This is a genomic window from Alteribacillus sp. YIM 98480 (assembly GCF_009765375.1).
Classification (GTDB): Bacteria; Bacillota; Bacilli; order Bacillales; family Marinococcaceae; genus Alteribacillus.
In genome coordinates this window covers 1-115,343 of sequence record NZ_VTOK01000007.1, presented here as the reverse complement: position 1 = coordinate 115,343, position 115,343 = coordinate 1, and the positions used below count along the sequence as shown (strand labels likewise).

Genomic DNA, 115,343 nt, shown 5'->3' with positions numbered 1-115,343 from the left:
AACGGATGTGGAATAAGTGCCTATTTTTTCGGCAATTTCCACTACTTCTTGTTTGTCCATTGTTATTAAAGGTCTTAAAATAGGCATGTTAGTTACTTCATTAATCGTGTGCATGCTCTCTAGGGTTTGCGAAGCAACTTGTCCGAGACTTTCACCATTTACAATCGCTTTAGCATTTTGTTTATCTGCTATTTTTTCTGTGATACGAAGCATCATACGCCGCATAATCGTCATGGCATAATTCGATGGAATGTTGGCATGAATGGCTTTTTGAAGTTCTGTGAATGGAACAACGTGCAGCCTGATCCGCCCGCCAAAGCTTGTTAATATTTTTGTTAAATCTTCTACTTTTTTTCTTGCTCGTTCATTTGTATAAGGAGGGCTGTGAAAATGTACTGCTTCTAATTCAGCTCCTCTTTTCATTGCTAAATATCCAGCGACCGGACTGTCAATTCCTCCGGAAAGCATAAGTGCTACTTTCCCGGCTGTACCAACTGGCAGCCCGCCTGAGCCTGCCATTCTGCCGCAAGTGATATACGTGCCTTGCTCCCTCACTTCTACCACTACTTCTACATCAGGATGATGCACATCCACGGTTACTTCGTCTGTGTTGCGAAGAATGTGACCGCCAATATACTGGTTTAAATCTTGAGATCGAACCGGAAACGGTTTATAGGAACGGCGGGCACTAACTTTAAATGTTCCTTTTCTTCCTTCGTGCTGTAAAAAAGCTTGCAGTGCTGCTTCTTTAATTGCTTCTATTTCGTTGTTCGCTTTCATCGCTAAACTAAAGGAAGAGATACCAAAAATGTGCCTTAGCTTTTCCATTACCGGACCTGGTTTTTCTTCATTCAATTCAATCATCATCCGGCCATATGTCCGCCGCACTTTACAGCTGGGATGTTCACGTATAGCAAACTGTATATTTTCTTTCAATTTTTTTTCGAAATCGCTGCGGTTTCTCCCTTTCAAGGCAAGCTCGCCGTAACGAATTAAAATGTGATCATATTTCATTAGCGTTTCGCTCCCATTACCTTTTTCATTTCTGGTATGATTTCATGAAAAATTTCTAAAAGCTCAGTTATTTCTTGTTCGGTAGTATCAAAAGAAAAACTAGCTCTAATAGCACTTTCAGCTCGTGCTAGACCTAAACCGGCAGCTTCAACAACGGCACTTGGCTCTTGCAGCTTTGATGAACAGGCCGATTTAGTGGACAAGTGAAAATCTCGTTTCGTTAGTTCTTGAATAATAACTTCAGGTTTTAATCCTGGAAACGACACATTTACGATGTGAGGTGCTGCACCTTCATTAGGTGTATTTACCTCTGCTTCTTCCATCTCCTGTAAACGATGAATCAAATAATCTTTCAATTGACAAAGGCGTTGTTCTTCTGTAGCTAAACGCTGCCTGGATATACGAAGAGCTTTTGCCATAGCTGTAATACCGGGTACGTTTTCCGTACCAGCCCGATATGTTTGTTCTTGCGTTCCTCCATGGAACAACGGGGAAAGAACAGTGCCCTCTTTCATAAATAATACGCCTGTTCCTTTTACACCGTGGAATTTATGTCCGGAAATGGTGCATAAATCCACTTTTGCTGCATAGAGATCCAAAGGCACATGGGCTGCACCTTGGACGTGGTCGGTATGAAAATACAGCTTCGGAAACTTTTCTAAGCGTTCTCCTATTTCTTGAATGGGTTGAATCGTTCCAATCTCATTATTCACATGAATAACCGAAACGAGCGTCGTATCATCTCGAACTTCTTTCTCTATGTCTTCTGGACGAACTCTTCCTTCTCGGTCGACTGAAACATAAGTTACTTCGAATCCAAATGCCTCTAATTGCCAAAACGCTTCTTTTACAGATGGATGCTCGACCGTTGTCGTAATTAAGTGTCTGCCCCTATTTCTATGCTCTAAAGCTGTTCCTTTAATGGCAAGATTATTCCCCTCTGTTCCACCGGAAGTAAACACAATCTCTTCTGTTTTTGTTTTTAATAAGCCGGCCACAGACTCTCTTGCTTTATTTAATAACGTTTCCGCTTCTACACCTGGTTTATGAAGCGAAGACGGATTGCCAAAGTATGAGGAAGCTGCTTCTTGATAAGCTTGCAGTACTTCCTGCCATGGTTTAGTTGTGGCACTATTGTCTAAGTACACCATTTTTCCTGCCCCTTTTCCTCACAGGTTCTTCTATTTTAGGAAAATAATAACGCATGGTGATGCTCAAAACGGCATCCCTAACCAAATCGTTTTGGCTAAACAAACCGTTCATATCATTTTCCATTTTTTATCCTTCCTTAACTGTTCCTGATTTTAGGATGCGACACTATATAGTAACACATAATCATACCTTTAGAAAAATCCTATTTGCCGTGAAATTCCTTATGAAACATGGTATCTTTCGCTTCGCTAAAATTTTATACTTTCCTATCAGTGTAAGAAAAAATGTAATTGTCCCGGTTTTTTATTCGTTAAGGCTATTGAAAAATTTTTGATGTATATATTATATTTTACAGTGAAAAAAGCTGGCCTTTATAAAAGGTTCAGCTTTTCATTGTTCGGTTATTCATTTATTATTTCAAGCAGCTCGTCCACGGAAATCGTCCCTTCTTCTGAGGCAATGTGTATCGCCTGGGAGCTATAATCGTTTCCATTTTGTAAAGCTAGCGAGTTAGAACGAGAAGCATTGCTTTTCTCATCCGAAGGGCTGTTTTCATTAACCGCACCTTCGTCCTCCTTATTGTCCTCATTGTCATTTTCTTCGCGCCTGGATTCATCACTTGAAGAAGAATTTTGTTCGGACGGAGTAATACCCAATTCCTGATCAAGTTCTGCCGCAAGCTCTTCGGTTGATTTTTGTTCAACTGCTGTGTCTTCTTTCTCCACATAAAACATAACCCCTGCTGCTCCTAAAACGGTAAAACAAAGAACGATCACAACAGCTGCCTTATAAATATGCTGCATCCATCCTTCCTCCTTCCTACTGTGACTATTATATCATTTGATGTAGAAAAAGCGAAGGAAATATCGAACTTTCGTATGTGAACAAGGGTTATATTTAGACAAAAAGACCTAAAAAATGATAATACGGTCAGTACCTCCCGCTTATATTCTCTAATGCATTGGGATCTTTTTGTTCAACAGCTCCAATGGCCGTATGAACAGCTTCATCATAATATCCTTTTCGAAAATGATCTTCTGCTTGTAAAAGCTTCTCATCGATTGAAAGGGATTGGCTTCGATATTTATTGCCATATTGAATGGCCCGTTCAGCAAGACGAGCTTGTTCTAAAGTTGTTCTTAATTCTTGATGAACTTTATTGACAAGATGTTCTGCATCTTCAGCAGCTGCATTAACTCTGCCCATTTCTACCGGCACTTCTTCAAGAGCCGATACGGCAGCTTCTAATCTCTCCTCTGCGGCGTCTACTTCATTTAAAAGAATGGATGGAATTTTAGGAAGCAGCGAACGTTCTAATTTCATTCTGTCCTGCAGCAATTGACGACGCAATGTTTTCAAAGTTTCTAGAGCTTTAAGTTCATCTTTTCGCAGCGTATACAGCTGCTCTTTGGAATTTCGAATATTCTTATCTAATGTATTTATCTCTTGTTTTAACGATTCCAAATTCTCTTTTAATCCGGTAAATGATTGCTTGCGATACTCATACATGTCTCGGAAAACCCGCCAATTTTTCAGGGTTCCTTCCATACCGTTTTCTGCTTTCTTTTGCCGTTTATCTTCTTCATCAGGAATACGGTAACTCATTTTCACTTTTTCTCGTTCTTGCTGGAGTTCATTTAACTGGATTTCAAGACGGTCTATTTCCTCCCGTGCTTCCATTGTTTGAACCTCTACAAAACGGCGTGCTTCTACTTCTTTCTCCAATGTTTGATAAATATGATCAAAGTAATTGCGAATCTCCTGAACCCGGTCTTGAACTCTTTCTAGTTCTAAATCAGCCACAGCTTTACTCAAGACTGGAAATTCGTTTCGAAACTCCTCTAATTTGCTGTGGAAATCAAAATGGTCAAGTTGATAGCCTTTGCTTTCCATTTCTTCCATGCCGTATTGTACGTCCTTACATTCCTCAGGCAGTTCCGCTTCCACTTCCACTAACAGAGCCGGGACCTCATTTACTTGTTGTTCCGTTTTACGAAGTTTTTCATTTAGTTCGTTTAAAATATGATTGGCTTTCATGTAGTTTCCTGCTTCTGTTTCTTGATCAAACACAGCCATCATATCTTTTAATTCATTCATGTGGTTTTCAAATATACGTGCTGTCCTTCCCAAAGATAGCCAGTTTTGCGTAATATATTGTCGTATGGAAGAAAATTTTTCTTTTGTTTCCGTAATCCCAGTCCTATTTTCTTCTTCACTATGTATTAAATGTTCAACTTCATTAAAAATATTAAGAATATGAGAATCAATATCCTTCAACTGAACTCCAACTGCTTCTAAAAGCTCTTTTGATTTTCGGAAACGATATTTATTTGCCCATTCTTCAATATCAAACAGGGCTTCTTCAATATCAGGAAGATGAGATCCGACAATGTCATCCCACTCCTTACGCCATTCTTCAAACTTTTCCTCGGTTTCCCCTGACATAGTAAGTCCTTTAACTTTAGCTATCTCATCAGCTACGGGCTGGTTGGCGATTTTTGTCTTCCATTGTTCAAGACGATCAACTTCTTTATATATCTTTTTTCTTGAAACAGCTCCATAAATAATTATTACAGCAATTATTAAAGCTGCCGTTAATATCACATATACCATCATGAGCCTTCACTCCAGTTTTACCGCCGCTATGTCGCATAATTTATTAGTAATGATTTTTTTCGTCACACACATCTAAATTCCTGCTTTTTCTGATATACTTTTTTTAAAACTTTAGTTTGCAGATAAAGAAATTCAATTATATGATAACATGGAATGTTTTTTTCATGTGAAAATTACAGGATAATTTTTCTTTCATCTTTTAAAGAAATAAAACATGAATTACTACATGAGAGGGGGATTTTACATTGAAAATTACGAGAGACGGACATATTCATACTCCTTTCTGTCCGCATGGGTCTAAAGATTCTTTTAAACAATATATCGAACACTGTATCTCAGAAGGTCTTCAAACGATTACGTTTGCAGAGCATGCTCCGCTCCCTCCTGGATTTGTTGACCCAGTTCCTGAAAAAGACAGTGCTATGCCATATGTAAAACTATCCTCATACATAGAAAACATTGAGAAATTGAAGAAGGAATACCACCATGAAATTGAAATATTCACCGGGCTCGAAGTAGATTTTATTGAAGGATTTGAGCATGAAACGAAGGCATTTCTCGAAGAAACAGGCCCGCTGCTTGACGATAGTATATTATCTGTTCACTTTCTCTTATACGAGGGAGACTATACATGTTTAGATTACAGCCCGGAAAGTTTTGAACAATTAGTGCGAAAAACAGGTTCTATTGAAAATACCGTCGATCTTTATTTTCAAACGCTGCATCAATCTATTAGAAGTGATTTAGGCAGACATAAACCTAAAAGACTTGGTCATATCACTCTTATTAAAAAATTTCAGCAGCGCTATATAGGAATGGAAATTGAGAAAAACGCACTCTCTCTTTTGGATGAAGTTCAAAAAAACGGGATGGAACTTGATTATAACGGAGCAGGCACAGCTAAGCCGCTGTGCAGAGAACCTTATCCTCCACCTGCTATTGCTTTAGAAGCAAAAAAAAGAGGCATCCCCTTAATATATGGATCGGATGCACACCAGGAAAAAGAATTAATGCAAGGAATAGAAGCGCTTGCTGCTTTTGAAGATTAAATTATGGATGAACATAATCGGCCTGCTGCTCATTTGCATTTGCCGCAAAAGCTGCCGGTTCCTGTTTTTTCTTCTGTTCTCTTAACAATACTTTGCAGGCCCATTCTCTTAATTCTTTTCGATATACCGTAATAAAATGAGGCTGCTGGGGCTGAAGGTGAAACACTTCTCTAACATACTGGTGATGTAAATAAGGCATGATCACCATTCCTCTAAATTGCATAATGGTCCAGCTGACAGGTATGGGGGCAAACGTCCCTTCCTGTATTCCTTTTTTCAAAACAATAGAATATAAATGCTTTTCTTTCATGAGGTACGTACTCGTTATCTCCCGGATCAGAGTGGAATCTAATGTCATTTCACGTAATACAAATCGTGCACGCAAATGTCGCTGCTGCATGTAAGTTAAGCTTCTCTCTGCCATGTACAGCATTTTTTCATAAGCATCTGTATGGGTGACTTTTACGGCCTGTTCCAATTCACTCATATACCCTTCAAGAAAATCGGTCATTAATGCCTCAAGCAAGCCTTGTTTTCCTCCAAAGTAATAGGAAACAAGCGAAATGTTCACTCCTGTTTTTGCGGCTATTTCTCTAATCGATGTACCATGAAATCCTTTACTCGTAAAAAGAATCGTCGCAGCTTCTAACATTTTTTCCTTGGTGCTTTCGGTGGCGGACAATGCCATCGCCTCCTTTGTATACAATGTAGAAACTCTCAAATCACAAAATTTAACTTTCTAATGAATAATTCCTTCTTTCTTCCCAATAACCCTTCAAAAAAATCTCGACACTTTCAATGCTTATTCGGCAAAATCGCATAGCAGACGAAGCTAATTCTATGTGATAAACTTGTATTATTCAGATTTATTGTCAAAAAGGAGAGAAATCAATTGTTTCAACAGATTGAATATAAAGGCACGTTGCAAGAAGGATATGCTTTATTGCTTAAGCAGCTTGAAGCGTTACTTGAAGGAGAAACCGATCAAACAGCTAATTTATCAAACGCTGCAGCTTTATTAAATCAATTTCTCAGTGAGGTTAACTGGGTAGGTTTTTATTTATATCATTCCGAAGAAGAAGAGCTTGTGCTCGGTCCTTTTCAAGGCCTTCCTGCATGTGTGAGAATTCCTATGAATAAGGGAGTATGCGGTACAGCAGCATTTGAGCGCAATACAGTCAGGGTAGCTGATGTGACTGCCTTTCCTGGACATATTGCATGTGATGGAGCGACTCGTTCTGAAATCGTTGTTCCCCTTATAAAAGAAGATCAATTGATTGGCGTATTGGATATTGACAGCCCTGTTCACAATAGATTTTTGGAAGAAGAACAACAGCACCTTGAACAATTTGCAGCGGTTTTAACAAATCATTTATAAGAGATTATTAACGGAGCAGCATCCCCTGAAGGTTGTAAGGAACGTTTTTCAATATTTGGTTCCAACTTTCCATATTTAGATAGATAAGATAAAAAGCAGTTAGCACATAAGTGAATGGTATTGACAGAGCACCAAGTGATTCAATGATTGATTTTTCCCTCCCACTGGAATCGATATAATACTTTAGAGGCTCGTTTTTTGTATTGCAATATAAGCATTTTTTATGTTTGACTTTGAACGATTAAAGTTATATAATGGCCTTTGTGTAAAAGACAGCCAGGACAAACTTGATATGTGCACCCTTTTCATTTTGTTCCTTAAATCTGCGGCTGAGTGATTGGTTTAAGGGGCATTGTGTAACCTCTAGCTGTCGAGGCGAAGATGCATAAAAACAAAATGAGCATGTCAGGGGATTGTCGATGTTGTTCTTTTTCCAATACTTTTAAATATAGAGGAGGCTTCTTGTATGGCACGTTATACAGGACCAACTTGGAAAAAATCACGCCGTTTTGGCATTTCTCTTAGCGGTACAGGAAAAGAATTAGAAAAACGCCCTTATGCACCGGGTGAACATGGCCCTACTCAACGGAAAAAGCTTTCCGAGTACGGCTTGCAACTTCAAGAAAAGCAAAAGCTTCGTTTTATGTACGGTTTGAACGAACGCCAATTCCGCAAATTGTTCGAGCAAGCAGGTAAAATGTCTGGGGTACACGGCGAAAACTTCATGATTTTGCTTGAATCCCGTCTTGACAACCTCGTTTACCGTCTCGGTCTTGCACGCACACGCCGTGCTGCACGCCAGCTTGTAACACATGGTCACGTAACTGTAGATGGAGGTCGTGTTGATATTCCATCTTACCGCGTGAAACCAAACCAAACAATTGGACTTCGTGAAAAATCCCGCAACCTTTCTGCGGTAAAAGAAGCAGTCGAAGTAAACAACTTCGTGCCTGAGTATTTGACATTCGACGAAGAGAAGCTCGAAGGAACATATAACCGTTTCCCTGAGCGCTCTGAGCTGCCTTCTGAAATTACAGAAGCGCTTATCGTTGAGTACTACTCTCGTTAATCTATATAGTTTGCAGGTTAACACACAAAACCCCTTCAAATGTTGTTATATCAACGTTTTAGGGGTTTTTTTATTTTTATCTAGTTTGCACAAAAATGCAAGATAATGCACTAATTTGGGGCCAAATTAGGACCAAAAATTTACTCGCATAAGGCCAAAACCCTTGATATGAAAGGTTCTTTTTTAGAGATTGTTTCAACTAAGAAAAGCACAAGCGCCTTGCTCACGAGCGACAAGTCCTGGAGGGGCGGCATATGGAAAGCTGATCTTTGCTTTCCATTAACAAACCCCAATCGAGCAATATCCGTCCAGCCCTCCAAAACCACTTATTAAGAGGTTCAGCGGAGGAAATCAACTTTACGACCCACCCTGCAAAAGCAATGACTGATCAAACTTTTCGAAGGTAATTTTTTTCATATGGGACAAAGAGCCAAAAAACAACCTGGAACCAAATGAAACGGTCCCAGGCTGTTTTTTTACTTGTATTGAATTAAGAAGTATTTCTTTTTCCCGCGGCGAATGATAGTAAAGGCATCGTCAATTTTGTCTTCTTTACTTATTACTTTGTCTAATTCTTGGCAGCGATCCCCATTAATGTAAACCGCACCGTTTTTTATATCTTCTCTTGCCTGCCGTTTGGAGGAAGATATTTTCGCTTCCACTAATAAATCGATAAGACCTTTCTCCTCTTCTTCTACGACATGATGAGGCACATCTTTAAATCCCTGTTTTACTTCTTCAGCTGATAACTCTTTTAAGTCTCCTCCGCCAAATAATGCTTGTGAAATGTGCTGGGCCTGCCGGAGTGCGTTTTCTCCATGCACAAAGCGAGTGACCTCTTCAGCAAGTCTACGGTGAGCTTTGCGTTCTTCTGGACGTGTCTTTAGCTCTTCCTCTAACTCCTCTATTTCTGTTTCCTCTAGAAATGTAAAGTATTTAATAAATTTCATCACGTCGCGGTCATCGGTGTTTATAAGGAATTGATAAAACTCGTACGGAGATGTTTTATCAGGATCAAGCCAAACTGCCCCGCCTTCTGTCTTTCCAAATTTCGTTCCATCTGCTTTTGTTACGAGTGGAATCGTAAATCCGTATGCATCAGGCTGTTCTCCTTCTTCTCCGCCTTTTATCCGGCGAATCAGCTCAAGTCCTGCGGTAATGTTTCCCCATTGGTCACTGCCGCCTATTTGAAGCTGACATCCTTTTTCTTTGTTTAAATGATAAAAATCCAAAGACTGCAAAATTTGATAGCTGAACTCTGTAAATGAAATACCGGACTGTATCCGTGATTCCACTGATTCTTTGGCAAGCATATAATTTAAACCAAAGTGTTTCCCTACATCTCTTAAAAAGGAAACGACACTCATGTTCCCAATCCAGTCATAGTTGTTTACTACCTCGGCTTTGTCCCCGCCTTCAAAATCAAGGTACTTTTGGAGCTGTCCTTTGATCCGGTCACTATACATCCGTACGACGTCTTCCTCATTTAAGGTTCGTTCTGCTTTTTTTCCGCTTGGATCACCAATTAATCCAGTAGCTCCTCCAACTAGGGCGAGCGGCTTATGCCCAGCTAACTGAAACCGGCGCAGCGTTATGATTGTAAGCAGATGTCCGATGTGAAGACTGTCCCCAGTCGGATCGAAACCACAATACATCGTTATCTGTTTATCATTCAACAAATTGTTCAGCCCATCTCTATCCGTTACTTGATTAATTAAGCCTCTTAATTCTAAGTCTTTTAAAATATCCACCATTTTTTCTCTCCTTTTTTAGAAATGAATCAAGATTATCAAAAACGAACAATGTATCGTTTGCACCGGAAAGCGCCTGACTAAAGTGGAAATCAAACGATAACCAGGAAGTTTTATGTAATGTTCGTTTATAATGATTTAGAAATGAATGAGGACATTCATTCAAATAACAAATGAAAATAAAAAACGCCCCTCCATCTTAAGAAGGGACGATTATATCGCGGTACCACCCTTGTTGAAAGCAAAAATACTTTCCACTTGGTTAAAATAACGGAAGTATCCGTCTTTCTTATCATAAAACTTGCATTTATAATAAGAAAGAAGCTCGAGAACGTAATTCGCATTTTTCCTATGTACCGGCTTCCAGCAGCCGCCGGCTCTCTGTATACAGGGAGGAATAACGCTACTTCAATCCTTCAACACTCTTGTTTATTTAATTCTAGACTATATATCTTTTATCATATTTCTATTGTTGATGTCAACGACTAGGTAGAAAATAAGGAAAACGCATAGGAAGCTCGTTTCGCTTATGCTATAATATCGGTGAAGTTTAGGGGGAATTATACATGCGTAATTTTTTTGAAAAACTAAATATTAAGCTCGATAATGTGAAAAATCATTCCTTTGTAAAAGGAATTAACATCACATCCCAGGTTTTTTGGAATCTTTTATTAATAGTGGCTGTATTGATGGTAATGCTTGCTCTTTTCCTTGGAGGAGCTGGTGCAGGTTATTTTGTATCATTAGTGGAAGATCAAGAAGCATACAGCAAGGAAGAGTTTGAACAACAAGTTTATAATTACGAAGAGGTCAGTGATATATATTTTGATGATGATCAATATCTTGGAAAAATACCATCTGACCTTGAACGAAAAGAACGATCGCTTGATGAAATGTCAGAGCACCTTATTCACGCAGTGATATCAACCGAAGACGAATATTTCTTCGAGCACCAAGGGGTCGTTCCAAAAGCATTGTTGCGTGCTACTTATCAAGAGGTTTCTGGAGCCAGCACACAAAGCGGCGGAAGTACACTCACACAACAAATTATTAAAAATCAGTTATTAACCAATGAAGTTTCATTTGACCGGAAAGCGAAAGAAATTGCACTGGCTCTGCGAGTGGAAAATTACTTTGAAAAAGAAGAAATTCTAGAGGCCTACCTTAATATTGTCCCATTTGGACGTAATGCGGATGGCAGAAATATAGCAGGAGCACAGTCAGCAGCAGAAGGCATATTTGGTGTCGAGGCCTCAGAATTAAATGTTGCTCAATCTGCATTTATCGCAGGACTCCCTAAAAATCCTTTTGTCTACACACCTTTTGAAAATGGCGGAGTGGTGAAAGAGAATTTTGAAGCTGGTATGAACCGTATGCACTTAGTGTTAGACAATATGCTTGAAAACGGCTTTATTTCAGAAGATGAATACGAAGAAGCACTCGAATATGATATTGAAGAAAATTTAACAGACCCTTCTGGAAGTCTTATTGAAGATTATCCATACCTTACGTATGAGGCACAAGACCGCGCTGCTCGCATTATTCGAGAAGATCTGCTTGAAAAAGATGGCATAGAGGTTGACGAATTAGATGATGATGAACGGCAGGAAACCCTTACTCAATATCTCACTCAGGCCAAAGCAGAATTAGCGCATGGCGGTTACAATGTTCATCTTACTATTAAGAAAGACATATATGATGCCATGCAAAGGTCCATTGCTGATTCACAATGGTTTGGACCGGACAGGCAAGGAGAAGACGGCGTAGAGCCTGAAGAAGTAGGAGCTATTTTGATCGATAATCAAACCGGTGCGATTTTAAGTTTTGTCGGCGGACGTGATTTTGAAAGAGAAAACTTGAACCATGCCACACAAGCTTACCGGCAAAATGGTTCAACGATGAAGCCGTTATTAGCTTATGGACCTGCTATTGACCAAGGGGTGGTACAGCCTGGCACCGTACTTCCTGATGTTCCTAGTACGTATAGCAACGGCAGGGAATACACCAACTATGGAGATAGTTATCAAGGTTTTGTGAGTGTTAGAGAAGCATTAAAGGAATCTAGAAATGTTCCAGCAGTTAAGACTTTTCAACGGGTAGACCATGAAGCATCTAGACAAGCACTCATAGACATGGGCTTTCAACGGCTTGAACCGGATGAGCCTTATGAATCTGGATCGATAGGCGGTTTAACTTACGGTGCTACAGTTGAACAAAATACAAACGCTTTTACCACTTTTGGAAACGAAGGGAAATACCATGATTCATATTTAATTGAAAAGATTGAAACAAAAAATGGAGAAACCGTCTACCAGCATGAGCCTGATAATAATAAAGTCTTTTCTCCACAGACTGCTTTTCTAACCATAGATATGCTGCGGGATGTGTTAAAACCAGGTGGAACAGCACGTGCTCTTCCCGGCATGATGAACTTTGGCGGAGATTGGGCTGGAAAAACTGGTACTTCTAACGAGACGAAAGATTCGTGGTTTGTCGGTTTAAATCCTAATGTAACATTTGGCACCTGGATTGGTTATGACAATCCACAGACGATTTCATCACCATATAAAGGCTTGAGTTACGGAGCAAGGACCCAGCGGATTTGGGCCGATATGATGAATGCTGCTTTTGATGCAAATCCAGAGACGTTTGGAATTGATGATAATTTTGAACAGCCTGAAGGGATTGTGCGACAGACCATATGCGGTATATCTGGCAAACTTCCTAGCTCTCTTTGTTCAGAAGCAGGACTGACAACGACAGATTACTTTAATGAAAAATTTGTACCAACTGAAAGAGACAACAGCTTGAATAGAACACGCTATGTCACAATTAACGGCAAACGGTATAAAGCTTATGACTCTACTCCATCAGAATTTACACAAACTGGCGTTTCTATTAATGAAGATTACTTTGATGCAGACAACATGAGCGAATATCTGCCTGACGACTGGGACAATATTGTCGCAGATCAAGATGCTCCGAGTAACGGACGCAATCCTTCTCAAGTTACCGGGATTTCTTTCAGTAATGGCCAACTCAGTTGGAACCAGCACCCTGATAATGATATTGTAGGGTACCGAATTTACTCAAGTGGCGGGTCAAAAATTAAGTCAGTGGAAGATAACACCTCTACGTCTACAAGTGTAAACGGCAGCGGCTCGTTTTTCGTTACAGCAGTTGACTCTATGGGAAGGGAATCAACTGAATCTGCTTCAGCTTCTGGCGGTGGAGAAGCTGATGATGATTCGAATGAGGATGAAAATGAAAACGAGGGAAACGAGAACAATCAACGTGAAGACAATGAAGATACTTCTGACAATGAGAATGATGAAAATAGCGAAAGTGAAAATGAGAATAACGAAGACGAAAATAACGGTACGGAAAATGAGAATGGAAACAATGGCGACGAAATTGAAAACAATAATGATAATGATGAAAGCAACGGGAATGAAGAATCAGAAGAAGACTCCGAAGATAACAATAATAACGATGATGAGGCCGAAGACGATGATTAAAAACCCGGTTTTCTGTCCTCTTCAATAAAAAATGGGCTTGCTGCAACTTCTAATTGCGGCAAGCTTATTTTAGCATTAAAGGTACACTTTAATAAATAAATATCCCTGCTGATTAGATTCAGCAGGGGTATTATTAGATATTAATCTTCCATCGTGGAAAGGTCTCCTGTCGGTAAGTCAAGTTCCCAGGCTTTAAGCACACGGCGCATAATCTTACCGCTTCGTGTCTTCGGCAGCTTATCACGGAATTCAATTTCCCGCGGCGCAGCATGAGCGGCCAAACCTTTCTTAACAAAGGTACGAATATCCTCTTTTAACTCATCCGTAACGTCATAGCCATCGCGTACAGCTACAAATGCCTTAATAATTTCGCCTCGAACGGGATCTGGCTTTCCAATAACACCAGCTTCCGCTACAGCGGGATGCTCGATAATTTTACTTTCAACTTCAAATGGACCAACACGCTCACCCGCTGTCATAATTACGTCATCAATACGACCTTGGAACCAAAAATACCCGTCTTCATCCATATAAGCTGAGTCTCCTGACACATACCAGCCATCTAATTCAAAATAACTATTATATTTCTCTTCGTTATTCCAGATCGTTCTCATCATGGATGGCCAGCCTTTACCAATCGCAAGGTTGCCCATTCGGTTTGGAGGAAGTTCCTTCCCTTGGTCATCGATAATAGCTGCTTTTACGCCAGGTATTGGTTTACCCATAGATCCAGCTTTAATCGCCATAGAAGGATAGTTACAGATCATCATTGCTCCAGTCTCTGTCATCCACCATGTGTCATGAATGCGTAAATTAAATACTTTTTCACCCCAGCGTACGACTTCCGGGTTAAGCGGCTCCCCTACACTTAAGATGTGACGCAAGCTTGACAAGTCATAGTTTTTCACTACCTCGTCTCCTGCGCTCATTAACATACGAAAAGCAGTAGGGGCACTGTACCAAACAGAAACGTTATAGTTTTGCAGTGTTTCATACCAATCTTGCGGGCTGAAACGTCCGCCTCGTACAACATTTGTGGCACCTGCAAGCCATGGTCCGAAAATACCATAGGAAGTACCGGTTACCCAGCCTGGGTCAGCTGTGCACCAATATACATCGTCCTCATTAAGATCAAGTACCCACTTCGCTGTTTGATAATGTTGAAGCATTGCATTATGAACATGCAGAACACCTTTAGGTTTCCCTGTAGACCCAGAAGTATAATGAAGAATAAGCCCATCTTCACGGTCTACCCACTCTGGTTCAAATTCATCACTTGCCTGATCCAAGCGAGAATTAAAGTCTAAATACGGACCTTCTTCTTTTACATTATCTCCTCTAATGAAAACAGTATCTAAATTAGGAAGATCATCTACGGGAACGCGCTCCAATAAATCAGGTGTTGTGACAAGCGCTTTAGCATCACTATCTTCAAGCCGGTCCCTGACTGCTCCTTCCATAAACGCTTCAAAGAGCGGACCAACGATCGCTCCAACTTTGATCGCTCCAAGCACGGCAAAATATAACTCAGGAGAACGCGGCATAAATATAAACACGCGGTCGCCTTTTTGTATGCCGGATTCTTTCATAATATTGGCAGCTTTATTAGTATACTTTTTCATTTCAGCAAATGTATATTTTTCATCTCTGTTTGCGTCTCTGTAATATAACGCAATTTTATCCTTTTTATCAGGAGAGTCCGCATGGCGGTCTATTGCTTCGTGAGCCATGTTCACTTTTCCGGTCTCATACCAGCTGAATACCTTCTCTGTTTCAGACCAGTCAAAGCTTTTGGCTGCTTCTTCATAATTTTTTAGATTATAATCTCCATTTTTAGCTGGAAGCGTTTCCACTTTCATATACCATCTTCCTCTCTGCTATGTATTTTGTGTTCTAATACACATTATAATATATTATGAATTTTTCTTCAATTTTTAATTGAGAGATAGTACTTTTCTTCTTTTACGCAGCCTATTTATTTTACCTTTGCAATATCGATTCAAACCTCAACTCAAAAATTTATTGGTTGTCCCCAACGATTCCGTTCAATACTGTATAATAGATATTGATTTCTTTTAAGTAATAATCAACATAAAAGGTGGTACATGGATGATCCATAAGAAGACGTATTATTCTAGGGAACTAAACTTCGAAGGGCGTACGCTCCTTATGGAAGGCCCTATTTCAGGAAGAAAAATTCATGAATATGACTTTCATGAAGGGCTTGTCGCCTTCCGTCCCCCAGAAGAACAGAAAAAAGCGTTAATTGGTATTGCAGACCTCCCTGAAGGGCGCATAAATGCTGTTATTGATGAAAATACCATTGTCGGCTATGTTACGTTTGTCCATCCAGATCCTTTAGAACGGTGGTCCGAAGCAAACATGGAAAATTTGCTGGAACTTGGTGCCATTGAAATTGCAGATGAATACCGCGGAGCAAAACTAGGTACAAATTTGCTCAAATTTTCCATGCTTGACAATGCTATGGAAGACTACCTCATTATTACAACCGAATACTATTGGCATTGGGATTTAAAGGGGAGCGGCTTGTCTGTCTGGGAGTATCGAAAAGTAATGGAAAAAATGATGAATGCCGGCGGACTTGAATGGATGGCTACTGATGACCCTGAAATTAGTTCTCATCCTGCCAATTGTTTAATGGTTCGGATCGGAGAACGCGTGGATAATGAGTCTATCCAGCAATTTGATACCGTCCGTTTTTCAAATCGATTTATGTATTAACAACTTCCACTTTGTTCCCTTATGTAAATGTAGGTTTGAAAACGCTTAAAGGGGTGAAACACACAATATGCTCGTAGAAGAAATTATGAAACCAGATATTGTAACGATAACAAAACATACAACCATCAAAGAAGCGATGCAGCTGCTTCATAAAAACAAGATCCGCCACATTCCTGTGGTAGAAGAGGACCGTACAATCGCTGGTATCGTTTCAGATCGGGATATTAGAGATGCCAGTCCTTCCATCTTTCACTTGAAAGAACACGAAGAAGATTTACAGCTTCCTGCTGCCAAAATTATGAAGTATCCGGTCATTACGGTACAGCGATTGGATTTTGTAGAAGAGGCTGCCGTTGTTTTATACGAAAATGATATTAGTGCTCTTCCGGTCGTTACCGAAGATGAAAAAGTAATAGGAATCTTAACTGAAACAGACGTATTACATACACTTGTGAAACTAACAGGTGCCCACCAGCCTTCGTCCCGTATTGAGGTACAAGTACCCAACGTATCCGGACAATTAGCCGATATATCTGCTATCTTTAAAGAAAACAAAGTGAATGTGATAAGCGTACTTGTTTATCCTGACCAAGACCCTGAAACGAAAATTTTAACCTTCCGAGTGCAAACAATGGATCCTAGATATATCATTCAAAAAATCGAAGCAAAAGGCTATGAAATAATGTGGCCTCGTGTACCGGGGATAAATCAATGAAACAGGAAGCCGTTTTTATTTACTCGGAAGAACAATTAACTTATAAATTCAGTGAAGATCATCCATTTAATCATTTGCGTCTTAACTTAACGCACGATCTGCTGCAATCGGCTGGAGCTCTTCCGCAAGATGTCATCATTCCGCCGAGAATAGCAGCTGATGAGGAAATTGAACTCATTCATGATACAGCTTACGTTAACGCCATTAAATCTGCCGGGGAAGGTAAGCTGAGCCGTGGAATTGCCAACAATTACGGCATCGGAACAGAAGACACACCCATTTTTCCAAACATGCACGAAGCAGCAGCGTTACTGGTAGGAGGAACGCTTACTGCCGTGGATATGGTAATGGAAGGCAAAAGTAAACATGCTCTCAATCTGGGCGGAGGGCTGCATCATGGCTTTAGAGGAAAAGCATCGGGATTTTGTATTTATAATGACAGCTCGATTGCCATTGAATATATGCGCCGTAAATACGGGGCTCGCGTATTATATATTGATACGGATGCCCATCACGGCGACGGGGTGCAATGGGCTTTTTATGATGACCGGGATGTATGTACACTATCCATTCATGAAACAGGCAGATATCTGTTTCCTGGTACGGGCAACGTGAATGAAAAAGGACACGGCCAAGGGTTCGGCTTCTCTATTAATATTCCTATCGACGCATTTACCGAAGATGAATCCTTCCTCGAATGTTATGAAACTGCTTTTCGAGAAGTGATTGAATTTTTTAAGCCTGATGTCATTTTAACTCAAAATGGAGCTGATGCTCATTACTATGACCCTTTGACCCATTTATCTTCCTCTATCAAAACCTATCGGCACATTCCGAAATTAGCGCACAAATTAGCTCATGAATATTGCGATGGAAATTGGATTGCTGTTGGCGGCGGCGGTTATGATATGTGGAGAGTCGTTCCCAGAGCCTGGTCTATGATTTGGCTTGAAATGACAAACCAAACTCACCTTCTTGAAAACGAAATTCCAAAAGACTGGCGTGATAAATGGCAGGCGAAGGCTCCTGTTGCATTGCCTGCGTCGTGGACTGATCCAATAGATATGTATCCATCTATTCCAAGACGTTCAGAAATTATGGAAAAGAATCGCAAAACACTGGATAAGGCTTTATTCCATATCCGCAATGAAAAAAATTAGAAAAACTCAGCTAGCCGCCTATTCCTTATGGCAAGGGTCCTTTAACAAAGTTAAACTATTCTAAAGTATAAATAAAACTCGCCTTTTTTGGCGAGTTTTATTTGTTGAGCTGATATAAAATTTTTCTTATAAATCTCCAGCTGATTCTCTTAAATTCTGTTCAAAATCAGGATCTGAAATGACAATAACAACACGTCTGTTTTCTCGTAAATTTTCTTTTGAATTGTTTGGGGCAATAGGCCGTGTTTCTCCATATCCAGTAGCTATAAAGCGGTTCTGCTTGAGCGAATGATTGTTTACTAAGTATCGAATGACACTGCTTGCTCTAGCACCAGACAGCTCCCAGTTAGAAGGGTAGCGGTAGGTAGAAATTGGACGGTCATCTGTGTGCCCTTCCACCTTTACCAGGTTAGGTAGAGATTGCAGCAAAGTTCCTACTTTATTTAAGAAAGGCTCCGCTTCACTTAAAATCTGCGCTTCCCCAGATTCAAATAACAGCTGCTCCTGCAGGACTAAAACCACACCCCTGTCATCTCTTGTTGCTGAAATATGTTCGCTTAAATTATTATTTTCCAGGTAGGATTCTACTTCATGTAAGAGCTGATCGAGGTCCATCTCTTCTTCTGATTGATCACTGTTCAACCCATTGAAAGAATCTGCATCATCCTGAGCTGGATTTTGGTCCGGATTTTCAAATTCTACCATAGAGGGAAGAGCATCAAGTAATTCTCTGTTTTGAAAGGATTCTGCAATAGCTTCAAACTTTTTTGCATCAATCACCGACATAGAAAACAACATTACAAAGAAAACAAGAACAAGTAAAATCATATCAGAAAATGTAACCATCCATTTCGGTGATCCTTTTTGAGGCTTTTTTTCTTTACGCCTCATTAGCCAGCTCCTCCGTTTCTTCCAATTCTTCTTCTCTTCCGCTTTCCCGTACAAATGCACTTAACTTTTCTTCAAGAATTTTAGGGTTTTGACCTGATTGAACACCAATTACTCCCTCAATAACTATTTGTTTGACAAAAACTTCATCGTCGGTTTTTTGTTCTAATTTACTAGAAATAGGGAGAAAAATAAGATTGGCTAATATCGTCCCATACAAGGTTGTAATAAGAGCTAAAGCCATATTAGGGCCCAGGGTGGCTGGGTCTTCTAGTTCTTGCAGCATTAGAACAAGCCCTATCAGAGTCCCTACCATCCCCCAGGCTGGCGCATATTCTCCTGCCTTTTCAAATATAAGGCGGCCCTTTTTATGGCGTTCTTCCATGGCAACTACTTCTGCCATCATAATATCTTTAATAATATCCGGCTCTATGCCATCAACCGCCAGTAAAACACCTTTTCTAATAAACGGGTCTTCCACATCATCAAGACTTGCTTCAAGTGCAAGCAATCCTTCCCGGCGGGCTTTAGTGGAAAGATTTACAAAGGTTTCGATTAATTGATTCAGATCGTGGTTTTCATAACGAAAAACCTCACGCGTCACCTTTGGCAGAGCCTTCATTTCCTGTGAAGAAAAATTAATTAATAAAGCAGCTGCAATCCCTCCAAAGACAATTAGAAAAGATGCAAGCTGGATAAAAAAGACAACCGATCCCATGCCCGCGTTGGTAAATACCGCAAACAGCAAAGTAGATATTCCTACTAGTATTCCTATGGGCGTCAATATATCAAATTTTTTCATACGCAAATCCCTGACTCCCTATATTCAAGATTTTCACATACCAAGCATGCAGGCACGAGCAGGCAAAATTCACAGCCTCGGTTTCCATCAAACTAGAGAAAATCGTTTAAAATGAAGTGGAGTCTCTGTACTCCAAGCGATGCGGAAGTTCAACCACTTCATCTTGTACGTCCTCTTTATTCATATATTTTGTTAACAGGCGCATAGAGACAGCACCGATATCATACATAGGCTGAACCACAGTGGTCAGAGTCGGACGTACCATGGTTGCAAGACGTGTATTGTCAAAACCAATGACTTCTACTTCTTCTGGCACCTTAATGCCATCATCTTGCAATCCATGAATAACACCTAGTGCCATCTCATCTGTTCCCGCAAAAATGGCAGTAGGCGGGGTGTCCAGCTTTCTAAGCTCCTGTACAGCTTCAATGCCAGAATCATAAGTATAGTCCCCTACAGCAACCAGCTTTTCATCAAAGCCTTGTCCGTGTTCTTCACAAGCTCTTTTATATCCGCTGAATTTCTGATAGCCATTTACTGGGTCTTCCAATGAGCCAGATACCATCCCTACTCTCTTATGACCAGCTTCAAATAATTCTGTTACAGCATCAAAAGCTGCTTGGTGGTAATCAATGTTTACAGAAGGTATTTCTTTATTTTCATCTAAAGTGGCGGCTAATACAACAGGAACAGGTGAGCGTTTAAATTCTTCTACATGCTCAGAAGTGATCTCGCCTCCCATGAATAAAATGCCGTCCACTTGTTTTTCAAGCAGAGTGTTAATAAGATGAATTTCTTTTTCTTTATTCTGGTCAGAGTTACTAAGGATAATATTGTACTTGTACATCGTCGCAATATCCTCAATTCCTCGTGCTAATTCTGCAAAAAAGATGCTTGAAATATCCGGGATTATTACTCCGACTGTGGTAGTCTTTTTGCTGGCAAGACCACGAGCCACTGCGTTAGGACGATAACCCAGCCTTTCAATTGCGTCTAGCACCTTTTTTCTAGTTGCTGGCTTAACATTAGGATTTCCGTTTACTACTCTAGAAACCGTAGCCATAGAAACGCCTGCTTCTCGTGCTACATCGTAAATGGTTGTATTCACTCCGAAAGCCTCCTCTTTCTTCCTTTCATTAATTTTCATAATGTAGTGTTATCATATTATAACTATAGGAGGTTCCGCAATTCCTTTCCCTAGTTATATCGGTATGTTCACCAAATTTTACACTATTTTATACTAAATACGGTAATTTTTATAACTTATTCTTACGGAAAAAACGCCTTCCTTGTTTCAGGAAGACGTCATTTCTTATTATAATTTGTATAAACCGGATTCGCGCAATGACTGCATGAACTCACGGAATTGCGGGATATCCATTTGCTGAGCAGAGTCAGACAATGCTACGGCCGGGTCTGGGTGAACTTCTGTCATCACTGCATCTGCTCCAATGGCAAGCGCTGCTTTCGCTGCCGGAAGCAGCAAGTCACGTCTGCCGGTAGAATGCGTGACATCGGCCATTACTGGAAGATGTGTTTCTTTTTTCAATACTGGAACAGCGGAGATATCCAATGTGTTTCTGGTTGCTTTCTCAAATGTTCTAATACCGCGTTCGCATAACATTACATTTTCGTTACCTTTTGCAAGAATATATTCAGCAGCTTTAATAAATTCATCAATGGTTGCAGATAGACCTCGTTTCAAGAGAACTGGTTTCTTTGCACCACCTGCTTCTCTTAGCAAATCAAAGTTTTGCATATTACGTGCACCGATTTGAATAACATCGAGATATTCAGACGCTTCTTCTATATCTGCTGGTGTCATTACTTCACTAATCACTACCATATCCAATTCGTCTGCTACACGTTTCAAGATTTCTAGTCCTTCAATTCCAAGACCTTGGAAATCGTATGGAGAAGTACGAGGCTTAAATGCGCCGCCGCGAAGAAGTTTTAAACCTTGTTCTTTCATAGCTGAAGCTACTTCATACACTTGTTCGTAGCTTTCTACAGAACATGGTCCGGCAACTAATCTTTGGGTTCCATCGCCAATTTTTTCTCCTTTAAGGTCAACAATGGTATCCTCTGCTTTTTTCTTTCTAGATACAAGCAGTGCTTTTCGATTATCGTCTTCTTGAAGCTCTAAGCTTGCTTGAAAGATTTGTTTAAATAAATGCTGCAGCGTAGATGTTTCAAACGGCCCTTCGTTATTTTCGGCGATCATATCAAGCATGTTTCTTTCTCTTACCGGGTCAAAGCGTTTTTGGCCGCTTTTACTTTTCACCTGACCTATATCCTGAACAAGACGAGCGCGCTCATTTATTAAATCTAATAGTTTCATATTTACATCGTCTAGCTGTTCTCTTAATGCATCCAATTGTTCGTTACTCATTTTCTCCACTCCTTAAGCGTAGTTTCCATTTTTTCTGTTATGTGTTACATTTCTTAGTGATTAGGGACTATTATATACGAAGAATCACTGGATGTCATCCCTTTTCACTTTATTAATTAAACGCTTTTAAGTGTTAAAGTGAAAATGGTTATTATATCAATGGTTTTGCTGTTTTGTAAATTTTATTTTTTTTTGGAGGGTGGTCCATTTATGAAGACTGGCGGTGAAAAATTATTCGCGTTGGATATCGGCACCCGTTCGATAACTGGTTTGATTTTAAAGCAGACAGATGAAGGCTATGAATTACTTGACATCGAAACGCGAGAACATAGAGAACGTTCTATGATGGATGGACAAATACATAATATCGTTGCTGTTGCCAGTGTTATACAAGAAGTAAAAGAAAACCTCGAAGAAAGACATGGAAAGCTGCAAAAAGTATGTGCCGCTGCAGCAGGCCGGTCATTAAAAACACAGCGAGCAAAAATGGAGATAGATATTGCTTTACAAGCATCAATGGCAGAAAAAGAAATTGTTCCGCTTGAGCTCGGTGCAGTCCAAAAAGCTCAACATATTCTAGCTTCTGAAACCCCAGAAGGGCAAAGCTTTCATTATCATTGTGTTGGTTATTCAGTCGTCGCTTACTATCTAGATGACGAGGAAATCGGAAGCTTAGTTGATCAGTCAGGAGAGACCGCTTCTGTCGATGTTATTGCAACGTTTCTGCCTAAAGTAGTAGTTGAATCCTTATTAAATGCGCTGCAAAGAGCCGACCTTGTACTAGAAGCTTTAACGCTTGAGCCGATAGCTGCGATTAATGTATTGATTCCTCCTTCCGTGAGAAGGCTTAATGTCGCTTTAGTCGACATAGGTGCAGGCACTTCTGACATTGCCATTACCGATGTAGGTACCGTTACTGCTTATGGGATGGTTCCCGTTGCAGGAGATGAAGTTACTGAGTCACTAAGTGATCATTTCCTGCTTGACTTTCCTGATGCAGAAAAAGTAAAAAAAGAATTAACCACGAAAAAAGAAATTAACATTATCGATATTTTAGGGATGGAAACAACGCATTCTTATGAAGAAGTTTTGCAGCCTATCCGCTCGGTTATTCAACAACTTGCTTCTGAAATAAGTTCCGAGATCATAACGCTAAATGGAAAGCCTCCTAAGGCAGTTATGCTTGTTGGAGGCGGCAGCATGACACCAGAAATTGTTAAACATCTCAGTGAGGCTCTAGACCTTCCTGAAAACCGTGTCGCTGTTAGAGGAATTGATGCTATTAAAAACCTTATCTACCATCAAACGGAGCCTGGCCCAGAGCTTGTTACACCTGTAGGAATAGCAATAGCAGCCAAAGAACATCCAGTAGAATACATCCCTGTTAAAGTAAATGAAAAATCTTTACGTTTATTTGACGTTAAAACCTTATCCGTTGGCGATGCCATATTAGCATCTGGCCTTTCGATTCCAAAATTGCACGGTAAACCCGGGCCTGCCACTGTCGTTACATTAAACAAACAACTAGTTACAGTGCCTGGAACACGCGGAGAACCACCGGTTTTATTAAAAAATAAAAAAGCAGCTGATTTTAAAGACAGTATTTCTTCTAATGATGAAATCAGGGCAGAAAAAGGAACAGACGGATCACCAGTAAACGCAACATTTAAAGATTTAATAGATGAATTTCCTTGTTTACAAGTTACCATTAATCAAAAGAATTATTCGATTCCACCCTTATTAAGAAAAAATGGCAGCATAACAAATAGCAATACAAAAATAAAAGATAGAGACGTGCTTGAGTGTCAGGTACCGGCATCCATTATAGAAATATGGGAGATCATGGGGTGGACCGTTCCTTCATGTAAAGAGCGGACTTTGTATTTAAATAACAAAACTGTTTCCTCTATGACCTCTCAACAAATGTTAACCATCAATGGAGAGCCTGCCAACATGAATCACCCTGTATATTCAGGAGATGATATTCGTTTGCATACGGGGAAAGAAGATATTACTGTAAAAGACATTTTGCAGCAAGAAAACATTCAGACTTCTTCTTTTGTACATGTAACTTTTAATGATAAACCTGTATTAATGGAAAAACAGAACGTACGGGTAACAATAAATGAAGAAAACGCAGATATACATGATGTAATACATGATTTAGATGAAGTAAAAATAATTCCTTTATCTGCTTCCTTTATTGTGCAGGATGTATTTAACTACGCAGACGTGGATATAAGCAAGACGACGTTTCAGAAATGGACATTATTAAAAGATGGAGAACCTGCTGCTTTTTCCGACGAACTTGCAGGCGGAGAGCATATTGAACTTAAATTTGTTCATGCATAATTGAATACTGTGAAAAAGAAAGTGCAGCTATATCCTAGAGGACACGCGGTTTAGCAGAAAGTATGGAATGAGGATCAGCGAATGACTGGGTAACAAAATATTCCGCAGACGTGGAAATCTGCGGAATGTTTACTATTTCTTATCGGTTGGCTTGCTGTTCTACGGACGTTTGCAACTCTGTTACGTCCTCTTTCACACTTTCAGACATTTCTTTTTCTGCTTCATCTAAATTATTTGAAAGCTCATCGGCTAACTCATCAGCCGTTTTTTCCTCGTTTCCATTTGAGGATTTTACATTAGAGGTTGCTTCTTTTACACGGTCATAGAGCTGAGTAGATTGATCCGAGACATTTCTTGCAAAATCTGAAGATTTTTCTCTCGCCATTGTAGCCCATTCTGACCCTTTTTCATATGCATTTGTAGTAAATTCACTCGTTTTTTCACGGGCTGATTGAGCTCCTTCTGTTAAATCGCCCCGTAACTCTTTTCCTGATTTAGGAGCCAGCATTAATGCAGAACATGCTCCAATTATTCCGCCAATAAGAGTTCCTATTACAAAATCCTTCGTATTCATATCTGACATGAAACATCACCCTCCTGTAAAATAAGAATTTTCTTTTCGTTTTTCCTCTTTTTCCTGCTTTTTCGTTTGCCATTTTGCATAAAGGTCAATTGCTGCATTACCCCACTGCATGGCTTGAGCTACTTGTTCAGACTGCTGTTTAGATTGGCGGGATACTGTCTCAGACATATCACGAAAAGAGTGGTTAATAGAATCAAGCGAGTCTCCAACATTTTTAAGAGATGCAAACAAACCGTTCAATGATTCGGTTTTATGCTGTACATCTTCTGCAATCATATTGGTTTTTTGAACTAATTGTTCAGATTCTTTTGTAATTCCTTGCATTTGATTTTCAAAGCGTTCTAGGGTTAATGATACTCTTTCCATAGTACCCGTTGCTGCTTTTAAGGTTTTAATTACATAAACGGCAAGCGCTGCTATGGATAGTGCTACAATCAATACACTTATGTAGATGATTTCCATTGAACGATTACACCTCCCTATTTGAGTTTACCACTTTTTCTTGATTCTGAAACGTCGATTATTCCCCCAAGCCATAGCGGATCTAATTTCATATAGTTAGTTTTCGATAGGGGACTTCTTAAATCCTTCTTATGCGTTTAGAAAACTTGGTTGATGCAGTTCGCAGCACTGAAAAACCAGCTTTCCATCTATTATTTTCCTGGACAGTTAGAATAACTGGCTTTCCGCCGAGTCCTATGGGCGGAGACGTAGTTTTATTTATACTTTGATCTTTTAACAAAGTTAAACATTTCTAAAGGGTAAAGAAAATCCGTTTCCTGCTTTTCGTGTGACAGCAGAAACGGATTAATCACTGTTTTATTCGGTTTTACTTTTTTCGTATGCATCCTGAAACTTTTGTATGTCACCTGCACCCATAAATAAAAGAACTCCGCTTTCATGGGAAGTGAGCTGATGAATATCTTCTTCTGAAATAATTGTTGACCCTGGAATCTTATCTTGTAAGTCTTCAATAGTAAGAGACCCCTTTTGTTCTCGGGCAGAACCAAAAATATCACACAAATATACGTAATCAGCAGCTTTTAAACTTTCTGCAAACTCATCTAAAAATGTTTGCGTTCTTGAGAAAGTGTGCGGTTGAAACACAGCTACAATTTCCCGCCCAGGGTACTTTTGCTGAGCTGATTCCAACGTGGCTTTTATTTCGGTAGGATGATGAGCATAATCATCTACAAGTATCTGCTGACCAAATCTTTTCTCCGTAAATCTCCGTTTCACGCCTGGAAACGAAGCAAGCTGTTCTTTCATTACGGAAGCTGGAACCTCTTCATAATGACAGAGAGCAATAACTCCTAAAGCATTTAGCACATTATGTCTTCCATATCCCGGAATAGTAAACGTTCCAAAACGATCTCCACGGATCTGTAAATCAAATGTTGTGCCGTTTTCATCGTATTGGATATTGTCTGCATTAAAATCATATTTCCCATCAATGCCATAATACATAATCGGAACGGGAGCATTCAACGTTTGCAAATGTTCATCGTCTCCACAAGCCACAATTCCTTTTTTAACCTTTGTTGCCATTTTTTCAAATGCAGATACAACATCATCGATATCTTTAAAGTAATCGGGATGGTCGAAATCTATATTTGTCATGATAGCGTAGTCAGGCTCATATTGAAGAAAGTGGCGTCTGTACTCACAAGCTTCAAACACAAAAAAACTGCTGTTTTCTTCCCCTTTTCCCGTTCCATCTCCTATTAAGTAGGAGGTCGGTTTGTATGCACCCAAAACATGAGCAAGCAGTCCGGTGGTAGAAGTTTTTCCATGAGAACCTGCAACAGCTATGGATGTAAATTGTTCAAGAAACTGCCCTAGAAAATAAGGATAGCGCTGTACTGGAATTCCAAGTTCTTGCGCCTCTTTAACTTCTACATTATCTTCTCCATAGGCAGCTGAAGCAATTAATGTTTGATCTTTTTTTATGTTGTTTTTTTGAAAAGGATAAATAGGTATTCCCTTATTTTCTAAAGGGACCTGCGTAAAAAAACGCTTTTCCACATCGGACCCCTGTACGGTCAAATTCATATCGTGAAGGATTTGAGCAAGCGCACTCATTCCTGATCCTTTTATGCCTATAAAATGATAGGTTGTCATAATTATGGCCCTCCATCTCATCCTACTGCCCGTTATTTAAACAGGCTCCAAACACATCGAAGTTTCCTTCTAGGTTTGTTATGTAACGGTGTTTTTTGCGCTTTTCCTATTATATCAGAAACATTCACCCGCTCCAATAAACGAAATACAACAGCAAACAGTTTGTCATTCTTTTAATATTTCTCGTAATCAGCATATGTCATAAGAGAAACACCATTTTCTTTCATAAACCGTAAGCGCTGGTGTTCTTCTTCTTTTGCTTGAATGGTATCCCGCCAATGCATGATTACGCTGTTATCCCGAGGCACTCGCAATGGAATGACCGGGCTTATTAAGCGATTTTCAAATCCGCAGCGTATCGATCGTGTTAGAAAATAAGGTGCAGATATATCAAGTGATATACTTGAATCCTGTAAAATAGTCAGCTTTTTCTTCTCATCTTTTAACCATGATTTTGCTGTCAGCTCAGATTGTTCTTTCTTCACTAGGTGATAGGGCTCAAGGGAAGCGGTAAGCATGAGTCCGCTTAATTGGACTTTAGCGGATGACAATTGGTCTGCTCTTTCCTTGATATACATATCGAACAGCCTTGTACCTATAACCGTGATATAATCAAAGACAAACCAATCTTCAAAATATTTCTTCCACGGCCGACTTTCTATTTGCTCTAACGGACATCCTGTCTTTTTTGAAAAAAGATGTTTGGCCCTGACTTTTTCCCGTAAATTTGTGTGATAAGCAAGCCATTCATCATAAGAGTGGAGTAAATCTTTTAAATCCCTATCCGCTCGCTGTTGTTTACTTTTACGATATTCTTTAAAATCAGGCAGTTCCGGAGCCATATTCAAGACCCCTTTCCGTGCTTTCTATCATGGTGATTATCAAGCTTTTTCCAAGCGGGGATTTGCCCGGTATTCTCGTCCTGCTTTTGCTTCATGACGACCGTTTAATTTTACATTGTCACCAGTAAAACCAATATTTATTTTCAACAAGCTGCTTCCTACTCCATACATATCAACAGGTACATTCTGCTCTTCATATTCTTTTATTCTATCCACTGTGAAGCCTCCGCTTGCCATAATCTTCACATGGCCGAATCCTTCCTCATCAAGAGAACGCCTTAAAGCAAAAATTAATTCTGGGTTAACGCCGCGAGGATCAAATGCTCCCATTACTTCTGGATGACGGCAGAAATAATGGTCGACAATGTTATTAGAAGTATCGAGCCGAACACCCTTTAAATGTTCTCCAAATTCACGGGCTACTTTTAAAGAATCATTAATCACATCATTATTATAATCCACCAAAGCAATGAGATCATCTTCAGGGTATGTTTCGGTGTACGCTCTTGAGGCAGCGACAATATCACCTTCAAACAATTGGATTAAAGCATGAGGCATCGTGCCCATACCTCTTTTTCCCCACCATTCACTCATAGCATGGGTTGCCTGGGCTTTGGACCCTCCTATATAAGCAGCATATCCATCTCCTGCCTGCTGCGTGAAATGGTCATCTCTGTCTCCCATGAAAATCACAGGCTTTTGCTTTCCTGATTGCCTTGCTGCTTTCACCACATTATATACATTTGTAGCGACAGATGTGCGGCGTGCAAAAATGCCATCTATAATCCCTTCTAAAAACCCAAAATCCTGATAAGGCCCTGTAATAGTCAGTACTGTTTCAAATGGCTTTATTTTATCTCCATCTTCAAGCGAGTAAATTTCTAACTCATCTGGATTTTTTGAAAAAGTTTTAATCAGCGCGATCACTTCATCCGTTCCACAAAGAACAGCTTGCGATTTTTGAAAAAACTGCATCGTAACAACATCGTCTGATTTATACTTCTCAGCAATTTCTCTCGTTTTCAAAAAATAAACAGCAGAAAACCAGCCTTCCCTTACCCGTTCATCAAATTTAAATGTTTTATTTGTTAGTCTTTTTATTTTCCCTTGCATTTTTAATTCGATTTCTTTCATGTCCCTACTCCTTGTTCTTCCTGTTATGTTTATATATGACTTGGCTGCATATCAGAAAAAGCTGCCTCAAAAGAAGGCATGCTTCAAAAAAGGATGGGCCCTCTTTTCCACACGCACTCTATACTTTTGAGACAGCCCCGGTGTTTTGCTGCTTTTGTTTCTGTGCGAAGACACACTTCCTAATTAATGGGGCACAGAACTCTTGCCGCGTTCCATAATAACAGCCTCTACGATTTCTTGTACATCTGTTTCACTAACATCACGCAAACCATCCTGAAGAACAATTGGTACGTTTCGTTCTTCTTTCTTCAACAATGCTAAACCTTGCGGGTACATAAATTCCAATAATACTTCAAGCTGAATCTGTTCCATAAGAGCTCCTCCTTTATTTAAGAAGTCGACTTACGTAAAAATTCAGCCTTTACTGCATATCTTGCTGCATCGGAAGATATATCTATTAGATTGTCAAAAGGCTGGCTTGATGCAATAGATCTGTGTCACTTCCTATCATATAGAACCTTGAAACGAATGACAAGAAAAAAAGGCTTAAAACTTTAGTCACTATGTTAGTATATTTTCTTCTATTTCGTTATATGACATGAGAACTCGGCGTGGTTTACTTCCCATTGATTCTGAAATAATCCCTCTGTTTTCCATCATATCGATCAGTTTGGCCGCACGATTATACCCAATAGAAAATCTCCGCTGCAAAGACGAAGAAGAAGCACTTCCCTGTTCTGCAATAAATTTACAAGCCTCTGGAAATAATTCATCTCCGCTTTCTTCCTGATCAACTTTTTTTATTAAGTCATTTCGATTAAACATGTAAGAAGGTTTGCGCTGTTTTTTTATAAAATCAGTGACAGCATCTATTTCTTCATCCGTCACAAACGTTCCTTGAACTCTGATCGGCTTTGGCGTTCCATTTTCATGGAAAAGCATATCCCCTTTTCCAATCAGTCTTTCCGCTCCTCCCATATCCAAAATAGTGCGAGAATCTGCCTGAGAAGATACAGCAAACGCTGTCCGGCTCGGGATATTGGCTTTAATTAACCCGGTAATAACATCTACGGAAGGACGCTGTGTTGCCAGGAGCAAGTGAATTCCGCAAGCTCTTGCTTTTTGGGCAATGCGGCAGACAGCATCCTCCACGTCCTGTGGGGAAACCATCATTAAATCAGCCAATTCATCAATAATAATAACAATGTAAGGCATCTTTTTTTCTGGGCAGCCATGCTGAACCATACGTTCATTGTATTTTTTTATATCTCTTACACCTTCATGAGCAAGTTTTTCGTACCTGCCTTCCATTTCTGCCACTGCCCATTTTAAACCAGCCGTTGCTTCTTTCGCATCGTTAATAACAGGCGTAACAAGATGAGGAACTTCTTTAAAGGAAGCAAGCTCTACCATTTTAGGGTCTATCAGCATGAGCTTTAACTCCTCTGGAGAAGCCTTGTAAAGCAAGCTGAGCAGAATCGAGTTAATACATACACTTTTTCCTGAACCGGTGGCACCAGCAATTAATCCATGAGGCATTTTTTGCAGGTCAGCTACAATCGGATTTCCTGAAATATCAAGACCCATCGCTACCGTTAAAGGCGATTCGCTTCGGGTGAAAACGTCTCTTCGTAAAATTTCTCTTAAAAATACAGGTGTGCTTTCCGGGTTTGGAACTTCAATGCCAATTGCATTCTTTCCAGGAATAGGAGCTTCCATTCTCAAGTCCTTAGCCGCTAAAGCAAGTTTGATGTCATCTGTTAGATTGGTAATTTTATTAACCTTCACTCCAGGTGCAGGCTGTACTTCAAATCTTGTTACGGAAGGTCCTTTTGTTACATCAACTACTTTTGCATTTACATTAAAGTTATGAAGAGTCGCTTCTAATTGATCTTTTTGTGCCTGCAAAGCTTCCCCGCCGTTATCTTCCTTTCTCGGAGGAACATTTAATAAGTGCAGTCCGGGAAATTGGTATGAACCGTTATCGTTATTCGTTTTTGCTTCTTTTTTATGTTTTTTATATTTATCACTAGGATACATCAAAACATTAAAAGGAATGCTTGGTTTTTGCTTTTTATTCATTTTTTTCCGATTTTCATCTTTTTTATCTGCCTTATCATTCACGGAATGATTTTCAACACTAGTTTGTTTTGCCGTTTCAGGCCTGCTCTCTTCTTCTTGGACCGGTACAGCCTTTTCATTCTCTTTTGAATGGTTGCCATCAGAGGATTTTTCATCTTCAAATGCTTCACGCCCGCCTTTGATAGAAGACATTTCCTCCCTCACTAAAACTGGTTCACTGCTGGTTTTTTCTTCCGTTTCCTCTTCTATTCTTTTGTTCTCTATGTCGTCAAAAACCTCTTGGTCTTTCTCTTTTGAATCATAGTTAACGTCAGAAGATAATTCATCCTCAAATGCTTCACCGCCGCCTTTGATAGAAGGCGTTTCCTCCCTTACTGGAACTGGTTCACTGCTGATTTTTTCTTCCGCTTTCTGTTCTTCTATTCTTTTGTTCTTTATGTCTTCAAAAACCTCTTGGTCTTTCTCTTTTGAATCATAGTTAACGTCAGAGGATAATTCATCCTCAAATGCTTCACGGCCGTCTTTGATAGAAGGCGTTTCCTCCCTTACTGGAACTGGTTCACTACTGATTTTTTCTTCCGCTTCCTCTTCTATTCTTTTTTTCTCTGTGTCTTCAAAAACCTCTTGTTTATTCTTATAAAAAGTCCAAAAGGCCTCTTCAGAAACAATGGCAGCATCGCCTTTATCTTCATTTGGTTTAGGTTCTGGCTTTTGTCTAAGTTGTTCAGTTAAAGGCTCAATCGATTCATTTTTCTTTTTCAAATTTTCAGGATGAAGCGGGACTTTTTCAAACCCAAAAACGGGGGAGGGAATATCCTCTGGCGCAAAATCATTTCCTTGGAAATACGTCCGTTCTGTCTGTTGTTTTGTGAATGCTTCATTAGAAGACACTTCCTGTTCTTTTTCCATGTCGTTGCTTTTTTCCAAGGGTTCCGTTTCATTATTTGTTTTTTCTGCATGCCGGCTGAATGGCCTGCTCTGATAAGAATGTTTCGTATCCGTTGTTGTGGCAGACACTTCCGGCCTGGAAGTGGTGGTTCTTGCTGGTCTTTTTTGCTCCCGGTAGTTCGTCAACTGCGTTTTTTTATCGTCCACATCCATTGGAAAACGAAACTTACCTTGTTTAGGGTATTGGTGAAATATTTTTGCCCCTGATTGTCGGTCATGTAAAACGCGCGGTTTGGATTCTAGTTTTTTAGAAGAACTAGAAGCGGTCGTTTGCTGAGAATAGTGTGCTTCTTTTTCCTCGCCGAACATAAAATCTTGTAATCTTTTTATCATTCGTTGAAAGGAACCGGCCATTTTACCATCTCCTTTTTCTATAATTAACCAATATGTAGTTATATCTGTTAGCTGATCCTTATTTTAATTGTAAAGGAGCAAGAAAAAAACCACTAGCCCCTGCCAGTGGTTTTTGTAATATCCTACCTTTGCATCAGCCGGTTCAACGGTGATATTGAAGCAAAAAATCGCTTCCCGTCTCATAATGATCGTCTAATACGAGAATGCCCTTTTCTTTTGGTGCATCCTGCAGTACAAGTTCTTTAGCTGAACAAATCATTCCATTAGAAGCAACACCGCGCAGTTTGGATTTCTTTATTTTCATCCCTGTAGGCATTACTGCTCCTGGAAGTGCTACAACTACTTTTTGTCCTTTATCAACATTCGGAGCTCCGCAAACAATTTGATGTGTTTCCTGTCCAGTTTCCACTTGACATACACTTAATTTATCCGCATCAGGATGTTTTTTCTTGTCTTTTACCATCCCTACTACAAAAGAAGGATTTTCCGGAAGCTCTAATGTTTCTTCAAATCCGTTCACTTTTAATGCCGTTTGTATTGTATCGATCAGTTCTCCAGTAATAGGCAGCATTCCGGATTCTTTGATGTTTCCGTACTCCGATACGTTGAAAATATGATAGCCTGCAGTATCCCCGCTATCTTTATGGTAAAGTCTTGCTGCATCACCTTTTCGTTCCACCGCTCGTCTATCTTTATCAATTTCTTTAAGTGAAACGAGGAGCGTATCTCCTATTCCCTGCTTGTTATAAAATACATTCATCGTAGCTCTTATCTCCTTCATCTCATCATTTCCGTTTCATATTCTACCATAACCTCATACGTGCCGCGAATGTCTTTTTTATTTCTGAGGTTTTTTGCGGGCGAGGATGAAAATAGGCTCTAATTTTTTATTTTCATACAAAAATGGGAGAGCTGTAATAGGAACCCGACCGTTGGAAAAAAAGCGAAAAGCGAGCTGTCCTAGAATATCATACCCTTGTTTGTTGCGAATATCTGCAAAAATCAGTACGTCCTGATGCGGCACAGCAACCGCCGTGTCCCCTTCCATTTTTTTATTCATTTCTTCTACGAAATTTTCATTTAAAAGACGGCTCGCATCGTAACCATCATTTGTGTTTACAAAGTAAAAGATATTGCCAGCAACTTCATCGGTCTTATAGGAAATTTCTACTGCACGAATGTTAAAGAGTGCTGTTTCTTTTATCTGATCTATTGTGTATCCTTCTTGCTCGATTGTTTCCTTTTCAAGCATGGTGTAGGCTTCGCCCATATCAAGAGCATAATAAATTCGTGTTTCCGCAGTATGTTCCGTGTATAAAAGCTCCTTGCCATCCTTTGTTTCTGTTGGAAAGGAGGTGGAACGAATAACGGGAAATATATTTTTTTCTTTTCCTTTAAGAACCACTGCTCTTTCCATCGCTTCAAACGATCCATTAATATAATGGACAGCATCCTCTAATGCCTGTTCTTTGTTTTTTTCATGCTTTGCGAGCAGCTTATTTAAATCTAATTCCACCCCTTTTTTTAAGGCAGTATGATCTACACGTAACATACTTTTTTCTTTATCAAAAGCAAAAGAACGATTTTTACCGGCCAATCGTTTTTCTAATTTATTTCGAAATTCAGTTATATCCACTGAGCATCCTCCTTCATTTCTTCCTAAAAACGGCCATTTTAAACTTGTTATAGTTTAACATGCCTCGAATGTTCATAAAAATGTTCCGCCCAGATTCGTCCATGCCCAAAAATAATTCATAAGTTTTGATTTTTTAGGTTTGAAAAAGTACTATCAAGGAAATATAACTTTGTGCCCAAGTCTTTCGTCGGTACAACACTAATAAAGGAGGAGATTATATATGTCATTTTATAAGCGATTAACCTTTCGTTTCATTTTAGCTATTGTGCTCGTCTTATTGTTTAACAGCACCATTTCTAATATTATTCTATCAGCCATAGAATCAGCCCCTGTAAACTTGGGAGTATTAGGTGTCTTGCTGAATAACTTTATGAACATCATCATATCTACTATTATTTTAGCTTTGCTGTTGCATTTTCTCATATTGAGTCCTATCCGCTCTATGATTAAAAAAATGGAAAGATTTGAAAATGGAGATATCGACGCAGAGGTCAATGTAAAACGAGACGACGAAATTTCCCAGCTTGGCAGCCGTCTTAACTCATTATTTGAAAGCATAAGAAATCACCATAGGAAGCAAGAATACCAGCTAAAAAAAGTCGAATCACAGAGTCAGCAAATCTTTGAACAAGTCGATAACCTTACTGAGAAAATAAGCAGTGTAAATAACACGTCAGAACACATCACAACTCAAAATTCAGATCAGCTTGCCACGTACGAAGAGACATCAAGTGTAACAGAAACGATGAGTGAAAAGCTCGACCATATTTCTACAAAGTTAAACGAGGTTTCATATTCTTTTCAGACAGCAGAAAAAGAATCAGTTAAAGGAAAAGAAGATGTGGAAAAAATCGGGACAATGATAAGAACGCTGACCAATCGATCAGAAGAAACAAAAGAAATGATGCAAGGTCTGACGACAGAAGCACTGAAAATTCGTGAGGTCATCTCTATTATTAACGATATTTCAGAACAAACGAATCTATTAGCTTTAAATGCTTCCATAGAAGCAGCAAGAGCTGGTGAACATGGAAAAGGGTTTGCGGTTGTAGCCGAAGAAGTTCGTAAACTTGCTGAGCGATCCGGTGATGCAACCAACCGTGTTACCGAAACAATTGAAGGAATTATCACTAACGTGAATACTTCTGTTGAGAAAACCGAAGAACATTCCAATCATATTCAGAAAAGCGCCGATCAAATCGAAACAATGAACGAACGGTTTGAGAGTATCATGTCTATATTACTGTCAAATACTTCTATTTTGAGAGAAGTGAATGAAGACACAAGTTCTGTTAATGAATCAGGCAGTGAAATTGCGAAAGCATTAGAAAATGAAACGAATAATGTAGAAAAGACGAATGAACGGCTGTTGACATTAAATGACTTTATTGAACAACAGTTATTAAGTGCAGAAAATATTCGCACTGCCCTTGAGCAGCTTAAAAATGATTTCTCAGAAAATGAAACGTCTCCTGCTTCTTCATCAGAAGAACCGTCTTTCGTGCCTGTTTCAAAAACAGCTTAAAAAACTCGCCGTCTGGCGAGTTTTTTGTATTTATTGATCTAAATGGATTTTCGTTTCATTTAAAAATTGCTGCACCTCATCGGGAGTTTTTTTCGTTTTACTTACAAATCGATGGATTTCTTTTCCTCGATGAAAAGCAATAAAACTTGGGATTCCAAATACATCATATTCTTGGCAGACATCGATGAGACGGTCTCTATCAACATGGTAGAATGCAAAATCATTATTTTCTTTTTCAATTTCCGGTAATGCCGGCTCTACCGCGCGACAGTCAGGACACCAGTCAGCAGAAAACATTACAACAGCCCTATCCTGGTTTATAACATCCTCAAACTCTGTCCGTTCCTCAATATTGACCACAAGAGAACCTCCTAACCTTGCTCTAACTTCATATCTCCTAGTGTAATCCAATTTCGTTTCCTCATCCACTCAGACAAAATAAGACTTACTATGGCAGGTCCGATAATATGTAAGAGAATAATTCCCCATAAAACGTGAGAAGTAAAACCCATTACTGAAAACGTCATGATTTGTCCAACTAACCCGCTCGTTCCCATTCCTGCTCCTGCTGCATTATTTTCTAATAAAAATACCATCGTGGAAAGCGGTGCGAATACAGCCCCAGCTGCTGTAGGCGGGATTAAAATAAGCGGATTTTTAATAATATTAGGAACTTGCAGCATAGATGTACCAATCCCAAGAGCAGCAAGACCTGCTATACCATTTTCTCTATAGCTGCTCACAGCAAAACCAACCATTTGTGCAGAACAGCCGACTGCTGCTGCCCCGGCTGCAATACCTTCAAGCCCTATCATAATAGCAATGGCGGCACTTGAAATAGGAGCTGTTAATGCAAGACCCATTAATACAGCTACTAAAATGCCCATAATAAAAGGCTGTTGGTCTGTCGCCCACATAATAAGCTCCCCAAACCCAATTAATCCTGTATTAATAACCGGTCCTAGAAAATAAGCAATAGAAAAACCTGATCCGATGGTGACAAAGGGAGTAACAATAATATCAAGCTTTGTTTCTTTAGAAACGAGTTTTCCAATCTCTACAGATAATAAAGCTGCAATAAATGCTCCTGCTGGTCCTCCAAGCTCAGCTCCCGCTGCGCCGCTTACGATTGCCGAGAAAAGTATAAGCGGAGGTGCTTGCAAACCATAGGCAACCGCTGCTCCAATAGCAGGGCCCATTAAATCCATCGCTAATGTTCCCATCTCCATAAAAAAAGACCATTGCAGCTGCTCTCCTATCGTATTAATAATTAATCCAATAATGAGCGATGAAAACAATCCAAGTGCCATATAGCTTAAGGCTGTAACCGTATATGTCTTTACAGATAACTTTACACCTTTGCGTAAAAAAAAGGACTTCATCGTTTCCCCCCTAAGTAATCGCATGTGATGATTTTCACTTTCTTTCATCATACCTCGTTTGCATTTTCATAAGCAAGAATATTATGATTTAATTATTAGATTTTTCACATAGCAATGTAGAGGAGGAACTAAAAATGGAATTAAATGTTTACTTAGCAGGACAAATTCATGATGATTGGCGTGAGGAAATTCGTCAAAAAGCAGAAGAAATGGAGCTGCCTCTTCATTTTACCGCTCCAATGGAAAACCATGATCGTTCCGATAACATCGGAGAAGAAGTTATCGGTCAGCAGCCAGACAAGATATTAAAAGATGAAGCGGCTTCTAGTTTAAACAATCTTCGTACACAAATATTAATGCAAAAAGCCGATGTTGTGATCGCTTTATTCGGAGAAAAATACAAACAATGGAATACAGCTATGGATGCAGGTACAGCTATCGCTTTGGGAAAACCGCTCATTTTGATTCGTCCGCAGGAACTTCATCATCCCGTAAAAGAAATTGCTAATAAAGCTCAAGTTGTCGTAGAAACAAAAGAACAAGCATTGCAGGCATTATCCTACGTATTTGAAACAAAATGATTAAGAAAAGCGCAAGCGCCTTGCTCACGAGCGACAAGTCCTGGAGGGTCGGCATATGGAAAGCTGATCTTTGCTTTCCATTGACGAACCGAAGGAATCTCGAGCGAGTAGGCGCTGAAGCTAGACATCAAAAACGCCTAAATGCTTTCTTACCCAATTAAAAAAACTACGGTTTCCGCCAAGTCCAAATGGCGAAACCGTAGTTTTTCTTAGATTGCCAGTACCAGCATCCGATCACTTGACAAATAGGTAGTTTATCGACTTTTAACTAAGAGACAGACTGCTTTTAAAAAGAGCTATTTCATAAGTCAGTTCTCGGCAAGCGCTGCTGAAATATAGTCGCTTTCACCCTCAGATCAAAAGTGGAACATCTCTCCAGCTCAGTTTGCTCGTTCTCATAGTGTCTTCTTTGCCGCGGACGGCGGTTCAGCCACCTTGTGAGCAAAACCTTTACTGCGGGGTCTTCACACTGTCGGTTTCTCCGCGCAGGAGTCTCGCATATATTCCAGTTAGATAACCACCATATCCTAACTAACCTTTTGAGAAGCTCCCTTTTGTTAGGACTCATTTAGTATTTGAGAAAATTTCCATTGTCCGTACAATAACCATACAATGTGAGCAAACATATCCGCGCGCGATATGAAACCGTTAGAAAAAATGCCAACCGCACCTTCATTGTGGCTGACTCCTTTCTTGTTTGTGTACGCCTCCATCATTGTTTTTAATTCTTCTCCCTTATAAAGACCTTCGGCAACTTCTTCCGGCAAGAGAATCTTAGCACCGGCGGCAGTGAATAGTCCGCCCTTTTCATCAGCAAGCGCTCCCCAGTTGCACAGATATAAACCATCTTCCATTGGCTCGACACCGCCTTCAAGCCCAATTCCGATGACTGCATCCATGCTAAGGGCTGATTTTGCTCTGTGGACTGCTCCTTTTTTTGTTTCTTCCTCAGAAAATGGCTGATCAGACACAGCAGTCTCCACGCTGTACCCTTTCACAATATACTCTTCCCTTGGGAAAACATTTGCGGCAGCTTGTATTTTGGCGTTGTTTTTAGAGCCTATTGCTATTACTTTTTCCATATTTCTCGCCACTTCTTTCCTTAAACACCTTTTCTAATTTGCTCGACCGTACTCGTGTCAGTCGTCTCTACCAGTTTCACGATTAACTCTTTGGCAGCTGCATAGTCATCAATGTGAAGAATGGACGCCGACGTGTGAATATACCTCGAACAAACTCCTATCACAGCAGAGGGAACACCTTCATTTGCCATGTGAACACGCCCGGCATCGGTACCGCCTTTTGAAACGAAAAACTGATAAGGTATATCATTTGTTTCTGCTGTATCAAGTACAAATTCACGCATTCCATGATGGGTCACCATCGTTCTGTCAAAAATACGAAGCAATGCTCCTTTGCCAAGATGACCAAATGCATCTTTTCCTCCGGTGGCATCGTTTGCCGGACTGGCGTCTAATGCATAAAAAATATCTGGATCAATCATATGAGAAGACGTTGCTGCTCCTCTTAACCCGACTTCTTCTTGAACAGTAGCGCCAGAATATAAAATATTCGGGTGGTCTTTTTCTTGCAGTTCTTTTAGAAGTTCAATGGAAAGACCGACCCCATACCGGTTATCCCATGATTTAGCTAGAATTTTTTTCTTATTTGCCATCGGTGTAAACGGACAAATAGGAACAATTTGCTGACCTGGCTTTATTCCGATATTTTCCGCGTCATTTTTATCATCCGCTCCAATATCTATGTACATTTTTTTTAACGGCATAGGTTTTTTCCGCTGCGCTTCATCAAGCAAATGCGGGGGTGTGGAACCAATGACACCTATTACAGGTCCATTATCAGTCATAATCTGCACTCGCTGAGCAAGCAGCACCTGGCTCCACCAGCCGCCAAGTGTTTCAAAACGAATAAGTCCTTTTTTATTTATTGACTTCACCATGAAGCCAACTTCATCCATATGTCCGGCTACCATTACCTTTGGACCGCGTGAAGTTCCCCTCTTGACGCCAAAAATGCTGCCTAATTTGTCTTGAACAATGTCGTCACTGTATTTTTCCAACTCACCTTTTAAATAGTTTCTGACGTCATGTTCAAATCCAGGGGCTCCCGGAAGCTCTGTTAACGTTTTAAACATTTCCTGAGTTTCTTGATTCATAACAGTCTCCTTTCTCACTTTATTACATATATTTTACCGAACCCCCTTGTTTTTTTCTACCGCATCCAGATTAGCGTTTGGAAATTTGCTCCGTTTAGGCTATACTTGAGAGAAAGCAAATAGGAAAGGCAGGTATATGTATGAAGGTAAGAGATATCCTTATTGGAGCAGGTATTGGCTTTTTAGCAGGTTATGCACTTAAGGAATATGCTGGCGGAGAACAAATTTCTCCTGAGAAAGCACTAAAAACAGTTAAAGAAAATATTCAGGATCATATTCCTGTCAACGGTTCCTGGATTCATATGACAGCAGAAAATTATAAAAAAGACGACCTGGAATACAAAGTTTACCGGGGTGGTATTTCAAGTACTAAAGAAGGCGAAACCAAACAAATGGATTTTATTGTAGATGCGAAAACTGGTACGATCTTAGAACTTTCTTCCTAATGTACAAAAGAGAAAATGGGCGCGGTTTATTTAAACCGCTGCCTTTGTTACATTTTAAGGATGTTAAGCAATTTAGAAAAACTTCGCTTACTGCCATATAAAAAACAAGGCTCTCACCATTGGTGAAAACCTTGTTTTTTTCATTTATGGACGTAGCGGCCTTTTTAAAAATCCTACTAATAATGCTGTTACCACTGTACCAATCAAAATGGCGAGCACATACAACCAAGGACTTCCACCTTGTATAGCAGGAATAACAAACACCCCTCCGTGAGGTGCTGGCAGACCATTTCCAAATAACATCGCAAATGCTCCAGCAGTAGCAGAACCAGCTATGATCGACGGAATTACTCGTCCTGGATCTGCAGCTGCAAATGGAATAGCACCTTCTGTAATGAAGAAAGCCCCAAGAAAATAGCTTGAAAAACCCGCATCTCTTTCTTCTTTTGTAAACTTCTTTCTAAATAGAGTGGTAGCAAGGGCAATCCCAAGAGGAGGCACCATCCCGCCTGCCATAATAGCTGCGTGCGGAGCGTAGTTTCCAGCATCAATCATAGCAATTCCAAATGTAAAGGCTGCTTTGTTGATAGGACCTCCCATATCAACTGCCATCATACCGCCTAGAATGAGGCCTAAAATAACAATGTTTCCAGTTCCCATGCCATCAAGCCAGTTTTCTAAAAATGTATTAAAAACACTGATTGGCTCGATAATGACAAAATGCATGAGCATGCCGACGATAAATATGCTTAGTACGGGATAAAATAAAATCGTTTTAATGCCGTCTAATACTTTTGGCAGCCCTGCTAATGCTTTTTTAAGCAAGATCACTACATAACCAGCAAGAAAACCGGCAATCAAACCACCTAAGAATCCTGCTCCTCCTGTCGTAGCCATTAGACCACCTATCATACCAGGAGCAAAGCCTGGACGATCTGCTATACTCATAGCGATAAAACCAGCAAGTACAGCCACCATTAAACCAAACGCATGGTCTCCACCAATAACACTTAACGCTTCTGCAAACGGATGATAGCTTGGATCCTCTGGATCGGCCGCATTAATTCCAAAAAAGAAGGAGATAGCAATTAATACACCGCCGCCGACAACGAATGGCAGCATGTTAGAAACACCATTCATTAAATGTTTATAAAAGCCTTTTCTGCCGCTGCTATCGCCAGAGCTTTCCTCCTGGCCTCCGCCAGAAGCTCTGTAAATAGGAGCTTCACCATTTTTAGCCTGTGTTAACAATTCTTCCGGGCGGCGAATCCCGTCAGTCACACCTTTTACTAACACTGGTCTTCCATCAAAGCGGTCCATTTCTACTTTTGTGTCAGACGCAACAATAATAGCGTCTGCTTTTTCTATCTCTTCGGCGGAAAGACGGTTTTTTACTCCGTCTGACCCATTGGTTTCGACTTTAATGGATAAGCCCAGTTCTTTTGCTTTGTCTTTTAAAGAATCTGCTGCCATGTACGTATGAGCGATACCTGTTGGACAACCAGTCACAGCAAGAATGCTTGGAGTATCTGCACCTTTTTCTTCCGCTGTGCTTTCTTCTGTTTCTTCTTCTCCTAATTTCTCTTTTTCTTTTTTGTCAATCAATGTAATAATTTCATCTTCTGATTCGGCATGAATCAGGTCACTGCGAAAAGACTCATCCATTAAAAGAGTAGACAATCTTGACAGCGTCTGCAAATGATCTTCATTTGCACCTTCACTTGCAGCAATCATAAATACAAGATGTGCAGGCTGTCCGTCAAGCGATTCATATTCTGCTCCATTTTTTGAACGCCCAAACGCAATCGCTGGCGTTTTCACAGCAGCTGTTTTTGCGTGCGGAATGGCAACCCCTTCTCCAATCCCAGTGGAACTCTGAGCTTCGCGGGCAAGAATAGCTTCTTTAAAATCATTCTTGTCGTTTAGTCTGCCTGCTGAATCCAATTTTTGAACAAGTTCATCAATGACCCCGTCTTTTGTAGTAGATTCAAGATTTAATACCATCGTATCTGTTTTTAACAGCTCGGTAATCTTCATCGATTTCACCTCTTAAAAAAATACTGAAAAACACTTATTACTCATACAAAACTGCTGTTTTAATTTCTTTATTCATTTGTTCAACTTCTTCTTTTGTACAAAATGTTTCTGAAAAAGCAGTGGCACTGCCGGCCGATACAGCAAATGCTAAAACTTCGTCTGGATGATTAGACAATAGATGTTTAGCGATAAAACCTGCTACTAAGGAATCTCCCGCGCCAACGGAATTTACAGCTGGACGTTCAGGAGGTTTTGCTTGGTATGCTTCATCGCCATGTAAGTAAACAGCACCTTCGCCCGCCATTGAAATAACGGCATGAGAAATGTCAAAGTCATCAAGCAGCTTCTTCCCATATTGAACTGCTTCTTCTACGCTTGAAATAGAAACGCCATACAGTTCTGCCAGTTCTAAATGATTCGGCTTAACAAAATATGGGCTTGCTTCTAATGCTTTTGTTAAAGCTTCGCCACTTGTATCCAGGTAAACCCGAATGCCCTTCTCATTCAATCTGATCATAAGCCTCTTGTACGTATCAGTTGGAAGCATGGAAGGAAGACTTCCTGCCACTACAAGCTGATCTTCATTATCAAGCAGTGCTAATCTGCTTTCTAAAGAGCGTATATCATCTTCATATATAGAGGGGGAAGCACCGTTTACTTCAGTCTCTTTTCCGCCTCTAATTTTTACGTTAATACGGGTATCTCCATTAACCTTTACAAAATCTGTTTCAATGTTTTCTTGCTCGAGCACATTTTCAATGTAGTCACCGGTAAATCCCCCTGTAAATCCTAACGCAGTACTTGAAACCCCTAATCTTTTCAAAACGCGTGACACGTTAATCCCTTTTCCACCCGGATATTTCAACTCATTTTTGGTGCGATTGATGCTGCCTTCTGTAAAATCAGCAACCTCCACTACGTAATCAAGAGCTGGATTCAATGTCAGTGTATAAATCATAAATTCACAACCTTTACTACTGTTTCTTGTTGTAATGTTCGCAGCTGCTCAGCTTCTGCCTTACTTGATGTAATAATATAAGCGTTCTCAATAGGAGCGACGCTGGAAAAAGAAACTTCCCCTATTTTAGAATGATCTGCAAGAACATAAGATCTAGACGCTAATGTAATAGCTGTTTTCTTTACTCCCGCTTCATCCGGGTCGGGTGTCGTAAAACCCTGTTTGGCGTCAATCCCGTTCATCCCAAGAAAACAGGCATCAAAACGAAACTCTTTCATCGATTCTACTGCTTTGCCGCCAGCTAAAGCAGCTGTATTAGGTTTTGCTTTTCCGCCTGTCACATACGTCTCAATTCCTTGCTCTAATAGCAGAGGGACATGTTGAATCCCATTCGTCACAACTACTACGTCTTTGCCGGCTAAAAAAGATATCATTTCAATTGTTGTCGTTCCTGCATCTATGAATAAACAATCTTTATGTTCAACAAGAGCACTGGCAGCAGCTGCCATCGATTTTTTCTCCGCTTGGTTTACACTCTTTTTTTCAGACATACTTGGTTCTTCAGTTTTACGTTTAGAAAGGGAGGCCCCGCCGTGCAATCGTTTAATATAATTTTGTGATTCTAAATCAGTGAGGTCTCTTCTTATGGTAGATTCAGAAGCTCCCGTTGCATTTACTAATTCCTGCACCGTAGCTACTTCCTGCTTTTCGAGGACAGATAGTATAGCATCTTTTCTTTCTATATTGAGCAAGGATTATGATGCCTCCTTCCTTCTTATGGAAAACGCTTACTCGATTTTATCTCTTTCTAGTATATAATCGCTTCCTTTCAAAATCAATCAAAAATAATCATTTAATCTTTTTCATTTGATTGAAATCGATCAATTAAATCCCGATAAAGCTTGTGTTCCATACATTACTATGAATATAACTGGCTTTTCTATAAAGTATTAAAAAAACTCGGATTGTCGTCAAATTTAGGGTACCTAAAGAAAACTCACAGAGATGTGGCGAGGGTAAGACCGAATTTCATTCACAAACAACTTAAAATAACAGTCTATCCTGATAAAATCACTAACTTTAGATTTATTCCTGTATCTTGAATTGCAAGTAGGCAATATTCCTAGCTTGGGTGTGAATGATGAAGAGAAAAGCTGGTATTTGTAAAATAACCTTATATATTAAGACACAAAAATCTTAATGGAGTTAATTTAGTAACTAATAATAGACAGAGTTTTATGGAGATTAATAATTGATATATTTGGCGGGCTTTTGTTTTGATTACATCATCTCCAAATATGGCGTTCGTTACCTCTGCTCCAGTTCGAGAGGTAGCAGGAAACAACATACAATACTAAAACGAGGGAATTGTTTGTTTACCGGAATAATAGACATCTATGTTGCTTTATCTAACTTTGTTGCAATTTTCCTCTGCTTTCTGTTGTTTGATCATTTCCTGTTTCCATGGGGGAGCGATCCATTCTGTTAAACGCTTATGAATAAAATAAAAGCCAAAGCAGATGCCCCATAAGCTTAATGCGATCCAGATGTTCTGACCATCCACAAATTCCGAAACGAGAGCCCAGTTCATGAGTTATCCCTCTTTCTGTTCTGGTTTTCCGCTAATTCCAATTCGTTCTATTTTGGTATCGATATGAAAGCGAATCGGTACATCGGAAAAAATTTTTTCTCCTTGATCCCAGTTGCGTCTTACTTTTTCGTACATTTTATAATTCTTCACCCGTATTTCATCTAATAAATTAAAAGGGTCTAACTTAAATTCTTTTTGTAATTTCTCTGTTACCTTGTTTACTTCAGTTTCTATTTCTTTTTTCATGACTTCTTCGACTTCTTTAATATACTTCGATGTTAATGGGTTCCCCCCAGGATATTGCGTTTCTCCTAAATGGCCTGTAGCCGAAATATGAATATCAAAGGATATATTGTCTCTTTTTATAGTTGGTTTAATTTTGGAATCAGCGCTGAATATTTCAAAGGCAGCAATATGCCCTTGCTTATCTGGGGCTGTAATAATACCGTTTTGGTGTTCTCCAACAATTAAATTATAGGCAATCGTCTCCTGCTCTCCTAATTCTCCTGCTAATTTGCTGAATTTCCCATCAAATAACAACGCTCCAGCCACTTTTATATCTTTATCCTTTGTTACTTTTATTTTTCGTATTATAAAGCTCGTTTCTTTTGCTATTTCATCACTTAACGTCCCAATTGCAAATGGATGGGGGATACGATTGGATCTGCTATAGTTTTCACTCACAGCTTCTATTTTCATAGCAGGAATTTCATTAAATTGGCCTTCCAGCTCAAGAAGTTGACTAGCCTCTCCTTCTGTTACAAAAAACAGCATTCTACGCCTCATTTGATGATCCCTAAGGAAAAAATCCAAAAGCCCTTCATTAAAATGATCGCTTGCTGCAATATTGTCACTAACAGCAACTAATTTTATATGATCTAAAGTGAAAGTACGCGAACTTCTAGTGGAAAAGAGTCTCAGCGCATCGAACACAGAGTGAGACACCGTTGACATGTTAAAATAAGGCTGGGATTCCGTTTCAGATTGTCCGTTTCCTCCTTGTTGTGTCGGAACTGCTACTTGTCCAGTTAAACGCACCCTGTCCGGCTCACCTTTTTTCTTCCATTCCTCATAGGTCTCCATATTTTCCGGATCCACCTCTTCGTCTGTTAAATCTAGTGCTAACCCAATTACCAGGCCTCTTTCTTCAATTTCTTGCAAATCCCAGCAACCGCTAAGGAGTAAGACGGCAATTAAACAAGGAATACCTGTTTTATAAAGGCAAGCCCTCATCATTCAAGCCACCTTTCGTATTTTAGCGATCAAGATATACACTAAAGGAATAGCAAGGAGAAAACTAAATCCGACGTACGATAAAATGCTGCGCCAGTAAAAAAACTCATCAATATTTCTAGGAGCTAAAGCAATCAAAAAATATATTGGAAGCGGCCATACCACCCAAAGCTTTCGCTTCCTATTGAACAGTTGGCTTATGCCCAAAGATACAGTGTATTGGGTTACGCTCACCACATTAAAAATCGCTAGTACCCAAATTGTCATAAACAAAGATTCTGTCCTCTCTAAAAACGCTCCCGGAAGCTGGATATCCTTCGCTAATTCAACCGTCGGATAAACAATATTCTGCACCGAAGCGAAATTAAAAACCCCTAAAGAAATAACTATAATTATCATATTTATAAGCGTAACGATTATAATGCCAGTAGATAAAGCATAGCCTGTTTTCTCCGGGGTTCGTAAAAACACAGATAAGAAATAAATGATTCCTATTCCTATAAAGATATCGAGTGAACTTTTCATCCCATTTAGGTAGGTCAAAAAGTCACCGACAAAAAAAGGACGCGCTTCCGTAAAATTGAATTCTCCTCCTGCATTGAGGACTAATATGATTCCAAGCATTCCAAAAATGATAGGAAATAGAAGCATATTGAGCCTTATGAGTACATTAATTCCTTGAACTGCTGTATAGGTTGACACGAGCAAAAAACTTCCGATAATCACTGTCGTCGGGGTTGTATCAAGCACATAAAGTTTCATAACATCGGCCACGTTGCGACTGTACAAAGCTGTTGAGATGATGAAGTATAACAAGTAAAGGAAGCAGATCGTATTATTAATAGGCTTAGTCACTATAGCCGGCCCAAAAAGAATGATGTTTTCCCCAGGGAACATGTTTATTAAATAAGCAGCAGCATAAGCAATTAAAATAAATAACAGCCCCGTTAACAGCACAGCGATCCATCCACCAAATCCATCCACCGCCGCAGTAATAGAGCGCGGTCCCGTTAAAATCCCCACGCCTAATAAAGTGGAAGCAATTAAAATAATAAGTGAACCCGTAGATAGTTTCCGGTCTTTTGTTACAAACATTAGTCTGTCTCCTTATTAGAAAGCTTCACTTTATCTTTAGGATGAAAAACCATCGGACGTCTAATTAATACTTGAATAGGCATCCGTAAAATAAAATCACGCCAGTCGTATTTCGTAAATGGGCTAAACGGAGTAAAATAATGAATACCAAAACTTTTTAAACTGAGCAAGTGGGTCATTAATAAAATAAAAAACAAAATCATTCCATACATCCCTAAAACGACCGCAAATAAAAGAACAACAAATCTAAGTATTCGCAGTGAAATAGCCAATGAGTAAGACGGGATGACGAAATTGGAAACGGCAGTCATAGCAACGACAATGACCATTAATGGATTCACAATACCAGCCGTTACAGCAGCTTCTCCTATCACAATACCGCCTATAATACCTACTGTTTGCCCCAGCGGCTTTGGAAGCCGGACCCCCGCTTCTCGTAATAGCTCCAAGGTTACTTCCATTAATAAAGCTTCGATAAAAGAAGGAAAAGGAATGCCTTCTCTTGCTCCTGCAAAGGAAAGCGCAAGATCTGTTGGCAGCAGTCCTTGATGATAGGAGGTTAAGGAAACATAGGTTGCCGGAAGAAAGACAGCAATAAATACAGATAAATAACGAAGAACTCTTAAAAATGATCCTATATACCACCGTTCATAGTAATCTTCTGGTGAGTGAACTAGCTGGCTTAGGGTAACAGGAACAATAAGCGCAAAGGGAGTACCTTCAAGGATAATTGCGATCCTTCCTTCTAATAATGCTGCTACTACTTTATCAGGCCTTTCCGTCGATTGAACTTGAGGGAAAACAGATAGAGTATTATCTTCAATAAGCTGTTCAATAAAGCCGCTGTCCGGAAGATCATCAATTTGTATGGTAGAAAGCCGGTATTGTACTTCTTCTACAATTTCCCTTCTTGCAAGTGACTCATCATAGATAACTGCTACCTTTTTTTTGGTGCGCTCGCCTTTTTCTGTTGCTTTTATCGTTAAAGAGGGGCTTTTCATTTTCGTCCGGATTAATCCCAAATTTTTCTTAAACTCTTCTGTGAAACCATCTCTCGGCCCTCTAATAAGACTTTCTTGAATCGGTTCCTCAATATTCCTCGCTGCAATGCTGGTCGTATCAATAATGATGCCTTCTTTTGACTCTTGAATTAATAAAATCGTTTTTCCAATTAGTAGTTGTTCCAAAACTTTATCTATCGAACTAGTTCCTTCTAAACGACCATTTGTCGGAATTTTATTTTTTATAAGCTTTAAAAAGTCTTTCCCCTCGTTTCCCATGGATTTTTCATCAAGAGGTGCCTCTAATAAAAGTGGTGTAAGTATATGATCTCGAATTTCTTCCGGGTCCACTAATGCATCCAAGTACATAATGACAGCCTGAACAGGTGAATCAAAAAGGGTAAACGACCGCGTTACAATATCAGAGCTATCTTGAAGGGCTGCCTTGATCGTGTCGGTATTTCTTATAAGATCTCTATCCAAATATCCACGGACCTTTTGGCTACCATTCTCTTTTTCAAGATTATCTTTTTTATTCTCTAACACTTTTCTTTCGATTCCTTTCACTAATCGCCGCATATCTATGTCTCCTTGCTAAAGCTGTCTATGTATTAGGATGAATTAAATGGAAAAAAATATTCTTTATTATAGAATCAATTGTTTATAAAAAGGCCAAAACTCCAGAGTTTATGTTTTGTATCTGTCGATGAAGTACTATTTTATAACACTATAATGGGTCGTGAATGCTGAAATTAACTAGTAGTAAGTCTTTTGGTGTTAATACACCCAGGGGGATACGGTTGTGCAGCAGCATTTAGTACGTCCTGTACGTTGAAAGCCGAAGTAGCAGGAATAAAAAAACCATCTGCTTTAGCAGACAGTTTTTTTACATTTTCAATTTTTTGGAGTATACATCTGTATTCTTTCATATTCTTCCCGTTTAGAACAAGGTAACAGTCAACTTTATTTTTCAACTGCTTTGATCTTTTCTCCTTGGCTGTTGTACTGAATAGCACGGTATTTATAATCATGATAAAACGTAAACCAGGCTTCGTTGTTATAGCCAATGTCCATAAATTTTTGTTTCACTGCAATAGAGTCCATTGGGTAATCATCAAACGCCATCACCCACAGAACGTTTTGATGAGCGTGTGTTCCCATATTATCAGCCATATGAATAACCATGGCATCCCCTTGTTCGATCGTTACCACACTTAAGCCGTTACTATGCCCGCCTACTCTGGTCAGCTTGATGCCAGGAGCAGGTTCAAATTCTTTTGCATAGGTTTCTACTTTATGCGCAGCAGCTTTCCAATTCTGCTCCCAATATGTATTGCGCGACCTAACATTAGGGTGTTTTGTTTCTTCCCATTCTGTTTCAGACACGTATATGACCGCATTTTCATAAGCAGGAACTTCTTGGTCGTTTTCCCATTTAACCAACCCGGCCGCGTGGTCAAAATGCATATGAGTCATTAACACCGCGTCTATATCAGAAGTCGTTAAGCCTAACTTTTGAAGATCCTCTTCCACGTAAGATTCTTCGGTTATGCCATAATTACGCTTTTGTTTATCAGAAAAACGGTTTTTGCCAAGTCCCGCTTCAATTAACATATTTTTTCCGTTTCCTTGAATAAGAATGGGATCACTGCGTAATTCAATTTGATTTTTATCATTCACTGGATATTTTTTGGACCACAACGCTTTAGGCACTACCCCAAACATCGCTCCCCCATCAAGATGGGTCACACCGCCTCTAAGCCAAGTTAAAGTGTATTCTCCAATGGTTAACTGTTCCATCCTACCCCTCCTATGAATCCGTTTTCATATTTTCATTGTAGCATAAATAATGGATCCTCTGTCCATCCTCAGCTATTAAAGTCTGAAAGTGATAGAGTTAGAGGATCCTAATCTGAAATCTTTTCTCCTAAACATCCCTGAAGCGTTCTCTTTTGACACAGCTCTATAAATTACGTGCGTTATATTTCTCTAAAGGATGCTTCTAGTCGGAAAATTCTTTGCCCTTTTTCTGAAAACTTTTCTTCATATTCGGTCATCACATTATCTTCATAATCACTATTGTGAAGATCCAGCGAAATGTTTTTCAATTTCATCCCATATTGGGACATACTTTCTAATGAATATTCAAAAAGACCTTGATTATCTGTTTTCATATGAATTTCTCCATGAGGGTGCAATGCTTGTTCATAGAGGGTCAAAAATGATTTATACGTAAGCCGCCTTTTTTCATGTCGTTTTTTTGGCCAAGGATCTGTAAAGTTAATGTAAAGTCTATCAATTTCTCCGCTGTTGAAATATTCCAATATATCGTTTACATCCCCATTAATAAATTTCAGATTGGTTGGCTTTGTTTCTAATACACGTTGAACTCCAGTAACCAAAACGCTCTCAAACTTCTCCACACCAACAAAATTGATATGAGGAGATTTCACACTCATATTATCTAGAAATTTCCCTTTACCTGTTCCAACTTCTACATAAAGAGGGTTATCGTTGTTAAACATTTCCTTCCATGATTTATTTTTTTGAGCTGGAGAGGAAATCACATATTGTGGATGATTTGCGATATATTCTTTCGCCCAAGGCTTGTGACGGAGTCTCATACCCACCCTCCTACGTGTCTTTATTTTTTCTAATTCTTTTAACGTCGGAGACTAGACATGGCACCCTTTGCCGAAGCTGTCTGTCCTCCTGATTAACTTGCGAATGGGCTGCTGTCTGCTGCCCTTGCTTTAAACCGATGTCTTCTATCTTATCATCACGTTCACATGATAAAGAGTCTGGGACAAATATTGCTATCGACCGTTCCTTTTTTGTTATGATCGTGCTTTCGTGTTCACCTTTAGTGATAACAAGAGCAGGTATGATATTTTTCAAGCACAGTGCTCCTTAGCTTCCTTATGAAATTGATTCAATAAGCTAATAATTGTTTCAGTTGATCGATCCATGCTTTCATCTGGTCATGCTGTCCTTTTCTCAAGTTATAGAGCACGCTGTGTAAAGCATGAGAAATTACATACCAATGCATCCTTTTTTCTAAATCCGGAGTCAATGGCAGCCCATAGTGATAAAGCCATTTTTCCCAATGTTCTCGAGGTATGTACTCGTACAATAAAAGACCGAGATCAAAAGCAGGGTCTGCGACAGTGGCCCCGTCCCAATCAATCAAGTATAATTCGTTTTTTGAATTAATCATCCAATTGTTATGATTTATATCACAATGACATACAACCATACGAGGCGGAGTCACTTCATGGCGGTGCAGCGACAAATAATCAACGGCCTCTTGTAATAAGGAATACGAGGTGCCTGAAGCTAACAATTGGTTTTGCAGACATTCTGTTATAGTAGTCGGAGTAAGAGGCTCATTCCCAATCCTTTTAAACATATCAAGCAGTTCACTTGAACAATGGATCTTACTCAATAATTGTGCAACGTCTGAACGATCCATATCAGAAGAACCAAGTTCCCGCCCGTGCACCCAACGCTGAGCGGTGATTACATCGCCATTTTCTAAACGTTTTGTCCATAAAAGCTTAGGAACAATCCCTTCTGCAGAAAGCACTGCAAGAAAAGGAGAGGAATTGCGCTTTAAGAACAGCTTTTTTTCTCCTGCCCGTGCAATATAAGCTTCACCCGTTGATCCTCCAGCGGGTTCAACCTTCCAATCTTCTCCTAATAGCAATTCCAATAGTTTCACCCTCGTTTTTGTAGAATGTTCATAATAGTTCATGACGTAATCCTTTTCCGTTATATTGCCGCAATGGTTTTCTAGCATACTCTCTACCTTCACAAAATTGCGGTTATGATATGATGGATCGTACAGCCCAGTTAGTTGGCTCATATTGTAACGTAGAACTAAGCAGAGCCTGTCAAAAGCGACTCTGCTTTATTTATATAAAATCATGGCACTAATTGGCCTAACCTCTATCCTATTAGAGTGAATCGCTTTTAATGGTATCAAAGAAGCTCTTTCATCGTCAACGATTACTTGATAGCTTCCAGCATCCGGTAATTGAACTGCTGCGGTTTGTCTTGAAGCATTGAATATTACATACAAATTTTTTGATTCATGTTCATTTAGATTTTTGTGGAGTTTAAAAAATAACATATCTTTTGGAGCTTCAAGCTGCTCAAACCTATTGCTGATTTCCGCTGGTTTCTGAAGACGAAATGCTTCAAAACGTTTACGGATTTGTATTAAACCTTTCACATATTCTATGTTGGAATGAAAAAGTTCCCTCCTTTCCCAATCGATTTGGTTGATCCAGACCGGTGCATTATAGCTATTTTCCACGCCAAATTTTGTCCTGAAAAATTCCTGACCTGCATGTAAAAATGGAATACCTTGAGCAGTAAGCACCATTGCTGTTGCTAACCGGTGCATCTTTATTCGCTCCTCTTTTGAAAAACCATCTTTTCGCTTTAGTTGATCCCAAAGCGTATAATTATCATGACATTCCACATAATTAATAGTCTGTGAAGCATCCACGAATATACCTTCTTTTTGTCTTGAAGACCAATCGATCGACCCTCTCATATAAAAAGCAAGGTTATCTATATTTTCAGAGCGTTGATTTGCATGAATAAATCCATTTCTACCTGACAGGTCACCTTTCACGGCATCTCTAAAGCGATCATTAAAGAATCCTATTTTTTTTCCTAATTGTGCAGCTTGTTCTATGGTAGCTTTTTGATTTTCCTCAAGAGGCGTATGCATATTCCAGCCTTCTCCATATAATAAAAGAGATGGATTTTTCTGATGGAGGGTCAAAGCTGCTTCTTTCATTGTATGAACATCGTGAATTCCCATTAAATCAAATCGAAAACCATCCACTTTATAATAGTTCAGCCAATGCAGCAAACAATCTATGATATATTTTTTCATCATTGTTCGTTCAGATGCTGTATCGTTTCCCACCCCTGTACCATTAGATGGAAGGTCATCATTTCCATAGCGAAAATAATAACCCGGGACAAGTTTTTCTAGCGAAGCACTTTCTCTTATATAAAAATGATTAAATACTACATCCAATACGACCCTGAATCCTTCACGATGAAGTGTATCTATTAATTGACGGAGTTCAATAATTCTCGCTTCCGGATGACTCTTATTTACAGCATAACTTCCTTCCGGTACAAAATGCTGAATGGGATCATATCCCCAATTGTAAACAGGAGAATCCTTTAATTCATCAACACTGCCAAAATCTTGGACAGGAAGAAGCTGAATGTGAGTTACTCCCATTTCTTTTAAATAGGGAATCGTTGTCGAAAATCCTTCAGGAGTCTTTCCTTTCTCCGTCCAACCTAAATATTTTCCCTTGTCTCTGACCCCGCTGTGTAAATGAGCCGTAAAATCCCGCACATGCACCTCATAAATAATGGCGTCTGTTTTTCGGACCATGGGAGGCGGCTGAACAGGGTTTCTTGTTTCATCCTCTAATTTCTCCCAATTTATAACTACTGAATGCTGGCCGTTAAGAGTGGATGATGAAGCATATGGATCCAATGACTCCTGCCACATTCCGTTAACAAAAACTTTATAAGTGTAACGAAGTCCGTGTTGACAGCCAGGTAATTTTATCCGCCACACTCCTCTTTCCGAGCGCTGCATTGGAATGGAATCTTTTGCATTGGTTTTGGCTGGTTCATAAATGATTAGCCTTACTTCTTCTGCTGTCGGCGCCCAGACTGCAAAATGAGCTGAATTATCTGTGCAGACAGCGCCTAAATCGGTTCCGCTGTAAGCATACAATTCATCAAACAAAGGCGAGCGAACCGCTTTTCCTGATAGTAAATGAGCAGATTGTTTGGCAGGACCCCTCACCTCATACCGTTTTCCAGCTAAAAACGGTTTTTCTACTTGAAAAATTAAAACTCCATCAGAAAAAGTGGAAGTGGTGACAATATCTGCTTCTTTGTCCTTTTCTTTTCTTATGATTTTCCATTCGTTTATAGACGGTGTAACAGGCCCTTTGACTTTAGCAGTATATAAATCTTCCATCCAAGCTACTAGTGTGCTCCCTTTTGGTTCCATCTCCAGCCTCCAGCATCCGAATATTTATGAGTGAACATCTTTTTTTTCTTGCTAAGTAGTGATATAGTTAATTCCGTTGTCCTCTAGGGTTAGAGGATTCTCCCTTTACCTACATACGCCGAGCAATCTTATGAAAGTTGCGGCGTGCAATTATATGAAGACTACGTTAAGAAATCGGAGGAAACTTACAATGAAACGTACGAAAACATTAAATCGGGCAAGACTGCTTATATCTTGTTCTGACCAACCCGGAATAGTCGCAGCCGTATCTGATTTTTTACATCAAAAAGGTGCTAATATTGTTCAATCAGATCAGTATAGTACGGACCCTGAAGGCGGTATGTTCTTTATGCGTATTGAATTTGACCTGTCTTCATTTGATGAACGTTTTTCCACGGTAGAAAAAGAGTTTCCCGCTATCGCAGAACATTTTGGAATCAGCTGGCGGTTAGAGAGCGAACGAAAAACAAAAAAAATGGCTATGTTTGTATCAAAAGAAGATCATTGTTTACTTGAACTGCTTTGGCGCTGGCGCTCCGGTGAATTAGATGTCGAAATTCCTGTGGTCATCAGCAATCACGAGGATTTAAGAGACATCGTTGAAAGTTATGGCATTTCCTTTCATTATATTCCCGTCTCTAAAGAAACAAAACAAAAAGCAGAAGCGGACGCTGCATCTTTGTTAAGAGATTATCATATTGATTTCATTGTTCTGGCACGTTATATGCAAATTCTCTCACCAGATTTTGTAAAATCATTTGAACATCGAATTATTAATATTCATCACTCTTTTTTGCCTGCTTTTATTGGGGCCAATCCCTATAAAAAAGCATTTGAACGCGGGGTGAAATTAATTGGAGCTACTGCTCATTACGTGACGAATGATTTGGATGAAGGACCAATCATTGAACAAGAAGTTCTTCGCGTCAACCACCGTTACGACACGAATGATTTAAAAATAGCCGGCCGTAACGTAGAAAAAATAGCTTTGGCTAGAGCTGTAGAATGGCATATAAACGACAAAGTCCTCGTTTATAAAAACAAAACGATTGTATTTAACTAGAAGAACATGCCCAAGATTCAAGTGATGAACAGCTTCATATTGGATAACAGCCCTGCTCTCTTATTCCGTTTGCAGGGCTAAATTTCTTCATTGTTATCAAACAAATCTTTGCGCCGAAAAGAAGTCGTTACCGTATGCTGCAACAGTAAATCAGCTGTCTCAAGCTGATTTTTTTTTACTGGCGACGGATGCCTTTTCATTTTCTCCAGCCATTCCTCATGGTTTCTTTTATCGACCATTTCTACTTTCATTCCAGCTGCACGGTGATCTATAATCGCTGCTGGAGTTAACACGACTCGGTTCAATTTCATGTTGAGATTTTTATTTTGTAAGATGTCTCGAGCGATAGCAGTCATGCGGTTCAAAGGTATTACGGGACTTACTCGTCTGTTTCGGCTTCCGTCTACATACTCGTTCCAAAATCTTCCTGAAGATGTTTCAAATACACTAGTTTGTTTTCCCTCTAAAGTGGTGATGAAATAAACATCTGTCGGGCTGATTAAAATAATATCCATTTCCACAGGAGCTTTGCCAATGGAGAAAACAGGATAGTACAATACCAAATAGTTATCAGGAAATTCACGCAAAAAATAGCGCAGCTTCTGGTCGTATTTATATTTTGGATTCATCCTGGATTCTTCAAAAAGAGATGAGCTCGCCCACTGCAGCTGAGCCTGAAACAGATCCTCGTAAAATATTTCTTTTAACTCTTCCATCGATTTCCCTTTATAAAAAGCAGCAGGACCTTCTCTTTCTTCCTCTACGATTTCCTCTTGTATTCGATTTTTTCCAGACAAATGCTTCAGCCGGTGGAGGGCAGCTGCAAAAAAACCGTTATCAGCTTCCTCAAACCAATTATCAAACTCACCGTATTCATTTCCTTTTTCCCGTCGATTCACTCGTATCCATTCTTTTTTAATATGGAGCCAGCGTTCTTTTTTTAAACGTGTAAATTGACTTGGATACCTCTGAATATCATGTTGATATCTTGACGTATAATCTTCTACTTTTAGTAAATGGGCCACTTCTTCACCCCTTTTCCAGTTTAAGAGTTTTTTAGAAAAATAGAAGTGCCAGCAATGGAATAATGATGGAGACTATCACGGCACTTAGTGTCATTGCCACAGAACTGGCCGCACCTTCTATTTCACTATTTTCCAGAGCTTTGGCTGTGCCTATTGCATGAGAGGCACTTCCTATGCCTATACCTTTAGCAAGAACATGATTGATTTTGCAGCATTTAAAAAGATAAGGAGCGGTCACTACGCCCCCAATACCTGCTACCATTACAAAAACAGCGGCAAGTGGAGGCGGCCCTCCTATTGACGCGGCTACCTCCATAGCGACGGGCGTAGTAACAGATTTAGGCAGCACCGATGCGATAAGTGCTTGCTCAACTCCCGCGAGCCGGGATAAATAATATCCAGATAGTACCCCGGCAAATGCGCCAACAGTTACGCTAACAAGAAGAGGAAAAAAATACATTTTTAACATTTTTCTTTGTTTATATAAAGGATAAGCAAGCGCGACCACCGCAGGTCCCAGCAAGTGCTCGATCCATCTGCCGCCCAGCATGTATGTATCATAAGAAATCCCAGTACCCAGTAAAACCACAATAATAACAACCGTTCCAGTCACAATAGGGAGCGTAATGGGATAAGAAAAACGCTGATAAAACTTACGTGCGCCAATATAAACCAATACTGTACCTGCTGCAGCCAATATTGCAGCTGCCCAATCAGTCATGCTGTTCCCTCCTTTTTGCAAAAATCTGTGCAGTCATTCCAGAAACAGCCATCACAAACAGCGTGCTGGTAAAAGCAATGGCTACAAGCCATAAACCAGACCCAGAAAATAATTCTAAGTATACAATCGTTCCTGCCGTAACTGGTAAAAACAATAACGGCATATGTGACAGCACCAAACTCGTTCCCATCGCTATCCATTTTGGTTTAATCAGTTTTGTATAAAACAGGCTCAATAACAAAAGCATGCCAATAATACTGCCTGGTATCACTAGATTAAACCATTCTTGAATCCACACACCTGCATAATAAAAAAAGTATAATATCATAATGTGCATAATTATTCGAATGACATCCATTTTTTGGTCTCCACTCCTTAAGGAAACACAGGAAGCCTTATCTTTATTTATCGGCTCTCAGTGTAAATGTTTCCACTCTTTCGTATTTTGGTAAGCGGTCTAAATGAGTTCTATAGATAACAAATTCTTTGGCGGTCCAAGAAACGGCTGGTATAGAAGACAACCGTTTTACTGTATGTTGAAATGATTCTTTACTGTTCCATTTTCTTGCTACCGTGATGTGGGGCTTGTATGGCCGTTTTTCTGACGCAAAACCAATCGCATCACAATCATTAGAAACGTCTCTTTGTAAGTGATATAATGCATGGGGACCCTCTGCTCCGATCCAAAAAATACGTGGTTCAGCAGGTTTACCAAACCAGCCGGCTTCTGTAATATCCAAGGAAAAACATGAATGGTTTAAGGAAAGGTGTTCCATGTTTTCCGACACTTTCTGAATCTGCCTGTTATTAGCACCACCTAAGAAAAAGAGAGTGATATGATAATCGGCAGGATGTACCCATTTTTTAAAAGGAAGCTCATGTTTGACTTCTTTTTTCCAAGCATCTATATGATCTTTTATCTCCTGCGGCAGAAGAAGTGCAATAAAATAATGAGGGTTAAGTGCCACAATATCCCTTCCTTTTTTGAGTTATTGTTTCCTTTTACACGTTTACCAATTCCATTCTATCTAATGTTGAAACACTTTGCTAAAAAATTGAACAGATGCAGCCGTTTTGCTTGTACTGTTTCCCTATAAATTTTTACCCTTTGCTAACAGTCTAAAAATACGTGTGTTAAGATAAAATTTAAAAGTGATTAGGAATAAATAAAGGAAGTGACCATATATGCAAGTAGTAAATAATATGTCAGATCTTGTAGGACAAACGCCACTAGTAAAATTAAATCGTCTCCCTGATCCAAATGGAGCAGCCGTTTATCTTAAATTAGAATTTCAAAACCCCAGCGGCAGTGTCAAAGATAGAGCAGCCAAAAATATGATTGTTCAAGCCGAAAAAGAAGGCCAGCTCACTCCAGAATCTGTCATCATCGAACCAACCTCCGGAAACACGGGAATTGGACTGGCTATGAACGCATCTGCTCGCGGCTACCGCTCCATCTTAGTCATGCCAGATTCCATGTCAAACGAAAGAATTAATTTACTTAAAGCGTACGGAGCAGAAGTAGAACTTACACCTGGAAATAAAAAAATGCCCGGGGCCATTGAACGTGCTCATGAACTTGTAAAAGAAATTCCAAACAGCTTTATGCCGATGCAATTTGAAAATGAAGCAAACCCTGACGCGCACCGTAAGACGACCGCTTTAGAAATTAAAGAAGCAATGGATGAGATCGGCAAACCGCTTGGTGCTTTTGTTGCAGCCTCAGGGACAGGCGGAACCGTTACCGGAACCGGGGAAGAACTTAAAAAGTATTATCCAAATCTTCCTGTATTTGTAGTAGAGCCATATGGATCTCCTGTACTGTCAGGCGGAAAGCCCGGCCCGCATAAACTGGTTGGAACAAGTCCAGGTTTTATTCCACCTGTATTAAATCAAGATGTCTACAATAAGATTTATAAAATCACGGACGAAGATGCTTATGAAGCTACACGCGGTCTGGCAAGAGAGGAAGGGATTTTGGTCGGTCCTTCATCTGGTGCAGCTTGCTTTGCGGCAATGGAAACAGCCAAACACATGTCACCTAGCGAAGCTGTAGTAGCCATTGCCTGTGATACCGGCGAACGTTATCTATCGACCGACCTTTTTGACTTTGAAAGTGAACAATAGAACAAGCCAATACAGCTGTCTCAACAGGCATGAGACGGCTGTTTTGATATGACCAGCTAAGACATACTCTCCTTCATTATCTCATAGGAACAGTTACATTTCATAAGAAAAGCGCAAGCGCCCTGGTCAGCACCGACAGGTTCTGGAGCTTTCGCGCAGGATCGCCTGCGGCCCGGAGTCGAAAGGGAAGACATCAGACGTTCAGCTTATTTTAATGAACTTCTACTAAGATCGCACACGTCGACGTATAGGATGTGCGAATGTCGCCAATGCCACAGGACGTGGCGTTTTGGCGACGAGTGTGCAACGTAGAAATCACCACATCGTGTGGAAGGACGTCCTGTGACAACGCTGAACTGGCTTGCACAGGAGGTGTTGACTTTTGCGTTGCGACAGGACGTTCGCGGTTTTAGCAAAAGTTCCTCTTTATCGTGTGCGCCTGAGCGGCTGGGCGCTGAAGCTAGACATCAAAAACGCCACATATTTATCATTTCTTACCTTTTAAAAAATAGCTGCTCCGCATTTGTGATTGTGAGAGATCAGCTTTACCATTTTATTTTTTTACAAAAAATTGATTTTTTTTACAATATCAATAGATCATTTACGTTTTCCTTCCCGAGGGAAGGATCACAGTGCTAAAGTCTCTTAAAAATCCTTTATTCTTGGGATAAAAAGAATGTTCTTTTTATCTATTTTTGTTAAGTTTATTTTCTTCGTTTCTCTTTTTCCTTAACTTTACTCGATTTCAAAATCCTGTGCTTTGCTAATTGTTTGAAATTATTGTACAATACGAATTAATAAATGGGGCCATTGATAGGTTAAAAATTATTATAAGTTGTATCATTTCCACTCTGGCTATTCATACTATTAAATACAGCACCATTCCTTTATACATTTTGAATTGTTTGCTGAATCGTGTACCTGTCAATGTTATTTCATGCAGTCCATACAGATTTAAGCCCCGGGAGTATCGTTTCATAACAATACTTCACCTATCAATTATTGCTAAGGAGTGGTTTTTTGAGGACTTCAACCGACCGAATGATCACCCGAGTAAAATCCATTTACCTTTATATTAAAGAGAAAGGAACGGTGACAACAAGGGAACTGGTTGACGAATTCGGAATCACCCAGCGTACGATTCAGCGCGATCTGAACGTCCTGGAATACAATCACCTCGTGCATAGTCCGTCAAGGGGGAAATGGACAACAACTAGGAAAAAAGTAAAAGCATCTTAAAAGAATAATGAAACAAAAGACGAAGAGCTGTTCCAAATTCGGACAGCTCTTTGATATGTTTAGATCCTGCTATTAAGTAACCCCTTCGTTTTTTGTATATGCTTCTTGAAGCAGCTCTTTTACTTCTTTCTCGGTCATATCTCTATATTCACCAGGTTCAAGTGTTTCATCGAGTGTAAGACTTCCAATAGAAATCCTTTTTAAAAACAACACTTTCTTTCCGACCGCTTCAAACATTCTTTTTACTTGATGAAATTTACCTTCTGTAATCGTTAAAGAAATTTCAGTGGCTGCATGTTCTTTTACTTGTAGATCAGCCGGTTTCGTATGATACCCATCTTCAAGAACCACTCCTTTTGAGAAAGCCGAAATATCTTCTTCTGTCACTTCTTGATCGATAATAGCTTCATACGTTTTCGTAACTCCTTTTTTAGGGGATGTTAACGCATGTGCAAATTTACCGTCATTCGTTAGAAGCAGCAGTCCTTCTGTATCTTTATCTAAACGCCCTACAGGAAAAGGCTCCCGCACCGCATCTTCAAATTCTAATATATCAAGTACCGTTTCATGTATTTCATCTACCGTTGCTGAAATAACTCCTTGCGGTTTATTCATTAACAGATAGATAAATTCTCTATATTCCAGCACCTCCCCTAAAACGATAACTTCTTCGGCATCTGGATCTACTTGTGCTGCTCCGCTTTTGACTTTTTGACCACCAATTTCTACTGCCCCTTGTTTCAAGAGCTTTTTTACTTCTTTTCGACTGCCGTATCCTGTATTAGCCAATAATTTATCTATTCTCATTTTCTTCGTCCCCTTTACGATGTTCCATTTGCTTAAGCACCTGCCTGGCAAACGCACCGTGTGTACCTTCTAAATGAGCATGAAGGACCCCTGCTGGTATTTGAGCAAATACTGCCTTTTGTATAGGTTTCGACACTCCTGCTTTTTCTAAACGTTCTTCTAGTTGCACCGCAAGCTTCATCGTTTCTTCAACAGCTATCTGGTTTGCTGTTTTCACCATATCTTCGGTACCAACTTTTACGTTAAACGCATCCCCCAGCCACGACTCTAGTGTGGTACGTTCCTTCTTAACGTTGTCAGGCACAACAAATGTCCCCCCGCTTTTATCCCGAACTGCCTGATTCGCATGTCCTGCAAACTTAGCCGGAATGATATGATGATAAGGCACCGTTTCTTTAAGTTTGTTTGCATATAAGTTTGTTGCTGTATGAAATATAACAGTGTTTGACTGAAACAAATGGGCGAATTTTCTCAAAAAAGAAATACATCCCTCTGGCGGCAAAGCAAGAAATACATTGGTAAACCTATGAAAATGTTCAGGAGAACAGTATTGAATCCGTTCATCTTTCCTTGCAGCTGCATGGACTTTTTCAGCCGTTCGATTGTAAATGTTAAATACTTGCTGCTGCTGATTTAAAGTAATAATCATTTTAACAAGTTTTCCATAACCGGCTACTAACATGTATTACTGCTCCTTCCAAACATAAACTCGGCTCACCGCCAGGTCCAAATGGCGAAAGTCGTAGTTTTTCTTATACTTCATTCCTTTAGCAAAGTTAAACTTTCTTAAATTATAAAAGGGAAAAACGCTGCCCTTATGGAATGGGACAACGTTCCTTATTCATTAAGCTGCCTCTGTTTTTACTTTTGACTTTTTTTCGATTTTATTTACTCTAGATATATTTGCTAATATACCAATAGCTGATAGAGATACGAGCAGCGAAGATCCTCCATAACTCACAAATGGGAATGGCAGACCTGTAATTGGCAGTAACCCTGTCGCGGCCCCGGCATTTACCACTGCTTGAGAAACCAATTGAAACACGAGACCAAATGCAAGCAATGTACCAAACGTATGGGTACTGCGTGCCCCGATAAGTACCCCGCGCCATGCAATAATCGTTAAACAAACCAATACAAATCCTATCCCTAAAAAACCAAGTTCTTCTGAGATAACAGCCAAAATAAAATCCGTATGCGGTTCCGGTAAAAAATGCATTTTCTGTACGCTTTGCCCCAAACCTACACCTGTTAGTCCTCCATGAGCAAAAGCAACATAGGCTTGGATAAGCTGATACCCGCCGCCAGCTGCTTCTGCCATTTCAAATGGGTCTTGAAAAGCGGTTAAGCGTTGTATTCGATATGGTTCACTAATCGCAAAATAGCTGATAACAGAAAAAGAAAGTCCTGCAAGAACGGCAAGATGCCTCATCTTTGCTCCTGATAAAAATACAATTATACCTGAAGTCATCAGAATAGCCGCTGCTGTTCCAAGGTCTGGCTGAAGCATAATTAATGAAAAAATGAAAACGACAGCAACGAGTGGTGGGATTACACCACTAATAAATTTATTAATATAGGCTTGTTTTTGAGAATATACTTGAGCTAAATAAATAATAACGGCAAGTTTTACAAATTCTGCGGGCTGAATACTAAATGAGCCAAATGCAATCCAGCTTTTTGCCCCATTTACTTCCCGCCCGACTACGAGTACTAACAAAAGAATGAAGACGGAACCAAGAAGAAAGACTGGAGACAGTTTTTTTAAATAAGAATACCGAAAATGCATAAAGAATAAAAGCAACATGCTCCCTGTTCCAAACCATATAAGCTGCCTCACAAAAAAATAAGAAGGATTTTCATAGAGATCAATGGCAAGAGGAAAACTGGCACTGTAAATCATAATGATTCCAAACAAGCTTAGAAATATTGCTGCTCCAATCAACCACCAATCATAATCTTTGTATCGTTTACGTATCATGGTTCCTCCCGGTAAAAGGGGATAATTTATTTGCTTAATAGTTGTTATATTATACCACCATGCCCGTCTAGAAAAAAGAGGATATAGAAGCGTTTCATTAATTTGGTTTTTTTAGTATAGAAAACCGTTCTCCAAGTACAATACCAGCAAGGCCGCTTTTTACGCTTAAAATGAAGTATAAGCCAGCTCCTGCAATAACACTAAATAATTCTACAAACAAGGCATTTCTCCACGAAGTCAGTGGAAACAACGTTAATGCTCCTTCTTTCACAATGAGTACGGCAGCTGTCATGCATACGGTAAAAAATATAATCAACACTGCACGTTTCAGAATTTTCCCGTATTGAAAAGCAGCAAATTTTCCAATTGCCCAACCATTAAAAGCTGTAGCAGCGCCAAAACCTGCAATCGTACTAATACTCCCCCCGATAGGCCCCATCGTATAGAGAAAAGCATAGGCTGTTACCCCCTTTATCGCTAACCCTATCACGAGCGAAAAAACAGCATAGCGCTGGCGGTTTATACCTTGCAAAATCGCAGCAGTAACCGAAAATAATGAAAATAACACAGCCGCAGGGGCGTAATAACGAAGAACATACCCTCCTATTTTCACATCTTCCAATCCAAACAAAACAGCAAAAGTTGGATAGGCCAATATAAATAAGCCAGCGGCTGCAGGGATAGAAAGAAATAATATCACTTGATACGTTTGGGTGATTTGGCGTTGTAACAATGGTTTATCTTGATTAGTAAACGAATTAGTGATCGTCGGGATTAATGTAACAGACATCGCTGTCGCAATAGCCACTGGGATTAATATAAGTTTATGAGCAGATCCTGCAAACGCACCATACGCTGTTTCTGCTTCTCCCTGAGAATACTGTTCACTTGCCATTAAAGCATTGTTAAAAGTGAACAAATCCACCATTTGAAAAAGGGGGATAGCCAAACCAACAAAAGAAAGCGGCAGTGCATAGGAAATCAGTTCTTTGTACATGGAAGGCAGCGTAATATTATAGTCAACAGTGCTTTCCTCTGCTTCCTTTTGGATCAAGGATTTTCGCTTTTTCCAGTAGAGCAGCAGCACCGCTAGTGCTCCTAGTCCTCCGATAAAGGCCCCGAATGTGGCAAACCCAATTGCTGTTCCAAGTTCACCTTCCCATATGTATAAAATGGCAAAAGCCATCGTCAAAATAAAGATAATACGAACAATTTGTTCAACCACTTGGGAGACCGCAGTAGGCCCCATGGATTGAAACCCTTGAAAATAGCCGCGAAACACAGACATTGCTGGAATAAGAAGCAATGCTACACTAACCATCCGAATCGTGAACACAACATCTGCTATCGAGTTTCCATTTAAGTCATCGGGGTTTGAAATAATCCAGCCTGCTATTACTGGCGCTAGTAAAAACAATAGTAAAAACGCAATAAATCCTGTAATCGTCATAAAAAAGAGACCGGAACGAAACAAACGCTGGCCTGTCCTGAAATCACCTAAAGCGTTATATTTTGACACGAATTTTGAAACCGCCATTGGCACGCCCAATGTCGCTAAACTTAACAAAATCGTGTAGGGCTGGTACCCATATTGATATAAAGCTAAACCCTGCTGTCCCACCATGGCTACAAAAGGGAAAATATATATCATTCCGAGAAATTTTGATAAAAACGTGGCAACCGATAATATCATCGTACCCCGTAAAAATTTTGAATCAGACATACCTTCATCTCCAATAATCATTCCGTCATTAACAAACGTGATCGCTTCTAAGAAATTTTACCATACTTCCTAAGATCTAATCTTCTCTTCAACATCAGTGCAGAGCTGTCCATAAAGCGCCAGGGCACAAGGACCGATGGTTTTGCCTTCTTGTAAGCAAACTTTTCACTGCCTGGCTTTCCCCACTTCCCTATTTTCCGCAGCATTCTCGCATATTCCAATTGCTAGATGCTCCTCATACCTTAAAACGAACCTTTTGAGCCAGTCCCGTCGTTTTTATGCTTCCTTTATCCCTTTTATATACATCGCGCGATGTCTTGGGCCGTCAAACTCACAGAAATAAATGCCTTGCCATGTTCCGAGCACGAGCTCCCCATCTTCAATAATTAACGTTTGCTGGGTGCCTACTGTACTTGCTTTTAAATGAGAAGCTGAATTTCCTTCAGCATGTTGGTATTTAGGGTGTTCCCATGGGTACACTTCATCAAGTCTCATCAGCATATCATGCTTGACGTCTGGATCTGCATTTTCATTCACCGTTATACCTGCCGTTGTATGAGGACAATAAACGATGACCATGCCATTGTTTATCTCTTTTTCTTTAATAAAAGTTTTTACTTCTCTCGTTACATCAATCATTTCGTCTCTTCGATTCGTTAGAACAGTGCGTTTTTGAAGCACGTTTATTCCTCCTTTATTTGCGCGATTTATAAAGTTTGATATGATAATTTAAGTTTATCATGCATGAAAATGTTTCGTTTTCTCTTATAAGGAAAACATAAATCATAACGATCTAAAAGATCAATACGTAAGGCAGGGAACTAACGATGAACTATAATGTAATAATCGTAGGCGGAGGTCCAGCGGGTCTTATGGCAGCTGTAGCTGCTGCCGAACACGGGGCTAGTGTTCTTATTGTGGATAAAGGAAAAAAACTTGGCAGAAAACTAGCTATTTCCGGAGGAGGCCGCTGCAACGTTACGAATCGAATGGATCAAAAAGAACTGATTGCCCACATTCCAGGGAATGGAAAATTTATGTACAGTCCTTTTTCTATTTTTAACAATGAAGACATCATTGCTTTTTTTGAAGGGATGGGTATTGCTTTAAAAGAAGAAGACATGGGCAGAATGTTCCCGGTTAATGATAAAGCTGTTACCGTCGTAAAAACACTATTAAACAAAATGCAGGAATTAGGCGTAGAAACCCGCTTGAATACAAAAGTTTCTTCTCTACTGTTTGAAGAAAATAAAGTAACGGGGATTCAGGTGGAAGAAGGTGATAAAATAAACGCCGGTGCTGTTATTATCGCCACCGGTGGTAAGTCAGTTCCTCACACTGGCAGTACAGGAGACGGATACCCGTGGGCCGAAGCGGCTGGGCACAAAATTACAGAACTGTATCCAACAGAAGTGCCGATTACTTCTGCTGAACCTTTTATAAAAGATAAACGACTGCAAGGTCTGTCACTGTCTGATGCGGCCCTGACTGTGTATAACCCAAAAGGAAAAAAAATAATTACTCACAGAGGCGGAATGGTATTTACTCACTTTGGTATTTCAGGTCCTATCGTATTAAGATGCAGTCAATTCGTTGTAAAAGCTATGAAAAAACATAAAACAACCTCCATTACAATGGGCCTTCACTTATACCCAGATACTGATTCTGAAACTTTTTTTCAAGAACTGGTTCAACATAAAAAGAAAGATGGAGCAAAAGCTTGTAAAAATGCATTAAAGCATTTAGCTGCCGAACGCCTTCTTCTGTTCTTTTTAGAAAAAGCAGAGATAGATCCATCCACTCCGCTTCAAGACATACCAAATGATAACCTTCGGAAATTGGCAGACTTATGCACAGATTTTCGTTTTAAAGCAAACGGTACGCTTTCCATTGAAGATGCGTTCGTTACAGGCGGAGGTATATCCGTTAAGGAAATCCATCCAAAAAGAATGGAATCCAAATTTAAATCAGGACTATATTTTTGTGGAGAAATTTTAGACATTCATGCTTACACAGGCGGTTTTAATATAACTTGTGCATTTTCCACTGGTTATACAGCAGGAAAGTCCGCGGCAGAAACAGCAGCAGATTAATTATCCACATTTTGTGTATAACTAACTTGCCCTGTCTGTGGATAAAGAACAGCTTTTCCACAGTTTTTTAAAGCGCTTTCATTGAAAATGTGAATAAAAGGATGATTTACACACAAGTTTATTCACAAAACCGGAAGTTATCCACAAACCTATACACAAATACACACGTTCGTGTTTTATAATATAAAACAGCCCTTCCGTAAAAAGGACAGGGCTGTTTGCATTAATTTGCCACTATATTAACAAGCTTGCCAGGAACGGCTATCACTTTTCGAATGGTTTTCCCTTGTATTTCTTCCTGGACTTTACCGTTTTCCTTAGCAATAGCTTCCATCTGCTCTTTATCAGCATCTTTTGGTATCACTGTTTTTGCGCGGACTTTCCCATTCACTTGAAGTACAATTTCTATTTCATCTTCTATCAGCATGTTTTCATCATACTCTGGCCAAGCTTCATAGGCAATCGTTTCTGTGTGTCCTAACAGCTCCCAGATTTCTTCTGCTAAATGAGGTGCTACTGGTGACAGTAATTTCACAAATCCTTCCATATATGGACGTGGAAGATGATCCTGCTTGTAGGCTTCGTTAACAAAAACCATCAATTGACTGATGCCTGTGTTAAAACGAAGATTTGTGAAGTCATTTGTCACTCGCTGTACCGTTTGGTGATAGGCACGGGCGAAATCTTTGTTTCCTTCTGAATCAGTAATCGCTGTTGTACGTTTATTATCTTCTGTATATAAACGCCACACTCTATCTAAGAACCTGCGAGCACCATCCAGACCGTTTTCTGACCATGCTACCGATGCATCAAGTGGTCCCATAAACATTTCATAAAGACGCAGCGTATCCGCACCATGAGTTTCTAAAATGTCGTCAGGGTTTACTACGTTCCCTTTGGACTTACTCATTTTCTCGTTATTTTCTCCAAGAATCATTCCTTGATTATACAAACGTTGAAATGGCTCTTTTGTCGGTACCACACCAATATCATATAATACTTTGTGCCAGAAACGGGCATACAATAAATGCAAGACAGCGTGTTCTGCACCGCCAATATAAATATCAACCGGGAGCCAGCGTTTCAGTTTTTCTTCATCTGCTAACGCTTTGTCATTATCCGGGTCGATAAAACGCAAGTAATACCAGCAGCTTCCCGCCCATTGCGGCATTGTGTTGGTTTCCCGGCGCCCTTTCATCCCGGTTTCAGGATCCGTCACTTCAAGCCACTCCGTCGCATTGGCAAGTGGAGATTCTCCTGTACCAGATGGCTTGAATTCATCCATTTCCGGAAGCTCTAACGGCAATTCATTATCAGGCACCGCACTCATTGTCCCGTCTTCCCAGTGAATAACAGGAATAGGCTCTCCCCAATAGCGCTGACGGCTAAACAACCAATCGCGCAGGCGGTAGGTAATCTGTTTTTTACCTTTCCCCTCTTTTTCTAATCTTTCAATCATTTTTGTAATAGCTTCATCTGTATAAAGACCATTCAAAAATTCAGAGTTTACATGGGGACCGTCTTCTGTATATGCTTCTTCGTCAAGATTTCCGCCTTCCACTACTTCCACAATTGGAAGGTCAAACTGTTTTGCAAATTCATAGTCTCGTTCATCATGGCCTGGTACAGCCATGATTGCACCACTTCCGTAACTTACTAACACATAATCAGCAATCCAAATCGGCAGTTTTTCACCGCTTACTGGATTTACCGCATATGCTCCGGTGAAGACCCCTGTTTTTTCTTTTTGAAGCTCTGTCCGCTCGAGATCACTCTTTGTACCGACTTCTTTTTTATAAGTTTCTACTGCTTCTTTTTGTTCTGCAGTCACAATTTTGTCTACTAATTCATGCTCTGGTGCAAATACACAATACGTTGCACCAAACAATGTATCAGGACGAGTTGTAAACACCGTGAAGGTCTCATCTGTGCCTTCAATTCCAAAATGAACGTCTGCCCCCTCCGAACGGCCAATCCAGTTGCGCTGCATATCTTTAACGCTTTCTGGCCAATCTAGTTCCTCTAGGTCTTCTAGCAAACGGTCTGCATATTCAGTAATTTTTAGCATCCATTGTTTCATTGGACGACGTTCAACCGGATGTCCGCCCCGTTCACTTACCCCGTCAATTACTTCTTCATTAGCAAGCACTGTACCAAGCGCAGGACACCAGTTAACAGCCACTTCATCCATATAAGCGAGGCCTTTTTTAAACAGCTGCAAAAAGATCCACTGCGTCCACTTATAGTAGTTTGGATCGGTTGTGTTGATTTCGCGGTCCCAATCATAAGAAAAACCTAATGATTTAATTTGTCGCTTGAACGTTTCTATATTTGCTTGTGTAAATTCGCGGGGATGTTTCCCTGTATCAAGAGCAAATTGTTCGGCCGGAAGACCAAACGCGTCCCAACCCATTGGATGCATTACATTAAAGCCTTGCATACGTTTCATACGGGATAATATGTCTGTTGCTGTATATCCTTCTGGGTGGCCGACGTGAAGCCCTGAACCAGAAGGGTACGGAAACATGTCAAGTGCATAAAAATCCGGTCCTTCCCCCGGTTTATCTGACGTTTTAAACGTTTTATTCTCTTCCCAGTATTGCTGCCATTTTTTTTCTATGTCTTTATGAGAAAACGCCATTTTATGTTAACCTCCTTCAACTTTATACAAACTAGAAAAGCTAGTATCACAAACGAGAAAAAGAAAAACCTCCCATCCCTAGCATGTTTCATTAGGGACGAGAGGTTTTCGATCCAAATTAATTCCCGCGGTACCACCCTGATTGACATACTTTTTTTAAAAGCATGCCCGCTCTTCATATCCATAACGCGGATGAACGGCAAAAGGTACTCTTTTTTCTCCTTTGCAACTAAAAGGGGAGTTCATGGCCGCCTTTGTCCAGCTTCCACCAACCGCTGGCTCTCTGATACCCAGCAGCGCCATTACTAATCCTTCTCTATGTTTTTATACCTATATTTCACTAGGTCGAGTCTTTCTGTCAATACTTGATATTTTATGAATTTCCTATTTTTCTGTCAAGACTTACACAGGCTTTCGTAATAAAAGTTTACTGTTATTTTAGCATTCTTTCCAACGAAATGCTGTTCATATAACTCTTTTTTACATATATTTTGAAATACTGCCATAAGAGGGACACGTATGTTACACTCTGCGTTTGGGTTTTAAACGCGTAACATGCTAAAATACGAAGAGTTGTTATGATCCAAGGAAGTTATTAAGGAGAGATAGATAATGATTCAACCAAATCAGGAACCGGTCCCTATCTTGTGGGGGGAAAAACGGTACCATACATGGAATTACCACCTTCGTGAACATTTCGGTGAAAAAATATTTAAAATTCCTCTTGATGCTGGCTTTGATTGTCCGAATCGTGACGGAAAAGTTGCATCAGGCGGCTGTACATTTTGTTCGGAACGAGGATCTGGTGATTTTGCTGGTGACCGTAAAGACGATCTTATCACGCAATTTCATACGATTAAAAATAGAATGCATAAAAAATGGAAAAAAGGGAAATATATCGGTTATTTTCAAGCTTTCAGCAACACGTACGCACCCGTCGAAGAGCTGAGAGAGCTGTTTGAAGTCATTCTCCAACAAGATGATGTAGTTGGGCTTGCGATTGCAACAAGACCGGACTGCCTTCCCGATGATGTCGTTGAATATCTTGCTGAGCTTAATGAGCGGACGTATTTGTGGGTAGAGCTTGGTTTGCAAACTGTGCATGAACGAACAGCGATGATCATTAACCGTGCTCACGATTATGAGTGCTACAAAGATGGAGTAAACAAATTGAGAAAACATGGGATACGCGTTTGTTCCCACATTATTAACGGGCTTCCGCTCGAGTCACACGACATGATGAAAGAAACAGCGCAGGAAGTGGCGAAATTGGATGTCCAAGGAATCAAAATTCATCTTTTACATCTGTTGAAACGTACACCAATGGTAAAGCAGTATGAAAAAGGAATGGTCGATCTTATGAGCAAAGAAGACTATGTAAAACTCGTTGTCAACCAGCTTGAAATGCTGCCTCCTGAAATGATTGTTCACCGTTTAACTGGAGACGGCCCTTCTGATTTAATGATCGGACCGATGTGGAGTTTAAATAAATGGGAAGTGCTCAATGCTATTGATAACGAATTGAAAAATAGAAACAGCTGGCAAGGCAAGTACTATGAACCGGTGCCAGCATCGGTAAAATGATTTTGCCAGGCATCCTCCCATATGTCCGTGAGCTTGTGGACCGCTGCTTAAAAGAAGGTGAAATCGCGATTGATGCCACTGCAGGAAACGGCATGGATACCCTCTATCTTGCAAAAAAAGTTGGAACAAGCGGAAAAGTGTATAGTTTTGATATTCAACAAGCAGCAATCGAAAAAACTAACATTCGTCTTAAAGACCATCAGCTCGACAACCGCGTTTCATTAATACTAGACAGTCATGTAAATGCTGCTTCTTATCTCGCAGATGAAGAGCACTTCCTCCTAAAAGCAGCTGTTTTTAACCTTGGTTATCTTCCTAGTGGTGATAAAACGATTACTACAAAGGGAGATACAACCGTCCAAGCCGTTTCTAACCTGCTGCAAATTATGCCTTCTCGTTCGATAATCATCCTTGTTATTTATCATGGACATGAAGAAGGAAAAAAAGAAAAACAAACCATTGAAACATTTGTAAAACAACTCAATCAAACATCCGTTAACGTTCTTCGTTATGAATTTATAAATCAAATAAACAACCCGCCGTTTATTATAGCAATAGAGAAAAAATAAAGAAAACTTTGCTAGCGCCAAGCCTTTAGGTGGAGGCGATTGCTAGCTGCACTTATACTATTTTCCTCAACATTTTAATGACGTCGATGATTCATCCATGCTAAAATTTTATTTTTCCTATCAGTGTAAAAAGTAAAACGAATGCGCCCTTAAAGAAGCTGTTTCCTACCTAGCTTTTTAAGGGGGCTCTACTTCTGTATTATGATAATCATTTAGAATTCGCTGCTTTCAATCGCAGCATATTTCATATTAAATAGTCTTTTTACTTGACTTTTTTGCAAACTTTTCAGAAACTAATCCATGAAAGAGAAAAGGAGTGTAATCAAAATGTCAGTACTAGATTCTATTCTTGAATTTAATGAAAACTTTGTAGAAAAGAAAGATTATGAACAATACCAAACGAGCAAATTCCCGGACAAAAAGATTGTCATTTTAACATGTATGGATACCCGGCTTTTGGAGATGCTGCCAAGAGCATTAAACCTTTCCAATGGAGACGCAAAAATCATCAAAAATGCTGGTGCTATGATTTCACATCCATTCGGAAGCATTATGAGAAGTATTATTGTCGCTCTATATGAACTGCAAGCAGAAGAAGTAGCTGTAATAGGACACTATGGATGCGGGATGACCGGGCTCGAATCCAAATCTATCTTAGAAAAAGCAGAAGATAGAGGAATTGACCTTGCAAAAATAGAAGCAGCCTCTTATGCAGGCGTTGATGTAGACAAATGGCTTCATGGGTTTGACGATGTAGAAGACAGTGTAAAAAACAGTGTAGATATTATTAGACGCCATCCTTTATTACCAGCAAACACCCCTGTACACGGTCTTGCAATTTCTCCTGACACCGGAAAATTAACTGTCTTAGATAAAGCCGAATAAAATAGCTGCTTGAAAAACATGAATCCATACAAAGGAAAGGCCGGTTCCAGATGAAAATGGAACCGGCTTTTGTTATTAGGTAAATTATAAATTAGGAGTCTCCATGCAGCACTTTCGTTTTTCGTCGGTATACCCACGAATTTATATAGAAAAAGGCAGTAGGAAGACCGCTGAATCGGATGAAGCGATTGGCTGTTGATTTCATAGCAGCATTCGTCTGGACTTTATCATCTGCCAGGTATAATGCAACAACCCCTTTGCTTATCATAAAATGAAATTTTGAATCAGGAAGAGTTGACACGCTTTTTACTGCGCTCTGTTTAAAATGCCGCACCCTTTCCACGAGCTTTTCTTCATTAGGATAATAGGCACAGAAATTCAGTTCATCATCTCGAAGATCTTCTTCTTGATCAATAAAGTAATCCATTAAAATATGAAGGCCTTGTACATAAGGGAAATAAGCACTTTTAATAGACTGAGCCTGCACCTTTGCTATATGGCTTCTCGAAGCATAGGCGGCCAGCGTAAAAATTCCGAGGGTAGAACCAGCACATGCACTAAACTCATACCAAGTCATGTCAGGCAGACGTTCTTTATATTTCTCAAACCAATCTTTAAGCAGCGGCTCCCTATCTTCTTTGACTACATGTTTATATACTTGCAGGTCACGATAATATGCTGATAACTCTTCCATCTCAACTTGAACATTTTCAAACCCTGGAAAAGTATTCAATGTTTCTTGGCACGTCTCTACGAGGGACTGCAGATAACCGCCGTCTTCTTTTGCCTGGTGGAATTTATAATAATTATCTTTGTTCGCAGCTGGGTCAAGCGCATGTTTCATCGCTGAATGAAGCATACGGAAATTTTCAGGATCCTGCGATTCACTCCAATCACACAAACTGTCTAGATAATCACTGATGGTCTGGTATGCAATGATAAAACGAAGCAGCTCCGTACGCACTTCTGCTCTAGTTAACAGTGCATATACTCCAGCACCTTCACAATGGAAAGCTTTTTTATCGATACTTCCAAGTGCATGCTCTCGCAGTTCTTTATTTGGTATCTCCTCTGCTCTTTTTTTCCACTCACCAAGTATTTGATGTACTTCAGGTATAACTTCTTTAAAAATTCGATACATAAGTGTCCACGTTTTTGTTGGTACGTTCACAAGGATCCTCCTCCATTATCTGCAGCGTACTATAGTCGTTGGTGTATGAAATTCATCATAAAACGAAAAATCTCTTCTCGTTCCGGTTCATTAAGGAGCTCATGATAAAGACCTTTCCATTCTTTCATCGCTCGATCCGATATTTCGAGCCGATTAAACCAACGATGGGATGCATGCTTATCAACAATATAGTCTTCTCCTGCCTGCATAAGAAGCAGCGGAACATTTGGAAATCGTTCTGCTTCAAGCATACTTACTTTCATAGCTTTAATGGTCTCTTGGTACCATCTGGCTGTAACGACAGACGTAATTAATTCATCCTTTTCATATGCCGCACGCACATCGGGATCGCGGGTTATTCGTGCTGCTCGAAGACCTGATTTGGCTGTTAACGTTGGCGTAATTCTATGAAACATTTTAGTGGCGACATCTGCAAATTTATTGGGGTATTCGTATAAGCCTAGACAAGGTGATGATAAGATAACCCCTTTAACCGGCATATATTTCTCCATTAACGTTCGTATAACGATAAGTCCGCCCAAACTATGGCCGAAAAGAAATACAGGCAGTTCATAAGACGCTGCTTCTTTATACCAGCCATAGACAGCATCTATGTATTGATCAAAGTGATCGATGTGTCCTCGTTTTCCTCTCGTTCTTCCATGTCCAGGTAAGTCACCGCTAATAACATGAAACCTTTGTTTGTTGAGATACTGAATAACCCAGTCATAACGGCCGTGATGTTCTCCGGCCCCATGAATGATCATTATTGTTCCGCGCGCACGCTCACACATCCAATTTTTCATCATAATTCACAACCTGCCTTTCCCAATAACCAGCCGACACCTTAATTCTCAAAGAGATTGCTCTATTCATTTTACTACTTTTTTTGCTAAACTTACATTAGGTAACAGGAATTTACTGAAAAGCTGGGAGGATATGTCATGATTTATTCATATAAAGGAAAATCTCCAATCATTGCTGACTCCGCATACATCGCAGATTATGTCACAATTACCGGCGATGTGTCCATTGGAGAGGACTCCAGTGTATGGTTTAATTCAGTTATTCGAGGAGATGTAGCACCAACTGTAATAGGAAATCGAGTAAATATACAAGATAACTCCGTTCTTCATCAAAGTCCGAAAAACCCGCTTATACTTGAAGATGACGTAACAATTGGGCACATGGTCCTTTTGCACAGCGCTATTATTAGAAAAAACGCTCTAATCGGGATGGGCTCTCAAATTCTTGATGGTGCGGAAATAGGAGAAGAAGCGTTCATAGGAGCCGGCAGCCTCGTACCGTCTGGAAAAACGATACCTCCAAGAACCCTGGCCCTCGGACGCCCTGCAAAAGTCGTCCGCGAACTTAATGAAGAAGACTTCCAAGAAATGAAAAGAGTCCGAAACTCTTACGTAGAAAAGGGAAAATACTATCAAGAAAACTTGCCGATTGGCGAGCCTGAAAAGCGCTGACAGAGGCTTAGCTGCACTTATACTTTCTTCATTAAGAAAAGCGCAAGCGCCTTGCTCACGAGCGACAAGTCCTGGGGGGGCGGCATATGGAAAGCTGATCTTTGCTTTCCATTGACGGACCGAAGGAATCTCGAGCGAGTAGGCGCTTGCGCTAGACATGTAAAACGCCAAATCTTTATAATTTCTTACCTCTTTAAAAATAAAATTAAATTTTCCTGAAAAAAATAAAACCCGCCACTGGCGAGTCTGGAAAAACTCGGCTTGCTTCCTTACAAAGGAAACCGCCTAAGTACATGGAACTTATGCGAAGTTTGCAAACGTCCTGTTCCGGGCGTAGAAATGACGGACATCCTGTGTAAGTTACGTAGAAGTAAGTACGTCCGGCGGCGTTCGTATTTCCTTTCCGTTGCATGCCGTAGTTTTGCTGATCATTTATTTCTTAACAGTGTGAAAGACTGGCTTGTCCTTAATGTTTATGCGGAAGATCAAAGACGACAAAATCATCATAAGATACGTCAAAATTACCTCCAACCGTGCTAAATAAAATAGCCAAGGTTAAGATAAAAGCATACAATACTTTTTTCATACTGCATGTCACCTCCCCTAAACGTTTAACTATGTCGTGGTTCTATTTGAGTATAAAATATGTTGAAAAAACATGAATTTTGGCTAACAGCTGCTTTTGTTTCATTTTTCCGAAACTTTCTACTTCCTTCTTTCGTTATCTTCGATTATGATAATTATAGGCATATACGGGGAGGGGATGATAAAAATGGATTTCTCCAGAGTGGGGAAAAAAATTCAGGAATTAAGAAGGTATCATAGTATGACACAATCTGACCTTGCTAAAGGAATATGTACACAGGCTCAGGTTAGCAAGATTGAAAATGGAACGATCATACCTTACTCCAATACCCTTTTTCAAATTTCCGAGCGTCTTGGAGCAGACATGTATTATTTTTTTGAGGAAGCACGATCGGACAGGCCTGATTATGTAGAAGAAGTGTTTGAGCAGTTGAAAGAATTAAGGTTCAATCATCAGTACCAAGAAATTCGTTCAATTCTACAGCATGAGAAAAACAACCCCCTTTTCCAGCACAGTTATTACAAACAATATATGCTATGGCATAAAAGCATCTGTCTCTATCATTTAGATCGGAATACAGAGGAAGCCATTCAAGTAATTAATGAGGCTTTGTCTGTTGATGATAATCCCTCTTTTACCGAACGTAAAGGGGAAATGATGAATACTTTGGCTGTTTTTTATGACTTGGAAAAAGACTATGAAAAAGCTTCCGAAATATGTAAAAAAGCACTTTCTCATTTTCATTCCTTAAAAAGAATTAAAAATGTTTCTGTCGAACTCCGTTTAATTTACACATTGACAAAATCTTTGACAAATCAAGAGCACTTTGACAGTTCCGTTTTTTGGTGTGAAAAAGGGATCAAACGATGTATTGATACGAATAACATGTATGTATTCGGTGAATTGCTTTATCAAAAAGGGAGAAATTTAATTTTTCTTGGTAAACAAGACGAGGGAACCAAAAGCTGGAGCAAAGCGCTCGCCGTATTTGAAATCACCTCTCAAAAACACCTTGCTGACATCGTTAGAAAGGAATTACAGCAAATCAATGCCAAAGGGACGTTTGAAGATTTAATTTATGAATGAGCCAAGCGAAATTGCAAAAACACGAAAAAGAGCCTGCCATTTCGCAAAATGCGTTGGCAGGCTCTTCTTTTTTTATTTTGCTTCCACTGCCCTTTGTTTTAATGCTTCTGCTTTGTCCGTAGATTCCCAAGGAAGGTCAATATCGGTGCGGCCGAAATGACCATAAGCAGCTGTCTTCTTATATATCGGCCGGCGCAAATCGAGCATTTTAATAATGCCTGCCGGACGCAAATCAAAGTTTTCCCGTACTAATTCTGCGAGTACATCTTCACTGACTTTTCCTGTTTTAAACGTTTCAATAGAGATGGATACTGGTTCAGCAACCCCTATTGCATAGGCCAGCTGTACTTCACATTTTTCCGCCAGACCAGCTGCTACAATGTTTTTCGCTACATAACGGGCTGCATAGGAAGCGGAGCGGTCCACTTTCGTAGGATCTTTACCGGAAAAAGCGCCTCCGCCATGACGTGCATACCCGCCATACGTATCAACAATAATTTTCCGGCCAGTTAAACCTGCATCTCCCTGTGGACCGCCAATAACAAAACGGCCAGTAGGATTAATAAAATACTTCGTTTCTTTATCGAGCAGCTCTTCGGGTACAACCGGTTCAATCACATGTTCTTTCAAATCACGGTCGATTTGTTCTAACGTAACATCTGCATGATGCTGCGTTGAGATCACAATCGTTTCGACCCGTAAAGGCGTTCCATCTTCCCCGTATTCCACTGTCACCTGCGTTTTTCCATCCGGGCGTAAGTAAGGAACGATCCCTTTTTTACGTACTTCTGTAAGTCTTCTAGATAGTTTATGAGACAATGAAATAGGCAGAGGCATTAACTCTTCTGTTTCATTATCCGCATAACCAAACATTAAACCTTGGTCGCCTGCCCCAATTGCTTCAATCTCTTCGTCTGTCATCTGCCCTTCTCTGGCTTCAAGAGCCTGATCTACACCTTGGGCAATGTCAGCAGATTGTTCATCAATGGAAGTCAATACGGCGCACGTTTCATAGTCGAAACCATATTTTGCACGAGTATACCCTATATTTTTCAATGTATCTCTTGCAATCCTTGGAATGTCGACATAAGTAGAGGTGGTAATCTCCCCAGCTACCAGGACCAACCCTGTATTGACGGTGGTTTCGCAAGCCACACGAGCGTTAGGATCCTTTTCTATAATTTCATCTAAAATAGCATCTGATATTTGGTCGCAAATTTTATCAGGATGCCCTTCTGTAACTGACTCTGAGGTAAATAATCTCCGTCCTGCAGTTGCCACGTGTACTGCCTCCTTTACCAAATTTGGTATTACGGCACTCATACCCTGATACTTCTTATAAGACGAGAAGGAGAAAAATCTTGTTTAAAATACAAAAACCCTTTTCCATGGCGAGGAAAAGGGATAGTAAACGTTCACCTTTTTCGCCTCTTATCTTCCAAGACGATATCCGTCTTTCCAGGTTAGCACCTTTGCCCCTTTTATTACGGGGATGGTTGCCGGGCTTCACAGGGCCTGTCCCTCCGCCAGCTCGGGATAAGAGTATCCGTTCGCGAAATATCATAACGCAGTTCACTGCTTCTGTCAAATAAATTACCTTTGTATTTTACAAGCGCCAGAAGCACAATCCCCTCCTAACAGCTGATGGCGCCGCTTTGCTATTTGTTTATAGATGACCTTGCCTGTTTTGTCTGCTCCAGGCAGATAAAAGAGAAAAGCAAACCTCTTTCCTGTTGGAAACAGCTGAAAGATTCGTTTTACCGCTGCAAATCCTGTATATAAATAGGTATCTTCTTCCAGAAGGTGCATCTCCTCCTTCAATCTATCTTCCTTTAAAAATGAATATTCTTTTACTATAGAAGGATCCTCTATGGAACGCCAGGTTAACAATTTATGTTTGTCCCATTTTTCTATTTCTTGTTTCGTTTTTTGGCACAATGTGCAAGTTCCATCATAAAAAACAACAAACGACTTATTTGTGTTTGTGATTGCCACTGGATCATCTCCTTTGCGTTAATCTTATTTTAACATTATAAAATTTTCTATCATCTATTAATTAGAATAAATACGGACCAACAAACATTTTGTATAAATCTTTTAACAAAAATCACGAATTAGTATAGACTAAATAAATAAATGTGTTATACTAATTCATAATTAAAATGATAATTATTTATTAATCAGAGAAAGGGTTTTGCCGCCATGACGACGATTAATTTTTCAAACGAGTTAAACGAGCTTCTTCATGGAGGAAATGTTCTTAACGATTTACCAGTATCTAGATTAATTGAAAAATCCCTGCATCGTAATGAAGGTGTATTGACTTCTAGCGGGGCTTTAAGCGTAGAAACTGGAAAATATACGGGGCGGTCTCCAAAAGATAAATATATAGTTGACGAACAATCTGTTACGAATTTAATTGATTGGGGTCCTGTAAATCAGCCGATTAGTAAAGAAATTTTTTCCTCCCTTTATAAAAAAGTAATCGATCATCTTAAAAAGAGCAATGAGTTGTTTGTAACCCGTGGATTTGCCGGAGCAGATCCAGCTTATCGTCTGCCCATACAAGTTATTAATGAGTATGCTTGGCATAATATTTTCGCAAGACAATTATTCATTCGGCCTGAGCAAGAAGAATTAGAGGATCATGATGCTGACTTTACTGTCATTGCTGCTCCACATTTTAAAGCAGATCCTGCTGAAGACGGAACGAAATCAGAAACCTTTATCATTGTTTCTTTTGAAGAACGAATCGTTTTGATTGGCGGTACGGAATACGCAGGGGAGATGAAAAAGTCTATTTTTTCAGTAATGAATTTTCTGCTTCCTGAACGAGACGTTCTCCCTATGCACTGCTCAGCAAACGTAGGCACAGAAGGTGATACAGCCCTCTTTTTCGGATTGTCCGGTACAGGGAAAACCACTTTGTCTGCAGATCCGAATCGTAACTTGATCGGTGATGATGAACACGGCTGGTCTAATAACGGGGTATTCAATATTGAAGGCGGCTGTTATGCAAAATGTGTAAACCTATCTCAGAAAAAAGAACCTCAAATATGGAACGCTATCCGGTTTGGATCTGTTTTAGAAAATGTATATGTTAATGAAACGACTGGTCTTCCAGATTATGATAACACCGACTTAACGGAAAATACGAGAGCGGCTTATCCAATAGAAAATATTCCGAATACGGTGAAACCCAGCATGGCCGGTCATCCATCTGCTATCATCTTTTTAACGGCGGATGCATTTGGAGTACTTCCTCCTATCAGCAAATTAACAAAAGAACAAGCAATGTACCATTTTTTAAGCGGATACACAAGCAAACTAGCTGGTACAGAGAGAGGAATCACTCAGCCTGAAGCTACGTTCTCTACTTGCTTTGGCTCTCCGTTTCTACCGCTTGAAGCATCCCGGTACGCAGAAATGCTTGGAGAGAAAATTCTTCAGCATGATGTGAATGTGTTTCTCGTTAATACAGGCTGGTCAGGCGGCCCTTACGGAATTGGTAAACGAATGAATCTGCCGTATACTAGAGCAATGATTCAAGCAGCATTGCTTGGAGAGTTAGACGGAGTGGAAACAACAGAGGATCCTATTTTCGGTGTTCATATTCCTCTGCACTGCCCAGGAGTTCCAGATGAAGTACTTCAGCCAAAACAAACATGGGAAGACAAAGAGGCTTACCAGCAAAAAGCAAAAGAGTTAGCAGCTAAATTCCAACAAAACTTTCAAAAATTTAAGGATGCACCAGAGCATATCAAAAAAGCTGGTCCTCGGATTCTTACACCAGAAACTGCTGAATGATATTTTCACCCAATCCTTATAGAACATGCTATAACGATGTACAGAGGTGTCCCTTCACATTTAGGGACACCTTTTTTACTGGCAAGAAATACGTTGGACTTCTTATGTGTTATTATGTCTTTTTATCCATTTTATCGTTTCAGAGATAGCATGTTGTCTGGCTGATGAACGGAAATGGTGGGGCATGCCAGGATAAATATGCTTTTTTACGGGTTTATTTGAGCCTTTCAAATAAGTCTCCAAAAGGTGGGCATGTTCAACAGAGACGTGCTGGTCTTCTTCGCCATGAATAATAAGAACAGGAGCTTTTATGTAGTGAATTTGCGTTAAAGGAGTACGCCGCTCATATTCAGACGGATGTGTAACCGGATCTCCCCCTGTAACTCGTTTTAACATTCTTCTTAAATCTGGTCTTTCGTTATACGTTAAAGTCATATCCGACACCCCGCTCCAGCAGACGATAGACGATGCCTTTCTAGCCATACCTGTAAACAACGCCATCACCGCTCCTCGTGAAAAACCAATAATATGCAGCGCCTCTCCATTTGTTTCTTTTAGCTTTGCCAGTTCGTCGAACCCGTTAAATGCATCATCACGATCGTCCCCGCAAAAATCTTCTTTCCCTTCTCCGCCTTCATTTCCGCGGTAATAAGGAGCCAAAACAACATATCCATGCTGCGCTAATTCTGCCACCCACTCTTTTTTCACCATTCCTACCTGCTTTAATCCTCCCCTAAGGTATAAGATTCCTGGATAAGTTCTGTCATTGTCAGGAATTCCTAAACACCCTTTTACAAAATAATTTCTACTTTTATACGTTACTTCAAAAAGGCTGATATTGTTGATTTGACTTTGTTTCTTTATTTCCATCGTGCTTTTCTCCTTTTTTCTAGGAACGGGATACCTGCCCTGTTCATAAACTATAAAATCAGCCGCCACGTGAGGAGGAATATTATTATGAAGAAGAAAGTGCTATCCGCGCTGTTGTGCTTCTTAGTTTTTATAGGACCATTAACGGCTTGTAGTTTTCAACAGGAAGACTCCGAAACAATCCGTCTTGCTGAAGTAACTCGCTCTATTTTCTACGCTCCGCTATATGTTGCCATGGAAGAAGGCTTTTTTGAAGAAGAAAACCTTAACATAGAGCTTACCACTACTTGGGGCGGAGACAAAACGATGACTTCTTTGTTATCTGATGGCAGTGACGTCGCACTCGTTGGAGCTGAGACATCGATATACGTAAATTCGCAAGAGCCAGCTGAACCTATTATTAATTTTGCCATGCTCACGCAAAGTGATGGAACCTTTTTAATGGCAAGAAACGAAACCGCTGAAGCGTTTGATTGGGAAGATTTAAAGGGCAGCACATTTCTCGGACAGCGTAAAGGCGGGATGCCTCAAATGGCGGGAGAATTCGTTTTGAAAAAGAATAACATTGATCCGCAACGTGACCTGGACCTTATTCAAAATATAGATTTCGCCAACATCGCTAACGCATATGCATCTGGAACGGGAGATTATGTACAATTGTTCGAACCACAAGCAACCATGTTTGAACAAGAAGGACTCGGCCACATTGTTGCTTCTTTCGGGGAAGAATCTGGTGCCGTTCCTTATACCGTATTTATGGCAAAGGAAGGGTATTTAGAGGAAAAAGGCGATGCGCTGGAGCGCTTCACGCGTGCAATATATAAAGCACAGCAGTGGATTTATGAGTCTTCCCCAGAACAAATAGCAGCCGCATTAACACCTTATTTTGATGACACGTCAGAAGAAATCATTGCTGATTCAGCTGTTCGTTACCGCGACCAAGAATCCTATGCAACTTCCCCTGTCTTGACAGAAGAAGCTTGGGATAACCTTCAAGATATCATGGAAGAAGCAGATGAACTGCCTGAGCGCTCTGATTATGAGAAATTTGTTGATAACCAATGGGCTGAAAAAGTAATGAATGAGTAAGAAAAGCACAAGCGCCTTAAAAGAAGGAAGTTCGGCTACGAGCGTCACGTCCTGTGACAACGCCGAACTGACTCCCATCCTGGGAGCCCGCGACAGGTTCTGGAGCTTTCGCGCAGGATCGCCTGCGGCCCGGAGTCGAAAGGGAAGACATAAGACGTTCAGCTAAAACCGACGTCCTGTGACAACGCTGAACTGGCTTGCACAGGAGGTGTTGACTTTTGCGTTGCGACAGGACATTCGCAGTTTTAGCAAAAGTTCCTCTTTATCGTGTGCGCCGGAGCGGCTGGGCGCTGAAGCTAGACATGTAAAACGCCAAATATTTATCATTTCTTACCTTTTAAAAAAGGAGCGTTTCCTCATGCTTTCTTTAACAGACGTTGATAAAGTGTATCTAACAGAAAATGAAGCTGTGCAAGCTGTTTCATCTATTAATCTTACAGTAGAAAACGGAGAATTTGTCTCTTTCATTGGACCAAGCGGCTGTGGAAAAACGACAGTACTTTCGCTGATTGCCGGATTGTTTAATCCTACATCCGGCAAGATTTTAATGGATAATAAAGAAATCACTGGTCCTACAGAAAAAACTGGTTACATGCTTCAGGAAGATTATTTATTTCCATGGCTGACGATACAAAAAAACATTGAACTTGGGCTTATAATTACTAATTTATATAATGAGCAGACAAAAAAAGATGCAATGACCCTTTTAAGCGATTTGGGGCTGGATGATAAAGCGAATGCTTTTCCATCCGAACTTTCAGGAGGAATGAGACAACGTGCAGCGCTTGTACGCATGCTTGCACCTAAACCCTCTCTGCTTTTATTAGACGAACCGTTTTCTGCGCTGGATTATCAAACCAAACTAAAGCTCGAAGACTTGGTTTTTTCCACCTTAAAACAGCAAAATAAAACAGCCATTTTAGTCACACATGACCTTAGTGAAGCAATTGCGATGTCCGATCGGATTTTTCTATTTAGCAGCCGGCCTGGTACGATTTATCGCGTTTTCGATGTTCCTGCTGAATTTAAAGATAAACTGCCATTAGAAGTCAGAAACGATCCGAATTTTCATTTATTCTTCCAAACAGTATGGAAGGAGCTTGAGAAAGTTGAAAACCAAAATTCAAACACTTCATAGTCAGTACCTGCAAACAAAAAGGAAAGACAAACGGCGGGTAATCAGCTGCCAGTTGATTCTCTTAGGACTGCTATTTCTCAGCTGGGAATTATTCAGCAGAATCCAATGGCTGGACCCTCTGATTTTCAGTATGCCTTCGAAGGTTTGGAATTTAATGGCTGCTAAAATCGCTGACGGTACATTGTTTACTCATGCCTCTGTCACGCTTTCTGAAACGATTATAGGCTTTATATTAGGTACTGCCGGAGGTACATTGATTGCAGCCATTCTTTGGTGGTCCCCTTTCTTGTCTAAAGTTTTAGATCCTTACTTGGTTGTTTTAAATTCCATGCCAAAAGTAGCTCTTGGTCCGATTATCATAGTAGCTTTTGGACCTGGGATGACTTCTATTATTGCGATGGGGGCACTGCTATCTATTGTTATCACTACACTTGTTGTATACAATGCGTTTCGTCAGGTAGACGAAAATTATAAAAAGGTGCTGCTTACATTTGGTGCTAGCAAAAGACAGCTCTTTCATTATGCTATTTTACCTGCTTGTTATCCAACTATCATATCCACTTTAAAAGTAAACGTAGGGCTTGCCTGGGTAGGAGTTATTGTAGGAGAATTTCTTGTGGCAAAACAGGGGCTTGGGTATTTGATCATTTACGGATTTCAAGTCTTTCAATTTCAGCAAGTCATGATGAGTTTAATTGTTATTGCTATTTTAGCAACCGTGATGTATAAAATGATTGAATCGTTAGAAAAGATTCTTATGAAACGAATCAGTAAATATTAATCCTCATATAAACCCTCGCACCTTCTTTTTGCGAGGGTTAACTGTTTGTAACAAAACCTTCTTCCTCCAAGTACATCATCGTACGCGGCAGCACTTCGTCTTTCATAATAAAGCTATAAGCTGTATTGTTTTTAAAATCTTTTGGTAAGGTTTGTAAAACTACAGGGCCTTTTGTTTCCATATAATTCGCTTTTTTTTCGATTTCTTTTATTTCGGCATAATATATATTTTTTACCACGGTTTCTGCTTTACCATGCACCTTATATTGACCGACTTGAAACAAACGTGCTACCTTCCCTCCTGTCTCTTCCCAAACCTCTCTTCTCGCTGCTCTATCTGCCATTTCTCCAGGTTCTACTTTCCCGCCTGGAAATTCTATACCACGGCGCGGGTGAAGCGTAAGAAGCCATTGATTCTGATAGCGGCAAACCACCCAAACATGTCCTGGCGTTTCAGAAAAAGGATCTTTTTCAAAAGCAAGTTGAACTTCATTTTGGTAATAGTCAAGAAAGGTAAACTTCTTCATTACGAATCGTCCTCGTTTTCTTAGAATAACCGTATCGTTATTTTCTACTGTATTGTGTCTTCCCGTTTCACCCGTTATTCAACCTTTTCTTGAAATGAGGTTGTTAAAACGTTTAAATGATGAATAATTCAATATCATTTCATGTCTTTATAGATATTCTCTGCTAATTTTTTAGACCAAGCCACTTGATCTCCTTTTCGATAAATAAATTCGTTCAGCAGTTCTTCGCCTGAATAACCATCTTGTATAAGTCCGTCTAATATCAAATTAGAAACATCATCTTTGCCGGCAGCCATTTTTGCGTCTATCATTAAACTGTATGTGTCACTCAATTCAATAAAATCGCGTATCTCACCGGTCATAAGTGCCGGCTCATTACTAGATTCTGTTATTACTACTTCTAAAACTAGTATTTTATTCCTTATTGGCTCGAGAAATTTTTTTTGATTAGGGGGAATGACTGCTTCTATTAACCAGACACTGTCGCTTTCTTCACGATTAATGATAAGTCCTTCTTGCAGCGGTACAGGTCGGTGAACTACTTTTTCGTTTTCAAAAAGCAGTATTTGCAGCGATACTAATTGGAATGTCTTCATTATCTTCCCTCATTTGTTATCATTCTTCGTAACAGGAAAGGCTGTCCCAAAGAAAAACTCTTTTGTGACAGCCTTTTGACCTTTGTACATATTCCTATATTAATGGACCAAAAACCAAGTTTTTACCGTTCTGCCTCTAGTACAGCTCTGTTACCTGTCAGCCCTTCCATTTCTTCGCATTGCCTTTCAGCCATCCATTCAATAAACAATGTTTCCTCCATCGTTAACGAGCGGCCAAGTTTACTTTCGCATTCTTCACGAAGGTCTTCCGTGTAATATCTTTGCATGATAAACAGGGCTCCTTTTTGTACGTACAATGTTTAGTTTTTACGAATACACTATTTTACTTACCTGGGCATATCGTCTTCCAATTGGCAGCAAAACCCTTAAACACTTGTACTATACTATTGATTTCTATTCGATATCCCTGCTAAAATTCCTTCTTTTTATTAAGAAATCCGTACTTACATATTATCATATGCATTTTTTAAACGGCGCAGACCTTCATCAACATTTTCACGAGGACAGGCAACATTAATTCGTGCAAAGCCTGCTCCCTCATCTCCAAAGATATGCCCGTCACTTAGCGCAAGTTTCCCTTCTTCTCTCAGCCACGATTGCAGCTTAGAAGATTCCATGTTTAAATTTCTCATATCTACCCAGACCAAATATGTTCCTTCTGGTTTAATTACTTTCATTTCTGGAATGTTGGATTCTATATATTCTTTCACATATTGGACGTTTTCTCTAACATATTCTAACAGCTTTTCAAGCCATGCTTCTCCTTCACGATAAGCTGCTTCGGCAGCTACTGTTGCAAATGGATTATCTATTTCTACAAACTGGCGTTGTAAATGAGCTTCATATGCTTTTTGAGAAGCTTTCTTTTCAAAAACAACATAAGACAATTGCAATGCAGCAAGGTTAAATGTCTTACTTGGAGCCATGCACGTTATTGTTTCTACATTCCTGTCCGCCGCTACTTTAGAAAACGGTATATGTTTTCCTTCTAAAACAAGGTCAGCATGAATTTCATCAGATACTACAAAAACGTTGTATTTCTCACACAGTTTGGCGATGCTGTCTAATTCTTGATAGGACCATACCCTTCCTATTGGATTGTGAGGACTGCATAACAATAACATTTTTGCTCCGTCCTGCATTTTTTTTTCTAAATCGTCCAAGTCAACCGTAAATCCATTATCTGTTTCTTTTAATGGATTTCGCAATAATTTGCGTTCATTATTATTTATAAGAGCATAAAACGGATAATAAACCGGTGGTTGTATAATGATCCCATCATCTTTATTTGTAAAAGTTTGAATTAAGTGGCTGATTGCTGGTACTACTCCAGGAGTGAAGACGAGCTGGTCGTTGTCGCACTTCCAGTCAAAACGTTTTTGGAGCCAGGCTGTGGTGGCCTCTCTCAAAGATTTCGGCCTTCGATGATAACCGAATATGCCGTGATTGAGTACTTCCTGCATCGCATCTAATACGGGCTGAGGAGCTTGAAAATCCATATCAGCAACCCACATCGGCCATAAGTCACTTGAACCGTAACGATCGGCAACAAAATCCCACTTCATAGAATTTGTTTTATTTCTATCAATAACCTTTTCAAAATCCATAACTGCATCCTCCCTGCTGCTTTCAATATATCTTCTTCTATTATTGTATGAACAATAAAAAGTCTTTTCGTATAAGTTTGCGCTTTTTTTGTGTATTTTTCAAGTTTTTCCTTCTACGACATAAATCTATAAATATTTAAAGGCCCGAGACAATTAGAGTAATGGTATTACTAATTTCTGCTAGTTTCTCCATTCAACCAAGTTTCACGAATAACAATTTGTATACAAGCTTACTGTACAGCATTTTAAATTGGTTACATTTTTACAGTTAGCCTAATAAACTCAAATGGCATTAAAAACCCTCTCTTAAGAAAAGCGCAAGTGCCCTGTTCAGCCGCGACAGGTTCTGGAGCTTTCGCGCAGGGTCGCCTGCGGTCCGGAGTCGAAAGGGAAAACATAAGACGTTCAGCTCATTTTAATGAACTTCTACTAAAATCGCACACGTCGACGCATAGGATGTGCTAATGTCGCCAATGCCACAGGACGTGGCGTTTTTGGCGACGAGTGTGCAACGTAGAAGTCACCACATCGTGTGGAAGGACGTCCTGTGACAACGCTGAACGGGCTTGCACAGGAGGTGTTGACTTTTGCGTGCGACAGGACGTCGCGGTTTTAGAAAAGTTCCTCTTATCGTGTGCGCCTGAGCGGCTGTGAAGCTAGACATCAAAAACGCCAAATATTTATAATTTCTTACCTTATAAAAGAGGAAATCAACGAATTTTCTTCTACCACCTACAATTGTAAAGAATATGACAAGGTGAGTATAGTCTAATGCTTTTATATCATTTGTGCGTTTCCATCATTACTAGATCATGTGCGCTAAAAACCATAATTATTCCTATAAGAATATTCTGACGCTAAGGTTGCCAATGAAAACTATTTCGTATACAATAACAACTAGCAACCAATAAATTCCTTTTTAACAGAGTCTTATAGCCTATATTAGCGTGTGCAATTAGTACTATTTACATGTATTTGACAACGACAAAAGTTCAGTAAAGGAGAGCACCTATGCATTACATTAGTGACGGGGTGTTGATGGAAGCATATGAAAAAGCAGTAGAATTGAATTTGGATGGAGAATTTATTGAAATTCTTCACTCTGAAATGATGCAGCGAGGACTTGCTTTACCATCTTCTGCCCAATATGATTATGTAGAAGCAGGTAGATAACGTATTTTACCGTGCGAGCCATGAAATGTTACAAATAAAAGAAGATGCTCATCGCCTATTCATTCTCTAGACAGCAGAGGAATGTGTCTATTTATTATGTCAATTAATCCTTAGATGGTGCAGCGAACAGACACGAGAAATCATAGCGATGATTACAAATGGAACTTAGGGTGATCCTAAGTTCTTTTTTTCGTTTAAAATATTTATTGCCATTCAACCTTTGTGAAAAAGTAGATTTCCTTGCAAAATACATATTCAGTACGAGGAAAACACAACAACAGATCGTCCTAAAACATTTAAAATATTGTTCTGGATCCTTATAGTGCCTTACTAAAAGAAAGGCTCTAGGGGGCTAAAAATGATTGTTTTCTTTGGGCGGTTGCTTCGTTTAGGACAAGGGCTGTATATAGGAACTTAAAAGTGAGCCACCATGACAACTGAAAACTAACCACTTTTGATGAAAATAACCCTAATCACATATTAGGGGGAAATATCAAGAGTGATTAAATTGAAAGAGAAACAGATGATTACAAAACTATATTTGGATGGAATGAGCGAGGAAGATTGCCTAGAAAACAAAGAAATCTAGAAATACAGTTAGTAAATATATAAAAGAATTTGAGGAAAGCAAACGGAGGATGTTCGTATTAATTTACACTCGTAAGACCACATCAATACGTAGTATCTGTTTTTAAAACATAATAATATCTACACTAGTACCAGCTTCATTTTTACTACTCTTCTTAACCGGTTGTGTGATAACAACTTCCCCTGCTTGGATATGAATTGAAAGAGAAGTTCTTGACATCTATAAATTCGAATCTATGGTCGAAGCATATGTATTCAATTAGTCTTGGCTTATTGAGATACCTGGGGATTAATTCCATACTTCCAACAGAGAAGATGAGATATTCAACTACTTCAAACATATCTATCCAAACGCTTATACAGAGTCGTTATACAATCTAATTAAGGTTACAAATAAACTTGGGTCGATAAGCCTTTTCGAAGTTCTTTGAGCCAAAATACTTCACACAGGGGAAGATATTTCTTTAAATTTCTTTTTTTCATAACTTACTTTTTTGGATCTCTCTTTCCAAACGAAGCGCAGCACGGGAATTTGCCACAACAAGACGTCCGTGTGTATCAACAGAGTACCTCCTTCTGTGTCTTAACGATAAACAGCCCATTTGAGAGGTTGTCAAGGACAAACTGATGGAAGAGCGAAAGCGGCCCTTGACAACCTCAGCAAATCAGCGACACGAATCGAAGAGAAAACGTTTGATTATCCTAGAAGAAGGTAAATGTTCAAATTCAAAGGGTTAGTCTGGTATTCATGAAATACTAGATTATTTAGCTCCGACTGAATGCATGTTGATCACCTTTTTTATATTTGACCATGTTGACATCCCCCAGGATACAAAGATTTTAAAGTGGTCGTGATGGTATGAGAATTATGTTTCTTTTTACATCTAATACACCTTTGGAAGTTAGCCTAACGTTCGGCAAATGGGTGGCTGATAAAAATAACAATGAATAAATGGGATCTTCATAAGTATAACCAAAACGTTGTAATAGGCTATACAATTCACCAGTTTTTTTTATAAGCTCTTCCATACTAAGTGAACTCATAAATCCTAATAAAGGTAGAGGAAGATTATAAAGCAAATTATTTTTATCAAATAAACAAATTCCTCCTCCATCCTCCAGAATACAATTAGCGGCTATTGCCATTTGGTTAGGGTCCTTACCAAGTATAATAATATCACCGGATAAAGTATAAGAGCTAGCAAGGGCTCCAAATTGTCCAAATCCCTTAATAATCCCTGTAGAAACCCATTCTCCTCCCTTATGTAGAAGTGAGACATACATTAAATTATCATGGTTTTGCAAATTGACCATCCCATTTAATGAGGGAAAGGTCATCTTTTTTTTCAAAGTGATAACTGAATTGAGCATCTCAATAACTGGTGTTTCTTCATTTTGAGAAAAAACAGTAAACCAATTTGCCTCGACAATAGGTTTCATTAATTTGTGTGAATAAAACTCTAATTTATCCCACGGAATATGAGGCAAAGTTTGGTTTAAATTACCGTTTTCCGCCACAATGGATCCGTTGGCCATAACTTTTACTGGGGTTGGATTTCGAAGGTCTTCTAAAAAAACAATGTCCCCTAATCGTCCAGGGCTGATTCCCCCCAAATCTTGATCTAGACCATAATAAACGGCTGGATTCAAGCTCGCCATTCTGTATGCCAAAACTGGATCAAGACCAGACTCAATTGCTGATCGAATACATCCATTGATAAAACCTCTACTATAAAAAAACGGAGCAGATCCATCTGTGGTTAGCATCATCCTATCCCAGAACTTCCAATCCATGCTTACTAAATCTTGTATGATGTTGGGTAAATCAGGTCTGATAGAAGAATACCTAATAGGTGTATAATAACCTAATCCTATGCGTCGAATTATTTCTTCAGCATTAATACTTTCATGACAACTAGTAGCCCCTGCTGCCGCCACTGCATTTAGCGTTTCTATCGACGCACCTGGGTTATGAGTCTCTACACGTTTTCCTGCGTTTCGCGCTTCCTTCATCTTTGAAGTCATAAGTAAATCACCATCAAGGATGTCTTTCCAAAATGTAAGTTCTCCACCTTGCAAAACAGAAGGGTGATTTAATAAACTAGTAAACTTTTCCTTTGTAAACTTCTTTTCCATTTCTGGCTCTCTTATTTGTGGATCTAAACGTGCCCACCAAAAAGTTTTAATTGCCCACTTTTTAGTTAAATCAAATAATTCTACCATTTTATTTTCAGGTAAATGTGTAAAGAAAGCCAAATTATCGTGAAGCATAGTGGTTGTACCCTGCAATAATGCAAATTCACTTAATGAGTGCGGATTATAAACTTGAAAAGAATGGGCATGTGGTTCAATATAACCTGGGACTAAAACCAAGTTTGATGCATCAATTATTTCCGTGAAATTATTGATTAAAGGTTCTTTTTGTCCTACATAAGCAATTCGCTCTTTATATAAAACTACATTCAAACTCTTAATTTGCCCTGAATATACATCAAGTACATCAGCCCCTTTAATCCAGGTAGTAGCAGGAGATTTAAATTGTGATACAGAAATTAGTGATTGCAGCCCCTCGCTATTAAAGTTGTTTAAAGTTCGACTCATGACGCTTCCCCCACTTTAAATTATTGAATATATTCTAGGTATATTAAATAGTAATATATTATCGTTTGAAGATTGAAAAAAAGTAAGAAGGAGGGTTCCCTCCCTCCTTTTTTAAAGTACATTTAACCTGAATTATCCATTATGACGGACATTATGAGGTGTATTCTTTTCTTCAAAAAAACCACTAGTGTTTACACTTGATGTGGTTACAAAAGTCATAGTCACGATTATAAATATCTGTACTGTCAACATCGGTACAATCGGTAAGAATCCAAACAATGTCCACTCAGGTAATATTTCAAAATAATAGAGTGTAAATAAGATAATTCCAGTAATCAAACTGCTATTTGCAGCCTCACTCGTACATTTTTTCCAGAATAATCCACCAAGCATAGGTATTAATACAATAGCATATCCTGTAAAGGCCCAACCTACTAATTCTATTAAGGAACCTGGTCGTATTAAAGCCACAATGTATGACAATGCTAGAAGTATTACGATAATCAATCGCCCATAAAATATTGTATTCTTTTCGTCATTCTTCATAAAGTATTTTCCTAATATATCAATGGTAAAAAAATGACTAATAGTTAGAACTTGAGCATCTAAGCTTGACATAACCATTGCCAAAATACCAATTAAACCAACGCCTGCAATCCAATGGGGTAAATATTCAATTGCCATCAAAGGTATGATGTTATCAGTTGCGGTCCCCTCTAAGTTTGGTATCATAACTGCTCCCCAAATTCCGATAGTAATGGCAGGGACCCAAGTTAATACAATACCTATTGGGAATAGATAAGCTGCTTTTTTTAATTCAACTGAGCTTTTTGCTGCCATCATCCTAAGTAAGATGTGTGGGAAATAGGCTAAACAAGCGGAGAAAATAATGAAATTACTAAACCAAGTTTTATGATCCATTGTGGGCATATTTGCTCTTTGCAATAATTCAGGTTTTGATTCAATCACATTCTGCATTGCCTGTCCAGCTCCCCCTAGTGCTATCCAAATAGAGAAAAAAGCAACTAAAAGAAACACCATGAAAACTGTGACTTGTACTACATTAGTCCAAGCAGTACCACGCATTCCTCCGGAAAGAACGTAAAATGCGATAATTACCAATACAATCAATGCTCCTAGCCAAAAAGGAATTGCTCCATTCGTAAATGAACTTAGCGCTATCCCCCCTCCAATCAATCCTGTAACAACGTAACCTCCAGTAAAGACAAAAAAAATGCCAAACATTAGTATAGCAAACAAGTCACTTTGAAACCGATCTCTTAATATAGCGATTGGTGTTTGGTATCCCCTTAATTTTCCAAGTTTCCAGATTCTTCGGCCGACCGTAAGGAGAACCACAATATAACCAAAGGCAGTGGCACTGATCAACCCGAATATTCCAAAGCCAACATTATAGGCTGCACCAGGAGCTCCCAGCATGGCAAAAGAAGAAAGATTTGTACCTAGGATGGAACAAAATAAAACAATTGCTCCAAAACTTCTACTAGCTAAAAAATAATCTTCTTTTGTTTTAACTCCTTTCTTATTCCCCAAATAACCTACAAAGAGTAAAACAATAAAATATAAGCCGATCCAAAATAAAAACCAAAAAAACTCATTCATGTTTTATCCCCCTAAATTACATTAAATAATTTACTTTAATTTTCTAATTCTCTATCATCGCTCTCTGCATCCCAAAGTATTCGATATACAAGGAACGCCATTGGCGAAAGCATAAGTGTATAAATTGTCTGATAAAAAAAACCTACAGGCAGCCACCCAAATATTAATGGATGAATGGTTGACCAAAACCAGAAATCATGTTGTAAAAAAGCAAACAAACATAATGTTAAAATTGCAATGATTTTAATTATTTTCATATTTAATAACTCCTTTAGTTTCTATAAATGTACTACTGGGCAATAAGCATTCTCTTTTATCAAGTTGGCACATCTGTTTTTATAGGTTGGTTTGAAGAATATAGAAAATTCACAACGATCATTATGAAAAATAAGCTTATGCCCAATATATCCATTAAAAAACTTTGACTTATCATCATTATCGATGCCAAAAGAAAAATTACTCTCATCCATAAAACGACTTTTCTAAATAAATGACCAACAATGGTAATAGATAACCCGACGATACCTAAGCTCGTACAAAATACCACCCATATAATATGTTGGGTGTCACCAATTAGTAAAAGTTCAGGACTGTAGACGAACGCAAACGGTATTAGAAAAGCTGGTATGCTTAATAATAAGGCCCGCATTCCTGTTTCCCCCATTTTTGACCCTGAAATTCCAGCTGCACTAAATGCAGCTAAAGCTATAGGCGGGGTGATCATGGATAAAACAGCAAAATACAATACAAACATATGGGAAATTAATGGTTCTACATTAAACTCTTGTAAGGCGGGGGCTAATAATATTGCTGCCATAATATAAGCTGCAGTAGTAGGCATACCCATTCCTATAATGATAGCCCCAAGAGCAATTAAAAATAATGCTACGATAAAATTACCAGACGACCATTGGGTAATAATGCTTGTAAATTTTAAGCCTAAGCCAGAAAAACTTATAATCCCTACCACTATTCCCGCCACTGCACAAGGTATAGTGACTGATAAAGCTTGTTTTGCTCCATCTTCCAAAGCAGAAATAATAGAAATATGATTTAAGAAAGTATTTTTTCTTATAAAACTTGTAGCTATTACAGAAATAATTGCCCAAAAAGCAGCCATAGATAAGGAAAAACCATAGAATATTAATGATAGTAGGATAATCATTGGTAGCAGCAAATGGATGCGATTTATAATTTTTTCTTGTTTTTCTACTACTTCTTCGCTTGTTTTAGATATATCTGCTTTTACAGCTTTTAGATGAACAATAAACATCAATGCTAAATAATAAAGAAGGGCTGGAATTAATGCAGCCAAAATAATCTCGGTATACGGTACGCCCACCATTTCAGCCATTATAAAAACTGCTGCTCCCATAATTGGCGGCATAATTTGGCCACCAGTAGATGCCACAGATTCTATTGCAGCAGAATCCTTAGAAGAATAACCTGCTTTTTTCATAAGTGGTATAGTAAATATACCTGTACTGACAACATTGGCTACTGCACTTCCACTAATGCTTCCCATTAGCCCACTTGAAACAATAGCTGCTTTTGCCGGGCCACCTCTAGTCCGTCTGGTTAATCTAAAAGCAATATCAATGAATAACTGGCCTCCTCCCGAAACGTTAAGAAACGCACCAAACAATATAAAGTAAAACACATAATCCATAGCTACCCCTATCGGGACTCCAAAAATTCCTTGTGTAGACAAGAACATAAGATCAACTGTACTTTCAATATCTAAACCTCTGTGGGATAAAAGGCCATTTAGGTGAGCTCCCATCAGTCCATAAGCAATAAAAAAAACTGCTAAAAATGTAATAATTTTCCCAACAATTCTCCTAGACGCTTCCAAAACTAAAAGGATTAATATAACACCCATAAATATATCCAAAGCTGTAACTGTATCGGCAAAATACACACGAGTAGATAAACGACTTTCATTAAAAATTACATAAATCCCAATCACTATCGGCAGGATAATTCCTATAATATCTAACCATTCAAGAGTTCTGGACGTTTTATTTTTATTTAATCTCTTCATAGAAAAGGTCAATGATAGTGCAAATGTTACGAAAATGGAACGTTGAATTAAAGCGGGAAAATTTCCAAAGAATGCCGTGTAAAGCACAAATAATGACCAAGCCAGCGCAATTATGGTAGTGACATTCAAAAAACGTGACATTATTAACCTCCCACTATATAATAAATTTCTTTCACGTCTAAGCTTTCCCCTTAAGTATTAACACCTTTCCGTGTTCATGGGAGATTACAAAGTCCTGCCCGCACGGATAGGGTGTAACTTTCTAAGCAATTTACACACTAGTTTACTAGTTGGATACTGGATCGGTTACACTTAGCTAGACAAAGGAAAGGTTTAAATAAATCAAAATGATTATGTGTGGTAGAACGCACTCTGCCAAAATTGCAAAGGACATTTTTTTGACTTTACGTAAATACTGTTATAACTATAGCGGGTACCTTCAAGTTATATGAGTTAAACGAAGATACCCTTATCAGTTTTTGAAATGATTGTTACTGCTTCCTATACAATGTGAATAGCCTTTTTTATTCAAGCCACCCTTTTTCTTTGTAGTACTTTTCCGCACCAGGATGTAACTCCATCTCAGATGGTTTTTCTAAAAAGGTTTTTGGGTCGAAATCCTTTAAAGCTTGATGCCCATCCTGTAGTGACTCTTCGTTTTCTACCATAGCTTTTGTTAGTTCATAAGCCACATCTTCAGACAAATTAGTAGTGCCATCTAACACTGTCGACATCCCGATAGTCTGCACTTCATTATCCTGTCCCTCAAATTGATTAGCAGGTAAAGTTGCAGCTTCATATCCCATCTCGGTAAAATCTTCTATATATTCTTCTTCTATGGGGATAAAGGTCACATCAGATTGAACAGTAATCTCTGAAAAAGCAGGATGACCCGCCGTAATAGGATTAAAATACATATCCACTTTTCCATTTTGAAAGTCTGACTTGGTAACATCTAAAGTTGTATGGGTAATTTCTCCACCATAGCTTTCAATATCTTCATACGTTATACCATAAGCGTCAAGTACTTGTTGTGCAGCAATCTCGCCTTGAGATCCTTTTGAAAGAGTATAAAGTCGGATAGGGAGTTCTTTTTCTTTTATGTCTCCTATAGATTGAATATCATTTTCTTCAACTAATTTAGTTGGCATAAGAATACCGATGTAATATTGGTCAAGGCCACCAACTAGAGTACGCACCTCATCATGGGCATTCTCGTAGGCAACATCTCCATTAGCTGCCCAAGTGTTATTTAAACTAAACGAAAGCGCTAGATCCGCTTCACCATCTGAGAGTATATTAATATTTTCAAGACCACCAGCAAACGGCAACACATCAACCATTTGAATTTCTTCAATATTTTCCCTGAAAATCTCACCCATTGTTGCCCCATAAATGTACCAAGATGTCCCTTCTCCAAAAGTGGCTAATGCTAGTTGCCCCGATTGTTCAACGTCTGTACCTTCTGATGAATTAGGCTCTGCTTGTTCCTCCTGCCCACACCCGCCTAACATTAATACAATCATTAATAAAAACCCTAAAAACAGTTTGAAGTTAGGTTGCATTTTTTAACCTCTTTTCATTTTTTTAAATATTATTTAGGAAGCGCTTTCATTACTGATCTAAAGTTAGCCTTTCCAATTAAAAAAAGAGATTACTAACTATTTTTGAATTAATAAACGCTTCCTCTAAACCTCGTTTTGCGGAAGTACAGCTAAACCTTCGTTACTGCTGGAGAACGCGTAATCAGGTGTGTCCGACCAAAGGGGTCGGACACCAGACAATCAGTTACTTCAAATTATGGTTTAACAATTTAATGCAAGGTCGGATGTTCTTCACCCAATTCCGTGGTTAGGAGATTTTATTAAAATTTCGCATCCCAGTTTGTGAAACCGTAGTCATCCCACCGACTCTTTACTAACTCAACATCTTCCGGTCGGTTATGGACAGTAGGTGGGAATTTTTTATTTCCCCATTTCTCCCTTGTAGGGAATCTAAAAGTTTTAGTAGCATCAATAAGCATTCTATTCCACAATCCTGATCCAAGATCAGCAATCGAACGATCTTCTAAAGGGGTGCTTGGATCAAGCGTTGATCCAAAACTTCCTGGAAAAACTACTAGATCATCTGTTCCTGGATTAACTCTATAAGCTATTGCCCAATCTATTGCACTATGATCGGAAGGATCGATATCCTCGTCTACTACAATCACATTTTTATACCGGAATTGTGCAGCCCCGCTGCCCCATAAGGCTGCAGAAACATGTTTTGGTTGTCCTTCATAAGTTTTCTTTATTTGTACATAGACAGTAGTTCCATTGGTTACTGGGTTAATATAAACATCTTTAATTCCTGGGATTCCTTGTCCTTTTAAGATGTTAAAAGCAATTGCAGATCTTTGTATAGCCGACATATAACTGTTTTCACCTGAAGCCCCTGGTAAGGAACCCTCAAGAGTGCCACGAAAGATTGGATCATCCCTATGAGTAATTGCTGAGACCTGTATATATTCCCTTAAAGTCGGAATATCACTAACATAACCAGTAAATTCCCCGAATGGTCCTTCCAATACTTTGGCTGAAGGATCAGTAGATATGTGACCTTCTACAACTAATTCAGCTGATGCCGGAACTTCTAAATCTACCGTTTTACATTTAACTAATGGAACTGGTTCTTCTCTATATGCCCCTAATACGTCATATTCACAAACCCCAGCTGGAATTGGACTACCAGCTAAGAAATCCATAATAGGGTCCCATCCGTAGACACAAGCCACGGGCATAGGTTCATTTCTCTCTTTATACTTTGACCAATGATGGCCCCAATGTTGGGAGTTGACAATTAACACACCAATTTTATCCTTCTCAGATATCATTCCCCGGTAGATCCCTACATTCGTTTCTCCTGTATCTGGATCTTTAGTAATGATTGCTCCTAGTGTATTGATGTATCGTCCTCCATCAAGGTGATGCCAATGAGGAACAGGGAAATCGTAGAGATTAATGTCTTCTCCCATTAATACATTTTGATGTACAACTCCATCTTCAACCATCCTTGGTTTTATGGTCTGTGGATTTTTCTTTATTACATAATCAATTAGCTCTCTATTAGAAACTTCATCCTCAAATCCTAGCATCAGAGATATTCGTCTATTGGTAGCAAACAAACCAGTGGCTAACTTCGAGCACCTTGCATTAGGCGTATTATAATCTTTAATATTCTCAAAAAGCAGACTAGGACCTTTCCTTCTATACACTTCTCGACTTAACGTTCCTAATTCCAGGTTCCAATCCACTTCTCCAGTTACTCTAGAAAGCTCTCCTTTTTCCTCCATAAGTTCTAATACCGAACGAAGATCCTGAATCCCAGCATGCGTTAAATTTGCCTTCATTTGATTCGCTCCTTTTAATTAAATTTAAAAATTAAAATATTTTTTATATTGGAAATTTTCTAAAAACACTTATTCTTAAGGAGAGACCTCTCTAGTAACATAGAGCCTCTTCATTCAAACTTAAAGAATATGCTAGTGCTTAAATAAATGCTTATTTAATGTTTATATTTCTTAACGACTTTCTATCAATTTTTGATAAAGTCGTTCGAGGAAGAGAATCCATGTATTTAACAATATTAGGAACTTTATAACCCCCGATTTTTCGAACACTTTGTTTAATTTCATTTGTAAGTTCTTCACTAGGTACATATCCAGGTCTTAGTACTACACAAGCTTTAATTTCAATCATGCCCTCTTCCGTCTTAAAAGGTACAACTGCTGTCTCCAAAACGGAAGAAACATTCATAATCTCGGCTTCAATCTCAATTGGTGAGACCCATAGCCCTTTTACTTTAAATTGGTCATCGCTACGTGAGTTGTACCAATAATAACCATCACTATCAAAGTGTAGTATGTCGTTTGTGCGTGTCCATTCTCCAATAAAAGTTTCTTTCGTTTGAGTAAACTTACGCCAATAGAATAGGCTTGTTGTTTCACTTTTCACCCACGCTTCACCTGGGACATCTGCCTCGGTAACTTCATGTCCTTCCTCATCGATAAGTTTTACTTCAATACCAAAAACCGGCTTACCTAAACTGCCTCTTTTAAAATCTTTTGGTCTATTTGCGATCCATTCATAAGTAATTTCAGAACTTCCAATAGAATCCAATAATTCTAAACCAAACACATCATAGAATTCATCAAACAGTTGCAGTGGAATTTTCTCAGAAGCAGTTACTACCATTCTTAATGAACTAAAGTCAGGGTATTCTCCAGTTTCCTTACAGTATTGTAGTAAATTTTTTATAATGGTTGGAACCGTAATTAATGTTGTTGGTTTATCCCTGTTAATAAGTTTAATAAGTTGTTCAATGCTCATTGGCTGAAGGGTTATTACCGATATTCCGCCAAAATATAATGGCATTAAAACTCCAGGCCACAGGCCGTGAGTAAAATACTTTTTTGAAGTAGCTAAACATATATCGTTTTCTGTATAATCCCAAAAAGCACCCTGTCGTTCCGGCACTAAATAAAAGTCGTGCATCAAATGGACGATACCTTTAGCTTTTCCTGTCGTCCCTCCTGAATAAAACATATATGCCATATCATTCCGATGGCGTTTAATAGGTTCAAAAGTAACAACTTCATTTTTTATTAATTCTTTATAAGTGAAAATACGTATCGAAGCACCTAAAGAAACGTCTTTTAAATTGCTATTTTTAGAATCTACGATAACATATTTTAAGGTCTCTGGTAGTTGTGATTGAACCTCCATTAGTTTAGAAAGCTGTTCCTCGTTAATAAACAATGCCTTAGCAGATGTATCTCTTAGAAAATAAAGTAAATTATTTGATTTATATAAATCTGATACTACAGCTGGTATAATCCCAGCAGCTACAGATCCTAGCCAAGTACTAAGGTATTCTAAACTATCAGATCCGAAAAGCAGCAGTCGATCTTCTGTTTCCAATCCAACGGAGATAAGCCCTTCTGCGGTTTGGCATACTTTTTCATATAATTGAGCGTAGCTGTAAAACTTCCCATCTTCTAACAAAGCAGTTTTTGACCAAGTCGAAGTTTTAGCGTGTTTTAAAAAGAGTGGCTGCATAGGGTTAAAGTATTCCGGTACATCAGGGTCGCTCCACTGTCTCCAATCGTCTGAATATCTATTTTCTAAAGCATTTCGATTTGGTAATGTAGTCATAATTCTCTCCTTTCTTTAAATAGATTGATGGAGATTATAATGAGGAAACGCTTACAATAAACCATATAAAAGAGGCACCGTCTTGCATATATTTATAAATAGCAAACTATAGGAGCCTCTTTTTCATTCTGTCATTCTATTCAAACAATTGTTAAGATAATAAATCATATTTACTAATAATTAAACTATCATTGACTATTAACACTTTCTTCTTCTTTCAACATGTTATTTAATTTTTTAAACATATCTCCTATTAACATTTTAGATACACCTGTTAATAGCCTACTCCCTACAGAAGCTATAACACCACCTACATCAGCAGTTACCTTATAATTCAAAGTAGTTTTATCATTATTGGGTACTAGATCTACTACCATTTGGCCCTTAACCCAACCCGGGCTTCCTTCTCCTTCAATATTTAATTGATAATGTTCTGGCTTTTGTTTATCTAATATTTGTACTTTGCCCTCGTATTTCCCTTTGATAGCTGCAACACCTAGTTTTACATGGGCAATATAAGTATCTGTATCTATCTCTTCAAGTTTTTCACATCCAGGTATCGTTTTTGACAAACTGTCTGGATCCATTATCTTCTCCCAAACCTGTTCAGGAGTAGCATTAAAGTTATACTTACCAGAAACCTCCATAATAGCACCTCTCACAATTAACTTATAGTAAACCAAGTTGAGTGAACTAGTTTTCCTATTTTTAACTATTGAAGCCCTACCTAATATCCCCTCAATAGCATACATTGTTTTAAACTACCGATTCCTACTAAAATACTTTTGATTTTGTTTCTAACTTAGAAATTAATGGTGCAGCCTTTAGTACTGAATCTACAATACCTTTATATCCTGTACATCGACAAATGTTTCCGGACATTCCTTCCTTTACTTCTTGTTCAGTTGGATTTGGATTATGTTTTAAGAAATCAATGGCTGCCATCATCATGCCAGGGGTGCAAAAGCCACATTGCAGACCATGACACTCAGAAAACGACTCTTGCATAGGATGTAATTCACCGTTTCTCTCTAACCCCTCTATGGTAGTAACATCAGCTCCATCAGCTTGAATAGCAAACATCAAGCAACTTCGAATCGCTTCACCATTAACAAATAATGTACAGGCACCACACACTCCATGCTCACAACCAACGTGAGTCCCCGTTAACCCCAAATCTTCTCGCAAAAAGTCACTTAATAATTTTCGAACAGGTACTTCTTTTTCATAATTCACCCCGTTCACAGTTATATTCATCGTGTGGGTATTTTCCTGCATTTTAATTTCCCACCTTTCCAATGTTCTGCCAAGCATTTTTTAATGCTTCTTCTACGTAAACACCTACCATATGCAATCTATACTCTGCAGATGCACTGATGTCACTTTCTGGTTCCATAAAATCTTTTGAACTTTGGGCTGCTTCATAAAAAAGTTCATCGCTAGGCTTTTTACCTATTAACATTTCTTCAACATCTACAATTCGTTCAGTTAATGGATTTATTCCACCTACAGTCAATCTAGCTTTTACAATCTTTTCTTCCTCAACTTCCATTAGGACCCCTACAGCAAGAAGTGGAAAATCGCCATGGATTCTTGTAAGTGTCGAGAAGCTATATCCCGCTTCTTTAGGCACAATAGGGATCTCTACTTCTGTAAGGATTTCATTTTCTTCCATAGCAGTTGTGAAAATACCATAGAAAAATTCCTCAGCATCAAATTCACGAACCCCATTTACACTAGTAGTTTTTACCTTGCCATCAAGGGTTAATAAGGCTACAGGAAGGGTTGCTGCAGGGTCAGCATGTGCAAGGCTTCCACCAATGGTTCCCCTATAACGGATAGCTAAATGTCCAATGCACCCAGCTGCAAGACCCAACAAAGGACAATGCTCCTTGATTAATGAAGATGTTTCTAGATCATGATGACGAGTAACCCCACCGATTAAAATTTTGTTGTCTTCTTTTTTAATATATCTCAGACCATCAATTCGATTGAGATCAATTAAAGATTTTGGAGTAGCTAGCCTCATGTTAATCGTCGGGACTAAACTTTGCCCACCCGTAATAATTTTAGCTTCATCCCCATGCTTGTCTAATAGACTGAGTGCATCTTCTATATTATTAGGTGTATACATTTCGAAAGACGAGGGCTTCATTTTTCTGCCTCCTTCAAAATAGAAAATAGTTTAGAAGGGGTAATAGGCAAATCATTTATAACTACATTGTATGGTTTAAGAGCATCGTTAACTGCATTGGTTAAAGCTGCCGGAACTGTCATCGTAGCTACTTCCCCAGTTCCTCTTGCACCAAGTGGTGTTAATGTAGAAGGAGTTTCTAAATGGTCAATTTCAAGATCAATGGATTCGGCACTAGTTGGACAAGTATAATCCATTAAAGTACCTGTTAATATTTGTCCATTCTTATCATATACCATTTCTTCATAAAGAGTATTTGCTAAGCCATGCAGCATTCCACCATATAGTTGTCCTTCCACAATCTGCGGGTTTAGAGATTTTCCTATGTCATGAGCCATATAGTATTTTAAGATGTTTAACTCAAAAGTTTTTTTATCAATTTCCACTAGGGCTAAATCAACAGCAAAGCTATACAAACCAGAAGAATTGACACGGCCATTTTCATCGACTGGTTTTACACTATCAAGGCTAAAATAAGAAGTATGAGTAAGCCCATTTGAAATTTCGTCTGGTAAAATGGTAGGGTTCCAGTGAATTATGCCCGCCAATTTTTTCAAAGACATAGAGAGCTGAGCATCCTCTTTATGCACAACTTTCCCATCAATTACATCCAAATTCTCAGTAGAACATTCCATTAAGTGGCTGGCTACTTTTTTCATTTTTACTATTAGTCCTTCGCAAGCCATTAGGATAGCATTAGCTGCCGTTCCAGAAAATCTGCTAGAATAAGCTCCTGAGGCAATTGTCCAGGCTCTTGTCCCTGTATCTGAACCTGTAGTTACCAAAATATCATATGGTGAACAACCGAATTGGTCAGCGACAATCTGTGCAGCTACGGTTTCATGACCTTGTCCTTGTGGAGCAGTGTTTAATGTGACGGTAATACCCCCGCCATAATCTATAGTAATTGTAGCAGCTTCACTTGATCCTGATTTTGGTCGTTCTTTATTACTATGATCTTTTGGAGTTCCAACATCCATATAACCCATATTTGAAGCAGCTGGATCTACAGCTAAACTGATTCCAATACCTACATGCCTTCCTTGTTTACGCATTTCCTCTTGTTTTTTTAGTAATTGTTTGTAGTCTGCTGATTTAAGTAATTTATTTAAGACAGCTGGATAATCACCTACATCATAGTATCCACCAGTCGGGGTGGTATAAGGAAACTGAGATGGTTCCAATATATTTTTTCTTCTAAGGTCAACTGGATCTATATTCAAAGTATGGGCTAGCTTATCAACCGTTCTCTCTAAAGCATGGTATAATTGCCCACAACTATAACCTCTATTTGGCCCTGTTGGCACTTTATTTGTCATAACTGCCGTTAAATCCAGCTCTACGTTTCTAAATTTATAAGGACCTGAATAGTTACCATACGGTCTGAATATAGTTCCTGGTTCTGGGGGACGAATATATGCCCCTACACTATCCATGATTTTATATCGAACACCTGTTATTGTCCCATCTTTTTTTGCAGCCATTTCCATATACGTGACTCTGTCAGTACCACTGGAACTTCCAATTAAATTTTCTCTTCGATCCTCAATCCACTTGACAGGCACACCTGCTTTGCGGCTCGCCAGGGTAATTAGACATGAATATGGATAAATCGTAATTTTTATTCCAAATCCTCCCCCTACATCTGAAGGGACCATAATACGTAATTTATTTGGAACAACCCCAAGTGCTTTTGCCATTACAGCGTGCATAGAAAATGGGCCTTGAAAGTTACACCATATATTTGCTGCGTGATTGCTAGAATCCCAATGACCAATAACGCCGTAAGTTTCAAGAGGCATACAAGTAAATCTATTAAACACGACCCTTTCTTTAACGACAGTGTCAGCCTCTTCAAAAGCCTCGTCCACGTTTCCAAATTTTGTATTACGTTGAATAGCAACATTAGTACCTTCTTCTTCATGAAGGAGAGGAGCTTCTTCAGAAATTGCTTCTTCAATATTAACGGTTGCAGATAATGCTTCATATTCTACATTTATCAAATCTAACGCATCTTCGGCTACGTACTGGTTCTCTGCTATAACTACCGCTACTGGTTCTCCAACATAGCGCACTTTATCAATCGCCATAGGAAAGTATTTCCCAGGATTATCAGCCACAACAGGAAATGGCTTCACCCAATCCCTGATATCATCACCAACGAGTACGGATCTAACCCCGGGAATGTCAATTGCTTTGGTATAATCAATCTTCTTAATACGGGCATGGCCATGCGGACTACGTAAAATGGCCGCATGGTGGATATTAGGAAGCGGTTTCAAATCTTCCATATAGTTACCCTTTCCCCTAATCAACCGTTTATCTTCCAGGCGGTTCAGCTTACTGCCTACCCATTTTTTGTCTTTTGACGGTGTTTCCGTAGGCTTAGATTGGATATCTATACTCATCTACACTCGCCACCTTTTAAGGTACTAACTGGTTTGTATAAAACCTTATCTCCATCAACTTTAGTAACTTCACCTGCTTCTACTAGATACTCAACATGAGCTAATGTCTCTGACAAAGCAAACCTAACTTGGTGTGCATCTAGTTCAGTTAATTGAAAATATTTCTTAGCTATATCATATCCACTGTCAATACCAGAGTTTATCAATTTTCTCATTTCTCCAAGTCGTTCATGATGATGCGAGATAATAAATTTCGCCCTATCTGCTGTATTATTTTCCATAATTTTACCGTGCCCTGGCATAGTTATTTTCGGATTTAAATAAGCAATTTTTTCCAATGTTTCAAGAAACTTTTTCATCGGATTAGAATCCATTCGAGGCCACAATCCAACATTTGGTGTAATATGCGGCAAAATACTATCTGCAGAAATAAACACTTTGTCCTTCTCATTCCAAAATGCAATCATTGTATCTGCATGCCCTGGCACTGCTATTATTTCATATTCTGCTGGACCCAAAATAGCTCTATCGCCAATACTAAATTCACAAACCTCTTTAGGAAGTGGAGTAACGTCATTTCTCTGATCTATAAATTGATCTCTTATCTGACCAGCAATTCCCTCCGGACAACCATTTCGGATAAAAAGATCCTCTACATAATACGCCTGCTTCATTTCGTGATGCCATTGTATCTCTGCCCACTCTTTATCAGCACTGTACATATGAACACGAGAGCCATATTCTTCTTGTAACCAACCAGCCAATCCTAAATGATCAGGGTGGTAATGTGTAACATAAATATCGGTTAACTGATTTTTCTCAATACCATAATCTGAAAAAGTTTGTTTCCAAAATTCTTTTGTTTCTTGGGTGTTGCAACCAGTGTCAATCAACTTCCATCCTTCCTCTGTTGAGCAAAGATAACAGTTAACGTTTTTTAGCTTATATGGAACTGGAACAACGACCTTGTAAATATTTTCTGTAATTTCCATTTTTTCACCTCATTCCCATTCCATTTCCCTAATATATTGGCCATGTCGTTTGCATGATCTCCTCTAACCCCGTCTTTTCAAGAATTTTAGGTTGTATTTGACGAACATGTTTGTAAATATCATTATCATCTAATGTAAGAACTTCACCAGCTTGCACAACCGTTTTGCCACCAATTAAAACAGTATCAACCGTTCCGCCATGTGCACTGTATACTAGGTTAGAAACAGGATTATATAATGGCTGCCATTCTGGGGTCTCTGTATTAAACATTACCATGTCTGCTTCTTTTCCTACTTCTAGAGAACCAATTTCATCTTCCCAAAGAGCACAACGAGCTCCGTTAATTGTTGCCATTTCTAATACAGTTTCAGGAGGCATAATCTTTGGATCAATACGAGCTTCTTTATAACCACCAGCTAGCAGCAACATTTCTTGACAAATATCTACAATACCTGAAGATGAATGATCAGATCCAATGCCGACTGCTAACCCCATCTCAAGTAATTCAGGGACGCTTCCCATCCCAATATTTCCGTAGGCATTATGGAGACTTGAACTTGGAGCAGCAGTGATTTTTACATCATTATCTCCTAATAGGAGTATTTCTTTAGGAGTTGCCCATCCCATATGGATAAGAAGCATGTTAGAGTCTAGAACACCTAAATTGTGTAACCTTTCTACTTCAGGAGCATTATGGGCAGCCACTGATGCATCCCGTGTTTCTTTTGCGAAACAAGCATGAGCCTGCATGCTAATTTCATAATGATCAGCCATTTCTTTCATTCTACGAATAAGTTGATCTGTACAGTTATTTACACCTCGGAAACAAAGCGAAGCTCGAATACGCCCTCCTTCAGAACCGTGAAATTTCTTAATTACCTCTTCGCTGCGTTCTAAACCTTCTTCCATCGTTTCATTAAATGTTGGAGGAAGTGACCCAAAACCTGATTTTGCTATATCCATAGTACTTTTCCCAATAATACTTCGCATTCCCACTTGTGAGACAGCTTGTGCAGTTGCAGCAGGATGATAATTACCAGGATCAATAAAAGTCGTTACTCCGTGACGGAGTAATTCTAAACAACATAACATGGAACTCCAATAATTATCTTCTTCGTCTAAATAGCCTTCATAAGGATACATGCGCTCAAAAAGAAACTTTTGCGCACCAACTTCATCAGCTAAGCCACGACTCATTTGAAACGCAGAGTGTATGTGCCCATCAATAAAGCCAGGCACTATTACTTTTCTAGTTGCATCTATCGTTTTCTTTCCCACGTACTTATTTGTAAGCTCAGCGGTCTTTCCTATATCCTTTATTTTACTGTCGCTTACTGCTATGGCACCATCTCGAAAAATACGTCGTTCACTGTCAACTGTAATAACATATTCTGCGTTTGTTATTAAAACATCTACCTCTTGCATTACTTATTCTCCTCAGACACATTTTTTAATGGGTTCTTTACTTTAAGCTCAACTATTAAGTTATTTCCGCCTTCTGGGGGAGTTCCAGGTAACGACCGATGTGCAATTCCTCTTGGTATAACTAATACTTCTCCCGCATTCAACGTTACATTTCCTAATTCTGTCTCCCATTTGATTTGCCCTTCAACACATAAAATCACTTCGTCATTATCTCCACTTCTATGCCAAAAGTCCATCGCTTTTTGCGTTCTTTTTGAAAGATCAAATCGTAAACCGTCAGCTTCAAGAATAGGCATCGGAGTTCCATCTGAATCGGACATATTTGTTGGCTTAAGCGCAGGATCTTTAAGATTGATTTTAGTAAGTTCAGGACCATCAAATGAATTTACTACCGTCGGTTGATTCTCTCTTTGAATAGAATATGTACGACCAGAAGCCGTTACTTTTTCTTTAAATGCCATAAATAATTCCTCCTTAAATTTCAGCAATTTTTTTAATTAATTGAATTGTATACACTTTGTATTATATTTGGGCTTAATAGTTTTTGTCAAGAAAAATTTTTACAGTTGTCTTCTACTCTTTTCCGTTTTGTAACATAAATTTTTTTCTAAATAGAGAAACTTATGTTTAATATATTTAATATAAACGAACGTTACCCTCTCTATCGTTCGATTTTCGCTTCAGGCGGACGCTTTCACCCTCGGGGCACAAGCGCGACATCTACTCCAACTCCCTTTGTTCGTTCTCGTAGTGTCTTCTTTGCCGCGGGCTTGACTTCAGCTTCCTCGGAAGCCAATCTGCCTGCGGGGTCTTCAGCTCAAGCTTATCCTGCAGGATTCACCGCCTTCTGCTACAAGCGATATAATGTTCATTTTTGATAACCAAAATAGCATTTATGAAATTGATGAAAGTACTATTTAGTTCTATCTATGACATTAAAATAAATCTATCTGTTTTCTTTGAGGAATCTTCGAAAATAGGGTTAACAGAAACATTTTTATTTTATTAAATTATTCTCAAAATTTTTACTATTCAATAATATTTACATTGACATTTAATAAAGGTATTGATATTATTTTTCTTGTATACAAAAAAAATACAATTTTGTTGGAGAGTAATACTAGAGGGGGGATATTAACTATATCGAACTTAATTTTCTTTATTTTCTAACTATTAATATTTCAACGTTATGATTTTATAACTGCTTACTAGGAGGGATGAATTTTCTTTTTTTTATACTTTTATATACTTAGGAGGGAACATTTTGAAAAAGCTATTGATTTTTAATTTTATTATTGCAATGGTAGTTATTCTTATTGCTTGCGGTAACGATAGTACAAATACGGAATCGGCTAGTCCAAGTGATGAAGAAAATCAAGATAATGACAAAGTTGTATTATCGTTTGGACATAGTGTATCTGAAAATAATATATATCAAACGGCAGCTTTGAAATTTAAAGAAAAGGTAGACGAATATTCGAACGGAAGTGTCGAAATTGAAGTTTACCCAGGTGGACAACTCGGGAGTTCAAAGGCAATGTTAGAGGGTGTACAAAACGGATCGATTGATGGGGTTTATTCAAGTCTTGCATATTTTGAAAACCTCACCCCTGTTCTTACTGGCCTTCAAATGCCTTTCCTAATAGAAGATTTCAATATTGAAGAAAAGGTAGCAACAAGTGACTTAGCAAAGGATGCACTAGAAGAGTTGGAAGAATACAATTTAAAAGGGTTCGAAATCGTTCCAACTGGCTTTCGCTATATTGGTAATAATGAACGCCCGATTAATAGTACGGAAGATTTAGGGGACTTAAAATTACGGGCTTCAGAAGGTGGAATCCAGATGGAAATGTATGAAGCCTTGGGAGCATCTCCAACGCCTATGGCATTTGACGAGGTTTATACTTCTATGCAAACAGGTGCTTTAAATGGATTAGACATGTATTTAGATTCTTATATTACAGATAACTTTGGAGAAGGTACAGATTATATTAATGAAACACCAGTTAATACTTGGCCGGCAGTTATTACTTTAGGCCTTGAAAAGTTTAATAGTCTATCTGAAGATCAACAAAAAGCTATTGAAAAAGCTGCAAAGGAAACTCAGGGGTTTATGTTTGAAGAAGCCGAAAAAATAGAAGTAAAAGCAAAAGAAGAATTACAAGACATGGGAATTGAATTTACTCCTAGCATGGACATGGATGAACTTAGAGAATCAATGGAACCAATATATGATGAGTACGCCGAAAAACATCCTATAGTTGAAGAAATGATAGAGTATATTTATGAAATAAGTGATTTTAACTAAAGCCAATTCTGATCGGTCGCCCACATGTTTGGGTTTCAGTTGATAAAGAATCATTGGGAAGTATTTGATATTTATATCTGTTGCTTAGCGCTTCAGGATACTTCTTCATCTGAGTGGCATCCTGAAGCAAATTTTGTAACCGCTATCATATTATTACTTTGAATGGGGTTCCTATTTTCGCCACAGAATGTATTCTATTTGTTATTTACTTATGCAAAAAGTCTACATCCCAAATGCCTTTGCCTTGCGCGTTTTATTACTAGTACCTCAATCAATAAATATGCAATGTTCACAAAATTCATGAAATACATAGCTTGTACCCTACCAAGAAAGCGGGTGACTCATTTGGAGAAAATAAGTCTAGCCATTTATAAATTCTCTAAACTTCTTTTAATTGCACTTACCGCTATGTTGTCAATAGTAATTATTTCGCAAGTAATTAGCAGAAGCTTTTTAGGTTTTTCATTTGTGTGGTCTGAAGAGGTGGGAAGGTATTTGTTAATCTGGCTAACTTTCATTGGCGCAAGCACTGCATTGAGAGATGATGAATTAATTGGTTTAGATTTATTAGATTCTAGATTAAATTTTCGTAATAAAAAATTAATAAAGTTGCTTATACACATATCAATTTTATTTTTTCTCCTCTTTGTTGCTTATTATGGTACAAAAACAGTTTTTTCACCAGGAATACTTAATCAAACGGCCTCTACATTTGAATTCTCTATGGCTTACGTTTATCTGGCCATACCGGTTGCCACCTTAATTATGATCATTCACATTGTGACAGCCATTCAAAAGAATATAAAAGATGTGAGGAGGTATAAAGATTGCTAGGAATAACTTTACTAGTGTTTTTAATTCTCATAGTGATAGGTATGCCGGTAGCTTTTGTCCTTGGAATATCTGGTTTAACTTATATATTAATTAGTGGTCAGTATTCTTTTCTCATTAACATCCCACAGACACTAGTGGGTGGTATCAATAAATTTAGTTTATTAGCAATCCCTTTTTACATTCTTGTAGCTGAATTAATGAATGCAGGAGGCGTCACAAAGCATATTGTTAATTTTTTTCGAAAGTTAATTGGTCATTTTGTTGGCGGTTTATCTTATGTAAATATTGTAGTCAGCGCATTCCTGTCTTCCATTGTAGGTTCTGTTAATGCGGTAGCAGCTATTACTAGTACATCTATCGTTCCTGAAATGAGAAAAGATGGGTATGAAAATTCTAAAGCTTCTGCTTTATCAGCTGCTTCTGCCATTATGGGACCAATCATTCCTCCTAGTATGGTGTTGATCATTTTTGGTGTGTCTGCAAATACATCTGTTGGCGATTTATTTATAGCTGGAATTATACCTGGAATTATGTTAGCTGTTGCTTTCTTTGTTATTGCCTATATCTCCGCTCGAAAAAATTTAACTCTTGTAAAACATCCAAGACCTAAACTTTATGATTTATCTGGATCCTTTATTAAGGTGTTGCCTGCCTTAAGTATTCCTATGTTTATATTAATTGGAATTATAAAAGGAGTCTTTACACCAACAGAAGCTGGGGCTGTGGGTTGTTTAATTGCTTTAATCTTAGGGGTGTTTGTATATAAACAATTAACATGGTCCACTCTTCTAACAGTCTTGTTCAGAACTGGAACTACCACCGGAAGTCTGTTGATTATTATGAGTACAGCTTCTCTTTTTTCCTGGGTACTAGCTAGAGAAAGAATACCACAACAAATTGCAGATATTTTACTCTCCATCTCTGAAGAACATTGGGTGATCTTATTATTAATTAATATCTTTTTGCTTTTTGTTGGTTTGTTTTTGGATGCAGTTACAGCAATTATAATATTAGTACCAGTTTTCTTACCTGTTATATTAGAAATCGGAATTGACCCTATACACTTTGGAATTTTTATGACCTTGAATTTAGTAATTGGGTTAATAACTCCTCCTGTTGGTATATCACTATTTATTGTTTCAAGTATAACTAAAGTGTCCGTATATAAACTTTCAATAGCAGTTCTACCTTATGTTATTGCTTCTATTATTGTGTTACTTGTAATTGTTTACATTCCTGAATTATCAACTTGGTTGCCATCCCTCCTTAGGGATTAACCAACTATGAATCGCCTTCTTAGTATATTCACTCTGGACCTATTTTAGATCTTGTTTGTGCTCTTTCATCCGCTCATCACATGAAGACTTACAATAAATCACATATTCTTTTTCATAGCCTAGAAAGCTTTAACTGATTACCTTTTACTTTTCTACAAACATTTCAGATATCTGACGAAAAATTTTAACACTTCACTGATATTTACTTTAATCGTTTCACTAAGAATATCGTTCCCTAATTTTTAATTAAGGTGAATGAATTTCATAATTCATTTCTATATCATTATAAACGAACGTTATATTAATCCCCTTCGCTATTGTTTGATTTTAACTTCAGGCGGACGCTTTCACCCTCGGGGCACAATCGCAACCTCTAACTCCAACTCACGTGGTTCATTATCGTAGTGTCTTCTTTGTACCGGGCTTGATTTCATCCTCCTCGGCAGCAAGCTTCCTGTAGGGTCTTCAGCTCAAGCTTATCCCACAGGAGTCACCGCCTTCCGCTACAATCGATATAATGTTCGTTTTTTATAATCAAAATTTATGAAATTGGTTCAAAGTTTTTCCTTTCAAAAAAAATTATCTTAACTATCAAACTGCTGATATTTTTAGTGTACACAATTTATATACATACTTTGTCAAAGGGGGTGATCATAACATAGTGCTCTTACTTTATTTAAAGGTGGTGATTAAAGTATAAATCTTTAAAATTTATTAATTATTCTAAATAATTAGAAAGGATGATTTTTTACATGCATTTAAAAATCGTGTTCCGCCTATGTATCATTTTAGCTTTATCTATTCTTCTTTCTGCATGTGGACAGACTACAGATGACACTGCTAGTTCAGAAACACCATCAAGTCAGGATGAAAATGAAGCAAATAATGAAGAAGAACAGGAACAAGAAGAGGAAGGGAATAACGATAGTTTTCCTGAAAAAGAAATTACCATTATCGTGGGTAATTCTGCTGGTGGAAGTACTGACATGTCTGCACGATCAATTGTAGAACCTTTAGAAGAAGTATTAGAGGTGCCAGTAGTAGTAGAAAATGTAGAGGGTGCAGGTGGTAATATAGCTGCTGGACAAGTTTATAATGAAGAACCTGATGGACATACATTATTAACCATCCCGATTCCTTCTATGATTATTGGAGAACTGATCGCAGATGGAGATTTTAATACCTTAGATTTTGAACCAGTATTTAACATGTTTGGAGACACATCCAATGTAGTAATTGTTCCTCCTGATTCACCAATCGAAACGATTGATGATCTAATCGAAGCATCGGAATCACAAAATTTAAAGGCATCAGGCTCAGGTTTAGGAACCAATTCAGCTTTGGGAAGTATTTTTCTAGAGGAAATAGGTGTCAAACATGAATATGTGCCATTCGATGGTGGCTCTGAATCTGTTCAGCAAGTCGCAGGGGAACATGTCGATTTTGGTGTAGCGAGTCAAGTAGCCGCTGAATCTGCAGCTGAAGAAGGATTAGTTCGTGTTATTGCTACAACAGCTAATGAAAGGCTCAGCAGCTTTCCAGACGCTCCGACCCTAGTTGAAAGTGGTTTCGAAGATTTTGGATTTGAAATATTATATGGTTTTTGGGCACCACCAGAAACTCCAAATGATGTTATCGATACCTTATCAGAGGCGATGTTGGAAGCAAGTGAAAATCCAGCTTTCAGCGAAGCAGCAGAACGAGCTGGGTTTAATGAACAAATCTTAATGCCTGATGAATTTAAAGCACAACGTGATAAAACGTATGAAATGGTCGAAAAGCTGCAGGACAAATTTTCAACAGAATAGTACCCTATAAAATTAGAGCGGCTTCAGCAATTACTTGCATGAAGCTGCCCTAACAATAAGAGCAATAGGAGAAAATGACATTACGCAATTTATCAGCGAGTTGTGTTTCTCGTTATCATGCTATCTCCCCCCATTTCATTAACTATTTTAATGGTTACGATGTAATATTTGTTTTCCCCCTATTACTAAGGAAGAAATTGATTAATCGCGTATATCATCGATACCTTTGTAAAAAGATTTATTGTAATTGTGAGTTAGAGATATCCCCTTTAGCTAAATTTTTTATTAAGAGAGGAAACGAAAATGCCAAAAACAAAAACCAATACTAGTTTTCAAACTCATTTGAAAAAACTTGAAGAGAGAGGGCTTGTTCACCATATCTATAAAGAAATAAACAAAGATACAGAATTACATCCACTGGTAAGATGGCAATTTCGTGGTAATATTCCAGAAGCTGAAAGAAAAACTTTTGTTTTTCATAATGTTGTAGACAGTAACGGCCGTAAATATGATATTCCGGTTGTGGTTGGCGGTCTCTCTGTAAACCGGGAAGTATACAGTTTAGGAATGGGAGTTCCTGTTGAAAAAATAGGAGAAAAGTGGACAGAAGCTAAATCTAATCCTATTGCCCCTGTTAACGTAGATAGTGCTCCGTGTCAAGAGGTAGTGTACCAAGGGGATGAACTGGATGAAGATGGAAAAGGATTGGAACACCTTCCGGTTCCTATTTCCACACCAGGTTTTGATAATGCTCCTTATACTACTAATTCTATGTACGTATCGAAAGATCCTGAAAACGGGATTCAGAATCTGGGTACATATCGCGCCCAAATTAAAAGTTCTAGACGTCTTGGCATGAACCCATCGATTGAAATGGGACAGGGAATTTACCAACACTGGCTTAAATATAAGGAGATGGGAGAACCGATGCCAGCAGCATTAGTGATCGGTGGTCCACCAGCCGTTCCTTATTGTTCCGTACAAAAGCTGCCATATAATACCGACGAGTTTTCTGTGGCTGGAGCTTTGTTAGGGGAACCTTTAAAAGTAGTACAAGCGAAAACAGTGGACTTGCAAGTTCCAGCCGATGCAGAAATTGTGATTGAAGGGTATATACCTACCGATTCTCTGGAGCCAGAAGGTCCTTTTGGGGAATCCCATGGACATGTTAATCTTCAAGAGTTTAATCCCTATATGAACGTCACAGCTATTACTCGAAAAAAAGACGCTCATTTTGTATCCATTATCAGTCAAGTGACTCCAAGTGAAAGTAG

Annotated in this window: 102 protein-coding genes, 2 pseudogenes, 1 riboswitch and 2 other annotated features (1 of these 107 running past the window's edge); of the genes and pseudogenes, 33 read left to right on the top strand and 71 right to left on the bottom strand. The window is 39.1% G+C overall.

The window, feature by feature from the left end; all coding sequences use genetic code 11:
• From thiI to FZF09_RS10590, 5 genes are all read right to left on the bottom strand, one after another.
• Nucleotides 1–1,014, bottom strand: the 5' portion of a protein-coding gene (gene thiI / locus FZF09_RS10610; RefSeq protein WP_158736573.1) for a tRNA uracil 4-sulfurtransferase ThiI. The gene continues 195 nt to the left of window position 1, outside the view; only the first 1,014 of its 1,209 coding nucleotides appear in the window; the start codon lies at nt 1,012–1,014; the stop codon falls past the left edge of the window.
• Nucleotides 1,014–2,165 carry a cysteine desulfurase family protein gene (locus FZF09_RS10605; protein WP_158736572.1) on the bottom strand — a complete coding sequence of 384 codons (1,152 nt, stop codon included), beginning with the start codon at nt 2,163–2,165 and terminating at the stop codon, nt 1,014–1,016. Before FZF09_RS10605 ends, thiI begins: the two co-directional genes overlap by 1 nt.
• Nucleotides 2,146–2,289, bottom strand: coding sequence for a hypothetical protein (locus FZF09_RS10600; RefSeq protein WP_158736571.1), 144 nt, complete (start codon nt 2,287–2,289; stop codon nt 2,146–2,148). Before FZF09_RS10600 ends, FZF09_RS10605 begins: the two co-directional genes overlap by 20 nt.
• Nucleotides 2,290–2,567: 278 nt before the next feature.
• Nucleotides 2,568–2,969 carry a hypothetical protein gene (locus FZF09_RS10595; protein WP_158736570.1) on the bottom strand — a complete coding sequence of 134 codons (402 nt, stop codon included), beginning with the start codon at nt 2,967–2,969 and terminating at the stop codon, nt 2,568–2,570.
• A 127-nt stretch (nt 2,970–3,096) separates the two neighbouring features.
• A complete protein-coding gene (locus FZF09_RS10590) occupies nt 3,097–4,782 on the bottom strand; it encodes a septation ring formation regulator EzrA (protein ID WP_158736569.1) in 1,686 nt (561 codons plus the stop codon).
• A 251-nt stretch (nt 4,783–5,033) separates the two neighbouring features.
• Between FZF09_RS10590 and hisJ the strand changes: the two genes are divergently transcribed.
• Nucleotides 5,034–5,831 (top strand): histidinol-phosphatase HisJ, encoded by a 798-nt coding sequence (gene hisJ / locus FZF09_RS10585; RefSeq protein WP_158736688.1) that lies wholly within the window; start codon nt 5,034–5,036, stop codon nt 5,829–5,831.
• Nucleotide 5,832: 1 nt separating this feature from the next.
• Here the strand turns inward: hisJ and refZ are convergent, their stop codons facing one another.
• Nucleotides 5,833–6,513 carry a forespore capture DNA-binding protein RefZ gene (gene refZ / locus FZF09_RS10580; protein WP_158736568.1) on the bottom strand — a complete coding sequence of 227 codons (681 nt, stop codon included), beginning with the start codon at nt 6,511–6,513 and terminating at the stop codon, nt 5,833–5,835.
• A gap of 210 nt (nt 6,514–6,723) precedes the next feature.
• Here refZ and FZF09_RS10575 point away from each other — a divergent pair, with 210 nt between their 5' ends.
• Nucleotides 6,724–7,209, top strand: coding sequence for a GAF domain-containing protein (locus FZF09_RS10575; protein ID WP_158736567.1), 486 nt, complete (start codon nt 6,724–6,726; stop codon nt 7,207–7,209).
• A gap of 466 nt (nt 7,210–7,675) precedes the next feature.
• Complete coding sequence (gene rpsD, locus FZF09_RS10570) at nt 7,676–8,278, top strand: 30S ribosomal protein S4 (protein WP_091581700.1); 603 nt, start codon at nt 7,676–7,678, stop codon at nt 8,276–8,278.
• A 476-nt stretch (nt 8,279–8,754) separates the two neighbouring features.
• Here the strand turns inward: rpsD and tyrS are convergent, their stop codons facing one another.
• Complete coding sequence (gene tyrS / locus FZF09_RS10565) at nt 8,755–10,032, bottom strand: tyrosine--tRNA ligase (RefSeq protein ID WP_304503061.1); 1,278 nt, start codon at nt 10,030–10,032, stop codon at nt 8,755–8,757.
• A 199-nt stretch (nt 10,033–10,231) separates the two neighbouring features.
• Nucleotides 10,232–10,458: a binding site (T-box leader), on the bottom strand.
• Nucleotides 10,459–10,595: 137 nt separating this feature from the next.
• On the opposite strand from tyrS, the gene FZF09_RS10560 reads away from it, so the two are divergent.
• Nucleotides 10,596–13,547, top strand: a complete 2,952-nt coding sequence (locus tag FZF09_RS10560) for a transglycosylase domain-containing protein (protein ID WP_158736566.1) — start codon at nt 10,596–10,598, stop codon at nt 13,545–13,547.
• Between the two features lie 140 nt (nt 13,548–13,687).
• On the opposite strand, the gene acsA is transcribed toward FZF09_RS10560, so the two are convergent.
• Nucleotides 13,688–15,406, bottom strand: a complete 1,719-nt coding sequence (acsA, locus tag FZF09_RS10555) for an acetate--CoA ligase (protein WP_158736565.1) — start codon at nt 15,404–15,406, stop codon at nt 13,688–13,690.
• A 250-nt stretch (nt 15,407–15,656) separates the two neighbouring features.
• Between acsA and FZF09_RS10550 the strand changes: the two genes are divergently transcribed.
• From FZF09_RS10550 to FZF09_RS10540, 3 genes are all read left to right on the top strand, one after another.
• Nucleotides 15,657–16,289 carry a GNAT family N-acetyltransferase gene (locus FZF09_RS10550; protein WP_158736564.1) on the top strand — a complete coding sequence of 211 codons (633 nt, stop codon included), beginning with the start codon at nt 15,657–15,659 and terminating at the stop codon, nt 16,287–16,289.
• A gap of 67 nt (nt 16,290–16,356) precedes the next feature.
• Entirely contained in the window at nt 16,357–17,004 is a 648-nt protein-coding gene (locus FZF09_RS10545) for an acetoin utilization AcuB family protein (protein ID WP_158736563.1), read from the top strand.
• Nucleotides 17,001–18,164 carry an acetoin utilization protein AcuC gene (locus FZF09_RS10540; protein WP_158736562.1) on the top strand — a complete coding sequence of 388 codons (1,164 nt, stop codon included), beginning with the start codon at nt 17,001–17,003 and terminating at the stop codon, nt 18,162–18,164. The genes FZF09_RS10545 and FZF09_RS10540 overlap by 4 nt, the downstream gene beginning before the upstream one ends.
• Nucleotides 18,165–18,290: 126 nt before the next feature.
• On the opposite strand, the gene motS is transcribed toward FZF09_RS10540, so the two are convergent.
• From motS to FZF09_RS10520, 4 genes are all read right to left on the bottom strand, one after another.
• Nucleotides 18,291–19,055 carry a flagellar motor protein MotS gene (gene motS, locus FZF09_RS10535; protein WP_158736561.1) on the bottom strand — a complete coding sequence of 255 codons (765 nt, stop codon included), beginning with the start codon at nt 19,053–19,055 and terminating at the stop codon, nt 18,291–18,293.
• The gene (motP, locus tag FZF09_RS10530) at nt 19,045–19,854 is read right to left on the bottom strand and encodes a flagellar motor protein MotP (RefSeq protein ID WP_158736686.1); all 810 of its coding nucleotides are present in this window, start codon (nt 19,852–19,854) and stop codon (nt 19,045–19,047) included. The genes motS and motP overlap by 11 nt, the downstream gene beginning before the upstream one ends.
• Before the next feature lie 106 nt (nt 19,855–19,960).
• Nucleotides 19,961–20,962, bottom strand: coding sequence for a catabolite control protein A (gene ccpA, locus FZF09_RS10525; protein WP_158736560.1), 1,002 nt, complete (start codon nt 20,960–20,962; stop codon nt 19,961–19,963).
• Between the two features lie 207 nt (nt 20,963–21,169).
• Entirely contained in the window at nt 21,170–22,246 is a 1,077-nt protein-coding gene (locus FZF09_RS10520) for a bifunctional 3-deoxy-7-phosphoheptulonate synthase/chorismate mutase (protein ID WP_158736559.1), read from the bottom strand.
• A gap of 210 nt (nt 22,247–22,456) precedes the next feature.
• On the opposite strand from FZF09_RS10520, the gene FZF09_RS10515 reads away from it, so the two are divergent.
• Complete coding sequence (locus FZF09_RS10515; RefSeq protein ID WP_158736558.1) at nt 22,457–24,598, top strand: cell division protein FtsA; 2,142 nt, start codon at nt 22,457–22,459, stop codon at nt 24,596–24,598.
• A gap of 139 nt (nt 24,599–24,737) precedes the next feature.
• On the opposite strand, the gene FZF09_RS10510 is transcribed toward FZF09_RS10515, so the two are convergent.
• The 9 genes from FZF09_RS10510 to FZF09_RS10470 all read right to left on the bottom strand — a co-directional run bounded on the left by FZF09_RS10510 (nt 24,738) and on the right by FZF09_RS10470 (nt 34,298).
• On the bottom strand, nt 24,738–25,181 hold the full coding sequence (locus FZF09_RS10510; protein ID WP_158736557.1) for a YtxH domain-containing protein: 444 nt from the start codon (nt 25,179–25,181) through the stop codon (nt 24,738–24,740).
• Nucleotides 25,182–25,187: 6 nt separating this feature from the next.
• A complete protein-coding gene (locus FZF09_RS10505) occupies nt 25,188–25,643 on the bottom strand; it encodes a DUF948 domain-containing protein (protein ID WP_158736556.1) in 456 nt (151 codons plus the stop codon).
• Nucleotides 25,644–26,000: 357 nt separating this feature from the next.
• Entirely contained in the window at nt 26,001–27,302 is a 1,302-nt protein-coding gene (gene murC, locus FZF09_RS10500; protein ID WP_158736555.1) for a UDP-N-acetylmuramate--L-alanine ligase, read from the bottom strand.
• Between the two features lie 173 nt (nt 27,303–27,475).
• The gene (locus FZF09_RS10495; RefSeq protein ID WP_158736554.1) at nt 27,476–28,144 is read right to left on the bottom strand and encodes a hypothetical protein; all 669 of its coding nucleotides are present in this window, start codon (nt 28,142–28,144) and stop codon (nt 27,476–27,478) included.
• 39 nt (nt 28,145–28,183) lie between these two features.
• Nucleotides 28,184–29,278 carry a nicotinate phosphoribosyltransferase gene (locus FZF09_RS10490; protein WP_158736553.1) on the bottom strand — a complete coding sequence of 365 codons (1,095 nt, stop codon included), beginning with the start codon at nt 29,276–29,278 and terminating at the stop codon, nt 28,184–28,186.
• 183 nt (nt 29,279–29,461) lie between these two features.
• Nucleotides 29,462–29,650 carry a hypothetical protein gene (locus FZF09_RS10485; RefSeq protein WP_091581654.1) on the bottom strand — a complete coding sequence of 63 codons (189 nt, stop codon included), beginning with the start codon at nt 29,648–29,650 and terminating at the stop codon, nt 29,462–29,464.
• Nucleotides 29,651–29,839: 189 nt separating this feature from the next.
• Complete coding sequence (locus tag FZF09_RS10480) at nt 29,840–32,662, bottom strand: DNA translocase FtsK (RefSeq protein WP_158736552.1); 2,823 nt, start codon at nt 32,660–32,662, stop codon at nt 29,840–29,842.
• Nucleotides 32,663–32,804: 142 nt separating this feature from the next.
• Complete coding sequence (gene ytpR / locus FZF09_RS10475; protein WP_158736551.1) at nt 32,805–33,422, bottom strand: YtpR family tRNA-binding protein; 618 nt, start codon at nt 33,420–33,422, stop codon at nt 32,805–32,807.
• A gap of 78 nt (nt 33,423–33,500) precedes the next feature.
• A complete protein-coding gene (locus tag FZF09_RS10470) occupies nt 33,501–34,298 on the bottom strand; it encodes a DUF1444 family protein (RefSeq protein WP_158736550.1) in 798 nt (265 codons plus the stop codon).
• Nucleotides 34,299–34,518: 220 nt separating this feature from the next.
• On the opposite strand from FZF09_RS10470, the pseudogene FZF09_RS23335 reads away from it, so the two are divergent.
• Together FZF09_RS23335 and FZF09_RS23330 are read left to right on the top strand one after the other, a co-directional pair.
• Nucleotides 34,519–34,848: pseudogene (locus tag FZF09_RS23335) on the top strand (HAMP domain-containing protein); the annotation flags it as partial.
• 195 nt (nt 34,849–35,043) lie between these two features.
• A complete protein-coding gene (locus tag FZF09_RS23330) occupies nt 35,044–35,823 on the top strand; it encodes a methyl-accepting chemotaxis protein (protein WP_370514451.1) in 780 nt (259 codons plus the stop codon).
• Between the two features lie 30 nt (nt 35,824–35,853).
• Here the strand turns inward: FZF09_RS23330 and FZF09_RS10460 are convergent, their stop codons facing one another.
• Both FZF09_RS10460 and FZF09_RS10455 read right to left on the bottom strand, forming a co-directional pair.
• Entirely contained in the window at nt 35,854–36,183 is a 330-nt protein-coding gene (locus FZF09_RS10460; protein WP_158736548.1) for a thioredoxin family protein, read from the bottom strand.
• Nucleotides 36,184–36,194: 11 nt separating this feature from the next.
• A complete protein-coding gene (locus tag FZF09_RS10455; protein ID WP_158736547.1) occupies nt 36,195–37,205 on the bottom strand; it encodes a PTS sugar transporter subunit IIC in 1,011 nt (336 codons plus the stop codon).
• A gap of 134 nt (nt 37,206–37,339) precedes the next feature.
• Here FZF09_RS10455 and FZF09_RS10450 point away from each other — a divergent pair, with 134 nt between their 5' ends.
• A complete protein-coding gene (locus FZF09_RS10450) occupies nt 37,340–37,786 on the top strand; it encodes a YtoQ family protein (protein ID WP_158736546.1) in 447 nt (148 codons plus the stop codon).
• Here FZF09_RS10450 and FZF09_RS10445 read toward each other — a convergent pair.
• The 3 genes from FZF09_RS10445 to FZF09_RS10435 all read right to left on the bottom strand — a co-directional run bounded on the left by FZF09_RS10445 (nt 37,765) and on the right by FZF09_RS10435 (nt 39,962).
• Nucleotides 37,765–37,914 carry a hypothetical protein gene (locus FZF09_RS10445; protein WP_158736545.1) on the bottom strand — a complete coding sequence of 50 codons (150 nt, stop codon included), beginning with the start codon at nt 37,912–37,914 and terminating at the stop codon, nt 37,765–37,767. The two genes, FZF09_RS10450 and FZF09_RS10445, sit on opposite strands and share 22 nt — an antisense overlap.
• 429 nt (nt 37,915–38,343) lie before the next feature.
• Nucleotides 38,344–38,868 (bottom strand): DUF84 family protein, encoded by a 525-nt coding sequence (locus tag FZF09_RS10440; protein WP_158736544.1) that lies wholly within the window; start codon nt 38,866–38,868, stop codon nt 38,344–38,346.
• Between the two features lie 20 nt (nt 38,869–38,888).
• Nucleotides 38,889–39,962 (bottom strand): M42 family metallopeptidase, encoded by a 1,074-nt coding sequence (locus FZF09_RS10435; RefSeq protein WP_158736543.1) that lies wholly within the window; start codon nt 39,960–39,962, stop codon nt 38,889–38,891.
• 140 nt (nt 39,963–40,102) lie between these two features.
• Here FZF09_RS10435 and FZF09_RS10430 point away from each other — a divergent pair, with 140 nt between their 5' ends.
• The gene (locus FZF09_RS10430) at nt 40,103–40,408 is read left to right on the top strand and encodes a PepSY domain-containing protein (protein ID WP_091581631.1); all 306 of its coding nucleotides are present in this window, start codon (nt 40,103–40,105) and stop codon (nt 40,406–40,408) included.
• Between the two features lie 144 nt (nt 40,409–40,552).
• Here the strand turns inward: FZF09_RS10430 and FZF09_RS10425 are convergent, their stop codons facing one another.
• The 12 genes from FZF09_RS10425 to pulA form a co-directional block, all read right to left on the bottom strand.
• Nucleotides 40,553–42,445 carry a PTS fructose transporter subunit IIABC gene (locus tag FZF09_RS10425; RefSeq protein WP_158736542.1) on the bottom strand — a complete coding sequence of 631 codons (1,893 nt, stop codon included), beginning with the start codon at nt 42,443–42,445 and terminating at the stop codon, nt 40,553–40,555.
• Between the two features lie 37 nt (nt 42,446–42,482).
• Nucleotides 42,483–43,403 carry a 1-phosphofructokinase gene (gene pfkB / locus FZF09_RS10420; protein WP_158736541.1) on the bottom strand — a complete coding sequence of 307 codons (921 nt, stop codon included), beginning with the start codon at nt 43,401–43,403 and terminating at the stop codon, nt 42,483–42,485.
• The gene (locus FZF09_RS10415; protein ID WP_158736540.1) at nt 43,400–44,155 is read right to left on the bottom strand and encodes a DeoR/GlpR family DNA-binding transcription regulator; all 756 of its coding nucleotides are present in this window, start codon (nt 44,153–44,155) and stop codon (nt 43,400–43,402) included. Before FZF09_RS10415 ends, pfkB begins: the two co-directional genes overlap by 4 nt.
• A 653-nt stretch (nt 44,156–44,808) precedes the next feature.
• Nucleotides 44,809–44,994 carry a hypothetical protein gene (locus FZF09_RS10410; protein ID WP_158736539.1) on the bottom strand — a complete coding sequence of 62 codons (186 nt, stop codon included), beginning with the start codon at nt 44,992–44,994 and terminating at the stop codon, nt 44,809–44,811.
• 3 nt (nt 44,995–44,997) lie between these two features.
• On the bottom strand, nt 44,998–46,230 hold the full coding sequence (locus FZF09_RS10405; protein ID WP_158736538.1) for a Ger(x)C family spore germination protein: 1,233 nt from the start codon (nt 46,228–46,230) through the stop codon (nt 44,998–45,000).
• Complete coding sequence (locus tag FZF09_RS10400; RefSeq protein ID WP_158736537.1) at nt 46,231–47,322, bottom strand: GerAB/ArcD/ProY family transporter; 1,092 nt, start codon at nt 47,320–47,322, stop codon at nt 46,231–46,233.
• Nucleotides 47,322–48,902: a spore germination protein gene (locus FZF09_RS10395; protein WP_158736536.1), complete on the bottom strand. Its 1,581-nt coding sequence runs from the start codon at nt 48,900–48,902 to the stop codon at nt 47,322–47,324. The genes FZF09_RS10400 and FZF09_RS10395 overlap by 1 nt, the downstream gene beginning before the upstream one ends.
• A gap of 384 nt (nt 48,903–49,286) precedes the next feature.
• Nucleotides 49,287–50,123 carry a YtnP family quorum-quenching lactonase gene (locus FZF09_RS10390; protein ID WP_158736535.1) on the bottom strand — a complete coding sequence of 279 codons (837 nt, stop codon included), beginning with the start codon at nt 50,121–50,123 and terminating at the stop codon, nt 49,287–49,289.
• Nucleotides 50,124–50,302: 179 nt separating this feature from the next.
• Nucleotides 50,303–50,947, bottom strand: a complete 645-nt coding sequence (trmB, locus tag FZF09_RS10385; protein WP_158736534.1) for a tRNA (guanosine(46)-N7)-methyltransferase TrmB — start codon at nt 50,945–50,947, stop codon at nt 50,303–50,305.
• Between the two features lie 10 nt (nt 50,948–50,957).
• On the bottom strand, nt 50,958–51,221 hold the full coding sequence (locus tag FZF09_RS10380; RefSeq protein WP_158736533.1) for a hypothetical protein: 264 nt from the start codon (nt 51,219–51,221) through the stop codon (nt 50,958–50,960).
• A 34-nt stretch (nt 51,222–51,255) separates the two neighbouring features.
• Entirely contained in the window at nt 51,256–52,077 is an 822-nt protein-coding gene (locus FZF09_RS10375; protein WP_370514450.1) for a phosphotransferase, read from the bottom strand.
• Between the two features lie 156 nt (nt 52,078–52,233).
• Nucleotides 52,234–54,384, bottom strand: a complete 2,151-nt coding sequence (gene pulA / locus FZF09_RS10370) for a type I pullulanase (protein ID WP_158736532.1) — start codon at nt 54,382–54,384, stop codon at nt 52,234–52,236.
• Between the two features lie 190 nt (nt 54,385–54,574).
• Here pulA and purU point away from each other — a divergent pair, with 190 nt between their 5' ends.
• Nucleotides 54,575–55,447 carry a formyltetrahydrofolate deformylase gene (gene purU / locus FZF09_RS10365; protein WP_158736531.1) on the top strand — a complete coding sequence of 291 codons (873 nt, stop codon included), beginning with the start codon at nt 54,575–54,577 and terminating at the stop codon, nt 55,445–55,447.
• A gap of 77 nt (nt 55,448–55,524) precedes the next feature.
• Here purU and FZF09_RS10360 read toward each other — a convergent pair whose 3' ends face one another.
• From FZF09_RS10360 to thpR, 4 genes are read right to left on the bottom strand one after another with little or no spacing between them, the layout of a single operon-like run.
• Nucleotides 55,525–56,472: an NERD domain-containing protein gene (locus tag FZF09_RS10360; RefSeq protein WP_158736530.1), complete on the bottom strand. Its 948-nt coding sequence runs from the start codon at nt 56,470–56,472 to the stop codon at nt 55,525–55,527.
• A 31-nt stretch (nt 56,473–56,503) separates the two neighbouring features.
• Entirely contained in the window at nt 56,504–57,193 is a 690-nt protein-coding gene (locus tag FZF09_RS10355) for an LrgB family protein (protein ID WP_158736529.1), read from the bottom strand.
• Complete coding sequence (locus FZF09_RS10350; protein WP_158736528.1) at nt 57,186–57,551, bottom strand: CidA/LrgA family protein; 366 nt, start codon at nt 57,549–57,551, stop codon at nt 57,186–57,188. Before FZF09_RS10350 ends, FZF09_RS10355 begins: the two co-directional genes overlap by 8 nt.
• 43 nt (nt 57,552–57,594) lie before the next feature.
• Nucleotides 57,595–58,161 (bottom strand): RNA 2',3'-cyclic phosphodiesterase, encoded by a 567-nt coding sequence (thpR, locus tag FZF09_RS10345; RefSeq protein WP_158736527.1) that lies wholly within the window; start codon nt 58,159–58,161, stop codon nt 57,595–57,597.
• A gap of 217 nt (nt 58,162–58,378) precedes the next feature.
• Between thpR and cysK the strand changes: the two genes are divergently transcribed.
• From cysK to FZF09_RS10335, 3 genes are all read left to right on the top strand, one after another.
• Entirely contained in the window at nt 58,379–59,320 is a 942-nt protein-coding gene (cysK, locus tag FZF09_RS10340; protein WP_158736526.1) for a cysteine synthase A, read from the top strand.
• Between the two features lie 382 nt (nt 59,321–59,702).
• On the top strand, nt 59,703–59,825 hold the full coding sequence (locus FZF09_RS23045; protein WP_255450486.1) for a hypothetical protein: 123 nt from the start codon (nt 59,703–59,705) through the stop codon (nt 59,823–59,825).
• A gap of 515 nt (nt 59,826–60,340) precedes the next feature.
• On the top strand, nt 60,341–60,559 hold the full coding sequence (locus tag FZF09_RS10335; RefSeq protein ID WP_158736525.1) for a DeoR family transcriptional regulator: 219 nt from the start codon (nt 60,341–60,343) through the stop codon (nt 60,557–60,559).
• A gap of 72 nt (nt 60,560–60,631) precedes the next feature.
• On the opposite strand, the gene FZF09_RS10330 is transcribed toward FZF09_RS10335, so the two are convergent.
• The 5 genes from FZF09_RS10330 to FZF09_RS10310 all read right to left on the bottom strand — a co-directional run bounded on the left by FZF09_RS10330 (nt 60,632) and on the right by FZF09_RS10310 (nt 65,751).
• Nucleotides 60,632–61,366 carry a pseudouridine synthase gene (locus FZF09_RS10330; RefSeq protein ID WP_158736524.1) on the bottom strand — a complete coding sequence of 245 codons (735 nt, stop codon included), beginning with the start codon at nt 61,364–61,366 and terminating at the stop codon, nt 60,632–60,634.
• Nucleotides 61,353–62,048, bottom strand: a complete 696-nt coding sequence (locus FZF09_RS10325; protein ID WP_158736523.1) for a hypothetical protein — start codon at nt 62,046–62,048, stop codon at nt 61,353–61,355. The genes FZF09_RS10330 and FZF09_RS10325 overlap by 14 nt, the downstream gene beginning before the upstream one ends.
• A 162-nt stretch (nt 62,049–62,210) precedes the next feature.
• A complete protein-coding gene (gene ftsW / locus FZF09_RS10320) occupies nt 62,211–63,347 on the bottom strand; it encodes a putative lipid II flippase FtsW (protein WP_158736522.1) in 1,137 nt (378 codons plus the stop codon).
• A 97-nt stretch (nt 63,348–63,444) separates the two neighbouring features.
• Nucleotides 63,445–65,070: a putative polysaccharide biosynthesis protein gene (locus FZF09_RS10315; RefSeq protein ID WP_158736521.1), complete on the bottom strand. Its 1,626-nt coding sequence runs from the start codon at nt 65,068–65,070 to the stop codon at nt 63,445–63,447.
• Nucleotides 65,071–65,346: 276 nt separating this feature from the next.
• Nucleotides 65,347–65,751 carry a secondary thiamine-phosphate synthase enzyme YjbQ gene (locus tag FZF09_RS10310; protein ID WP_199256775.1) on the bottom strand — a complete coding sequence of 135 codons (405 nt, stop codon included), beginning with the start codon at nt 65,749–65,751 and terminating at the stop codon, nt 65,347–65,349.
• Nucleotides 65,752–65,897: 146 nt separating this feature from the next.
• On the opposite strand from FZF09_RS10310, the gene FZF09_RS10305 reads away from it, so the two are divergent.
• Entirely contained in the window at nt 65,898–67,163 is a 1,266-nt protein-coding gene (locus FZF09_RS10305) for a BaiN/RdsA family NAD(P)/FAD-dependent oxidoreductase (protein WP_158736520.1), read from the top strand.
• Nucleotides 67,164–67,386: 223 nt separating this feature from the next.
• Here the strand turns inward: FZF09_RS10305 and leuS are convergent, their stop codons facing one another.
• Nucleotides 67,387–69,804 carry a leucine--tRNA ligase gene (gene leuS / locus FZF09_RS10300; protein WP_158736519.1) on the bottom strand — a complete coding sequence of 806 codons (2,418 nt, stop codon included), beginning with the start codon at nt 69,802–69,804 and terminating at the stop codon, nt 67,387–67,389.
• Between the two features lie 90 nt (nt 69,805–69,894).
• Nucleotides 69,895–70,132, bottom strand: a binding site (T-box leader).
• A gap of 284 nt (nt 70,133–70,416) precedes the next feature.
• Between leuS and mnmL the strand changes: the two genes are divergently transcribed.
• From mnmL to FZF09_RS10285, 3 genes are all read left to right on the top strand, one after another.
• On the top strand, nt 70,417–71,388 hold the full coding sequence (mnmL, locus tag FZF09_RS10295; protein WP_158736518.1) for a tRNA modification radical SAM protein MnmL/YtqA: 972 nt from the start codon (nt 70,417–70,419) through the stop codon (nt 71,386–71,388).
• Nucleotides 71,385–71,957, top strand: a complete 573-nt coding sequence (gene mnmM / locus FZF09_RS10290) for a tRNA 5-(aminomethyl)-2-thiouridylate-methyltransferase MnmM (RefSeq protein WP_158736517.1) — start codon at nt 71,385–71,387, stop codon at nt 71,955–71,957. The genes mnmL and mnmM overlap by 4 nt, the downstream gene beginning before the upstream one ends.
• 327 nt (nt 71,958–72,284) lie before the next feature.
• Nucleotides 72,285–72,842 carry a beta-class carbonic anhydrase gene (locus FZF09_RS10285; RefSeq protein ID WP_158736516.1) on the top strand — a complete coding sequence of 186 codons (558 nt, stop codon included), beginning with the start codon at nt 72,285–72,287 and terminating at the stop codon, nt 72,840–72,842.
• A gap of 91 nt (nt 72,843–72,933) precedes the next feature.
• On the opposite strand, the gene FZF09_RS10280 is transcribed toward FZF09_RS10285, so the two are convergent.
• A complete protein-coding gene (locus FZF09_RS10280) occupies nt 72,934–74,013 on the bottom strand; it encodes a tetraprenyl-beta-curcumene synthase family protein (protein WP_370514448.1) in 1,080 nt (359 codons plus the stop codon).
• A gap of 29 nt (nt 74,014–74,042) precedes the next feature.
• Nucleotides 74,043–74,822 carry an alpha/beta hydrolase gene (locus FZF09_RS10275; RefSeq protein WP_370514447.1) on the bottom strand — a complete coding sequence of 260 codons (780 nt, stop codon included), beginning with the start codon at nt 74,820–74,822 and terminating at the stop codon, nt 74,043–74,045.
• A gap of 135 nt (nt 74,823–74,957) precedes the next feature.
• Here FZF09_RS10275 and FZF09_RS10270 point away from each other — a divergent pair, with 135 nt between their 5' ends.
• Together FZF09_RS10270 and FZF09_RS10265 are read left to right on the top strand one after the other, a co-directional pair.
• Nucleotides 74,958–75,491 carry a gamma carbonic anhydrase gene (locus FZF09_RS10270; RefSeq protein ID WP_158736515.1) on the top strand — a complete coding sequence of 178 codons (534 nt, stop codon included), beginning with the start codon at nt 74,958–74,960 and terminating at the stop codon, nt 75,489–75,491.
• Between the two features lie 733 nt (nt 75,492–76,224).
• Nucleotides 76,225–77,163 (top strand): helix-turn-helix domain-containing protein, encoded by a 939-nt coding sequence (locus FZF09_RS10265; protein ID WP_370514446.1) that lies wholly within the window; start codon nt 76,225–76,227, stop codon nt 77,161–77,163.
• Nucleotides 77,164–77,235: 72 nt separating this feature from the next.
• Here the strand turns inward: FZF09_RS10265 and metK are convergent, their stop codons facing one another.
• Both metK and FZF09_RS10255 read right to left on the bottom strand, forming a co-directional pair.
• The gene (gene metK / locus FZF09_RS10260; RefSeq protein ID WP_233269472.1) at nt 77,236–78,444 is read right to left on the bottom strand and encodes a methionine adenosyltransferase; all 1,209 of its coding nucleotides are present in this window, start codon (nt 78,442–78,444) and stop codon (nt 77,236–77,238) included.
• Between the two features lie 147 nt (nt 78,445–78,591).
• A riboswitch (SAM riboswitch) is annotated at nt 78,592–78,706 on the bottom strand.
• Between the two features lie 50 nt (nt 78,707–78,756).
• Nucleotides 78,757–79,158 (bottom strand): thiol-disulfide oxidoreductase DCC family protein, encoded by a 402-nt coding sequence (locus FZF09_RS10255; protein ID WP_158736512.1) that lies wholly within the window; start codon nt 79,156–79,158, stop codon nt 78,757–78,759.
• A gap of 207 nt (nt 79,159–79,365) precedes the next feature.
• Between FZF09_RS10255 and pckA the strand changes: the two genes are divergently transcribed.
• The gene (pckA, locus tag FZF09_RS10250; RefSeq protein WP_158736511.1) at nt 79,366–80,970 is read left to right on the top strand and encodes a phosphoenolpyruvate carboxykinase (ATP); all 1,605 of its coding nucleotides are present in this window, start codon (nt 79,366–79,368) and stop codon (nt 80,968–80,970) included.
• Between the two features lie 102 nt (nt 80,971–81,072).
• Here pckA and FZF09_RS10245 read toward each other — a convergent pair whose 3' ends face one another.
• A complete protein-coding gene (locus FZF09_RS10245) occupies nt 81,073–81,840 on the bottom strand; it encodes an alpha/beta hydrolase family protein (protein WP_158736510.1) in 768 nt (255 codons plus the stop codon).
• A gap of 87 nt (nt 81,841–81,927) precedes the next feature.
• Between FZF09_RS10245 and FZF09_RS10240 the strand changes: the two genes are divergently transcribed.
• The 3 genes from FZF09_RS10240 to FZF09_RS10230 all read left to right on the top strand — a co-directional run bounded on the left by FZF09_RS10240 (nt 81,928) and on the right by FZF09_RS10230 (nt 84,848).
• A complete protein-coding gene (locus FZF09_RS10240; protein WP_158736509.1) occupies nt 81,928–82,929 on the top strand; it encodes an ABC transporter substrate-binding protein in 1,002 nt (333 codons plus the stop codon).
• A gap of 358 nt (nt 82,930–83,287) precedes the next feature.
• The gene (locus tag FZF09_RS10235; RefSeq protein WP_158736508.1) at nt 83,288–84,067 is read left to right on the top strand and encodes an ABC transporter ATP-binding protein; all 780 of its coding nucleotides are present in this window, start codon (nt 83,288–83,290) and stop codon (nt 84,065–84,067) included.
• Nucleotides 84,039–84,848 carry an ABC transporter permease gene (locus FZF09_RS10230; protein WP_158736507.1) on the top strand — a complete coding sequence of 270 codons (810 nt, stop codon included), beginning with the start codon at nt 84,039–84,041 and terminating at the stop codon, nt 84,846–84,848. Before FZF09_RS10235 ends, FZF09_RS10230 begins: the two co-directional genes overlap by 29 nt.
• 37 nt (nt 84,849–84,885) lie before the next feature.
• Here the strand turns inward: FZF09_RS10230 and ytkD are convergent, their stop codons facing one another.
• The 4 genes from ytkD to FZF09_RS10210 form a co-directional block, all read right to left on the bottom strand.
• A complete protein-coding gene (gene ytkD, locus FZF09_RS10225; RefSeq protein ID WP_158736506.1) occupies nt 84,886–85,374 on the bottom strand; it encodes an RNA deprotection pyrophosphohydrolase in 489 nt (162 codons plus the stop codon).
• A gap of 134 nt (nt 85,375–85,508) precedes the next feature.
• Nucleotides 85,509–85,970, bottom strand: a complete 462-nt coding sequence (locus tag FZF09_RS10220) for a YwpF family protein (RefSeq protein WP_158736505.1) — start codon at nt 85,968–85,970, stop codon at nt 85,509–85,511.
• Nucleotides 85,971–86,092: 122 nt separating this feature from the next.
• Nucleotides 86,093–86,257, bottom strand: coding sequence for a hypothetical protein (locus FZF09_RS10215; protein WP_158736504.1), 165 nt, complete (start codon nt 86,255–86,257; stop codon nt 86,093–86,095).
• Nucleotides 86,258–86,434: 177 nt separating this feature from the next.
• The gene (locus FZF09_RS10210; RefSeq protein WP_158736503.1) at nt 86,435–87,598 is read right to left on the bottom strand and encodes a MalY/PatB family protein; all 1,164 of its coding nucleotides are present in this window, start codon (nt 87,596–87,598) and stop codon (nt 86,435–86,437) included.
• A gap of 1,011 nt (nt 87,599–88,609) precedes the next feature.
• Between FZF09_RS10210 and FZF09_RS10205 the strand changes: the two genes are divergently transcribed.
• Together FZF09_RS10205 and FZF09_RS23460 are read left to right on the top strand one after the other, a co-directional pair.
• Nucleotides 88,610–88,771: a sporulation histidine kinase inhibitor Sda gene (locus tag FZF09_RS10205; RefSeq protein WP_158736502.1), complete on the top strand. Its 162-nt coding sequence runs from the start codon at nt 88,610–88,612 to the stop codon at nt 88,769–88,771.
• A gap of 508 nt (nt 88,772–89,279) precedes the next feature.
• Nucleotides 89,280–89,403: pseudogene (locus FZF09_RS23460) on the top strand (helix-turn-helix domain-containing protein); the annotation flags it as partial.
• Between the two features lie 796 nt (nt 89,404–90,199).
• On the opposite strand, the gene FZF09_RS10200 reads toward FZF09_RS23460, so the two are convergent.
• The 14 genes from FZF09_RS10200 to FZF09_RS10135 all read right to left on the bottom strand — a co-directional run bounded on the left by FZF09_RS10200 (nt 90,200) and on the right by FZF09_RS10135 (nt 108,303).
• Nucleotides 90,200–91,960: an adenine deaminase C-terminal domain-containing protein gene (locus tag FZF09_RS10200; RefSeq protein ID WP_158736501.1), complete on the bottom strand. Its 1,761-nt coding sequence runs from the start codon at nt 91,958–91,960 to the stop codon at nt 90,200–90,202.
• A 132-nt stretch (nt 91,961–92,092) separates the two neighbouring features.
• Nucleotides 92,093–93,583, bottom strand: a complete 1,491-nt coding sequence (locus FZF09_RS10195) for a sodium:solute symporter family protein (protein ID WP_158736500.1) — start codon at nt 93,581–93,583, stop codon at nt 92,093–92,095.
• Nucleotides 93,584–93,618: 35 nt separating this feature from the next.
• Nucleotides 93,619–93,840 (bottom strand): hypothetical protein, encoded by a 222-nt coding sequence (locus tag FZF09_RS10190; protein WP_158736499.1) that lies wholly within the window; start codon nt 93,838–93,840, stop codon nt 93,619–93,621.
• A 59-nt stretch (nt 93,841–93,899) separates the two neighbouring features.
• Nucleotides 93,900–95,768 (bottom strand): TRAP transporter permease, encoded by a 1,869-nt coding sequence (locus FZF09_RS10185; protein ID WP_158736498.1) that lies wholly within the window; start codon nt 95,766–95,768, stop codon nt 93,900–93,902.
• A gap of 383 nt (nt 95,769–96,151) precedes the next feature.
• Entirely contained in the window at nt 96,152–97,192 is a 1,041-nt protein-coding gene (locus FZF09_RS10180; RefSeq protein ID WP_158736497.1) for a TAXI family TRAP transporter solute-binding subunit, read from the bottom strand.
• A gap of 299 nt (nt 97,193–97,491) precedes the next feature.
• On the bottom strand, nt 97,492–99,018 hold the full coding sequence (locus FZF09_RS10175; RefSeq protein WP_158736496.1) for a UbiD family decarboxylase: 1,527 nt from the start codon (nt 99,016–99,018) through the stop codon (nt 97,492–97,494).
• Nucleotides 99,019–99,169: 151 nt separating this feature from the next.
• Nucleotides 99,170–100,822 (bottom strand): AMP-binding protein, encoded by a 1,653-nt coding sequence (locus tag FZF09_RS10170; protein WP_158736495.1) that lies wholly within the window; start codon nt 100,820–100,822, stop codon nt 99,170–99,172.
• Nucleotides 100,823–101,010: 188 nt separating this feature from the next.
• The gene (locus FZF09_RS10165) at nt 101,011–101,574 is read right to left on the bottom strand and encodes an SRPBCC family protein (RefSeq protein WP_158736494.1); all 564 of its coding nucleotides are present in this window, start codon (nt 101,572–101,574) and stop codon (nt 101,011–101,013) included.
• A 22-nt stretch (nt 101,575–101,596) separates the two neighbouring features.
• Nucleotides 101,597–102,100, bottom strand: coding sequence for a (2Fe-2S)-binding protein (locus FZF09_RS10160; protein WP_158736493.1), 504 nt, complete (start codon nt 102,098–102,100; stop codon nt 101,597–101,599).
• A 1-nt stretch (nt 102,101) separates the two neighbouring features.
• Nucleotides 102,102–102,977 (bottom strand): FAD binding domain-containing protein, encoded by an 876-nt coding sequence (locus FZF09_RS10155; RefSeq protein WP_158736492.1) that lies wholly within the window; start codon nt 102,975–102,977, stop codon nt 102,102–102,104.
• Complete coding sequence (locus tag FZF09_RS10150; protein ID WP_158736491.1) at nt 102,974–105,424, bottom strand: xanthine dehydrogenase family protein molybdopterin-binding subunit; 2,451 nt, start codon at nt 105,422–105,424, stop codon at nt 102,974–102,976. Before FZF09_RS10150 ends, FZF09_RS10155 begins: the two co-directional genes overlap by 4 nt.
• Nucleotides 105,421–106,416, bottom strand: coding sequence for an MBL fold metallo-hydrolase (locus tag FZF09_RS10145; RefSeq protein WP_158736490.1), 996 nt, complete (start codon nt 106,414–106,416; stop codon nt 105,421–105,423). Before FZF09_RS10145 ends, FZF09_RS10150 begins: the two co-directional genes overlap by 4 nt.
• A 28-nt stretch (nt 106,417–106,444) precedes the next feature.
• Complete coding sequence (locus FZF09_RS10140; protein WP_158736489.1) at nt 106,445–107,842, bottom strand: amidohydrolase family protein; 1,398 nt, start codon at nt 107,840–107,842, stop codon at nt 106,445–106,447.
• The gene (locus tag FZF09_RS10135) at nt 107,842–108,303 is read right to left on the bottom strand and encodes a homogentisate 1,2-dioxygenase (RefSeq protein WP_158736488.1); all 462 of its coding nucleotides are present in this window, start codon (nt 108,301–108,303) and stop codon (nt 107,842–107,844) included. Before FZF09_RS10135 ends, FZF09_RS10140 begins: the two co-directional genes overlap by 1 nt.
• 803 nt (nt 108,304–109,106) lie before the next feature.
• Between FZF09_RS10135 and FZF09_RS10130 the strand changes: the two genes are divergently transcribed.
• From FZF09_RS10130 to FZF09_RS10110, 5 genes are all read left to right on the top strand, one after another.
• The gene (locus FZF09_RS10130; RefSeq protein ID WP_158736487.1) at nt 109,107–110,150 is read left to right on the top strand and encodes a TRAP transporter substrate-binding protein; all 1,044 of its coding nucleotides are present in this window, start codon (nt 109,107–109,109) and stop codon (nt 110,148–110,150) included.
• A gap of 345 nt (nt 110,151–110,495) precedes the next feature.
• Nucleotides 110,496–110,984, top strand: coding sequence for a TRAP transporter small permease (locus FZF09_RS10125; RefSeq protein ID WP_158736486.1), 489 nt, complete (start codon nt 110,496–110,498; stop codon nt 110,982–110,984).
• A complete protein-coding gene (locus FZF09_RS10120; protein ID WP_233269471.1) occupies nt 110,978–112,261 on the top strand; it encodes a TRAP transporter large permease in 1,284 nt (427 codons plus the stop codon). Before FZF09_RS10125 ends, FZF09_RS10120 begins: the two co-directional genes overlap by 7 nt.
• Before the next feature lie 752 nt (nt 112,262–113,013).
• Nucleotides 113,014–114,069: a Bug family tripartite tricarboxylate transporter substrate binding protein gene (locus tag FZF09_RS10115; protein ID WP_158736485.1), complete on the top strand. Its 1,056-nt coding sequence runs from the start codon at nt 113,014–113,016 to the stop codon at nt 114,067–114,069.
• A 303-nt stretch (nt 114,070–114,372) separates the two neighbouring features.
• On the top strand, nt 114,373–115,343 hold a 971-nt coding region (locus FZF09_RS10110; RefSeq protein WP_199256774.1), incomplete at its 3' end, for a UbiD family decarboxylase.

What these genes read in the sequence shown, in the direction of transcription:
- FZF09_RS10605 (WP_158736572.1), bottom strand. Translation starts at nt 2,165, where the DNA reads ATGGTGTACTTAGACAATAGTGCCACAACTAAACCATGGCAGGAAGTA.
- FZF09_RS10600 (WP_158736571.1), bottom strand. Translation starts at nt 2,289, where the DNA reads ATGGAAAATGATATGAACGGTTTGTTTAGCCAAAACGATTTGGTTAGG.
- FZF09_RS10595 (WP_158736570.1), bottom strand. Translation starts at nt 2,969, where the DNA reads ATGCAGCATATTTATAAGGCAGCTGTTGTGATCGTTCTTTGTTTTACC.
- FZF09_RS10590 (WP_158736569.1), bottom strand. Translation starts at nt 4,782, where the DNA reads ATGATGGTATATGTGATATTAACGGCAGCTTTAATAATTGCTGTAATA.
- rpsD (WP_091581700.1), top strand. Translation starts at nt 7,676, where the DNA reads ATGGCACGTTATACAGGACCAACTTGGAAAAAATCACGCCGTTTTGGC.
- tyrS (WP_304503061.1), bottom strand. Translation starts at nt 10,032, where the DNA reads ATGGTGGATATTTTAAAAGACTTAGAATTAAGAGGCTTAATTAATCAA.
- FZF09_RS10560 (WP_158736566.1), top strand. Translation starts at nt 10,596, where the DNA reads ATGCGTAATTTTTTTGAAAAACTAAATATTAAGCTCGATAATGTGAAA.
- acsA (WP_158736565.1), bottom strand. Translation starts at nt 15,406, where the DNA reads ATGAAAGTGGAAACGCTTCCAGCTAAAAATGGAGATTATAATCTAAAA.
- FZF09_RS10550 (WP_158736564.1), top strand. Translation starts at nt 15,657, where the DNA reads ATGATCCATAAGAAGACGTATTATTCTAGGGAACTAAACTTCGAAGGG.
- FZF09_RS10545 (WP_158736563.1), top strand. Translation starts at nt 16,357, where the DNA reads ATGCTCGTAGAAGAAATTATGAAACCAGATATTGTAACGATAACAAAA.
- FZF09_RS10540 (WP_158736562.1), top strand. Translation starts at nt 17,001, where the DNA reads ATGAAACAGGAAGCCGTTTTTATTTACTCGGAAGAACAATTAACTTAT.
- motS (WP_158736561.1), bottom strand. Translation starts at nt 19,055, where the DNA reads ATGAGGCGTAAAGAAAAAAAGCCTCAAAAAGGATCACCGAAATGGATG.
- motP (WP_158736686.1), bottom strand. Translation starts at nt 19,854, where the DNA reads ATGAAAAAATTTGATATATTGACGCCCATAGGAATACTAGTAGGAATA.
- FZF09_RS10520 (WP_158736559.1), bottom strand. Translation starts at nt 22,246, where the DNA reads ATGAGTAACGAACAATTGGATGCATTAAGAGAACAGCTAGACGATGTA.
- FZF09_RS10515 (WP_158736558.1), top strand. Translation starts at nt 22,457, where the DNA reads ATGAAGACTGGCGGTGAAAAATTATTCGCGTTGGATATCGGCACCCGT.
- FZF09_RS10510 (WP_158736557.1), bottom strand. Translation starts at nt 25,181, where the DNA reads ATGTCAGATATGAATACGAAGGATTTTGTAATAGGAACTCTTATTGGC.
- FZF09_RS10505 (WP_158736556.1), bottom strand. Translation starts at nt 25,643, where the DNA reads ATGGAAATCATCTACATAAGTGTATTGATTGTAGCACTATCCATAGCA.
- murC (WP_158736555.1), bottom strand. Translation starts at nt 27,302, where the DNA reads ATGACAACCTATCATTTTATAGGCATAAAAGGATCAGGAATGAGTGCG.
- FZF09_RS10495 (WP_158736554.1), bottom strand. Translation starts at nt 28,144, where the DNA reads ATGGCTCCGGAACTGCCTGATTTTAAAGAATATCGTAAAAGTAAACAA.
- FZF09_RS10490 (WP_158736553.1), bottom strand. Translation starts at nt 29,278, where the DNA reads ATGAAAGAAATCGAATTAAAAATGCAAGGGAAAATAAAAAGACTAACA.
- FZF09_RS10485 (WP_091581654.1), bottom strand. Translation starts at nt 29,650, where the DNA reads ATGGAACAGATTCAGCTTGAAGTATTATTGGAATTTATGTACCCGCAA.
- FZF09_RS10480 (WP_158736552.1), bottom strand. Translation starts at nt 32,662, where the DNA reads ATGGCCGGTTCCTTTCAACGAATGATAAAAAGATTACAAGATTTTATG.
- ytpR (WP_158736551.1), bottom strand. Translation starts at nt 33,422, where the DNA reads ATGAATGTATTTTATAACAAGCAGGGAATAGGAGATACGCTCCTCGTT.
- FZF09_RS23330 (WP_370514451.1), top strand. Translation starts at nt 35,044, where the DNA reads ATGAGTGAAAAGCTCGACCATATTTCTACAAAGTTAAACGAGGTTTCA.
- FZF09_RS10455 (WP_158736547.1), bottom strand. Translation starts at nt 37,205, where the DNA reads ATGAAGTCCTTTTTTTTACGCAAAGGTGTAAAGTTATCTGTAAAGACA.
- FZF09_RS10450 (WP_158736546.1), top strand. Translation starts at nt 37,340, where the DNA reads ATGGAATTAAATGTTTACTTAGCAGGACAAATTCATGATGATTGGCGT.
- FZF09_RS10445 (WP_158736545.1), bottom strand. Translation starts at nt 37,914, where the DNA reads ATGTCTAGCTTCAGCGCCTACTCGCTCGAGATTCCTTCGGTTCGTCAA.
- FZF09_RS10440 (WP_158736544.1), bottom strand. Translation starts at nt 38,868, where the DNA reads ATGGAAAAAGTAATAGCAATAGGCTCTAAAAACAACGCCAAAATACAA.
- FZF09_RS10435 (WP_158736543.1), bottom strand. Translation starts at nt 39,962, where the DNA reads ATGAATCAAGAAACTCAGGAAATGTTTAAAACGTTAACAGAGCTTCCG.
- FZF09_RS10430 (WP_091581631.1), top strand. Translation starts at nt 40,103, where the DNA reads ATGAAGGTAAGAGATATCCTTATTGGAGCAGGTATTGGCTTTTTAGCA.
- FZF09_RS10425 (WP_158736542.1), bottom strand. Translation starts at nt 42,445, where the DNA reads ATGAAGATTACCGAGCTGTTAAAAACAGATACGATGGTATTAAATCTT.
- pfkB (WP_158736541.1), bottom strand. Translation starts at nt 43,403, where the DNA reads ATGATTTATACACTGACATTGAATCCAGCTCTTGATTACGTAGTGGAG.
- FZF09_RS10410 (WP_158736539.1), bottom strand. Translation starts at nt 44,994, where the DNA reads ATGAACTGGGCTCTCGTTTCGGAATTTGTGGATGGTCAGAACATCTGG.
- FZF09_RS10405 (WP_158736538.1), bottom strand. Translation starts at nt 46,230, where the DNA reads ATGATGAGGGCTTGCCTTTATAAAACAGGTATTCCTTGTTTAATTGCC.
- FZF09_RS10400 (WP_158736537.1), bottom strand. Translation starts at nt 47,322, where the DNA reads ATGTTTGTAACAAAAGACCGGAAACTATCTACGGGTTCACTTATTATT.
- FZF09_RS10395 (WP_158736536.1), bottom strand. Translation starts at nt 48,902, where the DNA reads ATGCGGCGATTAGTGAAAGGAATCGAAAGAAAAGTGTTAGAGAATAAA.
- FZF09_RS10390 (WP_158736535.1), bottom strand. Translation starts at nt 50,123, where the DNA reads ATGGAACAGTTAACCATTGGAGAATACACTTTAACTTGGCTTAGAGGC.
- trmB (WP_158736534.1), bottom strand. Translation starts at nt 50,947, where the DNA reads ATGAGACTCCGTCACAAGCCTTGGGCGAAAGAATATATCGCAAATCAT.
- FZF09_RS10375 (WP_370514450.1), bottom strand. Translation starts at nt 52,077, where the DNA reads ATGAACTATTATGAACATTCTACAAAAACGAGGGTGAAACTATTGGAA.
- pulA (WP_158736532.1), bottom strand. Translation starts at nt 54,384, where the DNA reads ATGGAACCAAAAGGGAGCACACTAGTAGCTTGGATGGAAGATTTATAT.
- purU (WP_158736531.1), top strand. Translation starts at nt 54,575, where the DNA reads ATGAAACGTACGAAAACATTAAATCGGGCAAGACTGCTTATATCTTGT.
- FZF09_RS10355 (WP_158736529.1), bottom strand. Translation starts at nt 57,193, where the DNA reads ATGACTGATTGGGCAGCTGCAATATTGGCTGCAGCAGGTACAGTATTG.
- FZF09_RS10350 (WP_158736528.1), bottom strand. Translation starts at nt 57,551, where the DNA reads ATGGATGTCATTCGAATAATTATGCACATTATGATATTATACTTTTTT.
- cysK (WP_158736526.1), top strand. Translation starts at nt 58,379, where the DNA reads ATGCAAGTAGTAAATAATATGTCAGATCTTGTAGGACAAACGCCACTA.
- FZF09_RS10330 (WP_158736524.1), bottom strand. Translation starts at nt 61,366, where the DNA reads ATGAGAATAGATAAATTATTGGCTAATACAGGATACGGCAGTCGAAAA.
- FZF09_RS10325 (WP_158736523.1), bottom strand. Translation starts at nt 62,048, where the DNA reads ATGTTAGTAGCCGGTTATGGAAAACTTGTTAAAATGATTATTACTTTA.
- ftsW (WP_158736522.1), bottom strand. Translation starts at nt 63,347, where the DNA reads ATGATACGTAAACGATACAAAGATTATGATTGGTGGTTGATTGGAGCA.
- FZF09_RS10315 (WP_158736521.1), bottom strand. Translation starts at nt 65,070, where the DNA reads ATGTCTGATTCAAAATTTTTACGGGGTACGATGATATTATCGGTTGCC.
- FZF09_RS10305 (WP_158736520.1), top strand. Translation starts at nt 65,898, where the DNA reads ATGAACTATAATGTAATAATCGTAGGCGGAGGTCCAGCGGGTCTTATG.
- leuS (WP_158736519.1), bottom strand. Translation starts at nt 69,804, where the DNA reads ATGGCGTTTTCTCATAAAGACATAGAAAAAAAATGGCAGCAATACTGG.
- mnmL (WP_158736518.1), top strand. Translation starts at nt 70,417, where the DNA reads ATGATTCAACCAAATCAGGAACCGGTCCCTATCTTGTGGGGGGAAAAA.
- mnmM (WP_158736517.1), top strand. Translation starts at nt 71,385, where the DNA reads ATGATTTTGCCAGGCATCCTCCCATATGTCCGTGAGCTTGTGGACCGC.
- FZF09_RS10285 (WP_158736516.1), top strand. Translation starts at nt 72,285, where the DNA reads ATGTCAGTACTAGATTCTATTCTTGAATTTAATGAAAACTTTGTAGAA.
- FZF09_RS10275 (WP_370514447.1), bottom strand. Translation starts at nt 74,822, where the DNA reads ATGATGAAAAATTGGATGTGTGAGCGTGCGCGCGGAACAATAATGATC.
- FZF09_RS10270 (WP_158736515.1), top strand. Translation starts at nt 74,958, where the DNA reads ATGATTTATTCATATAAAGGAAAATCTCCAATCATTGCTGACTCCGCA.
- FZF09_RS10265 (WP_370514446.1), top strand. Translation starts at nt 76,225, where the DNA reads ATGATAATTATAGGCATATACGGGGAGGGGATGATAAAAATGGATTTC.
- pckA (WP_158736511.1), top strand. Translation starts at nt 79,366, where the DNA reads ATGACGACGATTAATTTTTCAAACGAGTTAAACGAGCTTCTTCATGGA.
- FZF09_RS10245 (WP_158736510.1), bottom strand. Translation starts at nt 81,840, where the DNA reads ATGGAAATAAAGAAACAAAGTCAAATCAACAATATCAGCCTTTTTGAA.
- FZF09_RS10240 (WP_158736509.1), top strand. Translation starts at nt 81,928, where the DNA reads ATGAAGAAGAAAGTGCTATCCGCGCTGTTGTGCTTCTTAGTTTTTATA.
- FZF09_RS10235 (WP_158736508.1), top strand. Translation starts at nt 83,288, where the DNA reads ATGCTTTCTTTAACAGACGTTGATAAAGTGTATCTAACAGAAAATGAA.
- ytkD (WP_158736506.1), bottom strand. Translation starts at nt 85,374, where the DNA reads ATGAAGAAGTTTACCTTTCTTGACTATTACCAAAATGAAGTTCAACTT.
- FZF09_RS10220 (WP_158736505.1), bottom strand. Translation starts at nt 85,970, where the DNA reads ATGAAGACATTCCAATTAGTATCGCTGCAAATACTGCTTTTTGAAAAC.
- FZF09_RS10215 (WP_158736504.1), bottom strand. Translation starts at nt 86,257, where the DNA reads ATGCAAAGATATTACACGGAAGACCTTCGTGAAGAATGCGAAAGTAAA.
- FZF09_RS10210 (WP_158736503.1), bottom strand. Translation starts at nt 87,598, where the DNA reads ATGGATTTTGAAAAGGTTATTGATAGAAATAAAACAAATTCTATGAAG.
- FZF09_RS10205 (WP_158736502.1), top strand. Translation starts at nt 88,610, where the DNA reads ATGCATTACATTAGTGACGGGGTGTTGATGGAAGCATATGAAAAAGCA.
- FZF09_RS10200 (WP_158736501.1), bottom strand. Translation starts at nt 91,960, where the DNA reads ATGAGTCGAACTTTAAACAACTTTAATAGCGAGGGGCTGCAATCACTA.
- FZF09_RS10195 (WP_158736500.1), bottom strand. Translation starts at nt 93,583, where the DNA reads ATGAATGAGTTTTTTTGGTTTTTATTTTGGATCGGCTTATATTTTATT.
- FZF09_RS10190 (WP_158736499.1), bottom strand. Translation starts at nt 93,840, where the DNA reads ATGAAAATAATTAAAATCATTGCAATTTTAACATTATGTTTGTTTGCT.
- FZF09_RS10185 (WP_158736498.1), bottom strand. Translation starts at nt 95,768, where the DNA reads ATGTCACGTTTTTTGAATGTCACTACCATAATTGCGCTGGCTTGGTCA.
- FZF09_RS10180 (WP_158736497.1), bottom strand. Translation starts at nt 97,192, where the DNA reads ATGCAACCTAACTTCAAACTGTTTTTAGGGTTTTTATTAATGATTGTA.
- FZF09_RS10175 (WP_158736496.1), bottom strand. Translation starts at nt 99,018, where the DNA reads ATGAAGGCAAATTTAACGCATGCTGGGATTCAGGATCTTCGTTCGGTA.
- FZF09_RS10170 (WP_158736495.1), bottom strand. Translation starts at nt 100,822, where the DNA reads ATGACTACATTACCAAATCGAAATGCTTTAGAAAATAGATATTCAGAC.
- FZF09_RS10165 (WP_158736494.1), bottom strand. Translation starts at nt 101,574, where the DNA reads ATGTATGCTATTGAGGGGATATTAGGTAGGGCTTCAATAGTTAAAAAT.
- FZF09_RS10160 (WP_158736493.1), bottom strand. Translation starts at nt 102,100, where the DNA reads ATGCAGGAAAATACCCACACGATGAATATAACTGTGAACGGGGTGAAT.
- FZF09_RS10155 (WP_158736492.1), bottom strand. Translation starts at nt 102,977, where the DNA reads ATGAAGCCCTCGTCTTTCGAAATGTATACACCTAATAATATAGAAGAT.
- FZF09_RS10150 (WP_158736491.1), bottom strand. Translation starts at nt 105,424, where the DNA reads ATGAGTATAGATATCCAATCTAAGCCTACGGAAACACCGTCAAAAGAC.
- FZF09_RS10145 (WP_158736490.1), bottom strand. Translation starts at nt 106,416, where the DNA reads ATGGAAATTACAGAAAATATTTACAAGGTCGTTGTTCCAGTTCCATAT.
- FZF09_RS10140 (WP_158736489.1), bottom strand. Translation starts at nt 107,842, where the DNA reads ATGCAAGAGGTAGATGTTTTAATAACAAACGCAGAATATGTTATTACA.
- FZF09_RS10135 (WP_158736488.1), bottom strand. Translation starts at nt 108,303, where the DNA reads ATGGCATTTAAAGAAAAAGTAACGGCTTCTGGTCGTACATATTCTATT.
- FZF09_RS10115 (WP_158736485.1), top strand. Translation starts at nt 113,014, where the DNA reads ATGCATTTAAAAATCGTGTTCCGCCTATGTATCATTTTAGCTTTATCT.